Origin of the sequence: Pseudomonas sp. B7 (genome assembly GCF_016735645.1) — a bacterium.
GTDB lineage: Bacteria > Pseudomonadota > Gammaproteobacteria > Pseudomonadales > Pseudomonadaceae > Aquipseudomonas > Aquipseudomonas glycinae.
Genome location: NZ_JAERRE010000002.1, coordinates 111,358 through 223,963 on the forward strand (window position 1 = coordinate 111,358; position 112,606 = coordinate 223,963).

Annotated in this window: 112 protein-coding genes, 1 tRNA gene and 1 pseudogene (2 of these 114 running past the window's edge); 56 read left to right on the top strand and 58 right to left on the bottom strand. The window is 61.6% G+C overall.

The features are described from left to right. Positions 1-755, top strand: the 3' portion of a protein-coding gene (locus JKA62_RS05305; RefSeq protein ID WP_011336407.1) for an L-cystine transporter. It extends 637 nt beyond the left edge of the window; 755 of the gene's 1,392 nt are visible here — the last part of the coding sequence; the start codon falls outside the window, past its left edge; its stop codon occupies positions 753-755. 40 nt (positions 756-795) lie between these two features. On the opposite strand, the gene JKA62_RS05310 is transcribed toward JKA62_RS05305, so the two are convergent. Continuing rightward, positions 796-1,308, bottom strand: a complete 513-nt coding sequence (locus JKA62_RS05310) for a dihydrofolate reductase (RefSeq protein WP_201816656.1) — start codon at positions 1,306-1,308, stop codon at positions 796-798. Between the two features lie 85 nt (positions 1,309-1,393). Between JKA62_RS05310 and JKA62_RS05315 the strand changes: the two genes are divergently transcribed. Together JKA62_RS05315 and JKA62_RS05320 are read left to right on the top strand one after the other, a co-directional pair. Beyond that, positions 1,394-2,767 carry a DUF2868 domain-containing protein gene (locus JKA62_RS05315; RefSeq protein WP_201816659.1) on the top strand — a complete coding sequence of 458 codons (1,374 nt, stop codon included), beginning with the start codon at positions 1,394-1,396 and terminating at the stop codon, positions 2,765-2,767. After that, positions 2,760-4,145 (top strand): GTPase/DUF3482 domain-containing protein, encoded by a 1,386-nt coding sequence (locus JKA62_RS05320; protein WP_011336410.1) that lies wholly within the window; start codon positions 2,760-2,762, stop codon positions 4,143-4,145. Before JKA62_RS05315 ends, JKA62_RS05320 begins: the two co-directional genes overlap by 8 nt. Here the strand turns inward: JKA62_RS05320 and JKA62_RS05325 are convergent. The 3 genes from JKA62_RS05325 to JKA62_RS05335 form a co-directional block, all read right to left on the bottom strand. Further along, positions 4,142-4,567 (bottom strand): hypothetical protein, encoded by a 426-nt coding sequence (locus JKA62_RS05325; RefSeq protein WP_011336411.1) that lies wholly within the window; start codon positions 4,565-4,567, stop codon positions 4,142-4,144. The two genes, JKA62_RS05320 and JKA62_RS05325, sit on opposite strands and share 4 nt — an antisense overlap. 85 nt (positions 4,568-4,652) lie before the next feature. Beyond that, entirely contained in the window at positions 4,653-5,219 is a 567-nt protein-coding gene (locus tag JKA62_RS05330) for a phosphonate degradation HD-domain oxygenase (protein ID WP_011336412.1), read from the bottom strand. Beyond that, complete coding sequence (locus JKA62_RS05335) at positions 5,219-6,352, bottom strand: TIGR03364 family FAD-dependent oxidoreductase (RefSeq protein WP_041475451.1); 1,134 nt, start codon at positions 6,350-6,352, stop codon at positions 5,219-5,221. Before JKA62_RS05335 ends, JKA62_RS05330 begins: the two co-directional genes overlap by 1 nt. 91 nt (positions 6,353-6,443) lie before the next feature. Here JKA62_RS05335 and JKA62_RS05340 point away from each other — a divergent pair. From JKA62_RS05340 to JKA62_RS05395, 12 genes and pseudogenes are all read left to right on the top strand, one after another. After that, positions 6,444-7,781: pseudogene (locus JKA62_RS05340) on the top strand (carboxyltransferase domain-containing protein); the annotation flags it as partial. Between the two features lie 24 nt (positions 7,782-7,805). Beyond that, complete coding sequence (gene atzF / locus JKA62_RS05345) at positions 7,806-9,578, top strand: allophanate hydrolase (RefSeq protein ID WP_201816673.1); 1,773 nt, start codon at positions 7,806-7,808, stop codon at positions 9,576-9,578. Between the two features lie 168 nt (positions 9,579-9,746). After that, positions 9,747-11,234, top strand: a complete 1,488-nt coding sequence (locus JKA62_RS05350; RefSeq protein WP_085655528.1) for a sensor domain-containing diguanylate cyclase — start codon at positions 9,747-9,749, stop codon at positions 11,232-11,234. Further along, positions 11,227-11,457, top strand: a complete 231-nt coding sequence (locus tag JKA62_RS05355) for a cysteine-rich CWC family protein (protein ID WP_201816676.1) — start codon at positions 11,227-11,229, stop codon at positions 11,455-11,457. The genes JKA62_RS05350 and JKA62_RS05355 overlap by 8 nt, the downstream gene beginning before the upstream one ends. A 33-nt stretch (positions 11,458-11,490) precedes the next feature. Beyond that, on the top strand, positions 11,491-12,183 hold the full coding sequence (locus JKA62_RS05360) for a pseudouridine synthase (RefSeq protein ID WP_201816679.1): 693 nt from the start codon (positions 11,491-11,493) through the stop codon (positions 12,181-12,183). Between the two features lie 316 nt (positions 12,184-12,499). Then, the gene (locus JKA62_RS05365) at positions 12,500-13,384 is read left to right on the top strand and encodes an alpha/beta fold hydrolase (protein ID WP_011332879.1); all 885 of its coding nucleotides are present in this window, start codon (positions 12,500-12,502) and stop codon (positions 13,382-13,384) included. Between the two features lie 170 nt (positions 13,385-13,554). Then, positions 13,555-13,628: transfer RNA gene (locus tag JKA62_RS05370), tRNA-Gly, on the top strand. 349 nt (positions 13,629-13,977) lie between these two features. Next, positions 13,978-14,712, top strand: coding sequence for a zeta toxin family protein (locus JKA62_RS05375; RefSeq protein ID WP_041475165.1), 735 nt, complete (start codon positions 13,978-13,980; stop codon positions 14,710-14,712). Next, positions 14,700-14,867 (top strand): hypothetical protein, encoded by a 168-nt coding sequence (locus JKA62_RS05380; protein ID WP_167443763.1) that lies wholly within the window; start codon positions 14,700-14,702, stop codon positions 14,865-14,867. Before JKA62_RS05375 ends, JKA62_RS05380 begins: the two co-directional genes overlap by 13 nt. A gap of 317 nt (positions 14,868-15,184) precedes the next feature. After that, on the top strand, positions 15,185-15,589 hold the full coding sequence (locus tag JKA62_RS05385) for a type II toxin-antitoxin system HicB family antitoxin (RefSeq protein WP_041475514.1): 405 nt from the start codon (positions 15,185-15,187) through the stop codon (positions 15,587-15,589). A 44-nt stretch (positions 15,590-15,633) separates the two neighbouring features. Further along, complete coding sequence (locus JKA62_RS05390) at positions 15,634-15,828, top strand: hypothetical protein (protein WP_201816681.1); 195 nt, start codon at positions 15,634-15,636, stop codon at positions 15,826-15,828. 216 nt (positions 15,829-16,044) lie between these two features. Then, the gene (locus tag JKA62_RS05395; RefSeq protein ID WP_238383026.1) at positions 16,045-16,443 is read left to right on the top strand and encodes a hypothetical protein; all 399 of its coding nucleotides are present in this window, start codon (positions 16,045-16,047) and stop codon (positions 16,441-16,443) included. A gap of 78 nt (positions 16,444-16,521) precedes the next feature. Here JKA62_RS05395 and JKA62_RS05400 read toward each other — a convergent pair whose 3' ends face one another. Continuing rightward, positions 16,522-16,890 carry a DUF6124 family protein gene (locus JKA62_RS05400; protein WP_201816683.1) on the bottom strand — a complete coding sequence of 123 codons (369 nt, stop codon included), beginning with the start codon at positions 16,888-16,890 and terminating at the stop codon, positions 16,522-16,524. Between the two features lie 529 nt (positions 16,891-17,419). Between JKA62_RS05400 and JKA62_RS05405 the strand changes: the two genes are divergently transcribed. Continuing rightward, positions 17,420-18,148 (top strand): class I SAM-dependent methyltransferase, encoded by a 729-nt coding sequence (locus JKA62_RS05405; protein WP_201816685.1) that lies wholly within the window; start codon positions 17,420-17,422, stop codon positions 18,146-18,148. A gap of 40 nt (positions 18,149-18,188) precedes the next feature. On the opposite strand, the gene tam is transcribed toward JKA62_RS05405, so the two are convergent. Continuing rightward, complete coding sequence (tam, locus tag JKA62_RS05410) at positions 18,189-18,959, bottom strand: trans-aconitate 2-methyltransferase (protein WP_201816687.1); 771 nt, start codon at positions 18,957-18,959, stop codon at positions 18,189-18,191. A gap of 214 nt (positions 18,960-19,173) precedes the next feature. On the opposite strand from tam, the gene JKA62_RS05415 reads away from it, so the two are divergent. Then, a complete protein-coding gene (locus tag JKA62_RS05415; protein ID WP_201816689.1) occupies positions 19,174-19,584 on the top strand; it encodes a low affinity iron permease family protein in 411 nt (136 codons plus the stop codon). Between the two features lie 50 nt (positions 19,585-19,634). Here JKA62_RS05415 and JKA62_RS05420 read toward each other — a convergent pair whose 3' ends face one another. The 8 genes from JKA62_RS05420 to JKA62_RS05455 form a co-directional block, all read right to left on the bottom strand. Beyond that, positions 19,635-20,138 carry a DUF4142 domain-containing protein gene (locus JKA62_RS05420; RefSeq protein WP_011332869.1) on the bottom strand — a complete coding sequence of 168 codons (504 nt, stop codon included), beginning with the start codon at positions 20,136-20,138 and terminating at the stop codon, positions 19,635-19,637. A 75-nt stretch (positions 20,139-20,213) separates the two neighbouring features. After that, positions 20,214-20,369 (bottom strand): KGG domain-containing protein, encoded by a 156-nt coding sequence (locus tag JKA62_RS05425; RefSeq protein WP_077045875.1) that lies wholly within the window; start codon positions 20,367-20,369, stop codon positions 20,214-20,216. Positions 20,370-20,487: 118 nt separating this feature from the next. After that, positions 20,488-21,837, bottom strand: coding sequence for a sensor domain-containing protein (locus tag JKA62_RS05430; protein ID WP_085655534.1), 1,350 nt, complete (start codon positions 21,835-21,837; stop codon positions 20,488-20,490). 77 nt (positions 21,838-21,914) lie between these two features. Then, complete coding sequence (locus tag JKA62_RS05435; RefSeq protein WP_201816691.1) at positions 21,915-22,553, bottom strand: LysE family translocator; 639 nt, start codon at positions 22,551-22,553, stop codon at positions 21,915-21,917. Between the two features lie 60 nt (positions 22,554-22,613). Next, positions 22,614-23,030: a fosfomycin resistance glutathione transferase gene (gene fos, locus JKA62_RS05440; RefSeq protein ID WP_201816703.1), complete on the bottom strand. Its 417-nt coding sequence runs from the start codon at positions 23,028-23,030 to the stop codon at positions 22,614-22,616. Positions 23,031-23,034: 4 nt separating this feature from the next. After that, positions 23,035-23,754 (bottom strand): hypothetical protein, encoded by a 720-nt coding sequence (locus JKA62_RS05445; protein ID WP_201816706.1) that lies wholly within the window; start codon positions 23,752-23,754, stop codon positions 23,035-23,037. Positions 23,755-23,789: 35 nt separating this feature from the next. Further along, positions 23,790-24,527: a hypothetical protein gene (locus JKA62_RS05450; protein WP_201816709.1), complete on the bottom strand. Its 738-nt coding sequence runs from the start codon at positions 24,525-24,527 to the stop codon at positions 23,790-23,792. A gap of 20 nt (positions 24,528-24,547) precedes the next feature. Next, a complete protein-coding gene (locus JKA62_RS05455; protein ID WP_181457884.1) occupies positions 24,548-25,459 on the bottom strand; it encodes a LysR family transcriptional regulator in 912 nt (303 codons plus the stop codon). 79 nt (positions 25,460-25,538) lie between these two features. Between JKA62_RS05455 and JKA62_RS05460 the strand changes: the two genes are divergently transcribed. Next, the gene (locus tag JKA62_RS05460) at positions 25,539-26,027 is read left to right on the top strand and encodes a DMT family transporter (protein ID WP_201816712.1); all 489 of its coding nucleotides are present in this window, start codon (positions 25,539-25,541) and stop codon (positions 26,025-26,027) included. 34 nt (positions 26,028-26,061) lie between these two features. Here the strand turns inward: JKA62_RS05460 and JKA62_RS05465 are convergent, their stop codons facing one another. From JKA62_RS05465 to JKA62_RS05480, 4 genes are all read right to left on the bottom strand, one after another. Continuing rightward, a complete protein-coding gene (locus JKA62_RS05465) occupies positions 26,062-27,393 on the bottom strand; it encodes an MFS transporter (protein ID WP_011332861.1) in 1,332 nt (443 codons plus the stop codon). 82 nt (positions 27,394-27,475) lie between these two features. Beyond that, positions 27,476-28,402 carry a hydroxymethylglutaryl-CoA lyase gene (locus JKA62_RS05470; RefSeq protein ID WP_201816714.1) on the bottom strand — a complete coding sequence of 309 codons (927 nt, stop codon included), beginning with the start codon at positions 28,400-28,402 and terminating at the stop codon, positions 27,476-27,478. Then, the gene (locus tag JKA62_RS05475; protein ID WP_108559981.1) at positions 28,399-29,592 is read right to left on the bottom strand and encodes a CaiB/BaiF CoA transferase family protein; all 1,194 of its coding nucleotides are present in this window, start codon (positions 29,590-29,592) and stop codon (positions 28,399-28,401) included. The genes JKA62_RS05470 and JKA62_RS05475 overlap by 4 nt, the downstream gene beginning before the upstream one ends. A gap of 103 nt (positions 29,593-29,695) precedes the next feature. Next, positions 29,696-30,604 (bottom strand): LysR family transcriptional regulator, encoded by a 909-nt coding sequence (locus JKA62_RS05480; protein WP_201816716.1) that lies wholly within the window; start codon positions 30,602-30,604, stop codon positions 29,696-29,698. Between the two features lie 219 nt (positions 30,605-30,823). On the opposite strand from JKA62_RS05480, the gene JKA62_RS05485 reads away from it, so the two are divergent. Then, on the top strand, positions 30,824-31,990 hold the full coding sequence (locus tag JKA62_RS05485) for an MFS transporter (protein WP_011332857.1): 1,167 nt from the start codon (positions 30,824-30,826) through the stop codon (positions 31,988-31,990). Here JKA62_RS05485 and yiaY read toward each other — a convergent pair. After that, a complete protein-coding gene (gene yiaY, locus JKA62_RS05490) occupies positions 31,987-33,135 on the bottom strand; it encodes an L-threonine dehydrogenase (protein ID WP_201816717.1) in 1,149 nt (382 codons plus the stop codon). The genes JKA62_RS05485 and yiaY overlap by 4 nt on opposite strands. A 155-nt stretch (positions 33,136-33,290) precedes the next feature. Between yiaY and JKA62_RS05495 the strand changes: the two genes are divergently transcribed. Continuing rightward, positions 33,291-34,310, top strand: a complete 1,020-nt coding sequence (locus JKA62_RS05495) for a DUF4917 family protein (RefSeq protein ID WP_041475163.1) — start codon at positions 33,291-33,293, stop codon at positions 34,308-34,310. On the opposite strand, the gene JKA62_RS05500 is transcribed toward JKA62_RS05495, so the two are convergent. Next, the gene (locus JKA62_RS05500; protein WP_011332854.1) at positions 34,311-34,853 is read right to left on the bottom strand and encodes a helix-turn-helix domain-containing protein; all 543 of its coding nucleotides are present in this window, start codon (positions 34,851-34,853) and stop codon (positions 34,311-34,313) included. 108 nt (positions 34,854-34,961) lie between these two features. Here JKA62_RS05500 and JKA62_RS05505 point away from each other — a divergent pair, with 108 nt between their 5' ends. Both JKA62_RS05505 and JKA62_RS05510 read left to right on the top strand, forming a co-directional pair. Further along, positions 34,962-35,744, top strand: coding sequence for an aldolase (locus JKA62_RS05505; protein ID WP_064594034.1), 783 nt, complete (start codon positions 34,962-34,964; stop codon positions 35,742-35,744). A gap of 26 nt (positions 35,745-35,770) precedes the next feature. After that, positions 35,771-36,652, top strand: a complete 882-nt coding sequence (locus JKA62_RS05510; RefSeq protein WP_085666794.1) for a dihydrodipicolinate synthase family protein — start codon at positions 35,771-35,773, stop codon at positions 36,650-36,652. 53 nt (positions 36,653-36,705) lie between these two features. Here JKA62_RS05510 and JKA62_RS05515 read toward each other — a convergent pair whose 3' ends face one another. The 4 genes from JKA62_RS05515 to JKA62_RS05530 form a co-directional block, all read right to left on the bottom strand. After that, entirely contained in the window at positions 36,706-37,230 is a 525-nt protein-coding gene (locus tag JKA62_RS05515) for a hypothetical protein (protein WP_011332851.1), read from the bottom strand. Further along, on the bottom strand, positions 37,230-37,874 hold the full coding sequence (locus tag JKA62_RS05520) for a hypothetical protein (protein WP_201816719.1): 645 nt from the start codon (positions 37,872-37,874) through the stop codon (positions 37,230-37,232). The genes JKA62_RS05515 and JKA62_RS05520 overlap by 1 nt, the downstream gene beginning before the upstream one ends. 156 nt (positions 37,875-38,030) lie before the next feature. Beyond that, complete coding sequence (locus tag JKA62_RS05525) at positions 38,031-38,375, bottom strand: YegP family protein (protein WP_201816721.1); 345 nt, start codon at positions 38,373-38,375, stop codon at positions 38,031-38,033. Positions 38,376-38,397: 22 nt separating this feature from the next. Beyond that, complete coding sequence (locus tag JKA62_RS05530) at positions 38,398-38,979, bottom strand: DJ-1/PfpI family protein (protein ID WP_007957909.1); 582 nt, start codon at positions 38,977-38,979, stop codon at positions 38,398-38,400. Between the two features lie 169 nt (positions 38,980-39,148). On the opposite strand from JKA62_RS05530, the gene JKA62_RS05535 reads away from it, so the two are divergent. Further along, positions 39,149-40,063 (top strand): DMT family transporter, encoded by a 915-nt coding sequence (locus JKA62_RS05535; protein ID WP_201816725.1) that lies wholly within the window; start codon positions 39,149-39,151, stop codon positions 40,061-40,063. On the opposite strand, the gene JKA62_RS05540 is transcribed toward JKA62_RS05535, so the two are convergent. From JKA62_RS05540 to JKA62_RS05555, 4 genes are all read right to left on the bottom strand, one after another. After that, positions 40,053-41,285, bottom strand: coding sequence for a class I SAM-dependent methyltransferase (locus JKA62_RS05540; RefSeq protein ID WP_201816727.1), 1,233 nt, complete (start codon positions 41,283-41,285; stop codon positions 40,053-40,055). The two genes, JKA62_RS05535 and JKA62_RS05540, sit on opposite strands and share 11 nt — an antisense overlap. Before the next feature lie 90 nt (positions 41,286-41,375). Then, positions 41,376-41,993: a TPM domain-containing protein gene (locus tag JKA62_RS05545; RefSeq protein WP_007957902.1), complete on the bottom strand. Its 618-nt coding sequence runs from the start codon at positions 41,991-41,993 to the stop codon at positions 41,376-41,378. Between the two features lie 28 nt (positions 41,994-42,021). Next, on the bottom strand, positions 42,022-42,774 hold the full coding sequence (locus tag JKA62_RS05550; RefSeq protein ID WP_011332846.1) for a TPM domain-containing protein: 753 nt from the start codon (positions 42,772-42,774) through the stop codon (positions 42,022-42,024). A gap of 13 nt (positions 42,775-42,787) precedes the next feature. Continuing rightward, positions 42,788-43,396, bottom strand: coding sequence for a LemA family protein (locus JKA62_RS05555; protein WP_007957897.1), 609 nt, complete (start codon positions 43,394-43,396; stop codon positions 42,788-42,790). A gap of 260 nt (positions 43,397-43,656) precedes the next feature. On the opposite strand from JKA62_RS05555, the gene bglX reads away from it, so the two are divergent. Then, positions 43,657-45,948, top strand: a complete 2,292-nt coding sequence (gene bglX / locus JKA62_RS05560) for a beta-glucosidase BglX (RefSeq protein ID WP_201816734.1) — start codon at positions 43,657-43,659, stop codon at positions 45,946-45,948. Positions 45,949-46,099: 151 nt separating this feature from the next. Here bglX and JKA62_RS05565 read toward each other — a convergent pair whose 3' ends face one another. The 9 genes from JKA62_RS05565 to JKA62_RS05605 all read right to left on the bottom strand — a co-directional run bounded on the left by JKA62_RS05565 (position 46,100) and on the right by JKA62_RS05605 (position 55,239). Then, positions 46,100-47,257: a phospholipase D-like domain-containing protein gene (locus tag JKA62_RS05565; RefSeq protein WP_011332844.1), complete on the bottom strand. Its 1,158-nt coding sequence runs from the start codon at positions 47,255-47,257 to the stop codon at positions 46,100-46,102. Position 47,258: 1 nt separating this feature from the next. Further along, on the bottom strand, positions 47,259-47,849 hold the full coding sequence (locus JKA62_RS05570; protein WP_011332843.1) for a YceI family protein: 591 nt from the start codon (positions 47,847-47,849) through the stop codon (positions 47,259-47,261). An 81-nt stretch (positions 47,850-47,930) separates the two neighbouring features. Continuing rightward, on the bottom strand, positions 47,931-48,701 hold the full coding sequence (locus JKA62_RS05575; RefSeq protein ID WP_011332842.1) for an IclR family transcriptional regulator: 771 nt from the start codon (positions 48,699-48,701) through the stop codon (positions 47,931-47,933). Positions 48,702-48,760: 59 nt separating this feature from the next. Next, positions 48,761-50,218, bottom strand: coding sequence for an amidase (locus JKA62_RS05580; RefSeq protein ID WP_201816737.1), 1,458 nt, complete (start codon positions 50,216-50,218; stop codon positions 48,761-48,763). Then, positions 50,215-51,525 (bottom strand): citrate-proton symporter, encoded by a 1,311-nt coding sequence (locus JKA62_RS05585; RefSeq protein ID WP_201816740.1) that lies wholly within the window; start codon positions 51,523-51,525, stop codon positions 50,215-50,217. The genes JKA62_RS05580 and JKA62_RS05585 overlap by 4 nt, the downstream gene beginning before the upstream one ends. A gap of 79 nt (positions 51,526-51,604) precedes the next feature. Next, on the bottom strand, positions 51,605-52,780 hold the full coding sequence (locus JKA62_RS05590) for a M20 aminoacylase family protein (protein WP_011332839.1): 1,176 nt from the start codon (positions 52,778-52,780) through the stop codon (positions 51,605-51,607). Positions 52,781-52,923: 143 nt separating this feature from the next. Then, on the bottom strand, positions 52,924-53,226 hold the full coding sequence (locus JKA62_RS05595) for a hypothetical protein (RefSeq protein ID WP_011332838.1): 303 nt from the start codon (positions 53,224-53,226) through the stop codon (positions 52,924-52,926). Beyond that, entirely contained in the window at positions 53,223-54,302 is a 1,080-nt protein-coding gene (locus tag JKA62_RS05600; RefSeq protein WP_201816743.1) for a serine hydrolase domain-containing protein, read from the bottom strand. Before JKA62_RS05600 ends, JKA62_RS05595 begins: the two co-directional genes overlap by 4 nt. A gap of 31 nt (positions 54,303-54,333) precedes the next feature. Then, complete coding sequence (locus JKA62_RS05605; protein WP_201816746.1) at positions 54,334-55,239, bottom strand: acyl-CoA dehydrogenase family protein; 906 nt, start codon at positions 55,237-55,239, stop codon at positions 54,334-54,336. Positions 55,240-55,392: 153 nt separating this feature from the next. On the opposite strand from JKA62_RS05605, the gene olsB reads away from it, so the two are divergent. Both olsB and JKA62_RS05615 read left to right on the top strand, forming a co-directional pair. Next, positions 55,393-56,148: an L-ornithine N(alpha)-acyltransferase gene (gene olsB, locus JKA62_RS05610; protein WP_007957877.1), complete on the top strand. Its 756-nt coding sequence runs from the start codon at positions 55,393-55,395 to the stop codon at positions 56,146-56,148. Then, complete coding sequence (locus JKA62_RS05615; RefSeq protein WP_201816749.1) at positions 56,148-56,942, top strand: lysophospholipid acyltransferase family protein; 795 nt, start codon at positions 56,148-56,150, stop codon at positions 56,940-56,942. The genes olsB and JKA62_RS05615 overlap by 1 nt, the downstream gene beginning before the upstream one ends. 14 nt (positions 56,943-56,956) lie before the next feature. Here JKA62_RS05615 and JKA62_RS05620 read toward each other — a convergent pair whose 3' ends face one another. Continuing rightward, positions 56,957-57,529: an acyl carrier protein phosphodiesterase gene (locus JKA62_RS05620; RefSeq protein ID WP_011332834.1), complete on the bottom strand. Its 573-nt coding sequence runs from the start codon at positions 57,527-57,529 to the stop codon at positions 56,957-56,959. 171 nt (positions 57,530-57,700) lie between these two features. Between JKA62_RS05620 and JKA62_RS05625 the strand changes: the two genes are divergently transcribed. The 3 genes from JKA62_RS05625 to JKA62_RS05635 are packed head-to-tail and all read left to right on the top strand — an operon-like array spanning position 57,701 to position 60,282. Next, positions 57,701-58,003 carry an ArsR/SmtB family transcription factor gene (locus JKA62_RS05625; protein WP_007957866.1) on the top strand — a complete coding sequence of 101 codons (303 nt, stop codon included), beginning with the start codon at positions 57,701-57,703 and terminating at the stop codon, positions 58,001-58,003. Between the two features lie 33 nt (positions 58,004-58,036). Next, complete coding sequence (locus tag JKA62_RS05630) at positions 58,037-59,200, top strand: MFS transporter (protein WP_011332833.1); 1,164 nt, start codon at positions 58,037-58,039, stop codon at positions 59,198-59,200. Between the two features lie 32 nt (positions 59,201-59,232). Then, entirely contained in the window at positions 59,233-60,282 is a 1,050-nt protein-coding gene (locus JKA62_RS05635) for an alkene reductase (protein ID WP_011332832.1), read from the top strand. A gap of 249 nt (positions 60,283-60,531) precedes the next feature. Here the strand turns inward: JKA62_RS05635 and emhR are convergent, their stop codons facing one another. Continuing rightward, complete coding sequence (gene emhR / locus JKA62_RS05640; protein ID WP_007957850.1) at positions 60,532-61,164, bottom strand: efflux system transcriptional repressor EmhR; 633 nt, start codon at positions 61,162-61,164, stop codon at positions 60,532-60,534. Between the two features lie 266 nt (positions 61,165-61,430). On the opposite strand from emhR, the gene emhA reads away from it, so the two are divergent. The 5 genes from emhA to JKA62_RS05665 all read left to right on the top strand — a co-directional run bounded on the left by emhA (position 61,431) and on the right by JKA62_RS05665 (position 69,748). Then, positions 61,431-62,588, top strand: a complete 1,158-nt coding sequence (gene emhA / locus JKA62_RS05645) for an efflux RND transporter periplasmic adaptor subunit EmhA (RefSeq protein ID WP_011332830.1) — start codon at positions 61,431-61,433, stop codon at positions 62,586-62,588. 3 nt (positions 62,589-62,591) lie between these two features. Next, the gene (gene emhB, locus JKA62_RS05650; RefSeq protein WP_085748206.1) at positions 62,592-65,756 is read left to right on the top strand and encodes an efflux RND transporter permease subunit EmhB; all 3,165 of its coding nucleotides are present in this window, start codon (positions 62,592-62,594) and stop codon (positions 65,754-65,756) included. After that, a complete protein-coding gene (gene emhC / locus JKA62_RS05655) occupies positions 65,753-67,213 on the top strand; it encodes an efflux RND transporter outer membrane subunit EmhC (RefSeq protein ID WP_201816751.1) in 1,461 nt (486 codons plus the stop codon). Before emhB ends, emhC begins: the two co-directional genes overlap by 4 nt. A gap of 289 nt (positions 67,214-67,502) precedes the next feature. Beyond that, positions 67,503-68,762: an OprD family porin gene (locus JKA62_RS05660; RefSeq protein ID WP_201816753.1), complete on the top strand. Its 1,260-nt coding sequence runs from the start codon at positions 67,503-67,505 to the stop codon at positions 68,760-68,762. Between the two features lie 170 nt (positions 68,763-68,932). Continuing rightward, positions 68,933-69,748 carry a methyltransferase domain-containing protein gene (locus tag JKA62_RS05665; protein WP_201816755.1) on the top strand — a complete coding sequence of 272 codons (816 nt, stop codon included), beginning with the start codon at positions 68,933-68,935 and terminating at the stop codon, positions 69,746-69,748. Positions 69,749-69,799: 51 nt separating this feature from the next. Here the strand turns inward: JKA62_RS05665 and pcaC are convergent, their stop codons facing one another. The 11 genes from pcaC to pcaR all read right to left on the bottom strand — a co-directional run bounded on the left by pcaC (position 69,800) and on the right by pcaR (position 80,671). Beyond that, complete coding sequence (gene pcaC / locus JKA62_RS05670) at positions 69,800-70,192, bottom strand: 4-carboxymuconolactone decarboxylase (protein WP_011332825.1); 393 nt, start codon at positions 70,190-70,192, stop codon at positions 69,800-69,802. 10 nt (positions 70,193-70,202) lie between these two features. Further along, positions 70,203-70,994, bottom strand: a complete 792-nt coding sequence (pcaD, locus tag JKA62_RS05675; RefSeq protein WP_201816756.1) for a 3-oxoadipate enol-lactonase — start codon at positions 70,992-70,994, stop codon at positions 70,203-70,205. Between the two features lie 12 nt (positions 70,995-71,006). After that, positions 71,007-72,371 carry a 3-carboxy-cis,cis-muconate cycloisomerase gene (locus tag JKA62_RS05680; RefSeq protein ID WP_201816757.1) on the bottom strand — a complete coding sequence of 455 codons (1,365 nt, stop codon included), beginning with the start codon at positions 72,369-72,371 and terminating at the stop codon, positions 71,007-71,009. 45 nt (positions 72,372-72,416) lie between these two features. Then, entirely contained in the window at positions 72,417-73,712 is a 1,296-nt protein-coding gene (locus tag JKA62_RS05685) for an MFS family transporter (protein WP_041475161.1), read from the bottom strand. A gap of 131 nt (positions 73,713-73,843) precedes the next feature. Further along, positions 73,844-74,410 (bottom strand): protocatechuate 3,4-dioxygenase subunit alpha, encoded by a 567-nt coding sequence (pcaG, locus tag JKA62_RS05690; RefSeq protein WP_011332821.1) that lies wholly within the window; start codon positions 74,408-74,410, stop codon positions 73,844-73,846. A 1-nt stretch (position 74,411) separates the two neighbouring features. Next, the gene (gene pcaH, locus JKA62_RS05695) at positions 74,412-75,116 is read right to left on the bottom strand and encodes a protocatechuate 3,4-dioxygenase subunit beta (RefSeq protein ID WP_011332820.1); all 705 of its coding nucleotides are present in this window, start codon (positions 75,114-75,116) and stop codon (positions 74,412-74,414) included. Positions 75,117-75,152: 36 nt separating this feature from the next. After that, positions 75,153-76,358, bottom strand: a complete 1,206-nt coding sequence (pcaF, locus tag JKA62_RS05700; RefSeq protein ID WP_201816759.1) for a 3-oxoadipyl-CoA thiolase — start codon at positions 76,356-76,358, stop codon at positions 75,153-75,155. Further along, positions 76,355-77,134: a CoA-transferase subunit beta gene (locus JKA62_RS05705; protein WP_011332818.1), complete on the bottom strand. Its 780-nt coding sequence runs from the start codon at positions 77,132-77,134 to the stop codon at positions 76,355-76,357. Before JKA62_RS05705 ends, pcaF begins: the two co-directional genes overlap by 4 nt. Beyond that, positions 77,134-77,991 carry a CoA transferase subunit A gene (locus JKA62_RS05710; RefSeq protein WP_003222404.1) on the bottom strand — a complete coding sequence of 286 codons (858 nt, stop codon included), beginning with the start codon at positions 77,989-77,991 and terminating at the stop codon, positions 77,134-77,136. Before JKA62_RS05710 ends, JKA62_RS05705 begins: the two co-directional genes overlap by 1 nt. Positions 77,992-78,186: 195 nt before the next feature. Further along, a complete protein-coding gene (locus JKA62_RS05715; RefSeq protein WP_011332817.1) occupies positions 78,187-79,533 on the bottom strand; it encodes an MFS transporter in 1,347 nt (448 codons plus the stop codon). 295 nt (positions 79,534-79,828) lie between these two features. Then, positions 79,829-80,671: a pca regulon transcriptional regulator PcaR gene (gene pcaR, locus JKA62_RS05720; protein WP_011332816.1), complete on the bottom strand. Its 843-nt coding sequence runs from the start codon at positions 80,669-80,671 to the stop codon at positions 79,829-79,831. A 642-nt stretch (positions 80,672-81,313) separates the two neighbouring features. On the opposite strand from pcaR, the gene JKA62_RS05725 reads away from it, so the two are divergent. Continuing rightward, positions 81,314-81,514: a hypothetical protein gene (locus tag JKA62_RS05725; protein ID WP_007957826.1), complete on the top strand. Its 201-nt coding sequence runs from the start codon at positions 81,314-81,316 to the stop codon at positions 81,512-81,514. A gap of 375 nt (positions 81,515-81,889) precedes the next feature. Next, on the top strand, positions 81,890-83,365 hold the full coding sequence (locus JKA62_RS05730) for an inorganic phosphate transporter (RefSeq protein ID WP_011332813.1): 1,476 nt from the start codon (positions 81,890-81,892) through the stop codon (positions 83,363-83,365). Positions 83,366-83,931: 566 nt separating this feature from the next. Here the strand turns inward: JKA62_RS05730 and ccoM are convergent. Further along, positions 83,932-84,048, bottom strand: coding sequence for a cytochrome c oxidase subunit CcoM (gene ccoM / locus JKA62_RS29070; protein ID WP_007959205.1), 117 nt, complete (start codon positions 84,046-84,048; stop codon positions 83,932-83,934). Between the two features lie 145 nt (positions 84,049-84,193). Further along, positions 84,194-84,355, bottom strand: a complete 162-nt coding sequence (locus JKA62_RS05735; RefSeq protein ID WP_007959203.1) for a hypothetical protein — start codon at positions 84,353-84,355, stop codon at positions 84,194-84,196. Between the two features lie 185 nt (positions 84,356-84,540). Here JKA62_RS05735 and JKA62_RS05740 point away from each other — a divergent pair, with 185 nt between their 5' ends. The 3 genes from JKA62_RS05740 to JKA62_RS05750 all read left to right on the top strand — a co-directional run bounded on the left by JKA62_RS05740 (position 84,541) and on the right by JKA62_RS05750 (position 87,174). Further along, positions 84,541-85,407, top strand: a complete 867-nt coding sequence (locus JKA62_RS05740) for a LysR substrate-binding domain-containing protein (RefSeq protein ID WP_201816761.1) — start codon at positions 84,541-84,543, stop codon at positions 85,405-85,407. An 88-nt stretch (positions 85,408-85,495) separates the two neighbouring features. Further along, positions 85,496-85,966 (top strand): RidA family protein, encoded by a 471-nt coding sequence (locus tag JKA62_RS05745; protein WP_201816764.1) that lies wholly within the window; start codon positions 85,496-85,498, stop codon positions 85,964-85,966. Beyond that, entirely contained in the window at positions 85,963-87,174 is a 1,212-nt protein-coding gene (locus tag JKA62_RS05750; protein ID WP_201816766.1) for an aminotransferase class V-fold PLP-dependent enzyme, read from the top strand. The genes JKA62_RS05745 and JKA62_RS05750 overlap by 4 nt, the downstream gene beginning before the upstream one ends. Here JKA62_RS05750 and JKA62_RS05755 read toward each other — a convergent pair. Next, positions 87,144-87,485 (bottom strand): hypothetical protein, encoded by a 342-nt coding sequence (locus tag JKA62_RS05755; protein ID WP_007959194.1) that lies wholly within the window; start codon positions 87,483-87,485, stop codon positions 87,144-87,146. The genes JKA62_RS05750 and JKA62_RS05755 overlap by 31 nt on opposite strands. Positions 87,486-87,728: 243 nt before the next feature. Here JKA62_RS05755 and rapA point away from each other — a divergent pair, with 243 nt between their 5' ends. Then, complete coding sequence (rapA, locus tag JKA62_RS05760; protein ID WP_011332809.1) at positions 87,729-90,575, top strand: RNA polymerase-associated protein RapA; 2,847 nt, start codon at positions 87,729-87,731, stop codon at positions 90,573-90,575. 69 nt (positions 90,576-90,644) lie between these two features. On the opposite strand, the gene JKA62_RS05765 is transcribed toward rapA, so the two are convergent. Beyond that, positions 90,645-91,994, bottom strand: coding sequence for a spinster family MFS transporter (locus JKA62_RS05765; RefSeq protein ID WP_201816767.1), 1,350 nt, complete (start codon positions 91,992-91,994; stop codon positions 90,645-90,647). 301 nt (positions 91,995-92,295) lie between these two features. On the opposite strand from JKA62_RS05765, the gene JKA62_RS05770 reads away from it, so the two are divergent. Together JKA62_RS05770 and JKA62_RS05775 are read left to right on the top strand one after the other, a co-directional pair. Then, positions 92,296-92,649: a YkgJ family cysteine cluster protein gene (locus tag JKA62_RS05770; RefSeq protein WP_011332807.1), complete on the top strand. Its 354-nt coding sequence runs from the start codon at positions 92,296-92,298 to the stop codon at positions 92,647-92,649. A 163-nt stretch (positions 92,650-92,812) separates the two neighbouring features. Further along, the gene (locus tag JKA62_RS05775; RefSeq protein ID WP_011332806.1) at positions 92,813-95,095 is read left to right on the top strand and encodes a putative bifunctional diguanylate cyclase/phosphodiesterase; all 2,283 of its coding nucleotides are present in this window, start codon (positions 92,813-92,815) and stop codon (positions 95,093-95,095) included. Here the strand turns inward: JKA62_RS05775 and JKA62_RS05780 are convergent. Further along, entirely contained in the window at positions 94,986-95,882 is an 897-nt protein-coding gene (locus JKA62_RS05780) for an NAD(P)-dependent oxidoreductase (protein WP_011332805.1), read from the bottom strand. The two genes, JKA62_RS05775 and JKA62_RS05780, sit on opposite strands and share 110 nt — an antisense overlap. 196 nt (positions 95,883-96,078) lie before the next feature. On the opposite strand from JKA62_RS05780, the gene JKA62_RS05785 reads away from it, so the two are divergent. After that, the gene (locus JKA62_RS05785; protein ID WP_011332804.1) at positions 96,079-98,280 is read left to right on the top strand and encodes a hypothetical protein; all 2,202 of its coding nucleotides are present in this window, start codon (positions 96,079-96,081) and stop codon (positions 98,278-98,280) included. A 292-nt stretch (positions 98,281-98,572) separates the two neighbouring features. On the opposite strand, the gene JKA62_RS05790 is transcribed toward JKA62_RS05785, so the two are convergent. After that, positions 98,573-98,878, bottom strand: a complete 306-nt coding sequence (locus JKA62_RS05790; protein ID WP_201816769.1) for a DUF2288 domain-containing protein — start codon at positions 98,876-98,878, stop codon at positions 98,573-98,575. 352 nt (positions 98,879-99,230) lie between these two features. On the opposite strand from JKA62_RS05790, the gene JKA62_RS05795 reads away from it, so the two are divergent. The 9 genes from JKA62_RS05795 to JKA62_RS05835 all read left to right on the top strand — a co-directional run bounded on the left by JKA62_RS05795 (position 99,231) and on the right by JKA62_RS05835 (position 106,876). Next, positions 99,231-100,358, top strand: a complete 1,128-nt coding sequence (locus JKA62_RS05795; protein ID WP_201816771.1) for a branched-chain amino acid ABC transporter substrate-binding protein — start codon at positions 99,231-99,233, stop codon at positions 100,356-100,358. Positions 100,359-100,589: 231 nt separating this feature from the next. After that, on the top strand, positions 100,590-101,513 hold the full coding sequence (gene livH, locus JKA62_RS05800; protein ID WP_007959165.1) for a high-affinity branched-chain amino acid ABC transporter permease LivH: 924 nt from the start codon (positions 100,590-100,592) through the stop codon (positions 101,511-101,513). Continuing rightward, positions 101,510-102,766, top strand: a complete 1,257-nt coding sequence (locus tag JKA62_RS05805; RefSeq protein ID WP_011332801.1) for a high-affinity branched-chain amino acid ABC transporter permease LivM — start codon at positions 101,510-101,512, stop codon at positions 102,764-102,766. Before livH ends, JKA62_RS05805 begins: the two co-directional genes overlap by 4 nt. After that, positions 102,763-103,530 (top strand): high-affinity branched-chain amino acid ABC transporter ATP-binding protein LivG, encoded by a 768-nt coding sequence (gene livG / locus JKA62_RS05810; RefSeq protein ID WP_011332800.1) that lies wholly within the window; start codon positions 102,763-102,765, stop codon positions 103,528-103,530. Before JKA62_RS05805 ends, livG begins: the two co-directional genes overlap by 4 nt. Next, positions 103,531-104,232, top strand: coding sequence for an ABC transporter ATP-binding protein (locus tag JKA62_RS05815; protein WP_003222380.1), 702 nt, complete (start codon positions 103,531-103,533; stop codon positions 104,230-104,232). It begins immediately after the preceding gene. A 158-nt stretch (positions 104,233-104,390) separates the two neighbouring features. Next, complete coding sequence (locus tag JKA62_RS05820; protein ID WP_011332799.1) at positions 104,391-104,696, top strand: BufA1 family periplasmic bufferin-type metallophore; 306 nt, start codon at positions 104,391-104,393, stop codon at positions 104,694-104,696. Between the two features lie 25 nt (positions 104,697-104,721). Next, positions 104,722-105,609, top strand: coding sequence for an MNIO family bufferin maturase (bufB, locus tag JKA62_RS05825; protein WP_041475510.1), 888 nt, complete (start codon positions 104,722-104,724; stop codon positions 105,607-105,609). Further along, positions 105,606-106,364, top strand: a complete 759-nt coding sequence (locus JKA62_RS05830) for an HvfC/BufC N-terminal domain-containing protein (RefSeq protein WP_011332797.1) — start codon at positions 105,606-105,608, stop codon at positions 106,362-106,364. Before bufB ends, JKA62_RS05830 begins: the two co-directional genes overlap by 4 nt. Continuing rightward, the gene (locus tag JKA62_RS05835) at positions 106,361-106,876 is read left to right on the top strand and encodes a DoxX family protein (RefSeq protein ID WP_011332796.1); all 516 of its coding nucleotides are present in this window, start codon (positions 106,361-106,363) and stop codon (positions 106,874-106,876) included. The genes JKA62_RS05830 and JKA62_RS05835 overlap by 4 nt, the downstream gene beginning before the upstream one ends. Here the strand turns inward: JKA62_RS05835 and JKA62_RS05840 are convergent. Then, entirely contained in the window at positions 106,825-107,733 is a 909-nt protein-coding gene (locus tag JKA62_RS05840; RefSeq protein ID WP_041475158.1) for a LysR family transcriptional regulator, read from the bottom strand. The two genes, JKA62_RS05835 and JKA62_RS05840, sit on opposite strands and share 52 nt — an antisense overlap. Before the next feature lie 103 nt (positions 107,734-107,836). Here JKA62_RS05840 and JKA62_RS05845 point away from each other — a divergent pair, with 103 nt between their 5' ends. The 3 genes from JKA62_RS05845 to JKA62_RS05855 all read left to right on the top strand — a co-directional run bounded on the left by JKA62_RS05845 (position 107,837) and on the right by JKA62_RS05855 (position 110,858). Continuing rightward, on the top strand, positions 107,837-108,436 hold the full coding sequence (locus JKA62_RS05845) for a short chain dehydrogenase (protein ID WP_011332794.1): 600 nt from the start codon (positions 107,837-107,839) through the stop codon (positions 108,434-108,436). 59 nt (positions 108,437-108,495) lie between these two features. Continuing rightward, positions 108,496-109,149 (top strand): COG3650 family protein, encoded by a 654-nt coding sequence (locus tag JKA62_RS05850; RefSeq protein ID WP_011332793.1) that lies wholly within the window; start codon positions 108,496-108,498, stop codon positions 109,147-109,149. A gap of 95 nt (positions 109,150-109,244) precedes the next feature. Next, positions 109,245-110,858: an NAD(P)/FAD-dependent oxidoreductase gene (locus JKA62_RS05855; RefSeq protein WP_011332792.1), complete on the top strand. Its 1,614-nt coding sequence runs from the start codon at positions 109,245-109,247 to the stop codon at positions 110,856-110,858. Between the two features lie 66 nt (positions 110,859-110,924). Here JKA62_RS05855 and JKA62_RS05860 read toward each other — a convergent pair whose 3' ends face one another. Further along, the gene (locus JKA62_RS05860; protein ID WP_074691413.1) at positions 110,925-112,019 is read right to left on the bottom strand and encodes a PLP-dependent cysteine synthase family protein; all 1,095 of its coding nucleotides are present in this window, start codon (positions 112,017-112,019) and stop codon (positions 110,925-110,927) included. Positions 112,020-112,264: 245 nt separating this feature from the next. Between JKA62_RS05860 and nhaA the strand changes: the two genes are divergently transcribed. Continuing rightward, positions 112,265-112,606, top strand: partial view of a Na+/H+ antiporter NhaA gene (nhaA, locus tag JKA62_RS05865; protein WP_011332790.1) — the beginning only. Its footprint extends 846 nt past the window's final position; only the first 342 of its 1,188 coding nucleotides appear in the window; the start codon lies at positions 112,265-112,267; its stop codon lies beyond the right edge, outside the window.

Below are 112,606 nucleotides of genomic sequence, written 5' to 3' on the forward strand. Positions count from 1 at the left end.
AGAAAGTGATCAACGCCATCGACACCCTGCAAGCCTGGGTGATGCGTCTGGTGCGTCTTGTGATGAAGCTGACCCCGTACGGCGTGCTGGCGCTGATGACCAAAGTGGTGGCCGGTTCCAACCTGCAGGACATCATCAAGCTCGGCAGTTTCGTAGTGGTGTCGTACCTCGGCCTGGGCCTAATGTTTGTGGTGCACGGCTTGCTGGTGTCGGCGGCCGGGATCAACCCGCTGCGTTTCTTCCGCAAGATCTGGCCGGTGCTGACATTTGCGTTCACCAGCCGCTCCAGCGCCGCGAGCATCCCGCTGAGTATCGAAGCGCAGACCCGTCGTCTGGGCATTCCGCAATCGGTGGCAAGCTTCGCTGCTTCGTTCGGCGCGACCATCGGCCAGAACGGCTGCGCCGGTCTGTACCCGGCGATGTTGGCGGTGATGGTTGCGCCAACCGTCGGCATCAACCCGCTGGATCCGCTGTGGATCGCGACGCTGGTGGCGATCGTGACCCTGAGTTCGGCCGGTGTGGCGGGCGTGGGTGGCGGTGCGACCTTCGCCGCGCTGATCGTGCTGCCGGCCATGGGCTTGCCGGTTTCGCTGGTGGCGTTGCTGATTTCGGTAGAGCCGCTGATCGACATGGGTCGCACGGCGCTGAACGTGAGCGGTTCGATCACCGCTGGCGCGATTACCAGCCAGGTGATGCAGCAGACCGACAAGGCACTGCTGGATGCCGATGAGCATGCGGAGCTTGCTCAGGCTTGATTGACGTTGTGGCGAGGGAGCGTGCTCCCTCGCCCCAGGTTCAGGCTTTTTCCCAGACTTCGAAATTGTAAGCCGGTTTGTCGCCTTCAGCCGGATTCGGCACGTTCGACACCAGCTTCCACTGGTTCAGATCGAACTCCGGAAACCACGCATCGCCTTCCGGGCTCAGTGCCACACGGGTCAGATACAGACGATCCGCCTGCGCCAGCCCCTGCGCATACAACTGCGCCCCGCCAATCAGCATCAACTCATCGACGCCCTGCTCTTTCGCCCACGCTTCGGCGCGAACCACGGCCGCTTCCAGCGACGGATAGACTTCCGCGCCTTCCAGCACCAGATCGGTCTGGCGGCTGACCACGATGTTCAAGCGGCCCGGTAGCGGACGACCCAGCGAATCCCAGGTCTTGCGGCCCATGATGATCGGCTTGCCGAGCGTCGTGGCCTTGAAGTATTTGAAGTCCCCCGGCAGGTGCCAGGGCATGCTGTTGTCGATGCCGATCACACGGTTTTCACCGAGGGCTGCAATCAGGCTGAGGGGGAGTGATTTAGTCATGCCGGCGAGGATACCAGAGCCGCCCTTACCCCGATAAGCGCCACAGCGGTTATGCTCACGGCTCAATCAAGCAACGGGATGCCGCGTGACTGAACTGACTTCACTGCAAAACCTCTGGCTCACCGAAACCGTGCGCCTGCGCGAAGAACACGCAGGCCCGCTGGACGATCTGGAAGCCAATCGCCTGGCCCGCGCGGCCGGCGGCGACCTGCCGGGACGCATTCAACGCCGCGCCCTGTGGCTGGCCGAGCGCGATGGCCTGACCTCTGCGCTCAAGCACTGGCTGCAAGGCGCGCGCCTGGCGCTGGTGCTGCTGGCGATCTTCGCCGTATTGAGCGGCGCAGGGCTGGCCTTCGCCGCACTGGGCCAGACGCCGGTCAATGTGTTCTGGGCCCTGGGCAGTCTGCTGGGGTTGAATCTGATTCTGCTGCTGAGCTGGTCGCTGGGGCTGATCTTCACTGGCGAACACGGCGCCACCCTTGGCCGCTTGTGGCTGTGGCTCAGTGAAAAACTCGCCCGCGATGCCAAGGCTGCCCAACTGGCGCCGGCCCTGCTGTTGATGTTGCAACGCAAGAAGCTCAATCGCTGGGCGCTCGGCACGCTGGTCAACGGCCTGTGGCTACTGGCGATGGTCAGCGCGCTGGTTTTGCTGCTGACGCTGATGGCGACCCGGCGCTACGGCTTCGTCTGGGAAACCACGATTCTCAGCGCCGACACGTTCATCAACATGACCCAGGCCCTCGGCGCATTGCCGGCGCTGCTGGGCTTCAACGTGCCGACCGTGGACATGATCCGCGCCAGCGGCGACACCGCGCTGAACATCGAAAGCGCCCGTCAGGCCTGGGCGACCTGGCTGGTCGGCGTGCTGGTGGTGTACGGCGTACTGCCGCGCCTGCTGTTGGCGCTGTTTTGCTTCTGGCGCTGGAACAGCGGCAAAGCGGCGTTGCGGCTGGACCTGAACCTCCCCGGCTACGCCCAACTGCGCGAAAGCCTGATGCCGACCAGCGAACGCCTCGGCATCACCGACCCCGAGCCTGCGCAATTGCACCGCATCGAAAGCACCGTCGGCGAACACGCCAGCGACGGGGCGTTGCTGGTGGCGATCGAACTCGACGATCAACACTCATGGCCGCCGACGCTGCCGAAAAACGTCAGCAACGCTGGCATCCTCGACAGTCGCGAATCGCGCAACAAACTGCTCGAACAGCTCAGCCGTTTTCCGCCGGCGCGCCTCGCGATCGCCTGCGACCCACGGCGTTCGCCGGATCGCGGCAGCCTGGCGCTGATTGCCGAGCTGGCGCGCAATGCCACTGCGACCCGTGTCTGGTTGTTGCAGGCGCCGCAAGGACAAGCGCTGGACGCCGAACGCCTCGGTGACTGGCACGTGGCGTTGCAACAACTGGAACTGCCGTTCGCCGATTGCGCCCCGTTGAACTGGCTGGAGCACGGACATGACTGATGCCTGGAAAGCGCCGCTGAAACTGGCGGTGGTCGGCCACACCAACGTCGGCAAGACTTCGCTGCTGCGCACCCTGACCCGCGACGTCGGATTCGGCGAAGTCTCCCATCGCCCGAGCACCACGCGGCATGTCGAAGGTGCACGGTTGTCAGTGGATGGCGAACCGTTGCTCGACCTCTACGACACGCCCGGTCTGGAGGACGCCATCGCCCTGCTGGATTTTCTCGAGCGTCTGGAACGTCCCGGCGAACGCCTCGACGGCCCGGCACGGCTGGCGCGGTTTCTCGACGGCAGCGAAGCGCGCCAGCGCTTCGAACAGGAAGCCAAAGTCCTGCGGCAACTGCTCGATTCCGATGCCGGCCTGTACGTGATTGACGCCCGCGAACCGGTGCTGGCCAAGTACCGCGACGAACTGGAAGTGCTGGCCAGTTGCGGCAAGCCGCTGCTGCCGGTGCTGAATTTCGTCAGCAGCGCCAACCATCGCGAACCGGACTGGCGTGAAGCCCTGGCGCGCCTCGGCCTGCACGCGCTGGTGCGTTTCGACAGCGTCGCCCCGCCGGAGGATGGTGAGCGTCGGTTGTATGAAAGCCTCGCTCTGTTGCTGGAGAACGCCCGCCCACAACTTGAACGCCTGATCGCCGATCAACAGGCCCAACGCCTCGCCCGCGAGCAAAGCGCCGCACGCCTGATCGCCGAACTGCTGATCGATTGCGCCGCGTGCCGACGCAGCGTGGCGAGCAACGCCGAGCAGGAACAACAGGCCATCAGCGAATTGCGCAAAGCCGTGCGTCAGCGCGAACAACGCTGCGTCGAGGCGCTGCTCAAGCTCTACGCCTTCCGCCCGCAGGACGCCGCCGCCAGCGACCTGCCGCTGCTCGACGGACGCTGGGGCGACGACCTGTTCAACCCGGAAACCCTCAAGCAACTCGGCGTGCGGGTCGGCGGCGGGATTGCCGCCGGAGCCGCAGCCGGTGCGGGTGTGGATTTGCTGGTCGGTGGTATCACCCTAGGTGCCGCCGCCCTGGCCGGTGCCATTGCCGGCGGCGCCCTGCAAACTGCCCGCAGCTACGGCAACCGCCTGCTCGGCAAGATCAAAGGGCAGCGAGAGCTGACGGTCGACGACAACGTGTTGCGCCTGCTGGCCCTGCGTCAGCGGCAACTGTTGCAAGCGCTGAACGCCCGAGGCCATGCGGCGCTGGACAGCATTCAGGTGGCGACGCCGCAGGACAAGACCTGGCGCGAAGGCAAGCTGCCGGAGGCGCTGAACATTGCCCGGGCCCACCCGCAATGGTCGTCGCTCAACCCGCATCCGAAACTGAATCAGGCCCAGCGTCAGGAACAGATCGATGAACTGGTCGGCAAGGTCCTCGAACTCTAGAACCAGCCAAGTTTGAGGAACGGTTTGACCAGCGCCGTCACCCGGCTGCGATCGGTGCGATTGGCGCGCCCGTCGTTGTCGACGTCCGAACACAGGACAACTTCGAAGCGGCCATCGTTATCCAGGTCGTGGACGGCGGCTTTGTAAGCGATGGTTTCGCCCTGGTGAAAGTGCAGCCTCACTGATTCCGGCGTTCCATCGCTGCCGGGGTTCAGAGCGAAGATCCGCAGATGTCGCGTGTCCTCGTCGGCCGCGTTGAACCAGGCGCATTTCAGATAGGTTCGGGTGAAGCTGCGCAGTTGCGCGACTTCACGGGCAGAGGCTTCGCGCCAATCCTGTTCGGTGTGATGAAAGCGCAACTGGACAGTGTCCCCTGCGCCGCTGCCGGACCGATCCCGGGCAATCACTTTCATAAAACGCATCCGTGCGCTCCTTCGGCAAAAAACCAGTCTGGGCCGAAGGGGCAACACGCGCCATGCACCGTTTCCCGGTTTGGCGTAAGAAGGTTCAGCGCGCCTCGCGGGACAGCACGGTAAAAGCCTTGCCCTTCAACAACGCAAGATCCATCACCGGCACAGCCATCTCCTTCGCCAGCTCATCCCACTGGCGCATCCGCAGGCTGACGGCGCACAACGGATCGCGCTCGAACGCATCGGCTTCAGCCTCGGTCATCACTCCGCCCTGATATTCCAGGGTGCGGCGGCTGGCTTCGCTCAAGCGGTGGTAATAGCTCGGATCCCTGAGCGTCAGATAGCGCTTGGCCTGGACGTGATATTCCACCAGCCGCGCCATGCGTTCGCTGAAGCCGGCCTCACGCAAGTAATCCGCGCCGAGGCGTTCGTGGCTGACCACGCCGTAACCGCCCATGTTCTCCGCGCCTTCGGCACACAAATGGCCGATGTCGTGGAAGAACGCAGCGAGCACCACTTCGTCGTCAAAGCCTTCGGCGATGGCCAGTTGCGCTGCCTGGGACATGTGCTCGATCTGCGACACCGGTTCGCCGATGTAGTCGCTGGCGCCGAAGCGCTCATAGAGGCCGAACACCCGATCGATGACTTGCTCGTGAATCGACATCAGCGCTCTCCAAAAAGCTGTGCAACATTGCGCTCGGCCATGGCCGGGCCAACGCTCATGCCGACGCCGCTGTGCATCAGCGCCACACTCAGCCCCGGCGCCGGACGCAGGAATGAAAAAGGCCCCGGACCACGGGAACCATAGACACCCTGCCAGCGCTCGACCACTTGCACCTTGCAGCCGAGGGTCTGCTCGGCCAGTTCGAGCATCCAGTTGTCGACCTGCTCGGCGTTGAACGGTGATGGATCGCTGCCGTAATGGTGCGAATCGCCGATGATCAGCTCGCCATAAGGTGTCGGGCTGATCAGCAGGTGAATGCCGTTTGCCTGCAGGTGCGGTTGTTCGCGCAGGATTTGCGCCTGCACTTCCGCGGCTTCCGGCAAGTCAGCGAAGGCGCCGTAATGCACGCAGCTGAGGCCTGTGAGCAAGGCGTGTTGCAAGTTCAGGTCGATCTGCGGCCGGACGCGGAGCATTTGCAGGCGGCAGATTTGCGGGTCGAGGGCGGCAATCGGCTCGGCCAGCAAGGTCTGATAATCGTGGCCGGAGCAGACGATGATCTGTTCGGCGAAGAAGATCCCGGCAGTGCTGTGCAGGCGCCCCGGTTCGACGTCGCACACCAGCGTGGAGAAGTGAAACTCGACCTTGAGTTCGCGACGCAGGTATTCGATCAGCGCCGGAATCGCTTCCCGGGAATACAGCTGCTGATCGTCCATGCCATGCAGCGCGGCGCGGTGATGGCTGAACTGACCGCCGTACAAATCGCGCAACGCGGCACCGCGCAGCAGCTCGACGCGGTAGTCGTGCTCGACGGCGCGCCCGGCGCAGAACGCTTCGAGCAAGTGCTCTTCGGCCTCGGTGCGGGCGAACAGGTACGAGCCGTTGCGCTTGAGTTGCAGGCCGGCGAGCTGCGCCCACTGACCCCAGATCTCGCGGCTGGCCTTGGCCAGTTCGAGCATCGGACCCGGTGGCTGACCGGTGACCAGCGCCTGGCCGAAGTTGCGCACCGAAGCGCCGAGTGGCGTGGCGGTGCGCTCGAAAACCGTGACCTTGAGACCGCGCCGGGCGGCGGCATAGGCGTGGGACAGGCCCAGGATGCCGGCGCCGACGATCAGCAAGTCGTTGTGTTGTGTCATTGAGAGGTGCTCTGAATGCGAGACCGCCATCGCTGGCAAGCCAGCTCCCACATTGCCCGGTGCGGAATACACATTGTGCGAACGCCGCCAAACCTGTGGGAGCTGGCTTGCCAGCGATGGGGCCCGAGCAGACACCGCGTCAACTTCATCGCTGGCAAGCCAGCTCCCACAGGCCCTGGTTTCGCCTGTGATTCTGGAGTTGGGTCAGGGCGACAAGCGGCTGGTCGGGCGTGTATCCGGCGATACCCATCTGCTGCTGGAAATCGGCGCGCCGGAACTGGATCTGGTCCTGCGCTTTCGCGCCCATGCCCTGATGCAGGCGCTGGAAGGCAAAAACCTGCACGGCGTGATCGACCTGACACCGGGCATTCGTTCGCTGCAGATCCACTACCAGCCCGAACAACTGCCGCTGGCCGATCTGCTCGGCATCGTCGCCGGTGAATGGGATGCGGTGTGCGCCGCCCAGGACTTGCAAGTGCCGTCGCGGATCGTCCACTTGCCCCTGTCGTGGGACGACCCGGCCTGCCAGTTGGCGATCGAGAAATACATGACCACCGTGCGCAAGGACGCGCCGTGGTGCCCGAGCAATCTGGAGTTCATCCGCCGCATCAACGACCTGCCGAATCTCGACGAGGTGCAGCGCACGGTGTTCGATGCCAGCTATCTGGTGATGGGCCTGGGTGACGTCTACCTCGGTGCGCCGGTCGCCACCCCGCTCGACCCGCGCCATCGGCTGGTGACCACGAAATACAACCCGGCGCGCACCTGGACCGCCGAGAACTCGGTGGGCATCGGCGGCGCCTACATGTGCGTGTACGGCATGGAAGGCCCCGGCGGTTATCAGTTTGTCGGGCGCACCTTGCAGATGTGGAACCGCTATCGCGAAGTCGCCGCGTTCGACGGCAAACCGTGGCTGCTGCGGTTTTTCGATCAGATCCGTTTCTACCCGGTCAGCGCCGAAGAACTGCTGCGCATCCGCCGGGATTTTCCTCTCGGCCGCTTCGACCTGAACATCGAACAGAGCCAGCTCAACCTCGCCGACTACCAGGCCTTTCTGCAACGCGAAGCCGAGACCATCGACGCCTTCCGAACGCAGCAACAGGGTGCCTTTCAGGCGGAGCGCGAACGCTGGATCGCCAGCGGCCAGGCGCACTTCGACAGCGAAGAAGCCGTGCCGGACAGCAGCGAAGACACACCGCTGACCAGCGGCCAGCAGAGTATCGACAGCCACATTGCCGGCAACCTCTGGCAGGTGCAGGTCGAGGTCGGCAGCCGCGTGGCGGCCGGTGATGTGCTGGTGATTCTGGAGTCGATGAAGATGGAAATCCCCGTGCTCGCGCCCATGGCCGGGGTGGTGCAGGACATTCGCGTGCAGCCGGGATCGGCGGTGCGTGCCGGACAACGGGTCGTGGTGCTGGAACTCGACTGAAACCATTTGCCAAAGGATCAACCCATGAATCTGCAACTCGATGCCCTGCGCCGGGCCTACCGCAATGGCGACACCACACCCCGGCAATTGCTGTTGGCGTTGCGGGAAAAAGCCGCCGCGCTGAACCCGGACTATCACCTGTTCATCCATCTGCTCAGCGCCGAAGAACTGGAACCGTATCTGGCCGCCCTCGACGGTCGCGACCTCGACAGCCTGCCGTTGTATGGCGTGCCGTTCGCGATCAAGGACAACATTGATCTGGCCGGTGTCCCGACCACCGCTGCATGTCCGGCGTTCGCCTACGTACCGGAACGTTCGGCGACCATCGTCGAGCAACTGCTGGCGCTGGGCGCGATCCCGCTGGGCAAGACCAATCTCGACCAGTTCGCCACCGGTCTCAACGGCAGCCGCTCGCCGTACGGCGCCTGCCCGAATAGCGTGTTGGCGGAATATCCGTCCGGCGGCTCAAGCGCCGGCTCATCGCTGGCCGTGGCGCTCGGCCTGGCCAGTTTCGCGTTGGGCACCGACACTGCCGGCTCCGGCCGGGTGCCGGCGGCGTTGAACAATCTGGTGGGCCTGAAGGCCAGCAAAGGGCTGATCTCCACCGCCGGCGTGCTGCCGGCCTGTCGCACGCTGGACTGCGTCACCACGTTCACCGCAACGGCCCGGGAAGCCAGTCAGCTGCTGGCGCTGACCGCGCGCCTCGATCCGAGGGACGAATACAGCCGCAGCAATCCGTCATGGAACGACGGCACCGCGTTCGGCGCGCCACGGCCGTTTCGCTTCGGTGTACCGCGTGCGCAAGACCTGGCGTTTTTCGGCTGTGAGGAAGGCCCGCTGCTGTTCAGCGATGCCATCGACCGTCTGAAAGCTCTGGGCGGTGAAGCGGTCGAGCTGGACTTGTCGCCGTTCCTCGAAGCGGCGCGGTTGCTCTATGAAGGGCCGTGGGTGGCCGAGCGCTACAGCGTGGCCGGCGAGTTGATGGAAGAAAATCCCGAAGCAGTGCTGCCGGTGATCCGCGCGGTGCTGGCCAAAGCACCGGCCGTCAGCGGCGTGCAGACGTTCCGTGCGCAATACCGCCTGCAAGCGCTGAAAGCCGTTTGCGATAAAGCACTGGAAGGACTCGACTGCGTGCTCACGCCCACCATCGGTCGTCCGGTGACGCTGGCGGAACTCGACGCCGAACCGGTGCTGCGCAATTCCGAACTGGGCTACTACACCAACTTCATGAACCTGCTCGATTACGCTGCCGTCGCCGTGCCCAGCGGTTTCATGGCCAACGGGCTGCCGTGGGGTGTAACGCTGTTTGGCCGAGCGTTCACCGATCAGTATCTGCTGGGCATGGCCGATGCCTTGCAGCGCCAGCATGATCTCGCGCTGCCGACGCCGAACAACCCGGCGCGACATGACCGTGCACGACTGGTGGTCTGCGGTGCGCACCTGGACGGACTGGCCCTGAACTGGCAGTTGCGGCAACGCGGCGCACGCCTGATCGAGGCCACTTACAGCTCGAAGAACTACAAACTCTATGCCTTGGCCGGCGGCCCACCGTTGCGTCCAGGAATGCTGCGCGTGGCCGAAGGTGGCGTGGCCATTGCAGTGGAAGTCTGGGAGTTGCCGAGCAGTGAACTGGGCTCGTTCCTGACCGGCATCCCGGCACCGCTGGGACTGGGCAAGGTGCAACTGGCGGATGGCCGTTGGGAAAGCGGATTCATCTGCGAACCCTACGGCCTGGAAGGTGCGATCGACATCAGCCACCTGGGCGGGTGGCGAGCGTATCTGCAAACCGGAAACTGATCCGAACAGCGGCCCCCTTTCGTTCCGGGAGGGGGCTGGATGAGTGAGCCATTCTCCAGACACCCCTGCCCGGCTGATCCCCCCGCATTTCAGGCACAAATCCCGCAGTCTTTTCCCCGCCGTGCCACTAGAATGCTGCCCATCGGGTCACTGTCAACGGAATTGCCAATGCCGCTCAGATCTGCGTTTCACTCCCAACGTTCGCTGGTACTGACCCTCGTCGCCCTGCTCGGCGCAGGTTTCCTTGCTACTTCGCTGCTCAGCTACTACGCCTCGCGGGCGTCGATCCGCGACAACATCGTCAACACCGAACTGCCGCTGACCTCCGACACGGTCTATTCGGAAATCCAGAAAGACCTGGTCAGGCCGATCCTTATTTCTTCGATGATGTCCCGCGACACCTTCATGCGCGACTGGGTGGTGAACGGCGAGAAAGACAGCGACCAGATGACCCGCTACCTCGACGAGGTCATGACCCACTACGGCGCCTACACAGCGTTTTTCGTCTCCAACAGCACCCACACTTACTACCACGCCAAAGGTGTGCTCAAGCAGGTAAAGATCGACGAGCCGCGCGACGCCTGGTACTTCCGCGTGCGCGACATGAAGGATCCGTACGAGATCAATGTCGACCCGGATCTGGCCAACAAAGACAACATGACCTTCTTCATCAACTACAAGGTCTACGACTACAACAATCGCTTCATCGGCGCCGCCGGCGTAGGGCTGACGGTGGACGCGGTAATCAAGCTGATCGACAAATATCAACAGCGCTATCAACGCAGTGTTTACTTCGTCGACACCTTCGGTCGGCTGGTACTGACCGGCGCCGAGGGCGGGCCGGAAGGTGCGCGGGTCGGGAAAAGCCTGACCGACCTCGACAGCATGAAAAGCCTGGTCAGCCAGCTGCCCAAACCCCACAGCGGCAGCTACGAATATTCCACCCACGGCCAGGGGCATTTCCTCAACGTGCGGTTTATTCCGGAGCTGAACTGGTACTTGTTCGTCGACAAACGCGAAGACGGCGCGCTGAGTGAAATCCGCCAGTCGCTCTATCTCAACCTGCTGATCTGCCTGCTGGTGACGCTGATCGTGCTGGCGCTGGTCAATCGCTTGATCAAGCGCTATCAGGACAAGATCCACGCTCAGGCCACCCTCGACAGCCTCACCGAACTGCCCAACCGCCGCGGCTTCGACCTGCTCGCGGTGCAAGCGCTGCACGAAGCGCACCGTGAGCCGAAACCGCTGACCGCGCTGCTGCTGGATCTGGATCACTTCAAGGTTTTGAACGACACCTACGGGCACATGGCCGGCGATCAGGTGCTGATCGGATTCGCCCGGGACCTGCAAAGTTGTCTGCGGCATTCCGATATTGTCTGCCGTTGGGGCGGTGAGGAATTTATCGTGCTGCTGAAGGACACCGACGGCGAGACCGGTCAGAAGATTGCCGAGAAGATCCGCCAGCACGTCGAACAGCATGAATATGCCTACAACGGTCACACCCTGAATCTGACCGTCAGCATCGGCGCCACCACCCTGCAACCGGATGACACCTTGCACAGTCTGCTGTCCCGGGCCGATCATGCGATGTACCGGGCCAAACAGACCGGCCGTAACCGCACCTGCGTGGAAATGCCTCACTCGACCTATGCCTGACACCAAGAACACACCTGACCTCTGCCCGGCCTGCGGCGCCCGCAACGACTGCACCCTGGCCGACCCGCGCACCGCCGACCGTGCCTGCTGGTGCTACGGAGTATCCATCGACCCGGCAGTGCTCGAAGCCCTGCCGCCGGAACTGCGCGACAAGTCCTGCCTGTGCCCGCGTTGCGCTCAGGTTGAGGCGCAACTGCAAGCGGCCAGGCCGTCGATCCCGTAAGATGCGCGGCCCGCTTCCTGCCGATTCCTGATCATGCGCGTCGACCGTTTCCTCAGTAACCTGCCCCGCTACAACCGCAAGCAGGTTCGCCTGTTGCTGGTGGAAAAGCGCGTGCGCATTGACGGAAAAGTCGTCAGCGATCCCCACAGCGAAGTCCTGGAGTTCAGCCGCGTGGAGGTCGACGACGAAGTGCTGCAACCCGGCAAACCGGCGCGCTACTTCATGCTGTACAAACCGCAAGGCTGCGTCAGCGCCACCCGCGATCCCGAGCATCCGACCGTGCTCGACCTGATCCACGAGCCGGACAAGGACGACCTGCACATCGCCGGACGCCTCGACTTCAACACCACCGGGCTGATGCTGATCACCAACGATGGCACCTGGTCGCGGCGCCTGACCCAGCCGCAGACCAAACTGCCGAAGGTCTATTACGTCAAGACCGAACAGGACATCGGCCCGGAATATGCGATCAAGTTCGCCGATGGGATCTACTTCGCCTTCGAAGACCTGACCACCCAACCGGCGCAGCTGCAAGTGCTCGGCCCGCGAACGGCGCGGTTGAGCATCGTCGAAGGTCGTTACCATCAGGTGAAGCGCATGTTCGGCCACTTCAACAACAAAGTGCTGCGCCTGCACCGCGAATCCATGGGCCCGCTGGCGCTGGATCACGCGCTAAAACCGGGCGAGTACCGCGCTTTGCGCACCGAAGAGATTCATTTGTTCTAAGCAGCCGACCGCTCAGCAGAAGTTGTCGAACAATTTACCAACGGCACTTGCGCGATCCGGATCCCCCTGCTTGAATCAGGTCGTCGGCCAAATTGTGACCGATGAGTCACACATAACATCCAAGAAACTTTTTGTCGGTAGACAGCCCATCAGGGCTGCGCCTCAGCCGGCAGACTGCCCGCCAATAACAACACCCGTCGACCTGCCGTATCGGATCGACATGGGCCACAAAATTCCAGGCATATGCCTACCTGTCACAAAGCTCGTGCAATCTCATTTGCGCGCATACCCGCTTGCTTGCCAGGAGTCTTATGACATGAGGCCAGAAATCGCTGTGCTGGATATACAGGGTCAGTATCGGGTTTACACGGAGTTCTATCGCGCAGACGCCGCAGAAAAGACCATCATCCTGGTCAACGGCTCGATGGCCACGACTGCGTCGTTTGCACAAACCGTGAAAAATCTGCACCCGCAATTCAACGTGGTCTGCTACGACCAGCCCTATGCGGGTAAGTCGAAAGTCCACAACCGCCACGAGAAACATCTGACGAAAGAAGTCGAAGGTCTGATCCTGCTGGAGCTGATCGATCACTTCGCCGCTGAACACGTGCTGTCGTTCTCCTGGGGTGGCGCTGCGACCATGGTCGCCCTCGCGCATCAGCCTCGGCGCATTGAAAAAGCCGTGATCAGCTCGTTCTCCCCGGTGATCAATGCACACATGCTTGATTACCTCGAACGCGGCGTCGAATGCCTCGGCAAACGCGACGGCGATCGGGTCGGCCACCTCGTCAACGACACCATCGGCAAACACCTGCCGTCGCTGTTCAAGCGCTTCAACTATCGCCACGTCAGCAGCCTGGCCGAGCACGAATACGGGCAGATGCATTTCCACATCAACGACGTGTTGCACAGCGATCGTCAGTGCTATTTGAACGCGGCGAAGAAAATCAACGTACCGGTGCTGTTCCTGAACGGCGAATGGGACGAATACACCGCCGCCGAAGATGCGCGCCTGTTCGGCAACCACGTCGCGCAGAGCACCTTCACCACCCTGCAGGCCACCGGGCACTTCCTCGACATGGAACACAAATCCGCCTGCCGGGACAGCCAGAACGCCCTGCTCGGTTTCCTGAAACCGGCGCAACAGGCCAGCCGAACGCGTTACCAGTTTGTCCAGGATCACCATGCATTGGCCATTTGAAACAGTGTCGTCGCGAGCAAGCCTGCAGGCCTGAGATTCAGCCGTCCTCCAGCCCGCAGCGCTTGCCCGCGATTGACCGATTTCGGCTCTGTTTCAAGACTTTCCGTAGTTCGCGTGCAAAGAAAACTTCAAATCCGTGGCCGAGTCTGGTACAAAGTCAGCCGCTCTGAGCGGGTGTCGTATAATGGCATTACTCCAGCTTCCCAAGCTGATAACGAGGGTTCGATTCCCTTCACCCGCTCCAATCGAATTTATGTCCTGCGTCGTGGTTTGACGGGGGATGCGGAAACAGAAAAAACCGGCCTTGATGGCCGGTTTTTTTGTGTCTGCGTTTTGAGGTCAACTGCTTGTTCGGCAAAGAACAATTCAGAAACACACCGTTGATTGCAGTTACGGTACGCCTCTCTACTCTTCATTCTCTCCAACCACAAGAAACACAATTTGCTCAAAGGAATGATCCATGAGTACGGTTTCCCATCAAGATTCTGACCGATTGGAAACCACTACACTGCGGTAAATACAGAGCGCAAACCGTAAATGGCCTTTTAATCGAAGAGGGTTCACATCCAGTGCAGGAAGACAAAAGGCTTGGAATGACGGATGAAGAACAGGCCATCTGGGACGATGCGATCAGGTTCGCACGATCAAACAAGAAGGTTATTGGCAAGCGACTCACGGATCAGACCCGGTATCCGCCCGAAAAAGAGCCTGTTTCAGTTTTCATGGCTGGATCGCCGGGCGCTGGCAAGACAGAGGCATCATTAGCCCTGCTGAACCTTTTCTCTGATACGCCGATCCTGCGAATCGATCCAGACGACCTCAGAAACGAATTTGAAGCCTATCAAGGTGGCAATGCCTGGCTTTTCCAAGGCGCCGTTTCAATTCTGGTAGGAAAGCTGATTGATCTTGCCCTGGATCGAAAACAATCTTTCCTGCTCGACGGGACGCTTTCGAATATAGAAATCGCAAGGAACAATGTGCGGCGTTGCCTGGACAAGGGGAGATTTGTACAAATTCTCTATGTCTATCAAGACCCCAGGCTTGCCTGGTCCTTTGTCAGGGCTCGTGAGGAAGCCGAAGGACGCAGAATTCGACCGGAGCATTTCGTCGACCAATATTTTGCAGCACGTGACGTGGTAAACACGCTTAAGCTAGAGTTTGGCAAGGATCTTCATGTCGATCTGCTTGTGAAGCACATTGATAATTCTGGCCGCCTCTACAAGGCTGGCGTTGACAAGATCGACTACCATATCCCAGAGAAGCATACGAGACACGACCTGATGGCCATGCTTGGGATAAATGACGGAGCAACCCCATGTTTTCCATGAAACTCGGATCCCCAAAGGAGTCCACGAGTCCATTCGCAGACTTCATTCGTAATGCGAAATCGGAAGAAAAAAAGCGCGTTTACAGTGAAGTGCTAACCGAAGCCACCAAAAAACAGAATGAAGTGATGCTGGCTGCACGTGAAAAGCAAGCCTGATTACGTTAGTGGATTCCAAAATTGCCCGGCCAAGTGCCGGGCTTTTTCATTCTGACGTTGGCGTGGTTCTCAAGCTTTTGCACGAAAAGAATATGAGAGTCTCGCGCGGATCATTACAGGGGAGAAATTCAGTAGACCGGCGTAGATGGCCGTTTTTTGAGGCCTGATGTCTAATGACACGCAAGCTAGTTTTGAACCATTCAGAAACAACACGTTGATTGAATTCCCCCCGTGTGCGCTTACGCTCCTGACAATCAGCCACTCATGTCGTGAGCGCTCCTATGTCGAAGCGTTCGGCCCCAAGGGAAATGATCCGCATGCTTTATCCAATCGCAATATCCCCCAGCGAAGGCGACTCAACATGGGGTGTTGAAGTACCAGACCTCCCCGGTTGTTTCTCCGCCGGAAACGATCAGGACCATGCGTTGGAAATGGCCAAAGAAGCGATAGAAATCCACATCGAGATTCTCGCTGAGAGCGGTGCAGTGATACCTGCCGCCAGCAAGATCAGTAACCATGTTTCCGATCCGAGGTTTGCAAACTGCGTATGGGCGTTGGTGGATGTGGACATCAGTCAGTGCCTGGGGAATACGCAAAAGGTCAACATCACACTCCCAGGCTATTTGTTGAGCCGCATCGACCTTCACGTCAGCCAGCATCCGGAGGAAAAGAGTCGTTCCGCGTTTTTGGCTTCGGCTGCGTTGCGTATGTTGAGTTCGTGAATAATCTCGACCCCGATGGATCTGATCTGCACGGAGAATCTGCAATGAGCAGCGAAACCATCCGTAACCGAAAAGACCTGAACATTGCATTTGCTCGGATGGAAAAGCTCTGGGGGGCTGAACCCGGATCATCCGATGGAAATGAACTGGAAAACCTCGCAGTGCTTATCGAGCAATATGAGAAGGAGCACTACCCGATGCCCACTGAAAAGAACGACATCCGAACGAACGACCAGTAATCCTGTAGGAATCGCCGCACACAAACATGGCGTGATGCTCGCCATGTTTTCAGACGTTTCCCAGCGACCAGTCCTTGAGACTCCGCTAGCATTCGCACACCCAAGAGGACGCTTGGGGTTAACGGATGTACTCAACAAGGACGATTCATGCTTTCTTCCGCATGCTTGGGCGATAAACACGTTTTTTCATTACCAGGACATGGGGAGATGTAGTCCGTGTCCACGAATGCAAGTAAGCGACGCCCGCTCTATATCGTCATGCGGGTACTTATTTTGGCGGTGTTGACGTATCTGGTTTGGTACGTCGCAGTGCCACGCGTCGAGATTGATTTCTCGAAAGAAGGCACAGGTGATTTGAGGTTTGTGCTGAATACGCAAAATGAGATCTTTCGCGGAAACCTTGCCCCCGGAGAGTCTACGGGCGGACCAGGGGATCTGTTTCCCGATGATGATTTTTTTATGGAATTTGATTGGCGTAATTCCGGGCAAAACCATTGCATCAAGATCACCCCGAAATGGCCCACGACTAAAATTCATATCGGGAGCAATGGCGAGGTTGACCGTAGCGCTGGCAGTGGCACTGATGTCGATCAGCTGGAGCCCTGCGCACCTTGAAGGAGAAAACCTTCGTAAAGTAAAACCGGCTCAATGAGCCGGTTTTTTTATGCCTTCTGAAACATTGCATCAACGCAGTTAACTCTTCACCTCAACATGATCCAGCGCCTGATTCACCGCCAATTCACCCAGCATCACCAGTTGCGCAATGCCTATCGCGGTTCTGCGGTGGGCGGGGTCTAGGGTGGCGGCGAAGTTGTTGAGCATCTCGGATGCCGAGCCCAGTGATTCGCTGGCGTTGGCCAGCAGGGATTCGGTGTCGTAGGCCGGGTTGGCGAAGTACATCGGATCGGGCTGGTTGGTCGTGCCCATGACATGGGCGCCGGGGCAGAGGTAGTGATCGAGGGCGCGGTTGGCGGCGTCGTGGAGTTTTCTGCAGTCGATCGAGACGTACGGGGATGTTGGGTCGGTTTCGACTTCGGGGGGATTCGGGGTTGGCTTCTTCATAATGGCTTCTTTCTAGTCGATAGGTGGAGCTGACCTACTCGGTTCCAATCGAAGAGGTGGCAGCTGTACACGAGTTGGAACCCGGGCGAAAAAAGCCAAAAGCCCGACAGACTCGAAGTCTCTCGCGCACAGCCGCCATAACAGTGTGCACACCATGAAGGCAGGCAAGCATACGTCATGAAAGCTGCTTTTGCTTTTTTGGGAAGTCGCCGGGGTTCCAATCCCGATCGCCGATTCATCAGCGACCCTCACAGGCTAGAGCCCGCACTTCCGACGGACAACCTGAAAACCTTGTGGGAAGGTTCAGTAAACAGGGCTAACGCTTTAAACATCCTGAATCGAAAAACCACATTTACAGATCCCCAACACTCCCCCGGTTCTCACACTCGCCACGACCCGCTAGCATTTCCCCATCGCCCACCACCCTCCCCCTGCGCGGCCATCGACGAATACGCGCCATCACGTTTCGAGGGATTCAAAACCGTGGCCTGCGAGCCACCCAAATCAAATTCAAAAGAGCATCAAATCCATGACCCAGAACATCTACGACGACCCCGAATTTTTCCAGGGCTACAGCCAGATGAACCGCTCCATCGGCGGCCTCGATGCCGCGCCGGAATGGCCTGCGCTGAAAGCCTTGTTGCCCTCCCTGCACGGTTTGCAGGTGGTGGATCTGGGCTGCGGCCACGGCTGGTTCTGCCGCTGGGCCAGCGAACACGGCGCTGCCCAAGTGCTGGGGCTGGATGTCTCGGAGAAAATGCTCGAGCGGGCGAAGGAAACCACCTCGGCCGCAAACATCCGCTACGAACGTGCCGACCTGGAACACCTCGACTTGCCTGCATGCACTTACGATCTGGCCTACAGCTCACTGGCCCTGCACTACATTAAGGATCTCTCGGGGCTGTTTACCAAGCTGCATGCGGCGCTTAAACCCGGTGCGCACTTTGTGTTTTCCATCGAGCACCCGATCTTCATGGCGCCGCGCCATCCGGGCTGGTTGATCGACAGCGAGGGCCACAAGCGCTGGCCGCTGGACAGTTATCAGATGGAAGGCGAGCGAGTTACGAACTGGCTGGCCGACGGTGTGATCAAGCAGCATCGTACGGTCGGCACGCTGCTTAACGCGCTGATCGACGCCGGATTCACGATTCAACACGTCAATGAATGGGGCCCGAGTGACGCGGAAGTGGCCGCACAACCGGCCCTCGCGGAAGAGCGTGAGCGACCGATGATGATGCTGGTCGCCGTAGAGCGCTGACCGCAAAAGAAAGGGCCGATCAAATCGGCCCTTTTTCGTATCAACGTGTGGCGACAATGAACAACCGTGGAAACGGCAACAGCACCGAACCATCCGCCAGCGCCGGATAGGCCTTGGCGACCTCCGCCAGATAGTGCGCCAGATACTCCGCCCGCTCCGCTTCCGTCAGCGGACTGAGAAACGGAATCAGACCGCTGCCCTTGAACCACTCGACAACGCCTGAAGCCCCGCCCGCCAACTGATGGTGATAGGTGGTGCGCCACACATCGACCCGCGCGCAATGCGGCCGCAGCATCGAGAAATAGGCACCGGCATCCGCCATCTCGGTCCGCTGCCCCGCCGCGCCCGCCAGTTTGCTGGCCCACGGCCCGTTGGCCGCCACTTCACGCATCAACCGATGGGACGGCTCGTTGAGGTTGTCCGGCATCTGAATCGCCAGGCTGCCGCCCTGCGCCAACTTGCCCGCCAGCGCCGGCAGCAACGTCGCGTGATCCGGCACCCACTGCAAAACGGCGTTGGCAAAGATCACATCGAATGGCCCCGCATCCGCCCATTTATCGATGTCCGCCACCGCGAACTGCAACTGCGGCAGACGCTTGCGCGCGGCATCGATCATGTCCGGCGAACTGTCGAGCCCCTGCACTTTCGCCCCCGGAAAACGCTCCACCAGAAGCTCGGTCGAGTTGCCGGGGCCACAACCGATATCGACCACTGAACGCGCCTCCCGCGTGGGAATCGCCGCCAGCAGGTCACGGGCCGGGCGGGTGCGTTCATCTTCAAAAGTGACGTATTGCTTGGCGGACCAGGTCATTGCGTTCTCCTGTCGTGGACGTTCTGGCGAAACGTGGAAAAGTGGCTGACGTCACGATACAGCGATCGTGTTTATCTGCCTTCCCCTACGTACGTCCGATATCGCCGGGAGCGCTGTCTTCACCATGCCCACAGGGACTCAGAAAACTGTAAGTAGAATTTTCCGCCCCCCTCCGATGTCTGAATTTCAAGCTCCCCCCACAAGGAACACAGCCATGAAATTCGCAAAGATCTCCCAGACGCTGGCGCTCTGGGCCGGCAGTCCCAAGACGTTTATGGGGGCGTTGATTCTGATCGGGCTCTGGGGGTTGAGCGGGCCGATTTTCGATTACAACGACACCTGGCAACTGATCATCAACACCTCGACCACGATTATCACGTTCCTGATGGTGTTCCTGATCCAGAACACCCAGAACCGCGACACCGACATCATTCATTTGAAACTTGATGAGTTGCTGCGGGTGAACAAGGAGGCGCAGAACGCGATGCTCGGGCTGGAGTCGCTGGATCTCAAGCAGCTGGAAGCGTTGCGTCGGCATTACCGGGCGATGGGCGAGAACGAGGTGTTTGACCTGGAAGGTCTGGGGGACAAGAGCAAGCCGAAGCAGGACCTGAATGAATGCTGACAGGCAAAAAAAAACGGCGCTAAAAAAGCGCCGTTTTCATTGCTGCCGATTCAGCGACTGGCCTGAAGGGCTCGGGCCATTTCCAGATGACTCTGCAGTTTTGGCAGGGTCTCGTCGGCAAACGCCTTGATCTCCGGCACGTCGGTGGTCTGAGCCTCCTGCTGGATCTGTTCGATGGCTTCTTCGGTGGCTTTGACTTGGCTGGCAGCGTAGGCCTGATCGAAGCTGGCGCCCTCTTTGACCTCCGGCATCAATGTCTTGGCCTTGTCGGCGACTTCTTCGCGAGGCGCCACCGGCAGGTCCAGTTTCTTGGCGATTTTCGCCAGATGCTGATTGGCGGTGGTGCGGTCGTTGATGACCTGGATGGTGTAGTCCTTGACCTCTTTGGACTCGGCCTTGCTGTGTGCCAGACGACTGGCCTCGATGTCGGCCATGCCTTTGGCCGAGGCTTCGTTGATGAAGTCGGCGGGCGACTGGGCAAACGCGCTGCTGGCGAACAACCCCAACAGGCTGACAAAACTGATGTGGCGTACTCGGGTGGCCATCCGGCTCATGGTCGCGCCCTCCTTCTGTGCAGATTCAAGCGGGAGCTTGCGCCCCCGCCTCTCAATCAAAACAACCTTCGCCGACTACTTCGATTTCTGAGCAGGCTTGCGGCCCATGTCGGTTTTAGGCTCTTTGTCGACAGTCGTGGTGGTGGTTTTCCCACCTTTGCGACCGGCTTCAGACGCCTTCGTTCGATCGTTGGCGAAGTTTCCCGAGTTCGAGTTTCTTGAGTTAGGCATGATTCTCTACCTCTTGGCATTGATCGTAAGCGAGCAGGTGCCCGCCTAGATTGAGAATTTCCTGACTGCCAAAGGTTTAGAAAAGTTGCCGTCGCCGCGACGAACGGTGACCCGCCGATCAGCTGTCCAGCCTTTTATGATTCTGCCGTTTGGCGGCGTACATCACCTGGTCGGCGTGACGAAACAGTTGCTGTTCCTCATCACCATGCTCGGGATAACGGGCCACGCCGATACTCGGTTCGATGTGCAGGTTGTGCCCGTCCAGGCGCATGGGTTGCACCAGTACCTGTCGGATTTTTTCCGCGACACTGTCGGCATCGTCGGCGGCGTGGACGCTGTGCAACAGCACCACGAACTCGTCGCCGCCGATCCGCGCCACGGTGTCGGTCTCGCGCACGCAGCCCTTGAGCCGGTTGGCCACCGCCTGCAACAGCATGTCGCCGACCCCATGGCCAAAGGTGTCGTTGACCTGTTTGAAACGATCCAGATCGACGTACAGTAGCGCCATGTGCCCGGACTGTTCCCGCGCATGGTTCAGCGCAGCCTTTAGCCGATCACGCAGCAGTTCGCGGTTGGGCAACTGGGTCAGTTGATCGTATTGCGCCATGCGTCGAAGACGGGCGTGCAGTTGCTGGCGTTCGATGGCCGTGGCGACCTGGGCGCAGACGTATTGCAGCAGTTCCTTGTCGCGTTCGGTGTAGCGCTCGCCACCGGCCAGGCTTTTGACGATCAGCGCGCCGATGGTGCGGTCTTTCGAACTCAGCGGCACGCCCAGCCAGCACGGCGATTGCTGGCCGGCCACCAGCGCGGCGAACTCCGGCGGCGCGTGAGGGCAATCCGGGGTCAGAAGGATTGGCTGGCGGCTGCGGATCACTTCCGCACACAGGCGCCCGGTGACGGTGCCGGGTTGTTCCGGTTGCAACTCGTCATCGTCGACGTGATAGGGAAAATTCAGCTGCGCGCAATGTTCGTCGTACAGCGCCACGGAGAAGTTCAGCGCCGGCAGCCACTCGCCGATGATCAGGTGAATGCGCTTGAACAGCGCCAGCAGATCCTCCGCCGCGTGCGCCGCTTCGGAGATCGCGTACAACGCCGCCTGACGGGATTCGGCGAGTTTGCGTTCGGTGATGTCCCGGGCCACGGCGATGCGCAGTTGATCGACTTCCGACCAGCGCGCCGACCACAGGATGTGCACGACGCTGCCGTCTTTGCGCACGTAGCGGTTTTCGAAATTGTGCTTCGGTTCGCCGCCCATGATGTCGCTCGCGGCGGCCAGGGTGCGCTCACGGTCGGCCGGGTAGACGTAATCGATCATCGACTGACCGATCAGTTCGTCAGGCGTGTAGCCGAGAATCCGCTCGCAGGCCGCACTGACAAAAACGAAGCGACCTTGCTTGTCGACCGCGCAAACGGCATCCAGCAGCAGATCGATGTAACTCGCCAACGGCGCGGAATTTCGGCTTTCCATGGTTCAGCGTGGGTGTCCGGGCAATGCAGCACTGTTCAACCATCCATGACCTCGACCTCGCATCCCTGCGACTGTTTTCAAGCCTTGTTCGGTATCAGCCCTGGCAGCGCATGCACCAGCGCGTTGATGGCAAAACCGATGAACATGATCCCGCACAACCGGGTGATCGCCAGTTCATGACGCTGGTACAACGTACGCACCTGGCGCGCCCCGACGATGCCAATGAGGATAGCGTAGGCGAGCAATCCGCCGAGGAAACTCAAGGCGATCAGCATCGGCAGCATCGACCAGTTGAGCAGTTCGGCGCGGCTCGACAGCAACGCAGTGAAGGTCGCCACCGCCACCGGGTAGGCCTTGGGGTTGGTCAGGCCGAACAGAATGCCGTGCCAGAACGGCTGACGCGCCGCGCCCTGGGGCTGCTCGCCGTTACTGCGTTTGGCCCGCACTGCACGCCAGCCGAGCCAGAACAGGTACAGGCCGCTGAGCACACCGAGCACATCGAAAGCGGTGCTGCCGATTTCCCGGGCGCCGACAATCGCGATCAATGCCGTGCTGCACCAGATCACGTCGCCCAGCAAATGCCCACACAGGAATTCCGCCCCGGCCCGCCGCCCACGTGCGGCGCCGATGCCGAACACCGCCAGCACACCCGGCCCCGGCGTGATGCCGTAGATGAAACCCGAGGCCAGCACGGCCATTAGCAACGATGGAGTCATGGAAAACCTGCAAGTCCCGGAAAACGTGGCCGCCAGTCTATCCCAGCGTTTGGCGAATGTTCACGGCTCGTTGAAAAAACCCATGCCCGCGTAGGGCTTTTGCCGACACGCGGCCAGTCGCGAGGCCAGATCGCCGACGTGGGCTTCGAGCTTGTGACCGTCCGGGTCGAGAAAGTAGAACGACGCGCCTTCGCTGCGGTTGTCGCGCCATTCCTGCACGTTGGCGGCGCGAAGCAGTTGCACGAACAGCGGGAAATCCGCCGCGCCAATGCTGAAGGCGTAGTGGGTGTAGTCGGCGGCGGGCTCGGGATGGCGCTTCGGATCGAGGGACAGGCACAACCACAGGCCCGGGAGCGACAGGTAGGCACCGGCGTCCCAGGTGGCCTCGACTCGCAGCTTCAGCACGTCGCGGTAGAACGCGAGGCTGCGGTCCAGGTCGGTGACGGCGAGGGTCAGGTGGTTGAGGCCGGTGAGCATCGAGTCAGTAACCTCTAAGGTCTTCGGGGATGAGGTATTGCTTGCCGTCGTAGGTCAGGGTGATTTGGGTTTTCTTCAGGTCGGTGGTTTTGGAAACGCACTCTTTGCCTGACTGGGTCGAGGTGTACACCACACCACTTGAGGAGACGATCAGATCAGCGAACCCGTTATGGCTGGACGAGCCGATTTCCACGGTCCTGAGGATTTTCGTGTCCTTGGTTTCGCACTCCCCGCTACCCTCGCCAAATTCTTTCCGAATGACCAGACCTTCCAGCACCGGTCGCAACTTGCTGCCTTCGCGCACATACAGCGCCAGATCGGTTTTCGCGTAGGGGTTGGCTCTTGAGAGACGGTCGGCGAAATCCGAACGCAGGCCAAAGGCACGAACGTCCGACGCCAGACGGTATCGCGCGGTATCGATCTTCAAGTCATCGAAGCGGATCGCGTCGGAGTTATAGGCTCCAGGCTTGACGTAATTCGCCAAAGGCTTGGCATTCGCGGCGTTGAGGAGCGACAACTCAAGATCGAAAACGCCGTCGTGATCACCTTCGGAGTCGGACACGAAGGTAGATTTTGCCGAGATCGCCTTGTCCGGGAAGGCCGGCCACACTTTGCAGCGTGACAGGGAGTGACCGTCGAATTTCTTGATCTCACAGGCGGCGTGGGCCTGAGTGGTTACGGCCAGGAAGCCTAGGACGATGAGAAGTCGGGTTGGGGTAAACATTGTTCTTCCTTGAAATAAGTCGCGTTGGCTCTGTATCACTCGATGGCTTTGAAACCTTTAGGCAAGACGTAGGATTTTCCGTCGTAGTGAAGGGTTGTCAGCACAGGTTTACCGGTTGTGGTTTTCTCATCACAAGCGTCTGGATCGCCTTTGCCAACAGTACCCGTAGTCACCGATTTGACGATCAAGTCGGCGTAACCATGAGAACTGGTCTTTCCAATCTCGATCGTGCGCAGGGTGCTCGCACGTTCTCCCGAACAATTTCCATCCCACTCTCCGTTGTAGCCATACACCACAAGCCGATCCAGTACGGGGCGTAACGTGTTGCCCTCTTTCACGTAAAGGGACAGCGAAGTCTCATCCATGGGATTGACGCGGGAGGAGCCTTTGAAGACAACCCGAACACCAAAGGCCCGAATTTCAGGGGTCAATTTGTAGCGCGCGGTATCGAATTCCACACTGGCCAGCGCGAAGGCATCGGACTGGAATGCAGAAGGCTTGTGATAGGTGGCCAGAGGCTCCGGACCCTCGACCGAGCCAACAGAGAGAGCAAGATCGTAACTGCCGACATCACCGGTTTTGCCATAAACCGGATCCGGCGCAAATTTAGCGACAGCCTTGAGCGTCAAGCCAGGATAAGCGGGCCACGCCTTGCACACTGAAAAGTCCCGCGCGCCCGTCACCGGCGCAGGCACACAATCAGCCAACACCTGCCCCGCCATCAACGCCCCACACAGCGCCACCCAACCAACGACCCCAGACTTCACTGTCACGCCCCGCTCCTTGATGTTTGTCAGCCGCGCACTATCCCCTGCTCAATCCGCCGATTCAACCAGTTCAACGCCTGATCCCCGCCCCGCCGCTTGTGCCACGCCGAGACAAACGTGAACGGTGCAATTTCAAACGGCGGCGGCAAGACGATCAGCGATTGGTCATCCACCTCGTTCAACGCCCGCGAAGCCACGGTCAGGATCAGATCCGTGCCGCTGATGAACCGCGGCGCAACGCTCCAGTGCGGCAGGCTGATGGCGACGCGGCGGCGTTCACGCAGCGCGGTCAGGGTGCGTTCGATTTCCGGGGTGCCGCTGCCGCGCATTTCCAGCAAGACATGGGGACGGGAGAGATAGGTTGGCAAGTCGAGAACACCTCCGGCGGGAAGGCTCTGACGATCCAGGAGGCAGACGTAGCGCTCTTCGAACAACGGCGTGCTGCGCAGTTCGCCGGGCAGTTCGGGGAGTACGCCAGCGGCGAGGTCGATGTCGCCGTTGAGCAGGCCTTCGACCATGCCTTCGCGGCTGGCGTGGCTGATTTGCAGGTCGATGCCCGGTGCTTCTGCGCGCAAGGTGCGAATCAGCCCGGGCAGGATGAGCGCCGCGCCGTAGTCCGACATCGCGAGGCGAAAGGTCCGACGGGCGCTGGTCGGATCAAAGGTGTTCGGCGCCAGCAGCGATTGCACCTGGGCCAGGGTTTCCGTCAGCGGCGCCGCCAGCTCCAACGCCCGCGCGGTGGGGACCAACCCCGAACCGGCCCGCACCAGCAGCGGATCGTCGAGCAAGTCACGCAGACGCGCCAACGCATGGCTGACCGCCGGTTGACTCAGGTGCAGACGCTCGGCAGCGCGGGTCACGTGTTGCTCGGTGAGCAAGGCGTCGAGGATCACCAGCAGATTGAGGTCGATGCGGCGCAAATCATTCATTCGATGCATGTTCCGGATACCAAAACAGAATTTAAATCTGCTCGACGAATACCCTAGAGTCCAGCAAAACCTTTGCCGGAGAACGATCATGGGAACGATGCAGTGGGTCGGATGGCTGCTGTTGGCGGTATTCGCCGGGGCGGTGGTGCCGTTTCAGAGTGCGATCAACATCAATCTGGCGCGGGGGTTGGGGCATCCGCTGTGGGCGACGTTCACCTCGCTGGTGGTGAGCGTGCTGGTGTTATTGCCGGTGATTGTCGCCCTGCGCCTGCCGTTGCCGTCACTGGCCCTCGCCAGCAAGCTGCCGCTGTGGATGTGGACCGGCGGCGCGTTCGGGGTGTGCTTCGTCGCATTGGCGGTGGTGTTGCTGCCGAAGCTGGGGGCTTCGGGATTTCTGGCGCTGGCCCTGGCCGGGCAAATGATCACGTCAATCGTGCTGGATCACTTCGGCCTGTTCGGGCTGGTAGAGAAACATCTGACGTTGCCGCGCCTGTTCGGCGCGCTGTTGTTGATGGCGGGAGTGGTGCTGATCCAGTTTGGTGACTCGGCCGCCAGGTCCTTGGCACCGGCGGGCTGATCGTTCGCGTGATCGGAACGACCAGCCCGAATACTCAGTACTTGTCGAGTGTGCGCAATTTCTGCGGCAGCCCCCACAGCAGCAACGCCGCCGCGATCAGTGCCGCCACACCGATGACATACAGTGCCGGTGTGGTACTGCCGGTCAGGTCCTTGATTCGGCCGACCATCACTGGACTGACGATGCCGCCGAACTGCCCCAGTGTATTGATCACCGCAATCCCGCCCGCCGCACCGGCCCCGGCACCCGCCAGCAGTTTCGGTGGCAAGGTCCAGAAGCTCGGAATCGACGCGATGATCCCGGCGCCCAACAAGCCAAGAGCGACGATCAAAAACGTGGTGTGGCTGGCAAAAATCCCCGCGCTGAAAAAGCCGATGGCGCCGACGATCACCAGCCCCGCAACAAACTTGCGCCGCTCACCGGTAGCATCGGACAGACGACCGATCACCACCATGCTGATCGCACCACAAATGTAAGGGATCGAGGTCAGCAGGCCGATCATCACCGGGCTTTCGGTGCCGGCACTGCGGATCAGTTGCGGAGCCCAGAAGTTCAGGCCGTAGGACGCGACCTGGATCAGGAAGTAGATCAGCCCCAAAGTCAGGAAACCCGGAATCTTCAGCGCCGCCAGCAACGAGCCGCCGCTCTTGTGCGGTTCGTGATGGGCGATGCGGCTGGCCAGCAGTTTTTTCTCTTCCGGCGTCAGCCAGTGAGCGTCCTCGATGCGGTCCTTGAGCAAGGTCAGTACCAAAAACCCGAGGCCGACACAGGGCACGCCACCGAGCAGAAACAACCAGTGCCAGCCGCGCATCTGCAACACGCCATCAAGGTGTTCCAGCACCAGTCCGGAGAACGGCGCACCGACCAGCCCGGCAAACGCCGAGGCCAGAAACAGCATTGAGGTGATGCGGCCACGGAAGTGCTGCGGGAACCACAGCGTCAGGTAATACAGCACGCCGGGGGCGAAACCGGCCTCCATCGCGCCGATCAGAAAGCGCAGCACGTAGAACTGCCATTCGCTGTTGACGAACACCATCAGCGCCGTCGCCACGCCCCAGGACATCATGATCCGGGCGATCCAGCGCCGCGCGCCAACCTTGTACAGCATCATGTTGCTCGGTACTTCGAACAGCACGTAACCGACCACGAACAGCCCGGCACCGAGACCGTAAGCGGTGTCGCTCAGGCTCAGGTCGGCCTGCAACTGGAACTTGGCGAAACTGATGTTGATGCGGTCGAAGAACGCGAACAGGTAGCAGACCATGATCAACGGCATCAGGCGCCAGGCGACCTTGCTGACCAGGGCTTTTTCGGCATCGTGATCGACGGACGAGCTTGCGCCCGCCTCCATTACATTGAGGCTCATAGTTTTTTCTCCAGGCGGACTGCCGGTGGGCGTCCGATTGTTTTTGTTGTCTGGTTGGGGGTAAGTCAGTGAGCGTGTGACATCAGGTGGGCATCGGGTGCAGATCGCAATTGCGTCCGGCCTTGGCCAGTTGCCCCGGCACGTCGTGGCCCAGCAGCGCTGGCAAGCCACGGGATAGTTTCAGCAGCAACGGCAGATCGATGCCGGTGTGAATGCCGACTTCATCGCAGAGGTTGACCAGGTCTTCGGTGCAGATGTTGCCCGATGCGCCGGGCGCGAACGGACAGCCGCCGAGCCCGCCCAGCGCCGCGTCGAAACGCCGGGCGCCCGCTTCGTAAGCTGCCAGCACGTTGCACAATCCCAGGCCTCGGGTGTTGTGAAAGTGCAGAGTCAGATCCGCCGCCGAAACCCGCTGCAACACCCGCCGCACCAGTCGGTCGACCTGTCGCGGATTGGCCATGCCGGTGGTGTCGGCCAGGGAGATGCCCTGAATGCCGAGCTGTTGATAGGCCTCGACGATTTGCAGCACGCGGTCTTCGTCGATCCCGCCCTCGAACGGGCAACCAAACGTCGTCGCGATGCTGCCGTTGAGCCGCACGCCCGAGCCGCTGGCGAAAGTCACGATCTCGCCAAACGTCGCCAGCGAGGCTTCGCAACGCATGCGCATGTTCGCCAGGTTGTGGGTCTGGCTGGCGGACATCACCAGGTTCAGTTCATCGGCGCCAGCCTCCAGTGCCCGTTGCGCACCCTTGAGGTTGGGAATCAGTGCGACATAAATCACCCCCGGCTGACGCTGGATGCCCTTGAACACCTGCTCGCCATCGCGCAGGGCCGGGATCGCTTTCGGCGAGACAAACGAGCCGGCTTCGATGCGGCTGAATCCTGCCCGGGACAGTTGATCGATCAGGGCGATCTTGTCTTCGGTCTCGACCCAGGTCGGTTCGATTTGCAAGCCGTCCCGGGGCGAGACTTCCTGGACGATCAGGGTCTGCGAGTAATCGCTGATCATTGCACCACCCCCTGGTTTTTCAGGCGTTCGATGTCAGAAGCGGTCAGGCCGAGACCGGCGAGGATGCCATCGGTGTGCTGACCGAGGCCGGGGCCCGACCAGTTCACACCACCGGGGGTTTCCGAGAGTTTGGGCACGATGCCCGGCATCTTCACGGTCGCCCCGCCGGGCAACGCGGCGTCAAGCAACATGTCCCGGGCCTGATAGTGCGGATCGGCAACGATGTCGGCCACCGAATAGATGCGGCCGGCCGGCACTTCGGCGGCTTCCAGCGCCGCCAGTACGTCATTGATCGGCAGGCTGCTCGTCCAGTGGGTGATGGCAGCGTCGAGCAGACCGCTCTTTGCGGCACGACCGTCGTTGTGGGCGAATTCTTCGGCTTCGGCCAGATCATCCCGACCGATCACCTGCATCAGGCGCTTGTAGATCGGGTCGCTGTTGCCGGCGATCACCACGTAGGCGCCGTCAGCCGTGAGGTAAGTATTGGAAGGTGCGATGCCCGGCAACGCGCCGCCGCTGCGTTCGCGGACATGGCCGAGCATGTCGTATTCCGGCACCAGGCTTTCCATGACGTTGAACACGCTTTCGGCCAGCGACACATCGACAACCTGCCCGCCGCCCTGCCCGGTCTTGACCCGCAGCAGCGACATCAGCGCGCCGATCACCGCGTGCAGCGAAGCCAGTGAGTCGCCGAGGCTGACTCCGACCCGCGCCGGCGGTGAACCGGGAGTGCCGGTGGTGTAGCGAATGCCCCCCATGGCCTCGCCGATCGCACCGAAACCGGGGCGGTCACGGTAGGGGCCGGTCTGGCCGTAGCCGGAAATGCGCACCAGGGTCAAGTTGGGGTTCAGGGCGTGCAGCACGTCCCAGCCCAGGCCGAGTTTTTCCAGGGCGCCGGGGCGCAGGTTTTCGATGATCACGTCGGCATCGCGCGCCAGTTGCTTGACCAGCTCGATGCCTTCGGCGGATTTCAGATTGAGCGCCAAGGATTTCTTGTTGCGCGATTGCAGGTACCACCACAGCGACGTTCCTTCGTGCAGCTTGCGCCATTTGCGCAGCGGGTCGCCCTGACCCATGGCTTCGATCTTGATCACTTCGGCGCCGAATTCGGCAAGCATCCGCGCGGCAAACGGCGCAGCGATCAGGGTGCCGATTTCGATCACTTTGATCGCACTCAAAGGGGCAGTCATCGCGGGGTACCTCTTGTTCTTGGAATTGCGGCCAAGGCTAGAGGAACGTCATGGCTGCGATCCAGCCGTCACTCGGCAACGGCCGTTCGCCAAACGCGAACGCTCAGCTGGCTGCGCGCAAATGCTCGAACAGGATCCGGCTCACCGGCGACAGCCCGGCCTCGTCACGTACCACCACGAGCAAGTCACGATCCGACCAGCCATCGGTCAGCGGCACCGCCTGCAGCCCCAGCGCCCGACCGAACAACTCATAAGCCCGCTGCGGCAGGATGCCGATGCCCATGTTGGCCTGCACCATCCGGCACACAGCATCGAAGCCCGGCACATGAATGCGGATGCGCAACACCTTGCCGGCCTGACGCGCGGCAGCGTGGGTGCGCATATTGATCGAACTGGCGGCGTGCAGACCGACGTAATCGCTGTCGAGGGTTTCACCGAACGCCACGGATTCGCGCACCGCCAACGGATGCTCGGGCAGCATCACCACCACCAGTTTGTCCCGGCGATAGCGCACGCTGTGCAGGCCTTTGATGTCGCTGTCGCTGGAACAGATGCCCAGATCCGCCACGCCATCGAGCACGCCCTGAACCACGCCGGCGCTGGGCCGCTCTTCCAGATCGGTCTTGACCTGCGGCTGTTGCGCTGTGAAATCGCGCAGGTCCTCGGGGAGAAACTGAATGATCGCCGACAGGTTCGCCAGCATCCGTACATAGCCACGCACACCGTGGCTGTGCTCGCCCAGTTCAAGGCCCATTTTCTCGACGTTGAACAACATCTGCCGGGCGTGGTGCAACAGGGTTTCGCCGGCCGGGGTCAGGGTCATGCCCTTGGCCTGACGCACGAACAGGCTGATGCCCAGCGCTTCCTCCAGCTCCATCAAGCGCTTGCTCGCCGCCGACACGGCAATCGCCTCGCGGGACGCGGCACGGGTCAGCGTGCCTTCCTCGTGGACGGCGACGAACAGTTGCAGGGTGATCAGGTCGAGGCGGCGGATCAGGCTTTTTTGCAGCATGGCAAGCTCGATAACGTGGGTTCGTTGATCCCGGCAGGATAGCCGGGTTGCGCCCCGTGCAGACACTCAATTGCCTTGTATTCAACACTGGCATTGCCTTACAGGAAAAATTCCAGAAACACACAGCACTACCGGACGTAGCCGATGCTGGCCTGACGTATCATTCGCCTGGTTTTTTGCTGACCGACAGTGAACATCTCTGCCCCCCACGGACGACTCATGAACCCCAGCCTCATTCTGCTCATCACCTGTTCCACCGTGTTCCTCGCCCAGTTGGGCATGAGCATTTACCTGCCGGCGCTGCCACAGATCGCCAAGCATTTACAGGTCGATGCAACACAGGTGGCCTGGGGCTTGTCGCTGTACCTGATCGGCATGGCGCTGCCGATGCTGCTGTGGGGCAGTCTGGCGCAGCGCATCGGCCGCAAACCGGTGCTGCTCGCGGCGCTGGGGATTTATGGGCTGGCGAACCTGGCGTTGCCGCTGGGTGCGACGCTGGAATCGTTCCTGTTGCTGCGACTGCTTCAGGGGATCGGCGCCAGCGGCATTTCGGTGATGGCGCGGGTGCTGATTCGAGACAGCTTTCGGGGGGATCTGCTGGCGAAGGCGTTGTCGTGGATTTCGATTTCGTTCGTTGTCGCGCTCGGGATCGGGCAATACGCCGGTTCGCTCATTCAGGTGACGCTGGGCTGGCAGGCGATCTTTTATCTGCTGGGCGCGGTCAGCCTGTTGATGGCCGCGATAGTCTCGCGCCTGAGTTTCCCGAAACTCGTCGAAGCGCCCACAACCGCTTCGCCCTGGGAGGTCTATCGAACGATCCTGATCCATCGGGCGTTTCTGCTGCCGGCGCTTGCGGGCGGTCTGGGTTATGGCGTGATCATCGCGTTCAACAGCGCTGCGCCGTTGATTCTGCAAGGCCCGTTCAACTGGTCGGCGACCGCATATGGGTTGCTGGGCTGGCCGATCAGCGCCGCATATTTCCTGGGGGCGCTGGCGGTCAATCGCTTTGTGCTGCGTACCGGTCAGCACCGGCTGATGACACTGGGGGTCAGCCTGGTGATGGCCGGCACTGGCGTGATGCTGGCCGGCAGTCTGTTGGCCAGCTCGATGGCCTGGCTGCTCTGGCTGCCTTACTGCGTCGCCGTGTTCGGCCAGTCGCTGAACTATCCGATCAGCCTGTCACGGGCCAACGATGGTGCGCCGATTGCCGGCGCTTACGCGATGGCCCTGAGCGGTTTCATCCACCAATTGATGGCTGCACTGATCGGCGCGGTGGCCAGCCTGCTCGCCAGTCCGCAGGCATGGCCGCTATCGATGCTGTGCTGCGTTCTGGCATTTGGCGCGGTGCTCTGCACGAGGTTAACGCCCGATCATCAGCCCGCTTAAAACGCGCTGCGGAAAATCTCCTCGATCTGCCGCTGATCCGCCACTCGCGGATTGGTGAAGCCGCAGGCGTCTTTCAGGGCGTTGGCGGCGAGCACCGGGATGTCGGTGCACTTGGCGCCGAGATCACGCAGGCCACCGGGAATCTCCACGTCCCTGGCCAGGCAACGGATCGCGGCAATCGCGGCCTGCGCGCCCTCCTCCGGGCTGAAGCCACGAATGTCGGCGCCCATGGCGTGGGCCACATCGGTCAGGCGACCGGCACAGACCTGTGCGTTGAACGTCTGCACATGGGGCAGCAGCACCGCGTTGCAAACACCGTGGGGCAAGTCATAGAAACCGCCCAACTGGTGCGCCATCGCATGCACGTAACCGAGGGAGGCATTGTTGAACGCCATGCCGGCGAGGAACTGCGCATACGCCATGTTTTCCCGCGCCGCCAGGTCGCTGCCGTCGCGCACGACCAGGCGCAGGTTGTTGCTGATCAGGGTCATGGCCTTGAGCGCGCAGGCGTCGGTGATCGGGTTGGCGGCGGTGGAAACGTAGGCTTCGATTGCATGGGTCAGTGCGTCCATGCCGGTGGCGGCGGTCAGGCCTTTCGGCATGGCGACCATCAGCGCCGGGTCGTTGACCGACAGCAGCGGCGTGACGTTGCGGTCGACGATGGCCATTTTCACGTGGCGGGTTTCGTCGGTGATGATGCAGAAGCGGGTCATTTCGCTGGCGGTGCCGGCGGTGGTGTTGATGGCGATCAGCGGCAGTTGCGGCTTGGTCGATTGATCGACACCTTCGTAGTCACGGATCTGCCCGCCGTTGGTCGCGCACAGGGCGATGCCCTTGGCGCAGTCGTGGGGCGAACCGCCGCCGAGGGACACCACGAAATCGCAGCGACTCTCCTTGAGCAGCGCCAGTCCTGACTCAACGTTGGCGATGCTCGGATTGGGTTTGGCGCCGTCGAAGACCACCGAATCGATGTCCTGCATCGCCAGTTTCTCGGCAATCATCGTCGCCACGCCGGCCTTGGCCAGCCCGGCATCGGTGACGATCAGCGCCTTGCGAAAACCGTAGTTGCGGATCGCATTCATGGCTTCATCGAGGCAGCCGCTGCCCATGATGTTTACCGCGGGAATGAAAAAGGTGCTGCTCATGGCGCGTCTCCTGGCTGGGGCCGAATCGATGCTTGCAATTCGGCGGGTGCGCAAAGGATCGACCGATCGGTCACGGCGGATGTTGATCTGGCTCAATGCCCGCTCGTGATAAAGTCGCCGTCCATCTGCCCCTTTGTTTTGAGACGTGCCCTGCAATGACCGATTTTCTGGATGTCGACGCCACCCTCGAAGACTGGACCGCGTTGCGCGCCACCACCGACTTCAGTGGCCTGCTGCTGGGCAACGGCGCCAGTCGTGCGGTGTGGGACGATTTCGGCTACGACTCGCTGTTCGAAAACGCCCGTACGGTGGAAGAAAAACCGTTAAGCCCGTCGGAGCTGAGCGTGTTCGATGCGCTGCAGACGCGCAGTTTCGAGCAGGTGCTCGGCGCGCTGAAAACCACCAGTCGGGTCAACAAGGCGCTGGCCGTCAGCTCGGCCGCGCCGCGCAACCGCTACTACGCGATCAAGGAAGCGCTGATCAACACCGTGCACGCGGTACACATCCCGTGGCGGCTGATCGAAGCCTCAACCCTGACGACCCTGAACAGCGAACTGGCGCGTTATCGCACGGTGTTCACCACCAATTACGACCTGCTCAATTACTGGGCCCTGCAACATCAGGGCGAGGTCATCGACGACCTGTTCAACGGCCCCGATGCCAGTTTCGATCTGTGCGAAAGCCACACTGGAAAACCGCGTCTGCTGTACCTGCATGGTGGTCTGCATCTGGTGCGCAATCAGGACGGCACCGCGCGCAAACTGACAGCGACCGAGGGCACGCTGCTCGGCAGTTTCGCGATCAACAACACGATCAAGACGCTCGATGATGTGCCGCTGTTCGTCAACGAAGGGCCGAGCGCCGACAAGCTCAAGACCATCCGCAGTTCCGATTATCTGTCGTTCTGCTACGACCAGTTACTCGAACACGGCGACAACCTGTGCATCTTCGGCCACGCCCTCGGCGAACAGGACAGCCACCTCGTGCGCGCCCTGCGTCTGGCGAAACCGAAGACCGTGGCGATCTCGATCTACCCGCGCAGCGCGGCGTTCATCCAGCACCAGAAGCGCCACTACGCGAAGCTGTTCGAGGGCACGGGCGTCGAGTTGCGGTTCTTTGATTCCAAGAGCCATGCGCTGGGCCATCCGAAGCTGTCGGTACCGGTCGAGATCTGATCACTCCTCGCTGCTGTGCACCACCACCAGCAACTGCGCCTGCACTTCGCCCACTGAGCGGATGCGATGCGGCTTCTGCGCATTGAAGTGCAGCGCATCGCCCCGCTCCAGCAGCACCCGTTCGTTCACGAAGTCGACTTCGACCCGGCCCTCGTGGACGAACAGAAACTCCTCGCCCAAATGTTCCTTGAAGGTTTTGTCGGTGAATTCGCTCGGCGGATAAATGATGAACGGCAGCAGGCTGCGTTCGCTGACCTGATGGGCCAGCACCGCGTAGCCAGGGCTGTGGTCGTTGGCCGCCAGCGACTGGCGTTCGTGGCTGCGCACCAGGCTGTAGCCGTCGAGGCTGACGTTGTCTTCGGAGAACAGCTCCTCGACTTTCACGTTCAGCGCCTTGGCCAGTTTCAGCGCGGCGGCAATCGACGGTGTGTTCAACCCGCGCTCGACCTTCGACAGATAACTCTTGGTCATGCCGGATTTCTCGGCCAGTGCCTCAAGGGTTACGCCAAGTTTTTTTCTCAATAATTTCAAACGGATAGACATGCGAAGCGATTAATCCAGCAAAGGAAAGACGATTTGTCCTTGCCAATGACACAAAGTGTCATATAGCCTCATAAGTGTCATCCATGGCAACCACCACAGGACACGGATATGGCGAAGACATTAGCACTACCCAAAGACGAACTGGTCAAGCAAGCGCTGACCCAGATGCAAAAAACCCTGGCGGATAATACGTGGACGGACCGGCAAAAGCTGGCGCTGACCTGCCGGATCCTGTTCGAGAACGGCCACGATTCGGGCCTCGCCGGGCAGATCACCGCCCGTGGCCCGCAGCCAGGCACTTACTACACTCAGCAACTGGGGCTGGGTTTCGATGAAATCACCGCGAGCAATCTGCTGCTGGTCAACGAAGACCTGGAAGTGCTCGAAGGCCACGGCATGGCCAACCCGGCCAACCGTTTCCACAGCTGGGTGTACCGCGCCCGGCCGGACGTGAACTGCATCATTCACACTCACCCAACGCACATTGCCGCGCTGTCGATGCTGGAAGTGCCGCTGCAGATTTCCCACATGGACCTGTGCCCGCTGTACGACGATTGTGCGTTCCTCGAAGGCTGGCCGGGTGTGCCGGTGGGTAACGAAGAAGGCGAACTGATTGCCGGGGCGTTGGGCGACAAGCGGGCGATCCTGCTTTCCCACCACGGACAGCTGTCCACCGGGACGACCATCGAGGAAGCCTGTGTCATCGCGCAATTGATCGAGCGCGCCGCCAAGCTGCAATTGCTGGCGATGGCCGCCGGGACGATCAAGCCGATCATTCCCGAGCTGGGTCGCGAGGCGCATGACTGGGTGTCGAAACCGAAACGCCACGCCGCGGCCTTCAACTACTACGCCCGGCAGAACCTGCGTCAGCACGCCGATTGCCTGAACTGAACACCTCATCCTTGCGGAGCACTCTCATGTCCAACATTCACGGCATCATCGGCTACACCATCACCCCGTTCGGCGCCAACGGCGAAGGCGTTGACCTGCCGGCCCTCGGCCGCTCCATCGACCGTCTGATCGCCGGCGGCGTCCACGCCATTGCGCCACTGGGCAGCACCGGCGAAGGCGCCTACCTGAGCGATGCGGAGTGGGATCAGGTCGCCGAGTTCAGCATCAAGCACGTGGCCAAACGCGTGCCGACCGTGGTCAGCGTGTCCGACCTGACCACCGCCAAAGCGGTACGCCGCGCACGCTTTGCCGAAGCCCATGGCGCCGACGTGGTGATGGTGTTGCCGACGTCCTACTGGAAGCTCACCGAAGCGGAAATCCTCGCCCACTACCGCGCCATCGGCGACAGCATCGGCGTGCCGATCATGCTCTACAACAACCCGGCCACCAGCGGCACCGACATGTCGGTGGAGCTGATCCTGCGCATCGTCAACGGCGTGGAGAACGTGACCATGGTCAAGGAGAGCACCGGCGACATCCAGCGCATGCACAAGTTGCAACTGCTCGGCGAAGGCCGGGTGCCGTTCTACAACGGTTGCAACCCGCTGGCGCTGGAGGCGTTCGCCGCCGGGGCCAAGGGTTGGTGCACGGCAGCGCCGAACCTGATCCCGCAGCTCAACCTGGATTTGTACGAAGCCACACTGGCGGGGGATCTCGGCAAGGCGCGGGAGCTGTTCTACCGCCAGTTGCCGCTGCTGGACTTCATCCTCAAGGGCGGCTTGCCGGCGACGATCAAGGCCGGTCTGCGACTGACCGGTCTGGAAGTCGGCGATCCGCGTTTGCCGGTGTTCCCGCTGGCTGAGGCCGGGCGTACGCAATTGCAGGCCTTGCTGAACACCTTGCGCTGAACGAAAAAAATCCCGCCCGGTTCACCCCGGGCGGGATTTTTTGTGGCCGTCGATCAGAGGCTGGCGGCGCGTTTCATGGCTTCGCGGTGGAACGGCTGATCCTTGAGAATCTGCGCGATGAACGTGTCACTGATCAAGCGCATGTGTTCGAACTGACCGCCCGAGGCGTTGAATGCGCCGCGCCAGGATTCGGTGTGGTTCTTCACGGTGTAGACGCCCAGTATCTGCTTGCCATGGCTGAGGCTGAACACCACCGTGCTGTCGAAACTCACCGGCACCGGCACCAGAAACAGAGTGAAGGCGCTCAGAAGCATCTGCGGCTGAATCCCGCCGACATCGCTGTTAGCGACCACCAGTACGTTGTAGCCGTCTTCGCTGCGACCGGCCTTCACTTCTTCAAAGGTGCCACGCCGACGCAATTCGTCACGCAGCATCCAGCTTGGCATGCCGATCACACTGACGTTGATGGCCGGCAATTGCTGGCTGCTGTAATCGACATCCGGCGCTTTCAGCGAATGAGTGGCCTGGCAACCGCCGAGCAGCAGAAGCAAACCCAGAAGCAGACGTTTGATGAGCATCAGAATTTCCCCGAGAGCATGGCTTTGTAGACGGAGGCGCTGGTGCCGTTCTCTTCGCGAATGAACGGAGTGGCGGTGTACAGGTTCGGCATGTCCAGACGTTGCAGACCGGGCACTTGCGGATACCCGGCGCGGACCAGCGCGGCGTCGCGTTCGAGGTGATCGCTGTGCAGGAACAGGCAGGTGCTGTCGCTGGGGGACACGCAGCCGGCGCGGAAGTCACCGATGTAATAAGCCTTGCCCGCCTCGAGCTGCATGCCGATGGTGAAGTCTTCACGGCTCCAGGACACCGATCTGCCGCGATCGAATCGCACGTTGTAGATCTCGTAGCGTCCGGGTTTGAGCGGCATCACGAACAGCGTGCCGATACCACGGCCGGTCTCGCGCACGTCCCGTGCCGTGCGGGCATAGAACTCGTTGTGCAGGCGCGCACTGGCGAACTCGTCGCTGCCATGCTTGCGGATCAGCAGCATCTGTTCCTGGGCCGCATAGGCCGCTTTCGGCCAGATGCCAACCACACCCACCAGATACGCCGTGCCGGAATCGGCACTCGGTGCGAGTTCATCATCGATTTTTGTAGGAGACAGGCTATAGCAGCCGCTCAAGCCGAGCAGCAGGGTCAGGACAGCGAAAAAGCGGATCATTGGCAGGAAAACTCTGGCAGCGGTTGTTCAAAAAATCCGCGAAAGAGTCATCTCGGCGCCCCTTCCATGGATTGGCGGCGGAGGATAAGCGAAATGATGGCACATAGCCAGAATTCAGTCGCCAAAGATTTGGCGACCGAATGTCACGTGGGGAGGTCAAAGCACCGGCAGGGTTTTGTCCTTGATCACCTTGGACGGCCCGTTGGCCTTGACGCTGGCGATGCCTTTGGCACACGCCGCATCCGATGAATAGGACTCGCTGCTGCCGATGATCTGATGATTGGCCGCCTTGAGGTTGAAGTACGGATGGCCGTCCTTCGTCGACTTTTTCTCGTAGCGTTCGTCCAGCGGGCTGTTGGTCTGCACCGAGGCGATGCCGTTTTCGGCGGCCGTGCGGGTGGTGTACAGCTCGCTGGTCAGAATGGTTTCGGCATTCGCCGCTTTCAGCACGAACTTGTACTGGCCGTTGCTGCTTTTGCTCAACTCATACCATCCGGACATGGTGTTTCTCCTTATCGATGTGTCACAGGGTGATTTTGGTTCCAAGCAAACCGAGGAAACCGGCCAGCCATTTCGGGTGCGCCGGCCAGGCGGGCGCGGTGGCCAGGTTGCCCTGGACATGGCCGTCCGTGACCGGGATGTCGATGTAGGTGCCGCCGGCCAAGCGCACTTCCGGGGCACAGGCCGGATAAGCACTGCACTCGCGACCTTCGAGAATCCCCGCCGCCGCCAGCAGTTGCGCGCCATGACAGACGGCCGCAATCGGCTTGCCGGCCTTGTCGAAGGCGCGCACCAGTTCCAGGACTTTTTCGTTCAGCCGCAGGTATTCCGGCGCACGCCCACCGGGCACCAGCAAGGCGTCGTAATCCTTGGCATCGACCTTGGCGAAATCGAAGTTCAGGGCGAACTGGTGACCGGGTTTCTCGCTGTAGGTCTGATCGCCTTCAAAGTCATGGATCGCGGTGCGCACGGTCTTGCCGGCGGCCTTGTCCGGGCACACGGCATGCACGGTGTGACCGACCATTTGCAGGGCCTGGAACGGCACCATCACTTCGTAGTCTTCGACGTAATCGCCGACCAGCATCAGAATCTTTTTCGCGGCCATGGGCAGGGCTCCTCGGGTGAATACGCAGGAATATTCACAGTAGCCCAAGGACCGCGATGGCGTTCGCAAACTGTATGGATAACTCTGCGCTCAGCTGTAACAGCCCGACTGCCGTGGTTTGTGGCTAGATGAAGGCACCTCCCTGCCACCTTTGAATCGGTTTGCCCTCATGTCTTCGCGCGAAAACACCGGCATGGCCCTCGGCCTGCTCGGCGTGGTGATTTTCAGCCTTACCCTGCCCTTCACCCGCATCGTGGTGCAGGAACTGCATCCGCTGCTCAACGGCCTCGGCCGCGCCTTGTTTGCGGCGATTCCGGCAGCAGCGCTGTTGATGTGGCGACGGGAAAAGTGGCCGACCTGGCAGCAGGTCAAAGGTCTGAGTCTGGTGATTGCCGGGGTGATTCTCGGTTTCCCGGTGTTGTCGGCGTGGGCCATGCAGACCTTGCCGGCGTCCCACGGTGCGCTGGTCAACGGTTTGCAGCCGCTGTGCGTGGCGCTGTACGCCGCATGGTTGTCCCATGAGCGTCCGTCGAAAGCCTTCTGGGCCTGCGCCGCGCTGGGCAGTGCGCTGGTACTGGGTTATGCGTTGTACACCGGCGCCGGCAGCATTCAGGCCGGTGATTTGCTGATGCTGGGTGCGATTGCGGTGGGCGGTCTGGGTTACGCCGAAGGCGGGCGTCTGGCCCGGGAGATGGGCGGCTGGCAGGTGATCTGCTGGGCGCTGGTGCTGTCGACGCCGTTGCTGATCGGCCCGGTGCTGTATCTGGCTTTCCAGCATCAGGGCGCGGTGTCGGCGAAAACCTGGTGGGCCTTCGGCTACGTCGCGCTGTTTTCGCAGTTCCTGGGTTTCTTCGCCTGGTACGCCGGGCTGGCCATGGGTGGCATTGCCCGGGTCAGTCAGATCCAGCTGTTGCAGATCTTCTTCACCATCGCGTTCTCCGCATTGTTCTTCGGCGAACACGTAGAGCCGATCACCTGGCTGTTCGCCTGCGGGGTGATCGCGACGGTGATGCTCGGGCGCAAGACCGCGGTGCGCCCGGCTCAACCGGGCACGTTACCGGCCGGGGTTCAGCTCAAGCCTTGAGCTTCAGCAGGCCGTCAGCGAGCAGCAGGGTTTCGAGGCAGTGCTCGCTGATCTGGTAGAACGCCTTGAGCTCTTGAATCTTCACCAGCAGCTGAGTCGGGTCCACCGGCTCGGCGCGCTTCACGGCGAGGATCATCTTGTTCTTGTTGGTGTGGTCCAGCGAGATGAACTCGAACACCTTGGTCTCGTAACCGCAGGCTTCGAGGAATAGCGCACGCAGGCTGTCGGTAACCATTTCCGCCTGCTGGCCCAGGTGCAGGCCATATTGCAACATCGGCTTGAGCAGCGCCGGGCTCTGGATCTGCAAGCGGATCTGTTTGTGGCAGCACGGCGAACACATGATGATTGAGGCGCCGGAACGAATACCGGTGTGGATCGCATAGTCGGTGGCGATGTCGCAGGCATGCAGAGCGATCATCACGTCCAGCTCACTCGGCGCCACGCTGCGCACATCGCCGCATTTGAACACCAGCCCCGGGTGTTCCAGTTTCGCGGCAGCGGTGTTGCACAGGTTGACCATCTCTTCACGCAGCTCGACGCCGGTGACTTCGCCCTCGGCCTTCAGGGTGTTGCGCAAATAGTCATGAATGGCGAACGTCAGGTAACCCTTGCCTGAACCGAAATCCGCCACCCGCACCGGTTTGTCCAGGGCCAGCGGCGACGAGGTCAGCGCGTGGCTGAAGACTTCGATGAATTTGTTGATCTGCTTCCACTTGCGCGACATCGCCGGGATCAGCTCGTGCTGGGCATTGGTCACGCCCAGATCCTTGAGGAACGGCCGGTTCAGATCGAGATAGCGGTTCTTCTCGCGGTTGTGCTCGGCGGAAGGCACTTCACGCAATTGCTGAGGTTTGCTCATGAACAGCGAGCTCTTGCCCTTTTTGCTGTATTCGAGCTGGGCTTCGTCCGTCAGCGCCAGCAAATGCGCATTCTTGAACGCCGCCGGCAACAGCCCGGCAATCGTCGTGACTGCTTCGTCCAATGGCAGGTTCTTGGTGATGTCGCGGGTCTTGTAGCGATAAACGAACGACAGGCACGGCTGCGCCTTGACCGTCACCGGCTTGATGATGATCCGCTGCAGGTCCGCTTCTTCGCCGACGTATTTGGCCAGCACCAGTTTGATAAAGCCGTTCTGTTCGAGGCTGGTTTGCAGCAGCTCGATGAACCGGGCGTGGTGATCGGGCGCCGGTTTGGCAGATGCGGAAGGAGCGGTAACGGACATGGGAAAAAGCGGCCTCGGACGGGCAAATCGGGAATGGACGCTAGTTTAGGGGGGATGGCGTTCGAGGGCACGGCTAATTTCCCGAACGGCTTATCCCAACACCACCAAGCGATTGGGCAACTCATTCCTCACCTGCGTCACCGGCACATGCACCTTGAGTAACTCGCCGCACGCCTCGATACACGTGACAAACCCCTGCAACGTCTGCCCCTGCCGTACCTGCTCGGTAAACGCCGCGACAATCGAGTCCCAGCTCTTGTTATCCAGCTTTCTGGAAATCCCTTCGTCCACCAGAATCTCCACATACCGCTCCGCCTCGCAGACAAAAATCAGCATGCCGGTGCTGCCCACCGTGTGGTGCAGGTTCTGTTCGAGAAACTGCCGGCGGGCCAGGTTCGAGGCGCGCCAGTGGCGGACGTGGCGCGGGATCAGATGAGTGGTGACCTTTGGCAGACGAAACACCAGGCACAGCACGACAAAACTGACCCACTGCACCAGCAACAGGCTGTGCATCGTCAGCCAGCCGGTCAGGTAATGCACGATCCCCGGCACCACCAGCGCCAGCAGGCTGGCCCACAGCAGCGGGATGTACGCGTAGTCGTCGGCACGGGCCGCGAGCACCGTCACCAGTTCGGCGTCGGTGTCGCGCTCGACCCGGGCGATGGCCTCGGCGACCTTGCGTTGTTCGTGTTCAGTCAGTAATGCCATGTCGTGAAGTGCCTGCTCATTATTGTTATCACCAGCCGCCGGAGGACCCGCCCCCACCGAAACTGCCACCGCCGCCGCTGAAGCCCCCGCCTCCACCGCCGCCGCCAAAACCACCGCCACCAAAGCCGCCCCCTCCTCCGGAGCCGCCACGGCCGGCGGGAAGGATACCGAGCATCTGGCAGACAAAAACAGTCAGGATGAACAACATCACCAGAAATACGAACAACGCCGGGTGGCGCGAGACGAAATCATCGGCGGGATCGCCAGCCGATTCATACACCGTGGACGGTTCGTCCAGCGGATTGCCGCCCAGCACCACCAGCATCGCCGCCACACCGTCGCTGATGCCCTTGCTGAAATTTCCGGCCTTGAACGACGGTGTGATCACCTGATGGATGATCACCGAACTCTGGGCATCGGTCAGGCGATCCTCCAGCCCGTAGCCGACTTCGATGCGCAATTTGCGCTCGTCCCGGGCGACGATCAACAGCGCGCCGTTGTTTTTGTCCTTCTGGCCGATGCCCCAGTGCCGGCCGAGTTCGACGCCGTAGTCCTCGATGGGGGCGCCTTGCAGATTCGGCAACGTCACCACCACCAACTGTTCGCCGGTCGCCTGCTCGTGGGCCTGCAATTGCTGGCTCAGTTGCGCGCGCACTGACGGCTCGATCATCTGCGCCTCGTCCACCACCCGCCCGGTCAGCGCCGGAAAAGTCAACTCGGCCCGGGCGCTGACGGTGAACAGCCACAGCATCAGCACCAGGCCCATCTTCAACACACGCATGGGCATCCCCGGCTCAGAACTTCACTTCCGGGGCCTTGTCCGCGCCGGGGCTGGTGGCTTCGAAGGTCTCGCGGATCGGCAGATCGCTATACATCACGCTGTGCCACAGGCGACCGGGAAAGGTGCGGATCTCGGTGTTGTATTTCTGCACCGCCAGAATGAAATCACGACGGGCCACGGCGATGCGGTTTTCCGTGCCCTCGAGTTGCGATTGCAGGGCGAGAAAGTTCTGGTTGGCCTTCAGGTCCGGATAGCGTTCGGACACCACCATCAACCGGCTCAACGCACCGGTCAGTTGATCCTGGGCCTGCTGGAACTGCTTGAGTTTTTCCGGGTTGTCGAGGGTGCTGGCATCGACCTGGATCGACGTTGCCTTGGCCCGGGCCTCGATCACGGCGGTCAGGGTTTCTTCCTCATGCTTGGCGTAACCCTTCACGGTTTCCACCAGATTGGGGATCAGGTCGGCGCGCCGCTGGTACTGGTTCTGCACCTGGCCCCAGGCGGCCTTGGCCTGTTCGTCGAGGGTCGGGATGTTGTTGATGCCGCAGGCGGTCAACAACGTGGCCAGCACCAGCAGGGTGGCGACCTGCAAACGCGAGCGGTAGACAGGACTGACATTCATCGGACGGGTGCTCCCTTGCACATTTCATGAATAATGAATCGCGAAACATTCTCAGCCGACGGTTGGGGCATAATCGCCCCCGCCACTGGATTGCGGCGGGCCGATGGGCTAAAAAGAGGCCCTGCGCGATCACGTCGCCGAAACGTTCGACGTACATTCGGCTGTCGTTTTCTGAATCAGCACCCGAACAACAATAGTCGCTCCCTACATTTTGGCTGGCCGGTGTTGTAACGCCGTTTAGGCCCTTGAGAAAACTATTCATGAAGAAGCTGTGTTTGCTGGGCCTGTTCGTCAGCCTGGCCAGTCATCAAGTACTGGCCGCCACGACCCCGGTACCCCTGGAAAACAAGGACGCGTTCATCAGTAACCTGATGAAGCAAATGACCCTCGACGAGAAGATCGGCCAGTTGCGCCTGATCAGCATCGGCCCGGAAATGCCCCGCGAGCTGATCCGCAAAGAGATTGCTGCCGGCAACATCGGCGGCACCTTCAACTCGATCACCCGCCCGGAAAACCGCCCGATGCAGGACGCTGCCATGCGCAGCCGCCTGAAGATTCCGATGTTTTTCGCGTACGACGTGATCCACGGTCACCGTACGATTTTCCCGATTCCGCTGGCCCTGGCATCGAGCTGGGACATGGACGCCATTGGCCGGTCCGGGCGCATTGCCGCCAAAGAGGCCGCCGCCGACAGCCTCGACATCACCTTCGCTCCGATGGTCGACATCTCCCGCGACCCGCGCTGGGGCCGCAGCTCCGAAGGTTTCGGTGAAGACACTTATCTGACCTCGCGCATCGCCAAAGTCATGGTCAAGGCTTATCAGGGCGAGACCCCGAGCGCCGCCGACAGCATCATGGCCAGCGTCAAGCACTTCGCCCTGTACGGCGCGGTCGAGGGTGGTCGCGACTACAACACCGTCGACATGAGCCCGGTGAAGATGTACCAGGACTACCTGCCACCGTACCGCGCCGCGATTGATGCCGGCGCCGGTGGCGTGATGGTCGCGCTGAACTCGATCAACGGTATCCCGGCCACCGCCAACACCTGGCTGATGAACGACCTGCTGCGCAAGGACTGGGGCTTCAAGGGCCTGGCGGTCAGCGACCACGGCGCGATCTTCGAACTGATCAAGCACGGCGTGGCCCGCGACGGTCGTGAAGCGGCGAAGCTGGCGATCAAGGCCGGCATCGACATGAGCATGAACGACACCCTGTACGGCAAAGAGCTGCCTGGGCTGCTCAAGTCCGGCGAGATCGAACAGAAGGACATCGACAACGCGGTGCGTGAAGTGCTCGCTGCCAAGTACGACATGGGCCTGTTCAAGGACCCGTACCTGCGCATCGGCAAGGCTGAAGACGATCCGGCCGACACCTACGCCGACAGCCGTCTGCATCGCGCCGACGCCCGTGAAGTGGCGCGTCGCAGCCTGGTGCTGCTGAAGAACCGGAACGAAACCCTGCCGCTGAAGAAAACCGCGAAAGTCGCGCTGGTCGGCCCGCTGGCCAAGGCCCCGATCGACATGATGGGCAGTTGGGCAGCCGCCGGTCGTCCGGCGCAATCGGTGACCCTGTTCGACGGCATGAGCAATGTGATCGGCGACAAGGCGAACCTGATCTACGCCCGTGGCGCCAACATCACCAGCGACAAGAAGGTTCTCGACTACCTGAACTTCCTCAACTTCGACGCCCCGGAAGTGGTCGATGACCCGCGTCCGGCCAACGTGCTGATCGACGAAGCGGTGAAAGCCGCCAAGGACGCCGACATTGTGGTTGCAGCGGTGGGCGAGTCCCGTGGCATGTCTCACGAATCGTCGAGCCGTACCGACCTGAACATCCCGGAAAACCAGCGTGAGCTGATCCGTGCCCTGAAAGCCACCGGCAAGCCGTTGGTGCTGGTGCTGATGAACGGCCGTCCGCTGACCATCCTCGAAGAGAAAGAACAGGCTGACGCGATTCTGGAAACCTGGTTCAGCGGCACCGAAGGCGGCAATGCCATCGCCGACGTGCTGTTCGGCGACTACAACCCGTCGGGCAAACTGCCGGTGACCTTCCCGCGTTCCGTGGGCCAGATCCCGACCTACTACAACCACTTGAGCATTGGCCGGCCGTTCACGCCGGGCAAACCGGGCAACTACACCTCGCAGTACTTCGATGACACCACCGGTCCCCTGTTCCCGTTCGGTTTCGGTCTGAGCTACACCGATTTCAGCCTGAGCGACATGGCGCTGTCCTCGACCACCCTGAACGCCACCGGCAAGCTCGACGCCAGTGTCACGGTCAAGAACACCGGCAAGCGTGACGGCGAAACCGTGGTGCAGCTGTACATCCAGGACGTCACCGGTTCGATGATCCGTCCGGTCAAGGAGCTGAAGAACTTCCAGAAAATCATGCTCAAGGCCGGCGAGCAGAAGGTTGTGCACTTCACCATCACCGAAGATGACCTGAAGTTCTACAACGCCCAGCTCAAGTACGCGGCCGAGCCTGGCAAGTTCAACGTGCAGATCGGCCTGGATTCCCAGGACGTGACGCAGCAGAGCTTTGAACTGCTGTAACTGTTAAAGCTAACCGATCGTTCCCACGCTCCGCGTGGGAATGCCTCAATGGACGCTCTGCGTCCGCTTTGGAACGCGGCGCGTCCCGGGCTGCATTCCCACGCGGACGGTTCGACGCCTCGACGTGGGAACGATCAATCGGGGACAGCGACTAGCCGCGTCTGTCGAGCAAGTTGACCACCACCCGATCCACCCAGCCCCAGATCCGCTGCTTCACCCGCCGCCACAGTGGCCGTTTTCGCCATTCCTCCAGACTCACCTGCTGACTCAGGCCGAAGTCCTTCTCGAAACTCGCCGCCACCGCTGCCGTCAATGACGGATCCAGCGCTTCCAGATTCGCTTCAAGATTGAAGCGCAGATTCCAGTGATCGAAATTGCACGAGCCGATGCTCACCCAGTCGTCCACCAGCACCATTTTCAGGTGCAGGAAACACGGCTGGTATTCGTAGATTTTCACCCCGGCCTTGAGCAGGCGCGGGTAGTAGCGATGCCCGGCATAACGCACCGACGGGTGATCGGTGCGCGGCCCGGTCAGCAGCAGACGCACGTCGAGGCCACGGGCGGCAGCCTTGCGCAGGGAGCGGCGGATTTTCCAGGTCGGCAGGAAGTACGGCGTGGCCAGCCAGATACGCTTTTGGCCACTGTTCAAGGCGCGGAACAGCGATTGCAGAATGTCCCGATGCTGGCGGGCGTCGGCGTAGGCCACACGGCCCATGCCCTCGCCCGTGTCCGGCACACGGGGCAACCGTGGCAGCCCAAAATGCGCGTTGGGCCGCCAGGCCCGGCGATGGCGGTTGGCGATCCATTGGCGGTCGAACAGCAACTGCCAGTCGAGCACCAGCGGGCCGGTGATTTCCACCATGACCTCGTGCCATTCGCTGGTGTCGTGGCCCGGCGTCCAGAACTCATCGGTGACCCCGGTGCCGCCGACCACCGCCAGACGCTGGTCGACCAGCAACAGCTTGCGATGATCGCGATAGAAATTGCCGACCCAGCGCCGCCAGTTCAGCCGGTTGTAAAAACGCAGCTCGACCCCGGCACCAGTCAGCCGCCGGCGCAGCGTGAGGGTGAACGCGAGGCTGCCGTAATCATCGAACAGGCAACGCACCCGCACGCCCCGCTCCGCCGCCAGCACCAGTGCCTGCACGATGGTTTCGGCACAGGCACCGGCTTCCACCAGATACAACTCCAGTTCGATCTGCTCACGGGCGCGGGCAATCTCGTCGAGCATGCGCGGGAAGAATTGCGGGCCGTCGATCAACAGCTCGAAGCGGTTGCCATCACGCCACGGAAACACCGCGCCGCGCATGTCAGCGCGCCGTGAAGATCAGCACCGCACCCACCGGCACCGACAGACTGATGGCCGACAGGCCGGCCAGGTTGCGCAGGCTTTCCAGGCCCGGCAGCAGATCGAAATCCTCGGCGCTGATCACCAGCGGCTCCAGGGTCACCACCTGAAAGCGTCGGTCATCGAGGCGCGTGGCAAGCAGTTCGGCGGGGTATTCGTGTTGCTTGCCGTGCAGGTTGACGGTCAACGGCAGGCGCAATTCCAGCTGCGCGCCGGGGGCCAGATCGTTGATCGGGCGCAGGTCGATCTGGGTGGTGATGGTCGCTTCGGGGAATTGCTCGATCTGGAACAACTCCTTGCGCATGCGCTCGTCGCGCAGCGGGATGCCGCTGTTGATCGAGTCCAGCTCGACTTCGACTTCGGCGCGGCCATCGGGATCGACCTTGCCGTGCAGCACCAGAAAGCGCTGCACTTCGGACACGTTGGCGTTTTTCGTGCTGACGAACGACAGCCGCGACGACTCGCCGTCCAGATACCAGTTGGCCTGGGCCGGCAGCGCAGCGGCGCCCAGCAGCAGGCCGGCGAAGGCGTTGCACAGAGAACGGTTGAACATTGAAGACTCGTGGGGCCGATAAACGTGCACGAACCTTAACTGGCCGTGGCGTTATTGCAAACTGTCAGTCTGTGCAAACACTCAGGACAGTGCCTGTTGCACCTCGCCGATGGTCGACGCGAGGCTGTTGAGGTGCAGGCTCAGCACCCGTTCCACCGGCGCCTGATCCATTGGCCAGTGCAGCGCCATGCTGCCGACCAGCCGCCCTTGGGCACGGATCGGCAAGGCCACCGCGCGAATCAGGAACGGCAGGCGCACCGGGTATTCCCAATAACCTTCTGTGCGCTGGCCGAAGCCCTGATGCAAGGCTTGTTCGGTGGCCTGCAATACACCGTCATCCGCCAACTGTTCGCGTTCGGCCAGACGTTTCACGTCCCGGCTATCAAGTTCGCCAAGGCACGCGCGGCCCATCGCCGAATGAAACAGGCTGGCGTGATGGCCGACGATCTGACAGTTGTTCGGATAGCGCTTGCGCAGCACTTGCGGAATCGCGCTTTCCATCACTTCGACCCGCTCGCCGTCGAAGCACGACAGATCCGCCACCAGCCCGGTGCGCTCGCTCAGCTCCAGCAGCATCGGCGCGGCGCTTTCCACAAGGTGGCGTTTGAAACGTTGCTGACGGTCACCGAACAGTCGCTTGGCGCACAACCGGTAGCGGCGATCGCTGAGGCCGCGATAGACCCAGCCCTGCTCCTGCAAGGTCGCGAGCATCCGCGACACCGTGGCCTTGGGCAGAGCCGTCAGATAGTGCAACTCTTCCAGCCCCAACGCCTGATGCTCGCCGAGCAACTCGACGATGGCCAGCGCCCGTTCGACCGAGCGCACGCTGCCGGTGTCTGCCTTGCTGCCCATGTGTTCGACCTCCATGGATGCGGATGAAAGATCACTTCGTGCAGCAAGATGCGGGCCGCTCAGGCCGATTGCAGGCATGCCGGCGGTCGCCGTTCGACCCAGCGGGTCAACTGTTCATGGGCGTAGGCCAGTTGCAGCACCGCCCGATCCGCCTGGGCCGGACCGATGATTTGCAGGCCCATCGGCAGCCCGGCCGGGTTGAAACCGACCGGCACGCTGATGCTCGGCAGCCCCGCCAGCGTCGGGCCGATCACCACCTCCATCCAGCGGTGATAGGTGTCCATGGTCTGCCCGCCGACGACTCGCGGCCACGCTTGCTGTGCATCAAAAGGGAACACTTGGGCGGTGGGCAACAGCAGGAAATCGTAACGCTCGAATAACTCGCTCAACGCGCGATACCACTCACTGCGCGCGACTGACGCCTGATAGACCTCGGCAGCGGTCAGACGCAGACCGCCCTCGATTTCCCATTGCGCTTCGGGTTTGAGCAGCGCCCGTTTTTGCGGATAGGCATAGGCCGCGCCGAGGCTGCCCTGCACCAGAAAATGCCGGTGGGTGAGCCAGGTCTGCCACAGGCGTTCCATGGAAAAGTCCGGCTGACAGGCCTCGACGTGGCAACCCAGCGCACTGAAATCCGCCAGCGCCGATTCGCACAGGCTCAACACGCCGTCTTCCATCGGCAGATAGCCGTTGTAATCGCCGAGCCAGCCGAGGCGCAGGCCGCTGCAGTCCTGTTGCAGATCCTGCCCGAAATCCCGTGGTTCATCAGCCAGCGACAACGGCACACGCGGATCGTAGCCGGCCTGGGTCGAGAGCAATCGCGCGACGTCGGTGACCGTGCGCCCCATAGGCCCTTCGGTGGCCAGTTGCTGGACGAACACTTCCGGCATCGGGCCGTGAGGCACGCGGCCCTGGGACGGGCGGAAGCCGAACACGTTGTTGAACGCCGCCGGGTTGCGCAGCGAGCCCATCATGTCACTGCCGTCGGCCACCGGCAGCAGGCGCAGGGCCAGCGCCACCGCCGCCCCGCCGCTGCTGCCGCCGGCGATCAGGCTCGGATCGTAGGCGTTGGTGGTGGTGCCGAACACGCTGTTGTAGGTCTGCGAACCGAGGCCGAATTCCGGGACGTTGCTTTTGCCGATGATGATCGCGCCGCAGTCGCGAACCCGCGCCACGCTGATCGCGTCGTGCTGCGGCACTTGCTCGGCGAACAGTGGCGAGCCGAGGGTCGTGCGCAGTCCGGCAGTGGCCGCCAGGTCCTTGATCGCCTGGGGCATGCCGTGCATCCAGCCTCGGGACTCGCTGCGATCCAGTTGCCGATCGCATTCATCGGCCTCGCGCAGCAGCACGTCTTGCGGGCGCAGCGAAACCAGCGCATTGACCGCCGGATTGAAGCGATCAATGTGCGTCAGGTAGGCCTGCATCACCTCGCGGCACGACACCTTGCGGGCATGGATCGCCCGGGACAGCGCATCGGCGTCGAGGGCGACAATCGGATCAATGGCTAACGGACTCACGGTTTCACTCCCAGGTTGAGCGCAACGGATTTCTTCGCGCGTGGTGCCTCCTGCAAACAGTAAGTACCGAGCAGGGTCAGCAGGCAAGCGAACAAGACATAGAACGACGGCGCCACCGGGGTGTTCAGAACTTTGCTCAGCCAGGTGACGATCAGCGGCGCGAAACCACCGAACACCATCACCGCTACGTTGTAGGCCACCGACACACCGGTGGAGCGCACCTCAATCGGAAACTGCTCGGCCAATGCCGTCGGGGCCGGGCCGAAGACCCCCCCAATCGCCGTGCACAGCAGCAGTTGCATCACCAGCAAACGCTCGATCGACGGCGCCGTCGCGACCCACACGTAAAGCGGATAGACCATGACGAAAAACGCCAGGGTGAAAGCCATCAGCACCGGCCGCCGACCGAGGCGATCCGACAGTGCGCCGGAGAACGGAATCACCACGGTCATCAACCCCACCGCGAGCATCTGCACCAGCAACACCTGATCCAGCGGCAGGCCGAGGTTCTTGTGAGCGAAGGTCGGCATGTTCACCAGCACCACGTAAAACGACACCGTCGCCCCGCACGCCAGGCCCATCGACACCAACAGGCTGCGGCGATGTTCGCGCAGTACCTGCCACAGGCCCGGCGCGGCGCCTTTGGCTTTCTTGCGCGCTTCGAGAAACTCTTCCGGTTCCTCCATGTGCTTGCGAATCCACAAGCCCACCGGGCCGATCAACAGGCCGAGCACAAACGGAATCCGCCAGCCCCAACTATCCAGCGCCTCGGGGGAAAACAGGTGCGTGACCAGCGCCACCATCGCCGCGCCGCTGAACACCGCCAGGCATTGCCCGACCAGTTGCCACGAACCGTACAAGCCCTTGCGATGGGCCGGCGCGCTCTCCACCAGAAACGCCGTGGCGCTGGCGTATTCACCGCCCGTGGCAAAACCCTGAAGCATCCGCGCCACCACGATCAGCAGCGGCGCGCCCATGCCGATGGCGGCGTAGTTCGGCGCGAACGCGATCAGGGCGATGGACACGGTCATCAGGCGGATGATCATTTGCATCGCGGCTTTGCGACCTTTGCGGTCGGAGTAGATGCCGAGCAGGATGCCGCCCACCGGCCGCATGAAAAAGCCGACGCCGAAAGTCGCCAGCGCCATCAGCAGCGAAGCGTAGTCGTCGTCGGACGGGAAAAATTGCCGGGCGATGATGCTCGCCAGAAAGCCGTAAACGATGAAGTCGTACCATTCCAGGGCGTTGCCGATGACGGCGGCGACCACTTGCCGGGTGCGCGAAACGCCAGAGTTTGAAGGCTGCATGGGGATTCTCCAGAAGCTGTGGGTTGACCACGCAGGCGCGTGCGCACCTGCGTTCCAGCGGCAGCAAAAAGTGAAGAAATCAGGCCGGCTTGAGCCAGCTCTCGGTGAGCGCGCCCCAATACGCCGCGCCGGTCAGCAGGATGTCATCGTTGAAGTCGTAGGCCGGGTTATGCACCATCGGCCGCGCCACGCCGTTGCCGATGAACAGATAGGCGCCGGGGCAGCGCTGGAGCATCCAGGCGAAGTCTTCGCTGCCCATCAGTTTCGGAGTGTTGCCATCGACGGCGTCGGTACCGACCAGTTCGACGCCGACCTGACGGGCGAACTCGGTTTCGGCGGCGTGGTTGACCAGCACCGGGTAGGCCGGGCGGTGTTCGATGGTCGAGGTGCAGCCGAAGCTCTCGGCCTGCGCTTCGATGATCGAGCGTACGCGGTCCAGTGTCTGAACACGGACTTCGGCATTCAACGCACGCAAGCTCAGGCGCAGGATCGCCTGTTGCGGAATCACGTTCGCCGCTTCGCCGGCCTGCAATGCGCCGACCGTTACCACCGCCGCCTGCTGCGCATCGATGTTGCGCGCGACCACGGTTTGCAAAGCCATCACCACACTGGCCGCAGCGACCAGCGGATCCACCGCCAGATGCGGCATCGAGCCGTGGCCGCCGACGCCTTCAATCGTCACTGTGAGCAAGTCCTGCGAAGCCATCATCGGCCCTTCGCGAAAGCCCAGATGACCCGCTGGCAGGCCCGGCATGTTGTGCATGCCGAACAGCGCATCGCACGGAAAACGTTCGAGCAGGCCATCGGCGAGCATCGCTTCCGCCCCGCCCTGGCCCTCTTCGGCGGGCTGAAAAATCAGCGTCAGGGTGCCGTCGAACTGACGGGTCGCGGCCAGATAACGCGCCGCACCGAGCAACATCGCGGTGTGCCCGTCGTGGCCGCAGGCGTGCATGCAGCCTTGATGCCGGCTGCTGTAGGCGACACCGGTATTTTCGATGATCGGCAGCGCATCCATGTCGGCCCGCAGCCCGAGTTTGCGTGTGCTGCTGCCGTTGCGCAGCACGCCGACCACGCCGGTCTTGCCGACGCCGGTGTGGACTTCATAGCCCCACTCTTCGAGCGACCTGGCGACCAGCGCCGAGGTGCGGCTTTCTTCGAAACCGAGTTCAGGGTGGGCGTGAATGTCCTGGCGGGTGGCGTGCAGGTCGCTGGCCACATCGTTGAGCCAGGCCAGAATGTGCTGATGTCGGGGCATGACGGATCTCCTCGCGCGGGTGTTCCCGGTCTTGTTGTTCGGTGTTGTTTCACGACACGTGAACGGCAGGTCGTGCTCACCGCCAGATAACCGCGAGACACGCGAGAGGACAATCGAATGTGGTTCCACAGGGTGGAACCGGATCAGGGTTGCAGGCGACAGCCCTGGCGTTCACCTTGCCATTGGGCGCTGTTGCTGCGTCCCAGGCCGCTGGCAGTGACGATTTTTTGCGTGCGGTCATCGGTCAGTTCGCTGGGCAGCCACTGCTTCACGTAGCCCCGGCAATATTCGGCGTCGTTGTTCATGACGTAGCGGCACGAACAATATTCCTTGGCGGTGTAGGCGCTGATGATGTCGGGGAAGGCCCACAGGTTTTCGCGCTCGTGCCAACCCCAGCCCAGCAACACGACCAACATCACCAGCAGGATGCGTCTGAACCGTTTCATGGCCGCACCGCCCCGAGCACGCGCTTGAGCAATTCGTTGTGGCGATAGCTGCCGTCGCGGTCATCGGCGTAGCGCACGATCACCAGTTTTTCGCTCGGGATCACGTACAGCGCCTGGCCCCAGTGGCCGAGGGCGGCGAAGGTGTCGGGCGGTGCGTCGGGCCATGGGGAGGCGGCGCCATCCGCCGGGCGATTGAGCCACCAGTGGCCGCCGGGCACGGCTTCGTCCTGATTCGCCTTGTAGCCGGCGAAGGGTTGGCGGTTGAAGGCGACCCAGTCTTTGGGCAACAACTGCCGGTCGTTCCAGCGTCCGTCACGTTCCATCAGCAGGCCGATTCGCGCCAGATCCCGGGCCGTCATATAGGCATAGGAAGAGGCGACGAAAGTGCCGGTGGCGTCGGTTTCCCACGTGGCATGGCGGATGCCCAAGGGTTCGAAAAGCGCAGTCCACGGATAGTCCGGATAACGTTGCGGACCGACGACGGTTTTCAGCGCGGCGGCCAACAGATTGCTGTCGCCGCTGGAATAGCGGAACGCCTGACCCGCCGGCGCGTAGCTGTCGTGATCGGCGGTGAAGGCGGCCATGTCGCGGTGGCCACGGGTGTAGAGCATCGCCACCACCGAGGATTTCAATGGGGCGTATTCGTAGTCTTCCTGCCAGTCGATGCCCGAGGCCCAGTGCAGCAGATCCTTGAGGGTGATGGCCGGGTGTTTTTCCAGCACCGGGTAATATTTCGCGGCCGGGTCATCGAGCTTGAACAGGCCTTCGCCGTACGCCACGCCGAGCACCGTGGCCATCAGGCTTTTGCTGATCGACCAGGTCAGGTGCGGGGTGTCGGCGGTGGTCGCGGCGGCGTAGCGTTCGTAGATGAGCTGGCCGTCACGGATCACCAGCAAGGCGTCGGTGCGAATGCCTTTTCGGGTGCTGTCATCGCGGGTCGGGAAGGCGTAGGCCTCCAATGCATCGACGGCCGGGCTGGTGAGTTTCGGGCCGGTCGGCCATTGCTCGCCCGGCCATTGTTCGGCCTGAACCGTGAAGCTGATCAGCAGCAGAAACAGGGACAGGCCTTTGAACATGACGAGGGCTCTGGGAATGAACCTGAGAAGACTAGCCGGCGTTCATGACAGATGTGTTTTGGTTTGCCCCCAAAGCCTTGGCCAGGCGTTTGGCCCGCGCACCCGCCGCCAGTTGCATGACCGATTGATCGCGCTGCCACATCGTCGCCCACTCAGGATTACCGTCACGCAGGGCCTGATCGACCTCCGCGTTAAGCCCGTCGAACTGCGCAAACAATCCGCCGAGCAACACATGCCCAGCAGGGTTGTTCGGCGGCTGGCGACTGACTTCCGCGCAACCGGCCAACAGCGCCAGCAAGCGCAATTGCAACGGCTGCGGCCAGCCGCTGTCCTGACCGACGCCGTACAGCCACGCGGTCATTGCGCTCAACACGTATACGTCTTCAAGGGTGCGGAACGGTTTGACGTAAGCATCCCAACCGTCCCCGGCGAGCAACTCGCACAACGCATCGTCGAGATGCAGCCGACCATGGCTGATGTCCGGCATCAACGGCAGCGCCGGGAGTTTTTCCACCCGCACGCCGGGTTCGCCGGGATACACCACCGCCAGACTCAGGCGCGGTGATTCGTCGGGTTGCTCACTGCGCGCGGCGATAAGCAGCCAGTCCGCCGCGTCGCCGGCAGTGACGAAATCCTTTCGCCCGGTGAGGCGCAGATCCGTGAGCCGGGTCTGCATGTCCGCCGGGCGCAGGCTGCGCTGCTCGGTCGCACACAACGCGCCCAGGCTCGGCGGCGCGCTCGGCCAGAGCATGCGCAGCGCCGCCTGATAACCCACCAGAAACGCCAGCCCCGGCGTCGCCATTCGCCGCCCTCCCGCCACCGCCAGTTCGAACGGCGTGACGCTGCCCAGTTGCTGCAGCAACGTGGCGAAGCCCTCCGCCAGGTCGACAACGGCGGGCAGGCGTTCGCGGCATTCAAGCAGGGTCGACCAGGTCATCAGAGGCTCCTCGTGGGCTGTCATATAAGCATCACCAAACATTCATGGCGATGACACCGGGGCTACATAGCCTGACTTTGCACAACACGGCTGCATAAAGAAAGTCGATCGGCTGCAACCCATGACGGGTTCAAGGCCCGTACGGAGATTCACATGACTCAGATCGCCCGCATCAGCGACACCGGCAATGAACGCCGCCTGCAAGCCGAACGCCTGATCGGCGCCGAGGCCTTGCAGCAAGCCCAGGCCTTGCGCTTCAACGTGTTCAGCGGCGAGTTCAACGCCAAGCTGAATGGCGCGGAGCTGGGTCTGGACATGGATGACTATGATGTTCACTGCAGCCACATCGGCGTGCGTGACCTGAACACCGGCCGCCTGGTGGCGACCACCCGTTTGCTCGATCACACCGCCGCCAGCAGCCTGGGCAAGTTCTACAGCGAAGAAGAATTCAGCCTGCACGGCCTCGCCGGTCTGCAAGGCCCGATCCTGGAAATCGGCCGCACCTGCGTCGACCCGGCCTACCGCAACGGCGGCACCATCGCCGTGCTCTGGGGGGAACTGGCCGAAGTCCTGAATCAGGGCGGCTACAGCTACCTGATGGGTTGCGCGAGCATCCCGATGCAGGACGGCGGCGTACAGGCCCACGCGATCATGCAGCGTCTGCGCGAACGTTATCTGTGCACCGAACACCTGCGCGCCGAGCCGAAGAACCCGCTGCCGAGCCTCGACATTCCGTCGAACGTGATCGCCGAAATGCCGCCGCTGCTCAAGGCCTACATGCGCCTGGGCGCGAAGATCTGCGGCGAGCCGTGCTGGGACGAAGACTTCCAGGTCGCCGACGTGTTCATCCTGCTCAAGCGCGACGAACTCTGCCCGCGCTACGCCAAGCACTTCAAGGCGGCCGTGTGATGAGCCGGCTGCGGGTGTACGCGCGGATCGCGCGAGTGCTGCTGGTGGTGACGCTGGGCTTGAGCATGGCCAGTGTTTTCGGGGTTTTCGAGCGTCTGGGGCTCGCTCATTCGATGCAACGCCGGCAGCGCTGGTCGCGGTTTTTCATGGCGCGCCTGAGCAATGCCCTGCCCTTTCGCGTGACCGTGCATGGCGAGCTTCCGAAACAGCCGATGCTGTGGGTCAGCAACCATGTGTCGTGGACCGACATTCCGCTGCTCGGGATGCTCACGCCGCTGTCGTTTCTGTCCAAGGCCGAAGTGCGCACCTGGCCGGTGGCCGGTTGGCTCGCGGCGAAGGCCGGCAGTCTGTTCATCCGTCGCGGTTCGGGCGACAGCCAGTTGATCCGCAAGCAAATGACCCGTCACCTGCAAACCGATCATCCGCTGCTGATGTTCCCCGAAGGCACCACCACCGATGGCCGTTCGCTGCGTACCTTTCACGGTCGCCTGCTGTCGGCGGCGATTGATTCCGAGGTGAAACTGCAGCCGGTGGCGATCCGTTATCTGCGTGAGGGCAAGATAGATTCGCTGGCGCCGTTCATTGGTGACGATGATCTGCTGTCGCACCTGATGCGCCTGTTCAGCAACGATTGCGGCGATGTCGAGATTCATCTGCTCAAACCGATTGCCTGCCAGGGCCGGGAACGCGCGGCGCTGGCGTTCGAGGCACAACAGGCGGTGCAGAAAGCCTTGTTCGGCGATGTGCTCAAACCGGTCGAAGCGCAACACGCCCGCGATCTGATCGCCGCCTGATCGGCGACGTCTGCCTACAGCTGCCGGCCGGCAAAGTCCTGCAGCTGTGGGTAGAACAAGCGGAAGTCTTCGCTCAACGGTTCATACAACCGCCGCAACTCCTCCATCGCCCCCGCCAGTTCTTCGGGCCGGGTCAGGCGTCGGGAGATGCCGCGTAACACCTGCTCCAGCACTTCGAACTCCTGATACGAGCCCAACCAGTCATTGGCCACCATGTGCGGGGCGATCCTCGCCAGGCGCTCGGGCAATTGCCGCTCGCTGGACAGCACGCGGTAAACGTCGGTGGTGAATTGGCCCAACGGACGGTCGGCGTACAGCGTCCAGTCCCGCGCCAGGCAATGGTCGAAAAACACATCGAGGACGATGCCCGCGTAACGGCGGCGGGTCGTGGAAAACCGCGCCAGTGAGGCATCCACCAGCGGGTGGCGATCGGTGAACACGTCGATCTGTCGATGCAGGGCAATCGCCGCCTCGATCTCCGGGTCGAACTGCCCTTGCAGCCGCCCTTTGACGAAATCGCCATACAGACTGCCGAGCAGTTGACCGGGGCGCTGGCCACCGAGGTGTAAATGTGCGAGATAGTTCATGGGCGCAGCTTAGCACCGCGCCCGCGTTTGTTTACACCTCACATATCGTTATAACCCGATATACCGATTTATGCGGTCATCAGATCAAATTCATATTGGTGTATCGCGAAGTACCGATATAAAGTTCGCCTCATCGCGATATAGCGCTACACACATCACGAGCACCCAGCCATGAACATTGACCTCGACGAAATAATAAAAGCCCTGGCACACCCAGTACGGCGAGACATCCTCAACTGGCTGAAAGACCCGAAAGCCCAGTTTCCGGAACAGATCCACAACCACGAGTACGGCATCTGCGCCGGGCAGATCGATCAACGCTGCGGCCTGTCGCAATCGACCGTCTCCGCCCACCTGGCCACCCTGCAACGGGCCGGGCTGATCAGCAGTCAGAAAGCCGGCCAGTGGCACTTTTTCAAACGCAACGAGGACGTGATCCAGGCGTTCCTCAGCACCCTCAGCAAAGAGCTCTGACCCTTAACGTCAGCCAGCCAAAAGGATCCAACGATGCCCCTCTCGCTTCTCATACTCGCCTTGAGCGCCTTCGCCATCGGCACCACCGAGTTCGTCATCATGGGCCTGCTGCCCAATGTGGCGGCTGACCTCGGTGTGTCGATCCCCGGTGCCGGCTGGCTGGTGACCGGCTACGCCCTGGGCGTGGCGATTGGTGCGCCGTTCATGGCAATGGCCACTGCAAAACTGCCGCGCAAGGCTGCACTGGTTACGCTGATGGGCATCTTCATTATCGGCAACCTGCTCTGCGCCATCGCCACTGATTACAACGTGCTGATGTTCGCTCGAGTGGTCACCGCCCTCTGCCACGGTGCGTTCTTCGGCATCGGTTCGGTGGTCGCGGCCAACCTGGTGGCACCGAACAAACGCGCCTCGGCCGTGGCCCTGATGTTCACCGGCCTGACCCTGGCCAACGTGCTGGGTGTACCGCTGGGCACCGCCCTCGGTCAGGAAGCCGGCTGGCGCTCGACCTTCTGGGCAGTGACCGTGATCGGTGTGATCGCGCTGATCGGCCTGATCCGCTTCCTGCCGGCCAAGCGTGACGAAGAAAAACTCGACATGCGCGCCGAACTGGCCGCGCTCAAGGGCGCCGGGATCTGGCTGTCGCTGAGCATGACCGCGCTGTTCGCCGCCTCGGTGTTCACGTTGTTCACCTACGTCGCACCGCTGCTGGGCGATGTCACCGGTGTTTCGCCCCGTGGCGTGACCTGGACCCTGATGCTCATCGGCCTGGGCCTGACTGTCGGCAACATCATCGGCGGCAAACTGGCTGACAAGGGCCTGGCCGCGACGCTGATCGGCGTGTTCATCGCCATGGCCGTGACCTCCACCGTCCTGACCTGGACCAGCATCGCGCTGATCCCGACCGAGATCACCCTGTTCCTCTGGGCCACCGCGTGTTTCGCCGCGGTGCCGGCCCTGCAAGTGAACGTCGTGACCTACGGCCAGGCCGCACCGAACCTGGTGTCGACCCTGAACATCGGCGCCTTCAACGTCGGCAATGCCCTCGGCGCCTGGGTCGGCGGCAGCGTCATCGCCCACGGCTACGGCCTGACCAGCGTGCCTCTCGCCGCTGCAGCGCTGGCGGTTCTCGCGCTGCTGGTGACCCTGATCACATTCCGCCAGAACGGCAATCCCGAGCTGGCCACCGCTAACTGATTCACTCACTTACCTCACGAGGGTTGTATCTCATGGCAACAATTTTCGATCCGATCAAACTGGGCGACCTCGAGCTGTCCAACCGCATCATCATGGCGCCGCTGACCCGTTGCCGCGCCGACGAAGGCCGCGTACCGAACGCGCTGATGGCCGAGTACTACGTACAACGCGCCTCGGCCGGCCTGATCCTCAGCGAAGCCACCTCGGTCACCCCGATGGGCGTCGGCTACCCGGACACCCCGGGCATCTGGTCCAACGACCAGGTGCGCGGCTGGACCAACGTGACCAAGGCCGTTCACGCCGCCGGCGGCAAGATCGTCCTGCAACTGTGGCACGTCGGCCGGATCTCCCACCCGTCGTACCTGAACGGCGAAACGCCGGTTGCACCGAGCGCCATCCAGCCAAAAGGCCATGTCAGCCTGGTTCGCCCGCTGGCCGACTATCCAACCCCGCGTGCGCTGGAAACCGCTGAAATCGCCGACATCGTCGACGCCTACCGCGTGGGTGCGGAAAACGCCAAGGCGGCCGGTTTCGACGGCGTGGAAATCCACGGCGCCAACGGTTACCTGCTCGACCAGTTCCTGCAAAGCAGCACCAACCAGCGCACCGACAACTACGGCGGCTCCCTGGAAAACCGTGCACGCCTGCTGCTGGAAGTGACCGACGCGGCCATCGAAGTCTGGGGCGCCGGCCGTGTCGGCGTACACCTGGCACCACGCGCCGACTCCCATGACATGGGCGACGACAACCTGGCCGAAACCTTCACCTACGTCGCCCGCGAGCTGGGCAAGCGTGGCATCGCCTTCATCTGCTCCCGCGAGAAAGAAGGCGCCGACAGCCTCGGTCCACAACTGAAAGAAGCCTTCGGCGGCGCGTACATCGCCAACGAGCGTTTCACCAAGGACAGCGCCAACGCGTGGCTGGCCGAGGGCAAGGCTGACGCCGTGGCATTCGGCATCCCGTTCATTGCCAACCCGGACCTGCCGGCCCGTCTGAAGGCCGATGCGCCGCTGAACGAGCCGCACCCGGAAACCTTCTACGGCAAAGGTGCGGTCGGTTACCTCGACTACCCGACCCTGTAAGCCACACCGCAGAAACACAAAAGCCCCCGACTCGTGAGAATCGGGGGCTTTTTATTGGTCGCCGGACGGGTGACTCGCTCACATTCCTTCACAGGCTCGACACAAAATCCCTACAAAATACGTAGCTCGCTACATATCAACCCGCGCCGCAGAGGTATATAAAAGCATCCCATTGCAGCGGGGCGAGTGAACAGGGATCTTCACCCTCCTCCGTCATTGACACAAACTGATCCAACAACGAATTTTGTTTCATTTGCGCAGGCTGGGGCTCAGGCGCAGCATGTCCAGCCCGGTATCGACCCAGCGTTCGGCCTCGGCGTACAGCTCGAAGCTGTCCGGCGCCAATAGCCATCCATAAAGGAGGCCGTCGATATAGGCGTGAATGCTGATGGCTGCCCGGGCAGTGTCGAGGTCTGCCGGCAACTGCCCACGATTGACCGCATTACTCAGTGTCAGCGCGATCCGCACATTGCAATCGAGGCTGGCGGTCCGGCGCTGCTGGCGCAGGTCGCACATTTCATCGGTGAACTCGCACTTATGAAACAGAATTTCGTTGATACGCCGGGTCTTCGGATCCAGCGCAACTTGATGAAACAAATGAATCAGCAATTTGCGCATGCAACCCAGCGGATCGGGTTCGTCCTCGCTTTCGCTGGCCTTGGCCAGTTCGTCCAGCGGCTCATGCAGGGTATCGAGCATGGCCTGCAGCAGATCGGCCTTGTTGCTGAAGTGCCAGTAGATCGCACCGCGCGTCACCCCGGCCAAGGTAGCGATGTCCGACAGGGTCGTGCGGGCCACGCCCCGCTCATAGAAGGCTTTCTCGGCCGCTTCGAGAATCTGGCTGCGCGTTTCCTGAGCTTCCTCTTTGGTACGACGAACCATGGCAGTAAAACCTCAAACAGGATGTTTCAGGGATGGCTGAATATCCGCTGAATAAAAAAGGGTTGATCTCTCGCGGATCGGATCCCCGGCCTACAATTTCAGACCTTGCGACGACTTTTGTAACAGGGTGGATACGACGCCAAGGTGTTTACAAACAACCATGAACGTAAGTATATTCCTTAGCAAGCTACTTATCCACCCGGTAACCCTTTTTTACCCTTCCACACTTCTTGTGCGCTTTTCGCGCGCCTGACCCGAGGATCTTCATGCAATTCAAGCCAGCTGTTACCGCTCTGGTCACTGCCGTCGCCCTGGCATCGCTGCTCAGCGGATGTAAAAAGGAAGAGGCGGCTCCCGCCGCACCACCTCCTCAGGTCGGCGTCGTCACCCTGCAACCACAAGCCTTTACCCTGACTTCCGAATTGCCGGGCCGCACCAGCGCGTTCCGCATCGCCGAAGTTCGTCCGCAGGTCAACGGCATCATTCTCAAGCGTCTGTTCAAGGAAGGCGGCGATGTCAAAGCCGGCCAGCAGCTGTATCAGATCGATCCGTCGGTCTATGAAGCGACCCTGAAAAGCGCCGAAGCCAACCTGCGTTCGACCAAGTCGATCTCCGACCGCTACAAGCAACTGGTCGACGAGCAGGCCGTCAGCCGTCAGGAATACGACACCGCCGTGGCCAACCGCCTGCAATCGGAAGCGTCGTTGCAGACCGCACAGATCAACGTGCGCTACACCAAGGTCTACGCACCGATCTCCGGTCGTATTGGCCGCTCTTCGGTGACCGAAGGCGCGCTGGTCAGCAACGGACAGGCCGATGCGATGGCCGTGATCCAGCAACTGGACCCGATCTACGTCGACGTCACCCAGTCCTCGGTCGAGTTACTGGAGCTGCGCCGCGAACTGGAAAGCGGTCGTTTGCAGAAGGCCGGCGACAACGCCGCTGCGGTCAAGCTGACCCTCGAAGACGGCAGCCAGTACAAGCTCGACGGTAAGCTGGAATTCTCCGAAGTGTCGGTCGATCAGACCACCGGTTCCGTGACCCTGCGCGCCGTGTTCCCGAACCCGGATCACACTCTGCTGCCGGGCATGTTCGTCCACGCGCAGTTGCAGGCCGGTGTGAACAGCGCCGCGATCCTCGCGCCGCAGCAAGGCGTGACCCGCGACCTCAAAGGCACCCCGACCGCACTGGTCGTCGGCCCGGACAACAAGGTCGAACTGCGTCAGCTCAAGGCCAGCCGTACTGTCGGCAGCCAGTGGCTGATCGAGGACGGCCTGAAGGCCGGCGATCGCCTGATCACCGAAGGGCTGCAATTCGTCAAACCGGGTGTTGAGGTCAAACCGACCGAAGCGACCAACGTCGGCAACAAGAACCCGGCCCCCGCTCAGGCAGCTGACAAAGCCGCCGGCGGCAAAGGGGAGTAATCCATGTCAAAATTTTTCATCGACCGTCCGATTTTCGCTTGGGTAATTGCCCTGGTGATCATGCTGGTCGGGGCACTTTCGATCCTGAAACTGCCGATCAACCAGTACCCGAGCATTGCGCCACCGGCCATTGCAATCTCCGTGACCTACCCGGGTGCTTCGGCACAGACGGTTCAGGACACCGTGGTCCAAGTGATCGAGCAGCAGCTCAACGGTATCGACAACCTGCGTTATGTGTCCTCGGAAAGTAACTCCGACGGCAGCATGACCATCACCGCGACCTTCGAGCAAGGCACCAACTCCGACACCGCGCAGGTTCAGGTCCAGAACAAGCTGAACCTGGCCACCCCGCTGTTGCCGCAGGAAGTGCAGCAACAGGGTATCCGCGTGACCAAGGCAGTGAAGAACTTCCTGCTGGTGATCGGCGTGGTGTCGCGTGACGGCAGCATGACCAAGGACGACCTGTCCAACTACATCGTGTCGAACATGCAGGACCCGATCTCGCGGACCGCCGGTGTAGGTGACTTCCAGGTCTTCGGTGCCCAGTACGCGATGCGCATCTGGCTCGACCCGGCCAAGTTGAACAACTTCAACCTGACCCCGGTCGACGTGAAAACCGCGATTGCGGCGCAGAACGTCCAGGTGTCGTCCGGTCAGCTCGGCGGCTTGCCTGCCGTGCAGGGCCAGCAGCTGAACGCCACGATCATCGGCAAGACCCGTCTGCAGACCGCCGAGCAGTTCAAAGAGATTCTGCTCAAGGTCAACAAGGATGGCTCTCAGGTCCGTCTGAAAGACGTCGCCGACGTCGGCCTGGGTGGCGAGAACTATGCGATCAGCGCCCAGTTCAACGGCAGCCCGGCTTCCGGTCTGGCGGTAAAACTGGCCAACGGCGCCAACGCCCTCGACACCGCCAAGGCACTGCGCAAGACGATTGACGACCTCAAGCCGTTCTTCCCGCAAGGCATGGAAGTGGTGTTCCCGTACGACACCACCCCGGTGGTGACCGAGTCGATCAAAGGCGTGGTTCACACCCTGGTCGAAGCGATTGCGCTGGTGTTCCTGGTGATGTTCCTGTTCCTGCAGAACTTCCGCGCCACGGTTATCACCACGATGACCGTGCCGGTGGTATTGCTCGGTACGTTCGGCATCCTCGCGGCGGCCGGTTTCAGCATCAACACCCTGACCATGTTCGGTATGGTGCTGGCCATCGGCTTGCTGGTGGACGACGCCATCGTCGTGGTGGAAAACGTCGAGCGGGTGATGAGCGAAGAAGGCTTGTCACCGAAGGAAGCGACCAAGAAATCCATGGGACAGATCCAGGGCGCCCTGGTCGGTATTGCCTTGGTACTGTCGGCGGTATTGCTGCCGATGGCGTTCTTCAGCGGCTCCACCGGTGTGATCTACAAGCAGTTCTCGATCACCATCGTGTCGGCCATGGCGTTGTCGGTACTGGTCGCGCTGATCTTCACCCCGGCGCTGTGCGCCACCATGCTCAAGGCGATTCCGCACGGTGAGCACGGCACGCCGAAAAAAGGTTTCTTCGGCTGGTTCAACCGCAATTTCGACCGTGGCGTCAACAGCTACGAGCGCGGTGTCGGCAACATGCTGTCGCGCAAGGCACCGTATCTGCTGGCGTACCTGCTGATCGTGGTCGGCATGATCTGGCTGTTCACCCGCATTCCGACCGCTTTCCTGCCGGAAGAAGACCAGGGCGTTCTGTTCGCCCAGGTGCAGACGCCAGCCGGTTCCAGTGCCCAGCGCACTCAGGTGGTGGTGGATGAAATGCGTGAATTCCTGCTGCGTCCGACCAAGGATGGCGGTGAAGGCGACGCGGTAGCCTCGGTGTTCACCGTGACCGGCTTCAACTTCGCCGGCCGTGGCCAGAGCTCGGGTATGGCGTTCATCATGCTCAAGCCGTGGGACGAACGTAACGCCGACAACAGCGTGTTCAAACTCGCCGCCCGCGCCCAGCAGCACTTCTTCAGCTTCCGCGATGCGATGGTGTTCGCCTTCGCCCCGCCAGCAGTACTGGAGCTGGGTAACGCCACCGGTTTCGACGTGTTCCTGCAGGACCGCGCCGGTATCGGTCACGAGAAGTTGATGGCTGCACGCAACCAGTTCCTCGGCATGGCCGCGCAGAGCAAGGTGCTCACCCAGGTCCGTCCGAACGGTCTGAACGACGAGCCGCAATTCCAGCTGGAAATCGACGACGAGAAGGCCAGTGCCCTGGGCATTACGATCTCCGACATCAACAACACCCTGTCGATTGCATTGGGCAGTAGCTACGTCAACGACTTCATCGACCGTGGTCGGGTGAAGAAGGTGTACGTGCAGGGCCGGCCAGACTCGCGCATGAGCCCGGAAGACCTGAAGAAGTGGTACGTGCGCAACGCCTCCGGCACCATGGTTCCGTTCTCCGCGTTCGCCAAGGGCGAGTGGATCTACGGTTCGCCGAAGCTGGCGCGTTACAACGGCGTTGAAGCGGTCGAGATCCTTGGTGCCCCGGCGCCGGGTTACTCCACCGGTGAAGCGATGGCCGAAGTCGAGGCGATTGCCAAGAAACTGCCGGCCGGCGTGGGTATCTCGTGGACCGGTCTGTCGTACGAAGAACGCCTGTCCGGCTCGCAGGCTCCGGCGCTGTACGCCCTGTCCCTGCTGATGGTGTTCCTGTGTCTGGCGGCGCTGTATGAAAGCTGGTCGATTCCGATCGCGGTCATGCTCGTGGTACCGCTGGGGATCATCGGTGCGTTGATGGCCACCAGCCTGCGCGGTCTGTCGAACGACGTGTACTTCCAGGTGGGTCTGTTGACGACCATTGGTCTGGCGGCTAAAAACGCCATTCTGATCGTCGAGTTCGCCAAGGAATTGCACGAGCAGGGACGCAGTCTGCGCGATGCGGCCATTGAAGCCTGCCGCATGCGTCTGCGACCGATCATCATGACGTCGCTGGCCTTCGTCCTCGGTGTTGTACCGTTGGCTATCTCCACCGGCGCAGGCTCGGGCAGTCAACACGCGATCGGTACCGGCGTGATTGGCGGTATGCTCACCGCAACGATCCTGGCGATTTTCTGGGTTCCACTGTTCTTCGTCACTGTGTCGTCCATGGGGCAGCGCAAAAACGCCGGCAAGGATGACGCCATAGAAACTCCTAAAGAGGCTGGCCAATGAGCAAGTCGCTACTCTCCATCGCAGTCGCCGCCTTCGTGCTGAGCGGTTGCTCGCTGATACCGGATTATCAGCAGCCGGAAGCACCGGTGGCCGCGCAGTTCCCGCAGGGCCCGGCGTACTCGCCGGCCCAGGCACCGGCGCAGGCCGCTGCCGAGCAGGGCTGGAAACAGTTTTTCCATGACCCGGCCCTGCAACAGCTGATCCAGGTCGCCCTGGAAAACAATCGCGACCTGCGTGTCGCGGCGCTGAACATCGACGCCTATGCGGCTCAATACCGCATCCAGCGCGCCGACCTGTTCCCGGCCGTGTCGGCCAATGCCAGCGGCAGCCGTCAGCGGGTTCCGGCCCGTGCGTCGCAGACCGGTGAAGCGGCCATCAGCAGTTCCTACTCCGCTACCGTCGGCATCAGCGCCTACGAACTCGACCTGTTCGGTCGGGTTCGCAGCCTGAGCGAACAAGCGCTGCAACAATACTTCGCCACCGAAGAAGCGCGCCGCAGCACCCAGATCAGCCTGGTGGCCAGCGTGGCCAACGCCTACCTGACCTGGCAGGCCGACAAGGAACTGCTCAAGCTGACGCAAGACACCCTCGGTGCCTTCGAGGAAAGCTACAAGCTGACCAGTCGCAGCAACGAAGTCGGTGTGGCCTCGGCGCTGGACCTGGCGCAGTCGCGTACCTCGGTGGAAAACGCCCGGGCACAACTGGCGCGTTATACCCGCCAGGTGGCCCAAGACGAAAACAGCCTGACCCTGCTGCTGGGCACCGGCATCCCGGCCAACCTGCAAGCGGCCAAGCCGCTGTCGGATGACCTGCTGGCCGACGTACCGGCCGGTCTGCCGTCGGATCTGCTGCAACGTCGTCCGGACATCCTGCAGGCCGAGTACAACCTGAAGGCCGCCAACGCCAACATCGGCGCGGCCCGTGCAGCGTTCTTCCCGAGCATCAGCCTGACCGCCAACGCGGGCAGCCTGAGCCCGGACCTGTCCGGCCTGTTCAAGGGCGGTTCGGGTACGTGGCTGTTCCAGCCGCAGATCAACCTGCCGATCTTCAACGCCGGCAGCCTGCGTGCAAGCCTCGACTACGCCAAGATCCAGAAGGACATTGGCGTGGCGAGCTACGAGAAGTCCATTCAAACGGCCTTCCAGGAAGTCGCCGACGGCCTGGCCGCACGCCAGACCTACACCGAGCAGTTGCAGGCCCAGCGTGATTTCGTTCAGGCCAACCAGGATTACTACCGCCTGGCCGAGCGTCGCTATCGCATTGGCGTCGATAGCAACCTGACCTTCCTCGATGCCCAGCGTCAGCTGTTCAGCGCACAACAATCGCTGATCACCGACCGCCTCGCGCAGCTGACCAGTGCGGTCAACCTGTACAAGGCCCTGGGCGGTGGCTGGAATGCGCAGACCGCGCAGAACGAGCCGCTCAAAGAAGAAGCGCCGAAGATGAAGCTGTTCTGATCATCTGCTGAATACAAGAAGCCCACCGTTTGGTGGGCTTTTTGTTGCCTGCGAATCTTGCGTTCGATAATCGCCCGAATTCCACTTTCGCCGATTGAATCGCCTCGCCCGCGCCCCGCACCATTCGAGCCACAAAACCAATAACAACAGGTTCGACACCATGCTCCCGCGCCCTGCTCCACCCGGCTGATCGCCGCCGCTCGCCCCCTGATTCCATTGAATTCCTGCGCCTCAGAAAACGGCCGCAGCGCTCCCGTTCGCCCCAAAAAAACAAGAGAGACCCGAGCCCATGACAACCTCCCCTGCGCCCTACGCACTTCCCGGTCTGATCGCCCTCGCCCTGGCCGGCATCGCGCTGCCCGCTGCGGCTGAAGAAGCCGGTTTTATCGACGGGGCCAAGGTCAACCTGAACCTGCGCAACTTCTACATCAATCGCAACTTCACCAACCCGACCAAGGCTCAGGGCAAGGCTGAAGAGTGGACGCAGAACTTCATCCTCGACGCCAAATCCGGTTTCACCCAAGGCACCGTCGGGTTCGGCATGGATGTGCTGGGGTTGTACTCGGTGAAGCTCGATGGCGGCAAAGGCACCGGTGGCACGCAGTTGTTGCCGCTGGATCATGACGGACGCCCGGCGGACAACTTCGGCCGCACCAACGTCGCGTTCAAGGCAAAACTGTCGCAAACCGAAGTGAAGGTCGGCGAGTGGATGCCGGTGTTGCCGATCCTGCGCTCGGACGACGGCCGCTCCCTGCCGCAGACCTTTCGCGGCGGCCAGATCACCTCGAAGGAAATCGATGGCCTGACCCTTTACGGCGGCCAGTTCCGCGCCAACAGCCCGCGCGACGACAGCAGCATGAGCGACATGTCGATGACCGGCAAAGCCGCGTTCACCTCGGATCGCTTTAACTTTCAGGGCGGCGAATACGTGTTCAACGACAAGCGCACCCAGATCGGCCTGTGGAACGCCGAACTCAAGGACATCTACAGCCAGCAATACGTCAACCTGATCCACAGCCAGCCGCTCGGCGACTGGACCCTGGGCGCCAACCTCGGCTTCTTCTATGGCAAGGACGACGGCAGTGCCCGCGCCGGCGACCTCGATAACAAGACCTGGTCGGGGATGTTCTCGGCAAAATACGGTGGCCACACCTTCTACGTCGGCCTGCAGAAACTCACCGGCGACAGCGCCTGGATGCGCGTCAACGGTACCAGCGGCGGCACGTTGGCCAACGACAGCTACAACGCCAGTTACGACAACGCGCAGGAACGCTCCTGGCAGGTCCGCCACGACTACAACTTCGTTGCCCTGGGCATCCCCGGCCTGACCCTGATGAACCGTTACATCAGCGGCGACAACGTGCACACAGGCACCATTACCGACGGCAAGGAATGGGGCCGCGAGTCCGAACTGGGCTACACCGTGCAAAGCGGCGCGCTCAAGGACCTGAACGTCAGATGGCGCAACTCGACCATGCGTCGTGATTTCAGCAACAACGAGTTTGACGAGAACCGCCTGATCGTCAGCTATCCGATCAGCCTGCTTTAAGCCGCCTGTCCGAATGGCTGGCGTTGCGCCAGCCATCATTTAAAGTGAAAAAACCTGAAGGACTCAGGCGCTCCACCCCCACCCGCTTCCGTTATCTGTTGATGTTGGTCCCCCAAGACTCGAGCCAGGTTGTCATCGGAAGACCCTGCTGATCACCGGAGGACCGCCTCATGATCACCCGACTCAACCCCGCTCCCGTCGACAAAGACTGGGACGCCAAGGCGTACCAGCAGTTTTCCCGTCTCAGGCAACAACCGGTCGATGAATTGCTCGGCCGTGTCGACCTGGAAAATCCCCAACGCATTTATGACCTGGGCTGCGGCACCGGGATTGCCACAAAGATTCTGGCGGATCGCTGGCCCGAGGCAGAGATCAAGGGCATCGACAGTTCGAAAGACATGCTTCAGGTCGCCCGCTGCCTGCCGATCAAGGCGCGCTGGCAACACGCCGAACTGCAACACTGGAAACCCCGCAAGCCGGCCGACCTGTTGTTCGCCGCGGCCGTGCTGCATTTCATCGATGACCATCAAACGCTGTTGCCGGGACTGCTTCGCCACCTCAACCCCGGCGGGTGCCTCGCCGCGCACATGCCGGACTGGCGTGATGCGCTGTGGTATCGGCTGATGCTCGGCACCCTCAACGATGCCGGCCCCTGCGGCCGCCCCATCGGCACTCCGCAATTGCGCCAGCGCATGGCCGCGCGGACGTTGTTGTCGCTGGAGGATTACTACCGGCTGCTGGCTCCGCGGACCCAGTCGCTGGATATCTGGGAAACCGAGCAGTTGCAGGTCGTGCGCGGAAGCTCACCGATTTATGACTGGGTGAAGGTGTCGGCGCTGCGGCCGGTGATGCAGGGACTGACGTCAGAGGAACAGGCACGCTTCATTTATCACTACCTGAGGCGGGTGCATGCGCACTATCCGCAGGAGGAAAACGGCCATACGTTGTTTGCGTTCAAGCGGATTTTCATTGTTGCCAAGGTATGAAGTTCAAAGGATCGCAGCCTTCAACAGGCTGCGACCCCTCGAATTCGACGATTACTCGCGGGATTCGGTACCCAGCTCATCCCACACCGACTCGGCCAGATGAAAGGTCGCATTCGCCGCCGGAATCCCGCAGTAGATCGCACTCTGCATGATCACTTCCTTGATCTCGCCTCGGCTCACGCCATTGTTCGCCGCTGCGCGAAGGTGCAACTTCAGTTCACCTTCGCGGTTCATGCCGATCAGCATGGCGATGGTGATCAGGCTGCGGGTATGGCGTGGCAGGCCCGGGCGGGTCCAGATGTCGCCCCAGGCGTGACGGGTGATCATCTCCTGGAACTCCGAGTTGAACTCGGTCAGCGTGGTCAGGCTGCGATCGACGTGAGCGTCGCCGAGCACCGCGCGGCGCACTTGCATGCCGTCGTCGTAACGTTGTTTCTCGTCCACGGAAATCCCCTCAATCAGCCAGCAAAAAGGTCAGCACGCGGTCGCTGAACGCGTCGCCGGCCTGAACGTTGGAAAGGTGCGCCGCATAAAACTCGGCGTACTCGGCGCCACGCACATGTTCCTGAATGAAATGCCCGCCGGACGGTGGCGTCACCGCATCTTCGGTACCGGCAATCACCAGCAGCGGCGCCTTGATCGACGACAACTGCTCACGGAAATCCGCATCGCGCACCGCCGCGCAGTTGGCGGCGTAACCTTCAGGATTGGTCGCTGCCAGCATGTCGGTGATCTGCTTCGCTGCGGCCGGATTGGCGGCAGAAAAGTCCGGGGTAAACCAGCGGGCAATCGATGCATCGCGCAACGCGACCATTGCCGCCGGGCCGTCGCGCAGCACGGTTTCGATGCGCGGATTCCACACCGACGGATCGCCGATTTTCGCCGCCGTGTTGCAGACGATCAGTTTGTTCAAACGCTGGCCGGCGTTGATCCCCAGCCACTGGCCGATCAACCCGCCCATCGACAGACCACAGAAATGCGCGCGTTCGATGTGCAGCGCATCCAGCAGCGCCAGCACGTCGCGGCCCAGTTGCTCGATGCTGTAAGGGCCCGGCGTCACCAGCGACTGGCCATGCCCGCGCGTGTCGAAACGCAGCACCCGAAAATGTTCGGTGAAGGCCGGCATCTGCACGTCCCACATGTGCAGGTCGGTGCCCAGCGAGTTGGACAGCACCAGCACCGGCGCATCGACCGGGCCTTCCAATGAGTAATGCAGTTCGCCATCGGCGAGTTGAACGAAAGCCACAGCCCTCTCCTTTCAGTCAGACAATGCGTTGTGTTCGGCTACTGCCCGCTCGACCCAGACCTGCGCCTGACCGAGGTAGTGGGCGGGATCCAGCAGATGATCCAGTTCGCTTGCGCTCAGTTCGGCGGTCACCTGCGGCTCGTCACCGAGAACCGCACGCAGGTGACGCTGTTCGGCCACCGCTCGTTTGCAGCATTGCTCGAGCAGATGATGCGCGGTATCACGACCGACCCGTTGCGCGAGCACGATGCTCACCGCTTCGGCCAGCACCAGGCCTTGAGTCAACTCCAGGTTGCGGGCCATGCGCGCGGCATCGACTTCCAGACCATCGGCCAGCAGCCGCGCCTGTTGCAGTGCGCCCGACACCAGGCAGCAGATTTCCGGCAGGGTTTCCCATTCGGCGTGCCACAGACCAAGGCTGCGCTCGTGTTCCTGGGGCATGGCGCTGAACAGCGTCGACACCAGCCCCGGCACCCGGGTGGCGGCGCCGATCAGCACCGCCGCGCCCACCGGATTGCGCTTGTGCGGCATGGTCGAGGAACCGCCCTTGCCCGGCGCCGACGGCTCGAACACTTCCGCCGCTTCGGTCTGCATCAACAGGCTGATGTCGCGGCCGAACTTGCCGAGGCTGCCGGCGATCAGACCGAGCACCGCGCCGAACTCGACGATGCGATCGCGCTGGGTGTGCCACGGTTGTTCCGGCAGGTTCAGGTGCAGTTCTTCGGCCAGCGCCTGGGCGATCGGCAACGCCTGTTCGCCGAGCGCCGCGAGGGTGCCGGACGCGCCGCCGAATTGCAGCACCAGCAGCCGTGGCTTGAGCTCGCGCAGACGCTGACGGCTGCGCGTGATCGCACCGAGCCAACCGGCGATCTTCATGCCGAGCGTCACCGGCGTCGCATGTTGCAGCCAGGTGCGCCCGGCCAGTGGCGTCGCGGCGTGGCGCTGCGCCTGAATGGCGAGGGCGTCGGCCAGTTGCGCCAGCTCCCTTTCAATCAATTCCAGCGCCTGACGCAATTGCAGCACCAGCCCGGAATCCATCACGTCCTGACTGGTGGCGCCCAGATGTACATAGCGCTCGGCTTCGGCATCGGTCGCGGCAATCTGTTTGCCCAACGCCTTGATCAGCGGAATCGCCGAATTACCCGCCGTGGCGATGGCTTCGCCCAATGCTGCGAAATCAAACAGCTCGGCGCGACAGGCGTTTTCGATGGATGCCACAGCACTCGCCGGAATCACCCCGACCCGCGCTTCGGCCCGGGCCAGCGCCGCTTCGAAGTCGAGCATCGCCTGCACCCGGCCCTGATCGCAGAACACGTCGCGCATATCGCGGGCAGTAAAGTAGGCATCGAACAATTGATTGCCCGGTCGCTGAGTCATAAACAGTCCTTGACGGCGCGGGCACTTGTGGCCCGCGCGCATGGTTTAAAGGTCGTGGTGCAGATACTTCGCTTCTTTCGGCAGGCGCAGGCTGAACAGGAACGCCACGGCCATCATGATGGTGACATACCAGTAGAACGCGTTTTCCATGCCGCCAGCCTTGAGGCTCAGGGCCACGTATTCGGCCGACCCGCCGAAGATCGCGTTAGCCACCGCGTAGGCCAGGCCGACGCCGAGGGCGCGGACTTCCGGCGGGAACATCTCGGCTTTCACCAGACCGCTGATCGAGGTGTAGAAACTGACGATCGCCAGCGCCAGGGTGATCAGCACAAAGGCCAGGAACGGACTGCCGACACTTTTCAGGCTGAGCAGGATCGGCACTGTGAACAACGTGCCGAGGCCGCCGAACCAGAGCATCGAGTTACGCCGGCCGATCTTGTCGGCGAGCATGCCGAACAGCGGCTGCATGCACATGTACAGGAACAGCGCGCCGGTCATGATGTAGCTGGCGGTCTTGGCGTGCATGCCGGCGGTGTTCACCAGGTACTTCTGCATGTACGTGGTGAAGGTGTAGAAAATCAGCGAGCCGCCGGCGGTGTAGCCCAGCACGGTGATGAACGCAGCCTTGTGGTCGCGGAACAGTGCGCGGATGCTGCCGGCGTCCTTGTTCTCGCGCATTTCCTTGCTCGTGGTTTCTTTCAGCGAGCGACGCAGGAACAGCGAAATCAGCGCGGCGGCCGCACCGACCACGAACGGAATCCGCCAGCCGTAGGCACGCAATTCTTCTTCGGTGAGGAACTGTTGCAGGATCACCACCAGCAGCACCGCCAGCAGTTGCCCGCCGATCAGGGTCACGTACTGGAACGAGGCGAAGAACCCGCGCTGGCCCTTGAGCGCGACTTCGCTCATGTAGGTCGCGGTGGTGCCGTACTCACCGCCCACCGACAGGCCTTGCAGCAGACGCGCGAACAACAGCAACAGCGGCGCCCAGACGCCGATGTCCTTGTAGGTCGGCAGACAGGCGATCAGCAACGAGCCGAAGCACATCATCAGGATCGAGATCAGCATCGAGTTCTTGCGCCCGTGCTTGTCTGCGACCCGGCCGAAAATCCAGCCGCCGATCGGTCGCATCAGAAACCCGGCGGCGAAAACGCCAGCGGTGTTGACCAGCTGCACCGTGGGGTTGTCCGAGGGAAAAAACGCCGGGGCGAAGTAGATCGCGCAGAAAGCGTAGACGTAGAAGTCGAACCATTCGACGAGGTTGCCGGACGAGGCACCGACAATGGCAAAGATGCGCTTGCTGCGCTCTTCGCCGGTGTAATGGGAGGTGGTGGTTGTCATTATTTTTTCACTCGATAGGGACAGTGACAGTCTAGACATACTTCGCAACAGTCCCGTTCCACATCCTGTATTGATCGTTCCCACGCTCCGCGTGGGAACGATCAGCGCGGAGCGTGGCGATCGGTGTTCTTTCAATAATCGAAGAACACAGTTTCCGCATCAGTGCCCTGCAGGATCACATTCCACTGATAGACACCCGCCGCATCCGGCTTCGCCAGCAACGTATCGCGGCGCTCGGCCGGTACGCATTCGAGCAGTGGATCGTTGACGTTCGCCGGATCGCCCTCGAAATAAATCCGCGTCAGCAAGTGCTTCACCAACCCGCGCGCAAACACCAGCACCACCAGATGCGGCGCCTGGGTCGTGCCTTTCAGGCCTTCGACCGTGCCCGGTTTGATCGTGGTGAAACGGAAGCGCCCATCGGCATCTACCGGCACCCGGCCGAAGCCTTCGAAATTCGGATCGAGCGGCTTGGCCTGCTCGTCTTCAGGGTGATCGTATTTGCCGGCAGCGTTGGCCTGCCAGACTTCGAGCATGGCGTCGTTGACGACATCGCCGTTTCCATCCACCACTTGCCCGGTGATCGCCACACGCTGGCCGAGGGTCAGTTCGTTGGCGAGGTTTTCACGGTTCAGCCAGGTCAGGCCGATGTGGTAATACGGCCCGACGGTGTGGGACGTGGTCGCAGTCAGGGTCATCTCATTTCTCCATCGGCGTGGCTTCGCGGCCGCGCAGCACGATGTCCCAGCGATAAGCGAGGGCGTAGGACGGAATGGTTTTTTCCAGATCGAAAGCGGCGATCAGGCGTTCCTTGGCCGAGGTGTCCGGCACGCAGTTGTAGATTGGGTCGTAGGCCAGCAGCGGATCGCCCGGGAAATACATCTGCGTAACCAGACGGGTCAGGATGCTCGGCCCGAACAGCGAGAAATGCACATGCGCCGGGCGCCAGGCGTTGTGGTGGTTGCCCCACGGATAGGCGCCGGGCTTGATGGTCTGGAACTGATACCAGCCATCGGCGTCGGTCACGGTGCGACCGGTGCCGGTGAAATTCGGGTCCAGCGGTGCGTCGTGCAGGTCACGGGCGTGGTTGTAGCGACCGGCGGCGTTGGCCTGCCAGATCTCCACCAGAATCCCCGGCACCGGCAGACCGTCTTCGTCGAGCACACGCCCGTGAATGATGATCCGCTCGCCGAGCGGTTCACCCTGATGCTGGGCAGTCAGATCGTTGTCGGTATCGGCCACACGCTCGGCGCCGATGGTCGGGCCGGTGATTTCCGACAGCGAATGCGGCAGGAACACCAACGGCTTGGACGGCGAGCGCAGATTGGTGGATTGATAGGTCGGGTGCAGGTACGGCGGCTGGGTGCCTTCCTGCGGGCGGCGGTAACCAGGCTTGTCAGTCATTTCGCTTTCCTCTGTTCTTTTTCGTCACGGCTTGCGTCAGACGCGTTCGATGGCCAGGGCCAGACCCTGGCCGACACCGACGCACATGGTCGCCAGACCTTTCTTGCCACCGGATTTTTCCAGCTGATGCAGCGCGGTCAGCACCAGTCGCGCACCGCTCATGCCCAACGGGTGGCCCAAGGCAATCGCGCCACCGTTCGGGTTGACCTGGGCCGCGTCGTCCGCCAGCCCCAACTCGCGTAATACCGCCAGACCCTGGCTGGCAAACGCTTCGTTGAGTTCGATCACATCGAAATCGCTGACCGCAACGCCGAGGCGTTCGGTGAGTTTGCGCACCGCCGGCACCGGGCCGATGCCCATCACCCGTGGCGCGACCCCGGCGCTGGCCATGCCCAGCACTTTGGCGCGGGCAGTCAAACCGTGTTTTTTCACCGCTTCCGCCGAGGCCAGAATCAGCGCGGCGGCACCGTCGTTGACGCCCGACGCGTTGCCGGCGGTGACGGTCTTGTCCGGGCCGTTGACCGGTTTCAGTTTGGTCAGGGCTTCAATAGTGGTGTCGGCACGAGGGTGTTCGTCCTGGCTGACCACGGTTTCGCCCTTCTTGTGGGCGATCCGCACTTCGACGATTTCCTCGGCGAAGTAGCCGGCAGCCTGGGCAGCGGCAGTACGTTGCTGACTGCGCAGGGCGAAAGCGTCCTGATCCTCGCGGGAAATTTCGTAATCGTCGGCAACATTGTCGGCGGTCTGCGGCATCGCGTCGACGCCGTACTGGGCCTTCATCAACGGGTTGATGAAACGCCAGCCGATGGTGGTGTCTTCCAGTTTCATGTTGCGCGAAAACGCCGCGTCGGCCTTGCCCATCACGAACGGTGCGCGGGACATCGACTCGACACCGCCGGCAATCGCCAGCTCCATTTCACCGCTGGCGATGGCGCGGAACGCGGTGCCGATGGCATCCATGCCCGACGCGCAGAGGCGATTGAGAGTGACGCCCGGCACGCTCTCCGGCAGACCGGCCAGCAGCAACGCCATGCGCGCCACGTTACGGTTGTCTTCGCCAGCCTGGTTGGCGCAGCCGAGGAATACCTCGTCGATGGCGCTCCAGTCCACCGACGGATTGCGTTCCATCAGGGCCTTGATCGGCACGGCGGCCAGGTCGTCGGCGCGAACCGCCGCCAGACCGCCACCAAAACGACCGATGGGGGTACGAATCGCATCGCAGATATAAACGTCGCGCATCATGCTTCTCCCGGTGCCTGGCCGTGGGCCGCTGCGGTGCGGGCTTCGAGATCACGCAGGGCGGTCAGCTCGACTTCGGTCGGTTCGGCGGTGGTGTCAACGTTGTCGGCAAAACGGATGGCCCAACCGGTGGCAGCGATCACTTGTTCACGGGTCACGCCCGGGTGCAGTGCGGTGACCACGAATTCGTGGGTGCCCTCTTCCGGCTCCATGATGCACAGGTCGGTGATGATCCCGACCGGGCCGGCACCCGGCAGGCCCAGACGTTTGCGCGAATCGCCGCCCTCGCCATGGCCGACCGAGGTGATGAAATCGAGTTTGTCGACAAACGAACGCGCCGACTGTTTAAGGATGATCAGCACGCTTTTGGCGGAACCGGCAATCTCCGGCGCGCCACCGGCACCCGGCAGGCGTACTTTCGGCTGATGATAGTCGCCGACCACGGTGGTGTTTATGTTGCCGAAACGGTCGACCTGGGCTGCGCCGAGGAAACCGACGTCGATGCGCCCGCCCTGCAGCCAGTAGCGAAAAATCTCACCGGTCGGCACGACGGTGTCAGCGGTTTCCGCCAGTTCGCCGTCACCGATCGACAGAGGCAATACGCTGGGTTTGGCGCCGATCGGGCCAGATTCGTAGATCAGCACCACGTCCGGCGACGAGGTCAGGCGCGCCAGGTTGGCGGCTTTCGACGGCAGGCCGATGCCGACGAAGCACACCGAGCCGTTCTTCAGGCGACGGGCCGCCGCAACGGTCATCATTTCATTGGTGGTGTAAGTCATTACTTGGCCTCCGAAGCAGCGGCCAACTTGGCCTGGAACTCGCTGAAGTCAGCGCAGCCATGGATGTATTCGTTGATCCACGCGGTAAACGTCTCACGGTCGCGGGCGATCGGATCCCACGCCTGATAGAAGCGGTTGTCACGCTCGGTGTAACCATGGGCGTAGGACGGATGCGCGCCACCGGGTACATGGCAGACCGCACTCAAGGCCCAGGTCGGTAGCACGCAGGCGTTCATCGGCGCGTTGAGGTTGTCGACGATTTCTTCGACGGTGACGATGCAACGCTTGGCGGCCAGTGCAGCTTCTTTCTGCACACCGAGGATGCCCCACAGCAGCACGTTGCCCTGACGGTCGGCTTTCTGGGCGTGGATCACGGTCACGTCCGGACGCACCGACGGCACCGCCGCCAGCACTTCGCCGGTGAACGGGCAAGTCACGGATTTGATCAGCGGGTTGACCTTCGGCAGGTCGGAACCGGCGTAGGCCCGCAACACCGCGAACGGCAGGCCGGAGGCGCCGGCGACGTAGGCATTGGCCAGGTCGGCGTGGCTGTGTTCTTCGATTTCCAGCGCGTGCGGCCATTGCTTCTCGACCGCGTCGCGCAGACGGTGCAGCGAACCCACGCCAGGGTTACCACCCCAGGAGAAGATCAGCTTGCGTGCACAGCCGGCGCCGATCAGTTGGTCGTAGATCAGGTCAGGCGTCATCCGCACCAGGGTCAGATCTTTCTTGCCCTGACGAATGATTTCATGACCTGCCGCCGTAGGGATCAGGTGAGTGAAGCCTTCGAGCGCGACGGTGTCGCCGTCGTTGACGAATTGCTTCACCGCGTCGTGCAGCGAAAGGATCTCAGCCATGGAGCGGGCTCCTGTTTTTGTAATGAATCGCCAGTGAATAAAAAGGCGCGAGGTTCTGCGCCGGAGTCACTGAAGATTAAGCCGCTGATTTTCGCCAAACAATCCGATAATCGACTGAGTGTTCGTTTATCGAACAGATTGTTATCTGCCTAATGATCACTCCCGCACCGCGTGCGGGAGTGATGGACGTGGATATCAGGTTGCGTCCGCGTGACTGACCAGGCCCTTGATCACCACCGCTGCCGTGGCCAGCCCGGCCGGGATCACCAACGCTGTCAGCACCTGTTCGAAATTCCAGCCCAGGCCCAACAGGGTTGCGCCCATCCACGCCCCGAGAATCGCGCCGAAGCGGCCGATCCCGAGCATCCACGAGACACCGGTCGCCCGGCCCTGCGTCGGATAAAACCGCGCTGCCAGCGACGGCATCGCCGATTGCGCACCGTTGACACACATGCCCGCCACCAGCACCAACGTCGCCAGCAGCGTGATGTTGCCCAGACTCTGCCCCACCGCGTAGGCAAAAACCCCGGCCAGCAGGTAGAAAATGCCGATGACCTTGTGCGGATTGAAGCGGTCCATCGCCCAGCCCACGCCGACCGCACTCAACACCCCGCCGAACTGGAACAGCGCGCCGATAAACGCCGCCTGCTCCATGCTCGCGCCGCTGTCGCGCATCAGGGTCGGCAGCCAGCTGGTCAGCAGGTAAACAATCACCAGGCCCATGAAGTAGGTCAGCCACAGCAGCAACGTGCCGACGCTGTAGGTACCGGAGAAAATCACCGCGAACACGTTGCGCGCTTTGACGGTTTTCTGTTCCGGCACGCTGAAACTCGCGGCCTGAGCGACGATGGCAGGATCAATGGGTGCGAGAGTCTTGCGCACCTTGTCAGTGCCGCGATTGCGCACCACCAGATAGCGCGCCGATTCCGGCAGCCAGAGCAGCAATACCACGGTGAGGATCAGCGGCAGGATCCCGCCGATCAGCAACAGGCTGTGCCAGCCGAATGCCGGGATCAGCTTGGCCGAGATGAATCCACCGCCGGCCATGCCCAGGTTGAAGCCGCAGAACATGCTGGTCACCAGCAATGACTTCTTGCGCTCCGGGGTGTATTCCGACAACAGCGTGGTGGCGTTCGGCATGCCGGCGCCCAGTCCCAGACCAGTGAGGAAACGCAGCACCAGCAACTGATCGACATTGGTGGCGTAGGCCGACGCCAGGCTGAAAGCACCGAACAGGAAAACCGCGCCGACCAGTACGACTTTTCGCCCGAAGCGGTCAGCCAGCGGCCCGGAGCCCAGCGCACCGAAGACCATGCCGATCAGCGCGGCACTCATCACCGGGCCGAGGCTGGCGCGGTCGATGCCCCAGTCCTGGGACAGGGCTGGCGCGATAAAACCCATGGCCGCAGTGTCGAGGCCATCGAGGAACACAATCAGAAAACACAGGATCACCACGCGCCACTGATAGCGCGAGATCGGTTGAGCGTTGATGAAGGACTGCACGTCGAGGCAGTGACCTACAGCGGACTGAGGCTGGTTCATTATTTTTATTCCACGCAAGAAAACGCAGTCGAACGGCGGCCGGCCAGAGAGCGGCACGGTCACAACTATATAAGGAAGAAATCAGGCGTTGCGCTAATACCGGCAACAGGAACGGGAGCGGCGACAGTCGGGGAACGTGCGCATGGGAAGTTGCCTCTTGTCATTATTATGGGAGTCGACGATCCGGCGGGCTCATTCACATTCGCGCCGGATGGCGCTGCCGCGACATTAATGATCCGGGGGTTTTAGCGTCAATTCGATAAACGCAACTCTGTGCGTTTATCGAACAGCTTCATCAGGCAAACAATTGCGCACTGAGGTCGCGGCTGGCGCTCAACAGACCGGGCAAAAAGCGCTGCTCCAGCTCGGTGCGGCTGACGCGACCGGCGTGGGTGCTGACGTTGAGCGCCGCCACCACCTGGCCGGAAGCGTCGTACACCGGCACAGCAATCGAGCGCAGACCCTGTTCCAGTTCCTGATCGACGATGCACCAGCCCTGCTGCCGGACTTCCTGCAGACATTCGAGCAAGGCGTCTGCGGTGTGAATGGTGCGGCTGGTCTTGGCCACCAGTTCGGCGTGGTCGAGGTATTCGCGCAGCGAGGTGTCGTCCAGCGCCGCCAGCAGAATCCGCCCCATGGACGTGCAGTACGCCGGCAAACGCCCGCCCACCGAGAGGTCCACCGAAATCAGACGCTGAGTGGTCGCCGAACGGGCGATGTAGAGAATGTCGTCGCCTTCCAGCGTGGCCATGTTGCAGGCCTCGTGCAGTTGCTCGCTCATGCGGTCGAGGTACGGCTGGGCCGAGACCGCCAGCGGCGTCGACGACAGATAGGCGTGACCGAGGGTCAGCACTTTGGGCAGAAGCGAATAAGTGCGCCCGTCGGTGGTGGCGTAGCCGAGTTTGATCAGTGTGTGCAGGCAACGGCGCACGGCGGCGCGGGGAATTTCCGTGCGGTGGCTGATCTGGGCGATGGTCAGGTGGCGCTTGCGCTCCTGAAACGCCTGCACCACCGCCAGGCCACGGGCCAGGGAGGTCATGAAATCCGGATCACCAGTCAGGGCCTGGATACGCTTGGCCGGCGAAGCGACGATCGGCGGCGCTACCGAGGTGAAGGAATTGCGCATTTGATCGTTCATGTCAGGTCCTTTTTTTCTTGTTCGGATCAACGGCTATACAAGCGGCTCGCTGGCGGATACACAAGTGACAGACCGCCAACACCGGGCGATTATCGAACCGTCGACCGATAATCGCAATCACCCTGGCCTCCTCGGCCAGGCTGTGCAGAGCGGATTTGAACTTGGAACGTCTGGACGATTTAAGCGCCTTAGTTGTTCGACTAAATGGCGCCAGAAACCAAACACTGGGCAACAACGATGCAACTATTGCCGGAAGTTGCACGTCACAAAACAATCACACATCCGGAACCGTTTTTAACTTGGCAAAGATAGTCAATCCCGATTCGGCCGCTATAATGCACCTCAGTGACACCGCGCTTTTATTTGCCGACGGTGCCACCCGCCGGCGCGATGTCCATCGCCGCCGGCCCCGGCCAGCGCCTGATGCGCATTACTCATGCACCGCCAGCGCGCTCGCTGAAACAGGAAACTGATGCTGCGTCAGTTTTAATCTGGTGCCGTAGCCGCCTGCAACATGGAAGTCCTGACCGTCTTCCCGACAACACCGCTGCCTGTCCGGGCGAGCGTTTGTCGATGAATCGGTTAAATGATTCGTTGCAGTGCGTTCACCAGACATTTATCTCAACTCATACAGGTAGCACTGTGACGAAAGACGAACTGCGCGCGGAACTTGAGCGCCAGGAACAACGTTACAAGGAAGTTTACGGCGGGGAAGTCACCACCTACGCCGCTCAGCCCGAACCAGAACGCAAAGCCTGGCGAAAACGCCCTACCGTTCAGGATCAGGTCTTCCAGCAAGAACTGAAAAAAATGGAAGAGGAACTCAAAGCCGAAGAGCCTTGAAACCTTCCTTTGAGACTTTCGAGGGTAAGCGTACTCACCGGGCTACAAGCACGGTGGACTGACGATGCCTTGCGCGCCCGCTACCCGCGGGCAGCGGCAAACTCCCCTGTATTGCACAGGTCTGGAGCATGTCAGACGCGTTTCTCAGATATTTCATACAAGTTTCAGCCCCCTCCCGACAACCGGCCAATCCGCCGGCGTATCGCATTTTTATCAATAGAATCAATACCTTGCAAAACCCTGCAAAAAGCTTGGGTAATGCACCTTGATACAAATTAATTTGGCGAAGAAGCTTACCGATGAGCAGGTAGGGGATCGATTTCCAGTCTTTTCTGGCATAATCGCGCCCCCTTATGACCGGGTCAGAAAACCTTCATGATCGATTTATTCAGCGGACTGGATGCCTGGGTGCTTGTGAGCCTCCTGCTCGCCCTGACATTTGTCCTCGCCTTCGAGTTCATCAATGGATTTCATGACACCGCTAACGCGGTAGCCACTGTTATCTACACCAAAGCGATGCCGCCTCACCTGGCGGTGTTCTTCTCGGGCGTGTTCAACTTCCTCGGCGTACTGCTGGGCGGCGTTGGCGTGGCGTATGCCATCGTGCACCTGCTGCCGGTAGAACTGTTGATCAACGTAAACACCGGCCATGGTCTGGCGATGGTGTTCTCGCTGCTCGCCGCCGCGATTGCCTGGAACCTGGGCACCTGGTACTTCGGTATCCCGGCCTCCAGTTCGCACACGTTGATCGGTTCGATCCTCGGTGTCGGCCTGGCCAACGCCCTGATCAACGAAATTCCACTGGCTGACGGCGTCAACTGGCAGAAAGCGATCGACATCGGCGCCTCGCTGGTGTTCTCGCCGATGGCCGGCTTCCTGATCGCCGCGCTGGTGCTGATCGGCCTGAAATGGTGGCGCCCGCTGTCGAAGATGCACAAGACGCCGGAACAGCGCCGCAAGATCGACGACAAGAAGCACCCACCGTTCTGGAACCGCCTGGTCCTGGTGATCTCGGCAATGGCCGTGAGCTTCGTGCACGGCTCCAACGACGGCCAGAAAGGTATCGGCCTGATCATGCTGGTACTGATCGGTATCGTGCCTGCGCAGTTCGTACTCGACCTGAACAGCACTACCTACCAGATCGAACGCACTCGCGACGCGACCCTGCACCTGAGCCAGTTCTACAAGCGCAACGCCGATACCCTGGGCGAATTCCTGGCCCTGGGCAAAAGCGTGGAAGGCGACCTGCCGGAGAAATTCCGTTGCAACCCGCAACAGACCGAACCGACCATCGCCGCCCTGCTCGACACGCTCAAAGGTGTAGCTGACTACCACTCGCTGTCCGCTGAAAGCCGCATCGAAGTGCGTCGCTACCTGCTCTGCCTGGACGACACCGCGAAGAAAGTCAGCAAACTGCCAGGCCTCGCCGCTCGTGAAAAAGCCGACCTGGACAAACTGCGCAAAGACCTGACCACCACCACCGAATACGCCCCGTTCTGGGTAATTCTGGCGGTAGCGCTGGCCCTGGGCCTGGGCACCATGGTCGGCTGGAAACGCGTGGTACTGACCATCGGTGAGAAGATCGGCAAACAAGGCATGACCTATTCCCAAGGCATGTCGGCCCAGATCACCACCGCCAGCCTGATCGGCATGGCCAACATTTTCAGCCTGCCAGTGTCCACCACCCACGTCCTCTCCTCGGGCGTGGCCGGCACCATGGTCGCCAACAAAAGCGGCCTGCAAGGCGGCACGGTGAAAACCATCCTGCTGGCCTGGGTCCTGACCCTGCCAGCCACCGTGGCGCTGTCGGCCGGCCTGTTCTGGCTGGCGTCGAAGGCGCTGGGTAGCTGATAGACCGCTGAAATGAAAAAGGCGTGATTCGAAAGGATCACGCCTTTTTTGTTGCTTCCAGAGATGCGACGCGGAGCGTCCCGGGCTGCATTCCCACGCGGAGCGTGGGAACGATCAAAGCAAAGCAGTCCGCCTTCCGCTCCTCACCACTCAACACGATGAGCGTTAGCTCGAGTAATGCTTTTGACGTGCCGGCCCCATCGGAAGGCTGAGTGGAGGGATTTATCCGGAGGTGGGAGCGCAGCGACCGTGCGGCGAAGCCGCATGCATCGAGAGGAGGTGCAGCGAAGCAAACCGTAGGCGATGCCCCCGGATAAATCCCGGAACGAAGGAACGCCGAGCCAAAGCGAGGTGCCGAACGCCGGGGCCCAGACCTTTGGTTCCTTTGGGGCGTTTGCCAAAGGGACTCGCCGTAAGGGCGAAACCGTCAGCGGCAACACCCGCAGAAACGGATATTCACCCCAAACAACCCAAAGCATGGTCGGCCCAAAGGCCGCCAAGAAGACAAAAAAAAGGGCAACCGAAGTTGCCCAAAATGCCTTGCGTGCTCATCAAACCCGGAAGAATCAAGGCTTCTTGCGCTTGTTCGCATCCTTCCAGATAAAAAATCCAAACCCTGCAAAAAACAGAACCATCAGGCCCACAGTCAGGACCCCGGCAAACACCACGTTATCGAAAAACATGACTGGCCTCCTGGCCCCTGCTCTGCTGCGATGGAACTAAGTTAACCAATCAGGCAGGCGCAGGAATTGACCGGGATCAATGCCGCTCACCATGGGGAGGAAAGGAGGGGAAATAACTGACCTGCATCAACGGATGCAGGGGAGATCAACGCTTTTTCGGTTTGTTTTTCGGCTTTTTCTTTGGTTTACCCAAAGGCATGGCCTGCTCGAAAGCCTGGCGTACTTCGTTCAGGCGCTTCTCGTTGAGGTCATGCACCCGCTTGGCGCGTTCGGTGTTGAGGTCAATCAGCTTGTCGTCTTGGCTCATGGCGTTCGGTGCATCGCTTGGACTGAATCACAACTGCCGGATCTCCGACAGGACTGCGCCAATAATGCGGCCTGACGCAGGCGCTGACCAGCCACTGACCTGAACGCTCTACAACAATTCATGTACCGCCCACCGGATTTGCCCGCACAATCGGCACCTCGCCATGAACCCGAAGGATCTGCGCCGTGCCCCTGCATCAGGATCTGCCACCGCTGATGGCCTTGCGCGCCTTTGAGGCCGTGGCCCGCCATTTGAGCTTCATCAAGGCTGCCGCTGAGCTGTCGGTGACCCAAAGCGCGATCAGCCATCAGGTGCACAAACTCGAAGAGTTCCTCGATCAGCGACTGTTCGTGCGCCGCACCCGGGCGATCGATCTGACACCCGCCGGCGAACACTACTACCGGCAGATCGAACCCGCCCTCGCCGCGATTGCCGCCGCCACCCACGACCTGCGCGGCGAACGCCCCGCCACCCTGCGCATCGGCCTGCTCGCCTCTTTCGCCACTTTATGGCTGGCACCGCGCCTGGCGGATTTCAACGCGAACTACCCGAACATCCACGTCGAACTGCTGCCCGCCGTGCAACTGGCCGATGTCGACGCCGGCGAGGTGGATCTGGCGATCCGCTACGGCAAGGGCGGCTGGCCGAAAGTCCAGGCCCGCCGGTTCATGGGCGAAACCCTGATGCCGGTATGCAGCCCGGCCTTCAAGGCCAAAGGCGTGAGCAACGGACCGTTGCTGATGGCCAAATCGCACCAGCCGTTCGAATGGATCGACTGGCAGCAACACAGCAGCATCGATCTGGCTCATGTGCCCAGCGTCATGCTCCACGACTACAACATCGTCGTCGAAGCTGCCGTCGCCAGTCAGGGCATTGCCATGGGCCGTCAACGAATGATCGAACGGCGGATCAAGGACGGCGCGTTGGTGCCAGCCTTCGACACGCCGCCGATGCTCGGCGAGATCGGTTATTGGCTGGTCACCCCGCAACGCCCGCTCACGTCGCCAGCGCAATGTTTCTGCCAATGGTTGGAGGACACCGCGAACGCATGAGTTTTTTGGATGCGTCGGATTAAATCTATCCGTTTGTCGCCCTACGCTCGCGCCAACATGCTGAAGCCCTCACTCAGGAGGACTTCCCATGACCAATTCCCTCAGCCAACGTGTGCAACAACTCGGTCTGCGCCTGCCCGAACCGAGCCAGCCGATCGCCAATTACGTCAACCATGTGCTCAGCCAGAATCAGTTGTTCATCTCCGGGCAGATTCCATTGCTCGACGGCAAACCTGCGTTCATCGGGCGACTGGGCGAAGCGATTTCCGACGAGGAAGGAGTTAAAGCCGCTGAACTGGCTGCCTTGGGCCTGCTCGCCCAGTTGAGCCACGCACTGGGCGATGACCTGTCGAAACTGGTGCGTATCCTGCGCCTCGGGGTGTTCGTGGCCGCCACACCGGACTTCAAGGCTCAGGGCGCCGTCGCCAACGGCGCTTCGAACCTGCTGGTCAACGCCCTCGGCGACAAGGGCCGACACGTGCGCACCGCGGTCGGCGTGGCGAGCCTGCCAGCCGGCGTCGCGGTGGAAATCGACGCGATCTTCGAGCTCAAGCCGTGAACATCGATGACCTCTCGCGCCTGCGCGCAGCCACACCCGGCTGCGCTCAGGTGGTCCACTTCAACCACGCCGGCGCCTCGCTGCCTAGCCAGGCCACCCTCGATGCAGTGATCGAACAGTTGCAACGCGAAGCCCTCGGCGGGCCGATGGAAGCGGCAGACAACCGGGTACAGGAACGCGCGCGCAACGCGGCCGCCGCCCTGCTCAACGCCCAGCCCGAAGACATCGCCTTCGCCAGCAGCGGCTCGGCAGCCTGGAGCCAGGCGTTCAACGCGCTGGGGCCGTGGCAGCCCGGCGAACGGATTCTGGTGGGGCGTCATGAATGGGCCGGCAATCTGGCGTGCATGGCCGAAGCGGTGAAGGCCGGCGCGCGGCTCGAAGTGATTCCTTGTGACGCCCACGGGGCAGTCGACCCGCAAGCCCTGGCGCAGATGATCGACGGCCAGGTCCGCCTGATCGCCCTGACCTGGCTGCCGGCCAACGGTGGTCTGATCAACCCCGCCGCGCAGATCGGCAGCGTGGCGCGGCGTCACGGCATCCCTTATTTCATCGATGCCGGTCAGGCGCTGGGGCAGTTGCCTTGCGATGTTCAAGACTTGCAGTGCGACGTGCTCAAGGGTGCCGGACGCAAGTTCCTGCGCGGGCCGCGCGGCACGGCGTTGATGTACATCCGGGCGCAATTTCTGCAACGGCTGCTCCCCGTGCAGCGCGATGTTTTGTCGGCGCCGTGGGACGGCAAGCGATTCACTCTGCGTGATGACGCGCGCCGCTTTGAAACCAGTGAAGTGTCGCTGGCGCTGCTGGCCGGGCTGGCCAATGCGCTGGAGGAGCACAATCGCCTCGGCGCGTTCGCGATCCGCCAACGCATCGCACACCTGAGCAATGGACTGCGGCAACGCCTGAAGGCGATTCCCGGCCTGACGCTGCGGAATCTTGGCGCGGCCAATCAACAATCCGGGCTGATCGCCTTCACGCTCGAAGGCTGGGACAGCGTGGCGCTGAAGCAGACGCTGGCCGAACGGCGAATCAACATCGGCGCCAATGGCGTGGCCTACACGCCGCTGGACATGCAGGCGCGCGGGCTGACGAATATTGCGCGGGTGGCGTTGAGCTACTTGAACACAGAAGAAGAGATCGACGTGCTGCTGGAAAACCTGACGGAACTGGCCGCCCGGCCTCAGATCTCGATATCGACCCAAAGCCCCTGACGCGGCTGATCTTCCATCAACGGCGCCACCGGTACGGTGTTGTCGGCATTCAGTTCGGTGCCGGGCACGGCGAGGTGCGCTTCGGGGTCGTCGTCGGCTTCGCGGCGCCGGCGATCGCGTTCCTGCTGACGGCGCTGCTCTTCGCGCAGCAGATAGCCGTCCTCTTCCGGATCGCGCTTTTGCAGGTCGATGGTGCTTTCGTTGGAGCTTTCCTGCACCGGCACCACAGGGGGAATATCCGGTCGCTGGCGGATCGGATCCTGTTGGGAGGTGATCGGCACGGCGCTCAGGGGGAGCATCGGTGGCAGCATATGAAGGGTCTCCTGTCAGCAGGTTATCGGCGGCGCCAGGGGTGCCTTGAGCCATCGGTCGCAAACTTGTGACCGGTTTGGCACTCAAGGGTGCCGCAACATCCCGCAAAACCGATGCATGACCTAATCTTCCCTGCAATTGGCCGATTGCGGTTAAAAGCCGGGCCGAGGCTCCTTATCCTTTGGCCTCGGGCCCTCATTCCGTTAAGATAGCCCGCTTTTTCAAGGTGGGAGTCAGGCAGCATGGCGCAGCAGTATCAACCGGGGCAACGCTGGATCAGTGACAGCGAAGCAGAGCTTGGTTTAGGCACCGTTCTGGCACAGGACGGCCGCTTGTTGACCGTGCTTTACCCGGCCACTGGCGAGACTCGCCAGTACGCGCTACGGAATGCGCCCCTCACCCGCGTGCGGTTTTCGCCCGGCGATTCGATCACGCACTTCGAAGGCTGGAAGATGACCGTCCAGCAAGTCGACGACGTCGACGGCCTGATGGTCTACCACGGCCTCAACGCGCAGAACGAAGCGGTCACCCTGCCGGAAACCCAACTGTCGAACTTCATTCAGTTCCGTCTGGCCAGCGACCGTCTGTTCGCCGGCCAGATCGACCCGCTGGCGTGGTTCTCCCTGCGTTATCACACCCTGGAACACACCAGCCGCCAGTTGCAGTCCGCGCTCTGGGGCCTGGGTGGCGTACGCGCCCAACCGATCGCCCACCAGTTGCACATTGCCCGTGAAGTCGCCGACCGCATCGCGCCGCGCGTATTGCTGGCGGACGAAGTGGGTCTGGGCAAGACCATCGAAGCCGGTCTGGTGATCCATCGTCAGTTGCTGTCGGGCCGCGCCAACCGCGTACTGATCCTGGTGCCGGAAAACCTCCAGCACCAATGGCTGGTGGAAATGCGCCGCCGCTTCAACCTGCAGGTCGCGCTGTTCGACGAAGAACGTTTCATCGAAAGCGATGCCACCAACCCGTTCGAAGACACCCAGCTGGCCCTGGTGGCGCTGGAGTGGCTGGTCGACGACGAAAAGGCGCAAGACGCGTTGTTCGCTGCCGGTTGGGACCTGATGGTGGTCGACGAAGCCCACCACCTGGTGTGGCACGAAGACAAAGTCAGCCCGGAATACTCGCTGGTCGAACAGCTGGCCGAGGTCATTCCCGGCGTGCTGCTGCTCACCGCCACCCCGGAACAACTCGGTCAGGACAGCCACTTCGCCCGTCTGCGCCTGCTCGACCCGAACCGTTTCCATGACCTGGCCGCCTTCCGTGCCGAGAGCGAAAACTATCGCCCGGTGGCCGAAGCCGTTCAGGAGCTGCTGGACAAGGGTCGCCTGTCGCCGGCCGCGCACAAGACCATCCACGGTTTCCTCGGCAACGAAGGTGAAGCCCTGCTCACCGCCGTCAACGATGGCGACACCGAAGCCAGCGCCCGCCTCGTGCGTGAACTGCTCGACCGCCACGGCACCGGCCGCGTGCTGTTCCGTAACACCCGCGCCGCCGTGCAGGGTTTCCCGGAGCGCAAACTGCACCCGTACCCGCTGCCGTGCCCGGACGAATACCTCGAACTGCCGCTGGGCGAGCACGCCGAGCTGTACCCGGAAGTCAGCTTCCAGGCCCAGCCGGACGCCAGCGAAGAAGAACGCTGGTGGAAATTCGACCCGCGCGTCGAGTGGCTGATCGACCAGTTGAAAATGCTCAAGCGTACCAAAGTGCTGGTGATCTGCGCCCACGCCGAAACCGCGATGGACCTGGAAGACGCCCTGCGCGTGCGCTCCGGGATCCCGGCCACGGTGTTCCACGAAGGCATGAACATCCTCGAGCGTGACCGCGCCGCCGCCTACTTCGCCGACGAAGAGTTCGGCGCGCAGGTGTTGATCTGCTCGGAAATCGGCAGTGAAGGTCGCAACTTCCAGTTCGCCCACCACTTGGTGCTGTTCGACCTGCCGTCGCACCCGGACCTGCTGGAGCAGCGGATCGGTCGTCTCGACCGGATCGGCCAGAAGCACATCATCGAACTGCACGTGCCGTACCTGGAAACCAGCCCGCAAGAGCGCCTGTTCCAGTGGTACCACGAAGCCCTGAACGCGTTCCTCAACACCTGCCCGACCGGCAACGCCTTGCAGCATCAGTTCGGCCCGCGCCTGCTGCCGTTGCTCGAAGAGGCCGACGACGGCGAATGGCAAGCGCTGATCGACGAGGCGCGCACCGAGCGCGAGCGTCTGGAAGCCGAGCTGCACACCGGTCGCGACCGCCTGCTGGAACTCAACTCCGGCGGCGCCGGCGAAGGTGAGGCGCTGGTCGAGGCCATCCTCGAGCAGGACGACCAGTTCGCCCTGCCGATCTACATGGAAACCCTGTTCGACGCCTTCGGCATCGACAGCGAAGACCATTCGGAAAACGCCCTGATCCTCAAGCCGAGCGAGAAGATGCTCGACGCCAGCTTCCCGCTGGGCGACGACGAAGGCGTGACCATCACCTACGACCGTAACCAGGCGCTGTCGCGCGAAGACATGCAGTTCATCACCTGGGAACACCCGATGGTGCAGGGCGGCATGGATCTGGTGCTGTCCGGTTCGATGGGCAACACCGCCGTCGCGCTGATCAAGAACAAGGCGCTCAAGCCGGGCACCGTGCTGCTGGAACTGCTCTACGTCAGCGAAGTGGTTGCCCCGCGTTCGCTGCAACTGGGCCGTTACCTGCCGCCGGCCGCCCTGCGCTGCCTGCTCGATGCCAACGGCAACGACCTGTCGTCGCGCGTGGCGTTCGAAACCCTCAACGATCAACTGGAAAGCGTGCCGCGCGCCAGCGCCAACAAGTTCATCCAGGCCCAGCGCGATCAGCTGACGCCACGGATCAACGCCGGTGAAGACAAGGTCACCCCGCGCCACGCCGAGCGCGTGGCCGAGGCCCGCCGCCGTCTGGCAGCCGACACCGACGAAGAACTGGCACGCCTGACCGCGTTGCAGGCGGTCAACCCGACCGTGCGCGACAGCGAACTGGACGCTCTGCGCAAGCAGCGTGAACAAGGTCTGGCAATGCTCGACAAGGCAGCGCTGCGACTGGAAGCGATCCGGGTGCTGGTGGCGGGTTAAACCGCCCTGCTCCATCGCCAAAAACGAAAAGGCCCGCAGCGATGCGGGCCTTTTTGTTTGCCTCTCCGATCAAGCGGTAACGGCCTGATTCTGCGGCTCAACCACTGCCACCAGCCCCTCCTTCATCCGCTTCGCATCCCGCACAAAGCAGCGCGAGGCGAGGAACAGGAACACCATGGTCAGGAACAACGCCACCGGAATCAGGTACATCGCATCATGCAGGCCGACGGCCTTGAAGGCTTCGGTCATCTGCTCGGCGCCCGCCGCGACCATCGCCGACTTGGCGAAGTGATCCGACAAGCCGCCGACCACCACCGGACCCAGCCCGCCGCCGAGCAAATACAAGCCGGCAAAGAACAGCGCCATCGCCGTAGCCCGCAGGCGCGGCTCGACCACGTCCTGAATCGCCGTGTACACGCAGGTGTAGAAGTTGTAGGCGAACAGCCAGCCCACACTGAACACCGCGACAAACACCCCGATCTCGATACGCCCGGCATGCAGCGCCCACGCCGTGCACAGGGTCGAGATGATCAGGCTGAACGCGGCAAACAGCAGTCGCCCGTTGGCCACCCGCTGGTGAATCTTGTCGGCGATCCAGCCGCCGAGGGTCAGGCCGATCAACCCGGTCACACCGACGATTACCCCGGTCGCCACCGCCGCTTCCTGCAACGGCATCAGGAAATAACGCTGGAGCATCGGCACCAGGAACGAGTTGCAGGCGTAGGTCGCGAAGTTGAAGCACAGCCCGGCCATCACCAGCCACAGGAAGGTCGGAATGGCGAGGACCCGACGAATCGGCCTGTCGACTTTCTCCTGGGACACCTGTACGGTTTCCGCCGCGCCACGCTTGGGTTCCTTGATGAAAAACATGAACACCGCCAGCACCAGCCCCGGCACGGCGGCGATGAAGAACGGCGCGCGCCAGCTGTCGAACGCCTTGACCATCCAGCCGATGGTGAAGAAGGCCAGCAGCAATCCGAGCGGCAGGCCGAGCATGAAAATGCCCATTGCCCGGGCCCGGCGATGGGCCGGGAACAGATCGCCGATCAGCGAGTTGGCGGCGGGCGCGTAACTGGCTTCACCAATGCCGATGCCCATGCGCACCAGCAGGAAACTCCAGAAACTGCCGACCAGACCGTTGACCGCCGTCAGCGCGCTCCAGGTCGCCAGGCCCCAGCCCATCAGTTTGCTGCGCGAACCGGTGTCGGCCAGGCGGCCCAGTGGTAATCCGGCAATCGCGTAAACCAGAGTGAACGCGGTGCCGACGATCCCCAGCTGAAAATCGCTGAGGTGCCACTCCATGCGGATCGGCTCGATGATGATCGCAGGGATGGTGCGATCGAAGAAGTTGAACAGGTTGGCAAGGAACAGCAGGAACAGAATGCGCCAGGCATTCGCCGCTTGGGTCGAGTTCTGCATGGGTCCGTCTCTTTATTGTTATTAGGGCTTCACTGCCAACGCATCGAGCCCGGAACCTGCAATCTAGTCACGCTCGTCGGGGCTGTCTGTGATCATTCGCAAGCCTGATGACGGGCCATGGCCGTGTAACGAAACGTAAGCCCTTGAAATGCTTCGAATCCCCCGAAAACCGGGGGTTTTGCGGAAAAATCCGGCAATGAAAAAATACTTTCACGCCCCCCTTCCCAACGCCGTGGCGAAGCCTAGAATGGCCGCCGGATCCGTCCGGTTCCTGCCGATCAACCCCTTTGATATCCCGCCCATGTCCGAAGCCAGTCCGTGTCTGAATTGCGGTGCCTGCTGTTCCCATTTTCGTGTGTCATTTTTCTGGGGTGAATGCGCATCCTCCGGCGGGACTGTGCCCGATGAACTGGTCACCCAGATCACGCCCAGCCGGGTCGCGATGATCGGCACCGACCGCAAGGCGCCGCGCTGCACCGCGCTGGAGGGCGAAGTCGGAAAAGCGGTGGCCTGCACGATCTACGACAAGCGTTCCAGCCCCTGCCGCGAGTTCGAAGCGTCTTGGGAAAACGGCGAACAGAACACCGACTGCGACAAGGCCCGCGCCCGCTTCGGCCTGCCACCGCTGCAACCGCACTGGAACGAAGTCGCCTGAGTTCAGGCCTGTGCACGCTTAGCGCCATTCGCTATGAGGCTAATGCCGAAATCATTAGCACCAATGTGCCACTACCGCTTGCACGGCAAAAACCGCCTCTATACTGCAAACATTCGCCTGCGTTGATGACGCAGTAAGGACGTATTCAGAGACGGGGCATGCTATGGAGTGGCTTGGTTTGCAGTTCGTTGCCGAGCAGCCGGAGAGCGGGCAGGTCATCCTCAATTGCACACACAATCCCCTGCTGGTGCTGGTGGCTTACCTGGTCGCCTGCGCCGCGAGCTTCGCCACCCTCGACATGGCCGAACGGGTCGCCCACGCTGAAGAGCCCGGCTCGCAGCGGATATGGCGCTGGATCGGTGCAACCTGTCTGGCCGGCGGCATCTGGGCCATGCACTTCATCAGCATGCTGGCGTTCCAGGCGCCGATCGGCATTCAGTACGACCTGCCCGTGACCCTGTTTTCCCTGGTGATCGCGCTACTGGCGTCCTGGCTGGCGATGCACACCCTGAGCACGCCCCAGCCGAGCCTGCTGCAGTACCTCAAGACCGCCATCGTCATTGGTCTGGGCATCGCCGGCATGCACTACGTCGGCATGGCCGCCATCGAATCCGCCGCCTCGGCTTACTACGACCCCACTCTGTTTCTGGCCTCGATCGTGATCGCGATCGGCGCCAGCTTCGCCGCACTGTGGGTGGCCGGTTATCTGCGCGAAGGCAGCGGCCTGCACATCCAGATGCTCAAATACGTGGCGGCGCTGATTCTCGGTGCGGGCATCCTCAGCATGCATTTCACCGGCATGGCGGCGCTGCAACTGGTGCTGCCCGAAGGGCAACTGCCGACCCTGGCGTCGCAAACCAGCCATTTGCAGTTGGGCCTGACCGTCGCGCTGATCACCTTGCTGATTCTTGGCAGCGCCATCAGCGCCGCATTGGCCGACAAGAAGCTGCAGAACAAGGAGCACGATCTGCGCCGGGTCAACGCCCTGCTCAGCCAGCTGGATCAGGCACGCATGTCGCTGCAGCACGTGGCCAACTACGACGCGCTGACCAACCTGATCAACCGGCGTGGCTTCAATCAGATCTTCGCTGAAAAACTCAGCCAGAAAACCAGCGAAGGCGGGATGCTGGCAGTGATGTTTCTCGACATCGACCACTTCAAACGCATCAATGACAGCCTCGGCCATGACGCCGGCGACGAACTGCTGAAGGTCATTGCCCAGCACATCAAGGGCTCGGTGCGCAGCCATGAAGATGTGGTGGCGCGGTTCGGCGGCGACGAGTTCTGCATCCTGATCGGTCTGCGCGACCGCGAAGAGGCGCGCAACCTGGCCCAGCGCATCATGCTCAAGATGAAAGAGCCGATCGAACTGGCCGGACGGCGCATGGTGATGACCACCAGCATCGGCATCAGCCTGTTTCCCGAGGACGGGTCCACCTGCGATGAACTGCTCAAGCACGCGGATCTGGCGCTGTACCAGTCCAAGGGCGCCGGGCGCAACGGCGTGCACTTTTTCGATTCCAATCTGAAAAACCGCGCCAGCCTTGAACTGCAACTGGAGGAAGAGCTGCGCCACGCGCTGCGTCAGGAGAACGGTCTGCTGCTGTATTACCAGCCGATCTTCGAACTCAAGACCGGCAAGGTTACCAAGCTTGAAGCGCTGATCCGCTGGCAGCACCCGGTGCACGGCCTGCTCACCCCGGACCGATTCATTGCCATCGCCGAAAACAACGGCCTGATTGCCGAACTCGACAACTGGGTCCTGCGCAAGGCCTGTGAGGACCTTGGCGAGCTGTCGCGCCATGGCTGTGAAGAACTGAAGATTGCCTGGAACTGCTCACCGCTGAATCTGGCCCGGGAAGAACTGGCCAATGAAATCGAGCATGCCTTGCGCAGCGCCGGGGTCGCCCCGGAACGGCTGGAACTGGAAGTCACCGAAAACGCCTTGATGGGCAACATCGCCAACACCCTGGTGCTGCTGCGGCAGATCCGCGCCCTCGGCGTGTCACTGTCGATCGACGACTTCGGTACCGGCTATTCGTCGCTGGCCTATCTCAAACGCCTGCCGCTCAACACCCTGAAGGTCGACCGCTCGTTCATCCTCGACATTCCCAAGGCCACCGCCGACATGGAGATCGTCCAGGCGATCATCGTCATGGCGCACACCCTGCACTTGCAGGTGGTCACCGAAGGCGTCGAAAGCCTGGAGCAATACGAATTCCTGGAGCGCTCGGGCTGCGACTTCATTCAGGGTTACCTGCTCAGCCGCCCGGTGCCACTGGCCGAACTGCGTCCGGTGCTGGAGGAAATCAATCAGCGCAAACACGCGCACGCGGTCAATCCGTTGAGTCTGGCGCGCGGTACATTTGCACCAGTGTCGCTGGATCCTTCTGCAAAAAGCCTTGTGCCCCATGCAGGCGCATCAGTTGTGCGGCCAATCCGCTGATCGGCGTGGCCGAGCCGGTTTCCCGGGAAAACTTGACCGCGGTATCCAGATCTTTCAGCAGCGTGCGCACGTGCCACTTCACCGGCTCGAAACGGCTTTCGGCCATTTGCGGGGCGAGGATCTGCAACGGTCTGGAATCGGCAAAACCACCGGCCAGCGCTTCGGCAATCAGGCTGGCATCGACCCCGGCCTGTTCGGCCAGCGCCACCACTTCGGCAATCACCAAGGCGTTGCAGGCGACGATCATCTGATTGCAGGCCTTGGTCACCTGACCGGCGCCCACGCCGCCCATGTGTGTGACCCGCTGCCCGAGTTCGAGCAGCACCGGGCGTACTCGCTGCAGATCCGCCTCGGCACCGCCGACCATGATCGCCAGGCTGCCGGCCTCGGCCCCGACTACCCCGCCGGACACCGGCGAATCGAGCCAGGCCATGCCCGTCTTGTCGGCCAGCTCGGCTGCCATCTCACGGGTCGCCGTCGGTTCGAGGCTGGAAAAATCCACCAGCAACTGACCGGGTTTCGCCCCTTCGGCCACGCCCGCCGGGCCGAACACCACTTCGCGAACCACCGCGGTGTCCGCCAGGCACAGCATCACCACGTCGGCCTGTTCACAGAGTTCAGCGGGAGTCGCCACCTGCCGGGCGCCAGCCTCGACCAGCGGCGCGCACTTGGCCGGGTTGCGGTTCCACACGGCCAGCGGATAGCCGGCGGCCAGCAGACGGCGGCACATCGGCAGGCCCATCAGACCGATTCCGGCAAACCCCAACGAAGGTCGCGTTGACATCATTTAGCCTCCTTTTGATTAAAGATCGCCGAATAATGGCCGATCCATCATCAATCAGGAAAGGATTCCCCCGCGCGACACTCAGGCCATAACCCTGACGCACGGGCCAAATACGCGCAGAAAAAAGACGCGAGATTCCCATTCCGTGAGGCTCGACGACAGCGGTCGCCGACCAACCAGTCCAGGTATATGGCGCACAATGACTTCTAAAAACAATCCGGCCACTGCGGTATCCGATCTGACTCTGAGCCCAGCGGCGAACAGCCCTGCCCCGATGAAGCCATTGCCACCCTCGCGTCCGCTGGGCACCCAGCAATACCTGTACTTCACCGAAACCAATACCGACCGCATCCTCGACAACCTTGATGGCCTGCGTGACCTGGTATTCCCGCGCCCGCCGCACCTGGAAGGCGACAACGAACAGCACAACGATCAGGAATTCCCGTCGGTGTGCCTGATCGGCCTCGGTCGCTGCGGCTCCAACATCGCCCTCGACGTGGCGGAGCTGGTGTACAACGCGCGCAAGTTCTACCTCAACGAATTCAACAACGAGGATCGCGCGGCTGACCGTCGCCTGGCCTCCGACAAAGGCTACAGCCCGGCCCAGTGGATCAAGCAGAATCTGCGGATCGGCCCGAACAAGTCGACCAAACCGGTGTTCCTGGTAGAACCGCTGGTGATGCTCGGCGATCTCGACAAGGACATTGCCGGGCGTATCCGCTTCTCGCGCAAGGGCGAAAAGAGCGGTTTCCTGCGCGACTACAGCAAGATGAAGATCATGGACTTGTCGGAAGTCCACGCCGGTGGTGCCGGTAACGCACCTATTCTCGGCCAGTATCTGGCGAAGATCATCCTGAACAAGGACACCCAGCGCTTCTCCAGCCCTGACTGGAAAATGATCCACTCGTACCTGATCGACAGCTGCGGCATCAAGGCCAACCAGTCGCGCCTGTATTTCTCGATCTTCAGTGCCGGCGGCGGTACCGGTTCGGGCATGGCCTCGGAATTCGGCCTGGCCCAGCAGCACTCGTACATGAACAAGACGTTCGACACCAAGCCGATGGACGAGCACGACGGCAAGAGCGGTCATTCGTTCGTGTTCGAACCGATCTTCACCAGCGGCATCTGTGTGCTGCCGAACATTTCCGACCACCGCAGCGAAATGTCCGAGGCGCTGCACATCAACGCCGGTCGCCTGCTGTGCAAATACCTCTCGGAAGAATGGGATTTCTCGTACAACTTCGCCAACGAAGACAGCAGCGAAGCCAGCGTCATGGGCCGTATCCGCCCATGGAACGCGATGATGCTGATCTCCAACGACATCATGCGTTATGCCGAAGAGAGCGATGACGGCAACATCCAGAACATTGATGTCAATGCGATGGAGAAGCACGCCAACCAGTACATCTCGCAGCAGATCTTCAACATTCTGACGGCCCAGGCGGTCACGACCGACTACGACCAGAACTATTTCCGCCGCGCCGGCATCGACATCGGCGAGACCATTCGCCTGGACGCCAACGACCTGTTCATGAGTCTGGCCGGCCCGGTGGCGATTGCCTACGCCGAGTCGGTAGTGCCGGAAACCCCGCCGCCGAGCAGCGACAAGTTCAAGGTGTTCGACAAAGAGCCGCAGCGCCTGAACATCGACGACCTGTTCTTCCGCTCGATCGATCTGCCGCACTTCAACAAGGTGACCCAGGCCATCGAAGGCATCAGCCTGCTGCCGATCGAGTCCAAGCGCTATCGCGCGTCGCTGGAGCAGTACAAGAATTCCGGCTACGATGCCGCCGCGCTGCATGACCTGCACTTCTTCAAGAATTGCTCGTCGGTGGTCTCGATCGTTTCGCTGCCGAAAGACTACAAGCTGTCGTACATGGACCTGAACCGGTTGAAGACCCACCTCAACAGCCTGTTCCCCAACACCACGCTCAAGCGCTACGCGCTGGTGATCGGCGCCTCGGCCAACCTGTCGCTGACCACCCTGATCGCCAAGAGCCCGTGCCTGTCGGACGACTTCCTGACGCTGATCGTGGCGTTCATCAAGCGTTGCTTCGCCAAGACCCCGTACCGTTTCGACGAGACCCTGGACAACTCGATCCTCGATTTCATCATTCAGGAAGAGTTCGACGAGGACCGCATCGACGACCTGCTCAACGAATTCGAGAACCCGGCGAAGATCCTCGATACCAACTGGTACGCGATCAAGCCGATGTACGAGAAGAAGTACCGCGAACTGATCAACGACAAAGAGAAGTTTGTCTCGATCAACGACATTCGCCTGTCGCGCGATTGCGTGAAGAAGTCGATCAAATACTTGCGCGAGATCTACCGTCACCGGATCGGCAAGACCAAGGTTATTTCCCTCAATAACCACACTGGCAAGTCTTACTCGGTCTGACACCAGACCGAGGCGCCCCTATCGCGAACAGTTTCGCTCCCACAATGGAATGCATTTCCTGTGGTAGCGAGCCTGCTCGCGATAAGGCGCTCAAATTCCCGGTTTATTCGGCCTTCCCAACATCCCGAAACAATTAAGCAGCCGTTAGGCTGCTTACTAAACTGTGCCCGTTACGTTTACGTCACCGTTATGCCACCTACGCTTGTGGCATTTCTCTACGGCAACGTGCCATCACGCTACTCCGCTACACACTTTTTGCCGACATGCACTCGCACCAACAAGGTGCAACCCGTCAGGCCACTGCCCTTTCCTGGACCAGGATCCATGGCCGGACCACCACCGCCCACATCTCTGGATCACGCTCGAAAATATCCAGCGCCCGCGTTTCAGACAGCTTGGCGACCTTGTCTTCGGCCAGCCAGGCAGCGACTTTCTCGCCCTGATCCGCCGCCACGGCCTCGGCGACCGCGATCAAATCCAGGCTGGCGTCGACCCACAATAGGGCACCCTGGGCGTAGAAGCGCTCCAGCTCTTTCCAGGTAATAGATGCGGTTTCACCAAGCAGCTTGGCATAGAGGGTGCTAGGTTCTTGATTCATGGGACTGTCCGGAAAAGAAATCGGCGCGAATGATAACGTCGGTGGTCCGGCAGAAAAACCCGGTTGCAAAAGGCCGTACCGAACGAAAAGAGCAGGAACGCCAAGGAATGCTGATGATTGGGGTATAAGCCCTCTGAACGTCCCGCCGCAATTCTGTCTTTTTCTTTCATTTAAGCGACACCCTCAGGTTTTGCCCCCTGGCGCCAGCTTCCCAGGCCAACAACCGGCGCTCTACACTGTACCGGTACAGTTGCCGGGGGCCTTTCCGGAGGGTATCGCCTAGATATCTGTCCCGGTTCTGCTGCTACGGCGTCAGGACTCTAAAAAAATACAACAGTAAGAGTGGAGCACTATGACTAAGGCTACTAAGCAGATTTCCAAACTGTTTGCCGCTATGGTTCTGGCCGGGGTTGCCAGCCATTCGTTCGCAGCTGACACCATCAAGATCGGTATCGCCGGCCCTAAAACCGGTCCAGTAGCCCAGTACGGCGACATGCAGTTCAGTGGCGCGAAAATGGCCATCGAACAGATCAACGCCAAAGGCGGCGTCGACGGCAAGAAGCTCGAAGCCGTTGAATACGATGACGCCTGCGATCCAAAACAAGCGGTAGCAGTCGCGAACAAGGTCGTCAACGACGGCGTCAAGTTCGTGGTCGGCCACCTGTGCTCCAGCTCCACCCAGCCCGCTTCGGACATCTACGAAGACGAAGGCGTGATAATGATCACCCCGGCTGCCACCAGCCCGGACATCACCAACCGTGGTTACAAAATGGTCTTCCGCACCATCGGTCTGGACAGCGCCCAAGGCCCTGCAGCCGGTAACTACATCGCCGATCACGTGAAGCCGAAAATCGTCGGCGTGCTGCACGACAAGCAGCAGTACGGTGAAGGCATCGCCACCGCCGTCAAATCCACCCTCGAGAAGAAAGGCACCAAGGTTGCCGTGTTCGAAGGCGTCAACGCCGGCGACAAGGACTTCTCCGCGATCATCGCCAAGCTCAAGCAAGCCAACGTCGACTTCGTCTACTACGGCGGCTACCACCCGGAGCTGGGCCTGATCCTGCGTCAAGCCCAGGAAAAAGGCCTGAAAGCCAAGTTCATGGGTCCGGAAGGCGTGGGTAACGACTCGATCACCCAGATCGCCAAGGACGCTGCCGAAGGCCTGCTGGTGACCCTGCCGAAATCCTTCGACCAGGATCCGGCCAACGTGGCCCTGGCCGATGCATTCAAGGCCAAGAAAGAAGACCCGAGCGGCCCGTTCGTGTTCCCGTCCTACTCGGCGGTTGAAGTGATTGCCGAAGGTATCAAGGCTGCCAAGTCCGAAGATGCTGCCAAAGTAGCTGAAGCCATCCACAAAGGCACCTTCAAGACTCCGACCGGCGACCTGAGCTTCGACGACAAGGGCGACCTGAAGGACTTCAAGTTCGTGGTTTACACATGGCACGCTAACGGCCCAAAAACTGAAGCGTCGCCTCAGTAAGGCGCTGCCTGACTGACTGCCAATAAAGCCCACGGCGTGCCGTGGGCTTTGTTTTACGAACGTATTGGGCCGCGCTGGCGTGATCCGCCAGTCTCCCCACCTGAAAATCTCAAAACCGTCATCAGCGGTTCGCTGGCAAAACCCGGATTCGAAGTGGATATAGATCCACGGGGCCGGGCGGGAAAATGACTCCACCAGTGAAATGCGTATCAGGTTTTTAGGAGCGCTGTAATGCCTGACATCTATCACTTCTTCCAACAGCTGGTTAACGGCTTGAACGTTGGCAGCATGTATGCCCTGATCGCCATCGGCTACACGATGGTCTACGGCATCATTGGAATGATCAACTTCGCCCACGGCGAGGTGTACATGATCGGTTCCTACGTGGCGTTCATCGCCATCGCCGGGCTGACCATGATGGGACTCGAAAGCGTCCCGCTGTTGATGACCGTGGCGTTCATCGCCAGCATCGTCGTCACCAGCTCCTACGGATACAGCATCGAACGCATTGCCTACCGCCCGTTGCGCGGCAGCAACCGTCTGATCCCGCTGATTTCCGCGATCGGTATGTCGATCTTCCTGCAGAACACGGTTCTGCTGGCGCAAGACTCCAAGGACAAAGCAATCCCCAACCTGATTCCGGGCAACTTCGCCTTCGGCCCAGGTGGCGCACATGAAGTGCTGATTTCCTACATGCAAATCGTGGTGTTCGTGGTGACCCTGATCGCCATGCTCGGCCTCACGCTGTTCATCTCCCGCTCTCGCCTGGGCCGCGCCTGCCGCGCCTGCGCCGAAGACATCAAGATGGCCAACCTGCTGGGCATCAACACCAACAACATCATCGCCCTGACCTTCGTCATCGGTGCTGCGCTGGCGGCCGTCGCGGCCGTGCTGCTGAGCATGCAATACGGCGTGATCAACCCGAACGCCGGTTTCCTCGTCGGCCTCAAGGCCTTCACCGCCGCAGTGCTGGGCGGGATCGGCAGCATCCCCGGCGCCATGCTCGGCGGGCTGGTGCTCGGGGTGGCGGAAGCCTTTGGCGCCGATATCTTCGGCGACCAATACAAGGACGTCGTGGCTTTCGGCTTGTTGGTTCTGGTGCTGTTGTTCCGTCCGACCGGCATTCTGGGCCGTCCGGAGGTTGAGAAAGTATGACTAGGAATCTTAAACAGGCGTTGTTCAGCGCCTTGCTGGTCTGGGCCGTGGCCTATCCGGTACTGGGCCTGAAACTGACTATCGTCGGCACCAATCTGGAAGTACACAACACCAGCCCGGCCATTCTGGCGACCATCGCCATCTGCTCGGTGCTGATGTTTCTGCGGGTGCTGTTCAACCAGCAGATCAGCAAGGCGTGGCGTTCGTCGCCGGGCATGCCGCTGATCCCGGCCAAGGCCAGCAACTTCCTGACCCTGCCGACCACCCAGCGCTACTTCATCATCGCGCTGATCATCGGTGCGCTGGTGTGGCCGTTCTTCGGCTCCCGCGGCGCAGTGGATATCGCGACGCTGATCCTGATCTACGTGATGCTCGGCCTGGGCCTGAACATCGTGGTCGGCCTCGCCGGTCTGCTCGATCTGGGTTACGTCGGCTTCTACGCCGTCGGCGCCTACAGCTACGCGCTGCTGTCGCACTACTACGGCCTGAGCTTCTGGATCTGCCTGCCGATTGCCGGCCTGATGGCGGCGACGTTCGGCTTCCTGCTCGGCTTCCCGGTGTTGCGTCTGCGCGGCGACTACCTGGCGATCGTGACCCTCGGTTTCGGGGAAATCATCCGCCTGTTCCTGCGTAACCTGACCGACATCACCGGTGGTCCGAACGGGATCAGCAACATCGAGAAACCGACGTTCTTCGGCCTGACCTTCGAACGCAAGGCCGCGGAAGGCCTGCAAACCTTCCATGAGTATTTCGGCCTGGAATACAACTCGATCAACAAGGTGATTTTCCTCTACCTGGTTGCCCTGCTGCTGGCGCTGGCCGCACTGTTCATCATCAACCGCCTGCTGCGCATGCCGATCGGCCGTGCGTGGGAAGCGCTGCGTGAAGATGAAATCGCCTGCCGTGCGCTGGGTCTCAACCCGACCGTGATCAAGCTCTCGGCGTTCACCCTGGGTGCGAGCTTCGCCGGTTTCGCCGGCAGCTTCTTCGCCGCCCGTCAGGGTCTGGTGACGCCGGAGTCGTTCACCTTCATCGAGTCGGCGATCATCCTCGCCATCGTGGTGCTGGGAGGCATGGGCTCGCAGCTGGGCGTGATTCTCGCGGCCGTGGTGATGATCCTGCTGCCGGAAATGATGCGTGAGTTCAGTGAGTACCGCATGTTGATGTTCGGCGCCCTGATGGTGTTGATGATGATCTGGCGTCCACAAGGTCTGCTGCCGATGCAACGCCCACACATGGAGTTGCGCAAATGAGCCGCGAGATCCTTAAAGTCGAAAACTTGAGCATGCGCTTCGGCGGCTTGCTGGCGGTCAACGGCGTGGCCCTGACTGTCAAGGAAAAACAGGTGGTGGCGCTGATCGGGCCGAACGGCGCGGGCAAGACCACCGTGTTCAACTGCCTGACCGGCTTCTACCAGCCATCGGGGGGCAGCATCCTGCTGGACGGCGAGCCGATCCACGGCCTGCCGGGCCACAAGATTGCCCTCAAAGGCGTGGTGCGGACCTTCCAGAACGTGCGCCTGTTCAAGGACATGACGGCGGTCGAGAACCTGTTGATCGCCCAGCACCGTCACCTGAACACCAACTTCCTGTCCGGCCTGTTCAAGACCCCGGCGTTTCGCAAGAGCGAGCGCGAGGCCATGGAGTTCGCCGAGTACTGGCTGGAAAAGGTCAACCTGAAAGAGTTCGCCAACCGCCCCGCCGGCACCCTGGCCTACGGTCAGCAGCGTCGTCTGGAAATCGCCCGCTGCATGATGACCCGTCCGCGGATCCTCATGCTCGACGAACCGGCGGCCGGCCTGAACCCGAAGGAAACCGAAGACCTCAAGGCGCTGATCAGCGTGCTGCGTGAAGAGCACAATGTGACTGTGCTGCTGATCGAACACGACATGAAACTGGTCATGAGCATTTCCGACCACATCGTCGTGATCAACCAGGGCACGCCCCTGGCCAACGGCACGCCGGAAGAGATCCGCGACAATCCTGAAGTGATCAAAGCCTACCTGGGGGAAGCGTAAATGCTGCAGTTCGAAAACGTTTCCACCTTCTACGGCAAGATCCAGGCCCTGCACAGTGTCAACGTCGAAGTCCGCCAGGGCGAGATCGTGACCCTGATCGGCGCCAACGGTGCCGGCAAGTCCACGCTGCTGATGACGCTGTGCGGTTCGCCGCAGGCCCACAGCGGCAGCATCCGCTACATGGGTGAGGAACTGGTCGGCCAGGACTCGTCGCAGATCATGCGCAAGAGCATCGCCGTGGTGCCGGAAGGCCGTCGGGTGTTTGCCCGTCTGACCGTCGAAGAAAATCTGTCCATGGGCGGATTCTTCACCGACAAGGGCGACTATCAGGAACAGATGGACAAGGTTCTCGGACTTTTCCCACGCCTGAAAGAACGCTTCAACCAGCGCGGCGGCACCATGTCCGGCGGCGAACAGCAAATGCTCGCCATCGGCCGTGCGCTGATGAGCAAGCCGAAATTGCTGCTGCTCGACGAGCCGTCGCTGGGCCTGGCACCGATCATCATCCAGCAGATCTTCGACATCATCGAACAACTGCGCAAGGACGGTGTGACGGTGTTTCTGGTCGAGCAGAACGCCAACCAGGCGCTGAAAATCGCTGACCGTGCGTACGTTCTGGAGAACGGCCGGGTGGTGATGCAAGGCACCGGCGAAGCGCTGCTGACCGACCCGAAAGTGCGCGAGGCGTACCTCGGCGGTTGATGGATCGCTTCAAACAGAAAACGGCCTTCGGGCCGTTTTTTTTGTGCCCGGCAAAAAAACTTTTACCGATCGCTGTAACGCATCGCCAAGTCGTTTCTCTAGTGGGGCAAGCAAGCGCAATCGCTTGTTCAAACCCAAGTTCAAACCGGAGAAACATCATGACTGCTACCACCCGCACCCTGTCCGCCACTGCCCTGGTTCTGGCCCTCGGTTCTGCTCTGAGCATCGCTGCCGTCTCTACCGCCCACGCTGCTGACGACAACATGGAAAAATGCTTCGGCGTGGCCATGAAAGGCAAGAACGATTGCGCCGCAGGCGCAGGCACCACCTGTGCCGGCACCGCGAAAATGGATCATCAGGCCAACGCCTGGAAGCTGGTTCCGAAAGGCACCTGCACCACCACCGAAAGCAAAACCTCGCCGACCGGTTTCGGTCAGCTCGAAGCGTTCAAAGCCAAGTCCTGATCCGGGAGCCGCCCGAGTGTCGATCATGATCACATCCTGCGACCATGCCTTGCGCCGCACTCGGGCAGCCCTCACCGGGCTCCCGTCCCGTGCCGGGCTGGGGCTCAAGAGCGAGCACTTCAGCGAAGTGCTCGATTCACGTCCGGACATCGGTTTTTTCGAAGTCCACGCCGAAAACTACATGGTGGCCGGCGGCCCGTTTCATCATTTTCTGGGCTTGATTCGCGACGCGTATCCGCTGTCGTTGCATGGCGTCGGGCTGTCCATCGGTGCCGAAGGCGCGCTGGATGTCCAGCACCTCAAACGCCTGTCAGCGCTGATCGAGCGCTATCAACCCCACTCTTTTTCCGAACACCTGGCCTGGTCGAGCCATGGCCCGGTGTTTCTCAATGATTTACTGCCCCTGGCGTACGACACGCCGACGCTGAATCGCGTCTGCGATCACATCGACCAGGTGCAGAACACCCTCAAACGCCCGATGCTGCTGGAGAACCCGGCAACCTATCTGGCCTTCCAGCGCTCGACGATCGACGAAGCGGAATTCATCCGTGAGGTCATCCGGCGCACTGGCTGTGGTCTGTTGCTGGACGTGAACAACGTCTACGTCTCGTGCATCAACCATCAGCGCGCCCCCCTGGCTTATCTCGACGCACTGCCGCTGCACGCGGTGGGCGAGATTCATCTGGCGGGGTTTGCTGAAGACTCCGACAGCCTCGGTGATCGCTTGCTGATCGATGATCACGGCGCACCGATCGATCAAGCCGTCTGGTCGTTGTATCGAAAAGCGCTGGAACGTGTCGGCCCGGTGGCGACGCTGATCGAACGGGACAATCAGGTGCCGGCCTTCAACATGCTGTTGGCGGAAGCGCAGCAGGCCGATGAGCTACTGCTGTGCGCGGGAGGTCGGCCATGAGCACTCAAGCCGCATTCAGCGCAGCGTTGCTCGATATCGACCTGCCCTGCCCCGACGGTTTGTGCAGCGCCAACGGCGCCGATCCGGCCAGCCGTTTCGCGGTGTATCGCAACAATGTTCAGAGCTCGTTGATCAACGCACTGGCCGACAGTTATCCCGTGGTGGTGCAGTTGGTGGGGGACGAATTCTTTCGGGCCATGGCCGGAGTTTTTGTGCAAAGCCATCCGCCACACAGTCCGTTAATGAGCGATTACGGCAGTGAGCTGGCGGACTTCATCAGCAAGTTCGGACCTGCCGCGAGCGTTCCCTATCTGGCCGATGTCGCGCGGCTCGAACGCTTGCGCACGCAGGCCTACCACGTTGCCGATGTGTTACCCCTCAGTCAGGACCTGATCGCTGCTGTATTTGCAGATGTCGATGCACTCAACGAACTGCGTATCGGCCTGCACCCTTCGCTGCATCTGCTCGATTCAAGCTTCGCCGTGGTGGACGTCTGGGCCGCGCATCAGCACGACGCGACGCTGGCCGGGATCGATCTGCACCACGCCCAACACGCTTTGATCCTGCGCAACGGACTGGAGGTCGAGGTGTTCGCCATGGATAGCGGCGCCAGCCAGTTCATTCGCCAGCTCAAGGCCGGCCACTCACTCACGCAGGCGCTGGAATCCGCCGAGGCCTTCGACCTCAGCCAGACCCTCGCCCTGCTGATCAGTCGCCAAGTCATCACTCATTTCCATCCAAAGGTGTCGTCATGAACAGCCTCATTGTCCGCGCCATCGCGCTGCTGGAAAAAATTCCCCACAGTCTGATCGCTTTCATCGCGCGTTTTTCCATCGCAGCGGTGTTCTGGAAATCCGGGCAGACCAAGATCGAAGGCCTGGCCGTCGACCTGATCGATGGCACCTTCGAGTTCGGCTGGCCGCGTCTGGCGGACTCGACGATTCCACTGTTCAAGAGCGAATACCACGTGCCCCTGCTGGCGCCGGAAATCGCCGCACATCTGGCCGCGTTTGCCGAGCATTTCTTCCCTGTCCTGATCCTGATTGGCTTCGCCACGCGTTTTTCGGCACTGGCATTGCTGGGCATGACCCTGACCATTCAGCTGTTCGTGTATCCGGATGCGTACCCGACCCACGGCACCTGGATGGCGGTGTTGCTGTACCTGATGGCGACCGGGCCAGGCAAACTGTCGATCGATCACCTGATCGCCAGGCACTACAACCGGTCCAGCGCCTCGCCGCTGAGCTTGAACCAGCCGATCAGGTAATCTGCCAGCACCTGGGTGCGTTTCGGTAGACCGCCCTGATACGGGTGCACCAGATACATCGGCATGCGTCGGGTCTGAAAATCGCGAAGGAGCCAGCGCAATCGGCCGTCAGCCAATTCCGCCTGCAACAGGTAGGACGGCAGGCGAGCGATCCCGGCGCCGGCCAATGCGGCTTTCTTCAACAGGTTATAGTGATTGCTGGCGAACGGCCCCGACACCCGCACCCGCAGCAGTTCGTGCTGCTGGTGATAGAGCCATTCCTCGCGACCGCTGTAATGACTGTTGAGCAGGCAACGGTGCTCGGCCAGCGCCTGCGGCGTCAGCGGTTCGCCAAAGCGCTCCAGATATTCAGGACTGGCGCAGGTCATTTCCTGCCAGGCCAGCAGCGGCTTGGCCACCAGTCGCTCGTCATTGGCCACCTCGGTGCGGATCGCCAGATCGAAACTGTCGCGAGACAGGTCGCGGTAGCTGTTATTCAGCTCCAGTTCGATCTGTACCTCGGGGTATTTCTGCGAGAAATCCAGCAGCAGACCGTCGAAGAAGGTTTCCCCCAGCGACACCGGAACCGTCATACGCACCGGGCCGGCCATGTCGTCCTTCAATCGCGCCAATGCCTGACGCGCTCGCTCCACCTGGACGACAAGCGCCTGAGCCTGTGGCAACAACGCCGCACCGGCCGCCGTCAGGCTCAGCCGACGCGTGGTGCGTTGCAGCAACACCACGGAAAACCGCGCCTCCAACTGACTGATGCGCTTGGACAACTGCCCCTTGCTGCACCCCAATTGCTGCGCCGCCAAGGTAAAACTGCCGGCTTCGATCAACACCGCGAACGCCGCCAGATCATCCATCTCGCTCATGGATTGTTTCCATTTGAAAACCAAAGGTTGCCCATTAGTGCGCTTATCCGCAGAAAAAACCACTCTAGACTGAAACCTCGTTCAATCACTTGAGGCAATCACGATGAAAATTCTGTTGATCGGCGCGGGCGGCACCATCGGTTCGGCCGTGGACAAAGAGCTGTCGCAGCGTCATGAAGTCATTCGTATCGGCCGCAGCAGCGGCGATTTCCAGGTGGATATCAGCGACAGCGCATCGATCCGCAAGCTGTTCGAACAGACCGGCAAGTTCGACGCGCTGGTCTGCGCCGCCGGCAACGTGACCTTCGCCCCGCTGGGTGAAATGACCGAAGACAGCTTCGCCCTCGGCCTCAAAGACAAGTTGATGGGCCAGGTCAATCTGCTGCTGATCGGCCGCGAATTCGCCAACGACGGCGCATCGTTCACCTTCACCACCGGCGTGCTCAGCCACGATCCGATCCGCAGCGGCGTCTCGGCTGCACTGGTCAACGGCGCGCTGGACAGCTTCGTCCGCGCAGCGGCCATCGAACTGCCACGCGGCCTGCGCGTGAATTCGATCAGCCCGACCGTGCTGGTGGAAGCCATGGGCAGCTATGCCCCGTACTTCCGTGGCTACAAGCCGGTTCCTGCGGCGGATGTGGCATTGGCCTACGCCAAAAGTGTCGAAGGCTTGCAGACAGGTCAGACATTTCACGTGGGCTAAACCCTTGTGATGAACGGTCAGCCTGCGTAACGTGGCGGCACTTGTCTGGAGAGCCAAAGATGCGTGTTGCCCGTTCCCTGATCGTTGTTGCCCTGCTCCCGTTGTTTGCCGCGTGCCAGTTGTTCGATGGTGCGCGGGAAAGCGCCTCCCACGTCGGCCAGACGCGGATGCAGGGGCAACTGACCGCTACCGACGGCAAACTGGTGTTCCAGGCCTGCGGCGAGCAGCGCCAGTACGTGGTCAATGACGTCGGCGGCACCAGCGTCCTGCAAGAGGCCGCCACCCTGGCCGATCAACAGGGCAAGCTGTTCGCCGACGTGCGCGGGAAGATCGCCGGCGATCGCCTCGACCTGACCCAGCTCTATCGCGTCGAACGCTCCGGCACCGCCTGCGACGACCCCAACTTCAAACAGCTGATCCTGCGCGCCGCCGGTCATGGCCCGGAATGGAACGTCAAGGTCAGCGGCAAGGGCCTGGTCATCGACCGCGAAGGCCAGCCACCGCTCGCCGTGCCTTACGTCGAAGAGCAACTGGGCGACGGTCGTTTCAACCTCAGCAGCGAAGCCAACAACCAGCGCATCGAGTTGTGGGTCGCGCCGCAGCGTTGCGTCGACAGCAGCACCGGCAGCGTGCAGCACATGAGCGCCGAGTTGCGTATCGACGGCCAGGTACAGCGCGGTTGCGGGTATTTCGGCGGTTCGCGTAACGACTGATCGTTTTACCCTCACGGGATCCGGCCGTTGCGGCTTATAATCGCCGCCTTCAAACGCCCTGGCGCAGTTGTGCGCCCCGCGAACCGGATCCTGTCATGTTACGAATCACCGAACTCAAGCTGCCGATCGACCATCCCGACGAAGACCTGCGCGCTGCCATCGTGCAACGCCTGGGCATTGCCAGCGATGACCTGCTCGATTTCACCTTGTTCAAGCGCAGCTACGATGCGCGCAAAAAGTCCTCCGAACTGTGCTTCATCTACACCATCGACCTCGAAGTGCGCGACGAGGCCAAAGTGCTGGGCAAGTTCGCCGACGACCGTAACGTCAACGTGGCGCCGGATGTCAGCTACAAATTCGTCGGTCAGGCACCAAGCGACCTGAACCAGCGCCCGATCGTGGTCGGTTTCGGCCCGTGCGGGATCTTCGCCGGCCTGCTGCTGGCACAGATGGGCTTCAAGCCGATCATCCTCGAACGCGGCACCGAAGTGCGCCAGCGCACCAAGGACACCTGGGGCCTGTGGCGCAAAAGCGTGCTCAACCCCGAGTCCAACGTGCAGTTCGGCGAAGGCGGCGCGGGCACGTTCTCCGACGGCAAGCTGTACAGCCAGATCAAGGACCCGAAATTCCTCGGCCGTAAAGTCCTGCACGAGTTCGTCAAGGCCGGCGCGCCGGAAGAAATCCTCTACGTCAGCAAACCGCACATCGGTACGTTCCGTCTGACCGGCATGGTCGAGACCATGCGCGAAGAAATCCGCGCCCTCGGCGGTGAAGTACGCTTTCAGGAACGCGTCACCGACGTGCTGATCGAGGACGGCCAACTGGTCGGCGTCGAACTGGCCAGCGGCGAAATCCTGCACTCCAGACACGTGATCCTGGCGCTGGGTCACAGTGCCCGCGACACCTTCCGCATGCTCCACAGCCGTGGCGTGTTCATGGAAGCCAAGCCGTTCTCGGTGGGTTTCCGCATCGAGCACCCGCAATCGCTGATCGACCGTGCGCGACTGGGCAAATACGCCGGCCACCCCAAGTTGGGCGCCGCCGACTACAAACTGGTGCACCACGCCAAGAACGGCCGCTCGGTCTACAGCTTCTGCATGTGCCCGGGCGGCACCGTGGTCGCGGCGACTTCCGAGCCGAACCGCGTGGTCACCAACGGCATGAGCCAGTACTCGCGTAACGAGCGCAACGCCAACTCCGGCATCGTCGTCGGCATCACCCCGGAAGTCGATTATCCGGGCGGCCCGCTGGCCGGGATCGAGTTGCAGGAACGTCTGGAGTCCCACGCCTTCATCCTCGGCGGCAGCGATTACAAGGCGCCGGCGCAACTGGTCGGCGACTTCATCGCCGGCACACCATCCACCGCGCTGGGCGAAGTCGAGCCGTCGTACAAGCCGGGTGTGGCATTGGGCGATCTGGCCCTGGCCTTGCCGGACTTCGCCATTGAAGCCATTCGGGAAGCCTTGCCGGCGTTCGAAAAGCAGATTCGCGGTTATTCGCTGCACGATGCGGTGCTGACCGGGATCGAGACGCGTACCTCGTCGCCGCTGCGCATCACCCGAAACGAGACGCTGCAGAGCATGAACGTCAAAGGTCTGTTCCCGGCCGGTGAAGGCGCGGGTTATGCGGGCGGGATTCTGTCGGCGGGTGTTGACGGGATTCGGATTGCTGAAGCGGTGGCGCGTGACATCCTCGGTCTGAAAGACTGATCCGCACCACCTGAAACACTGTAAAAACCTGTGGGAGCAAATTCGCTCCCACAGTCGTTTTCAGCGTCAGATATTGGCACGCAGAACCGAGGCCGGCAGCGCCTCACCCTGCTCGGCACTCGCTGCCACGGCCGCCATCAATCCATCCAGTTCATAGCCTTGCGCCTTGAGCCACGCCTGATCGTAATAGGTGTCCGCGTAACGCTCGCCACCATCGCACAGGATCGCCACGATCGAGCCCGACTCCCCCGCCGCTTTCATCTGCTGCGCCGCCATCAATGCGCCGATCAGGTTAGTGCCGCTCGACCCGCCAACATGCCGGCCCAGACGCTGCGCCAGGTAATGCATGGCCGCCAGCGACAAGGCGTCCGGCACCTTGACCATCGCATCGATTACCTTCGGCAGGAACGACGCTTCTACCCGCGGCCGGCCGATCCCTTCGATCCGCGAACCGTGGTCCAGACGCAGGCTGGCATCGCCGCTCTGGTAAAAGTCGAAGAACACCGAACGCTCGGCATCGGCGCACAGCACGCGAGTGCAGTGCTGGCGATAACGTACGTAACGCCCCAGGGTCGCCGTGGTACCACCGGTGCCGGGGCTGGAAATCAGCCAGGCCGGGCATGGATGCTGCTCATAGCGCATCTGCTGGAAGATCGACTCGGCGATGTTGTTGTTCGCCCGCCAGTCGGTGGCGCGCTCGGCGTAGGTGAACTGGTCGATGAAGTGACCGTCGTGCTCGCGGGCCAGGCGTTCGGATTCGGCGTAGATCTGGGTCGGATCATCTACCAGATGACTCTGGCCACCGTAGAAGGCGATCTGCGCAATCTTCTCCTTGGAGGTGGTCGCCGGCATCACCGCAATGAACGGCAGGCCGAGCATCCGTGCGAAGTACGCTTCGGAAATCGCCGTCGAACCGCTGGACGCCTCGATCACCGGCGCGCCGGGTTTGAGCCAGCCATTACACAAGGCGTAGAGAAACAGCGAACGGGCGAGCCGATGCTTGAGGCTGCCGGTCGGGTGGCTGGACTCGTCCTTGAAGTACAACTCGATGCCCGGAAAGCCCGGCAGCGGCAAGGGGATCAGGTGGGTGTCGGCGCTGCGCTGGAAGTCCGCTTCGATGATCCGGATGGCTTCGCGGGCCCACTGTCGGTTGTCGCTCATGGCTGTCGTTCTCGTTGAATCGGGCAGAGATGCCTTCACAGGCTCAGTCCCCAAGCTTAGGAAAAAACCTACAGCACCGACAGATACAGCTGAGCTTCAATCCCTTGGGCAACTGCTAGGCTCTCCTGCACGTTGGCCGGCGCCCTGTAACCATATATAACAAAAAAGAATATAACTTTTGTTTTAACAACTAACGGTACGGGTTAGGGTGTCCCACCTTTTGACTTTATCGATGGAGAGCGACCTTGCCTCTGCGTAGCACTTTCACGCGTTTCTTTCAGTTGGAAGCTGCCAGCGGTCTGTTACTGATCGCCGCGGCCATCCTGGCTCTAATCATCAACAACTCGCCGCTGTCGTGGTTGTACAACGGCCTGCTCGACACCCCGGTGGTGGCGCAGATCGGCGCGTTGAAAATCGCCAAGCCCCTGCTGCTGTGGATCAACGACGGCCTGATGGCACTGTTCTTTCTGCTGATCGGCCTGGAAGTGAAGCGCGAAGTGCTCGACGGCCAGTTGTCGAAACCGTCGCAGATTGTCCTGCCCGGCGCGGCGGCCATCGGCGGCATGCTGGTGCCGGCGCTGATCTAC

Excerpts from the sequence above, each read along its gene's own strand:
- JKA62_RS05310 (WP_201816656.1), bottom strand. The coding sequence starts at position 1,308 with ATGACTAAATCACTCCCCCTCAGCCTGATTGCAGCCCTCGGTGAAAAC.
- JKA62_RS05715 (WP_011332817.1), bottom strand. The coding sequence starts at position 79,533 with ATGAACCAGCCTCAGTCCGCTGTAGGTCACTGCCTCGACGTGCAGTCC.
- livG (WP_011332800.1), top strand. The coding sequence starts at position 102,763 with ATGAGCCGCGAGATCCTTAAAGTCGAAAACTTGAGCATGCGCTTCGGC.
- JKA62_RS05855 (WP_011332792.1), top strand. The coding sequence starts at position 109,245 with ATGTTACGAATCACCGAACTCAAGCTGCCGATCGACCATCCCGACGAA.
- JKA62_RS05565 (WP_011332844.1), bottom strand. The coding sequence starts at position 47,257 with ATGCGCGGCGCGGTGTTTCCGTGGCGTGATGGCAACCGCTTCGAGCTG.
- JKA62_RS05840 (WP_041475158.1), bottom strand. The coding sequence starts at position 107,733 with ATGAGCGAGATGGATGATCTGGCGGCGTTCGCGGTGTTGATCGAAGCC.
- JKA62_RS05320 (WP_011336410.1), top strand. The coding sequence starts at position 2,760 with ATGACTGATGCCTGGAAAGCGCCGCTGAAACTGGCGGTGGTCGGCCAC.
- JKA62_RS05510 (WP_085666794.1), top strand. The coding sequence starts at position 35,771 with ATGTCCAACATTCACGGCATCATCGGCTACACCATCACCCCGTTCGGC.
- JKA62_RS05660 (WP_201816753.1), top strand. The coding sequence starts at position 67,503 with ATGACAACCTCCCCTGCGCCCTACGCACTTCCCGGTCTGATCGCCCTC.
- JKA62_RS05505 (WP_064594034.1), top strand. The coding sequence starts at position 34,962 with ATGGCGAAGACATTAGCACTACCCAAAGACGAACTGGTCAAGCAAGCG.
- JKA62_RS05415 (WP_201816689.1), top strand. The coding sequence starts at position 19,174 with ATGAAATTCGCAAAGATCTCCCAGACGCTGGCGCTCTGGGCCGGCAGT.
- emhR (WP_007957850.1), bottom strand. The coding sequence starts at position 61,164 with ATGGTTCGTCGTACCAAAGAGGAAGCTCAGGAAACGCGCAGCCAGATT.
- JKA62_RS05360 (WP_201816679.1), top strand. The coding sequence starts at position 11,491 with ATGCGCGTCGACCGTTTCCTCAGTAACCTGCCCCGCTACAACCGCAAG.
- JKA62_RS05605 (WP_201816746.1), bottom strand. The coding sequence starts at position 55,239 with ATGACCTGGTCGACCCTGCTTGAATGCCGCGAACGCCTGCCCGCCGTT.
- JKA62_RS05375 (WP_041475165.1), top strand. The coding sequence starts at position 13,978 with ATGACGGATGAAGAACAGGCCATCTGGGACGATGCGATCAGGTTCGCA.
- JKA62_RS05620 (WP_011332834.1), bottom strand. The coding sequence starts at position 57,529 with ATGAACTATCTCGCACATTTACACCTCGGTGGCCAGCGCCCCGGTCAA.
- JKA62_RS05460 (WP_201816712.1), top strand. The coding sequence starts at position 25,539 with ATGGGAACGATGCAGTGGGTCGGATGGCTGCTGTTGGCGGTATTCGCC.
- JKA62_RS05545 (WP_007957902.1), bottom strand. The coding sequence starts at position 41,993 with ATGGCATTACTGACTGAACACGAACAACGCAAGGTCGCCGAGGCCATC.
- ccoM (WP_007959205.1), bottom strand. The coding sequence starts at position 84,048 with ATGTTTTTCGATAACGTGGTGTTTGCCGGGGTCCTGACTGTGGGCCTG.
- JKA62_RS05325 (WP_011336411.1), bottom strand. The coding sequence starts at position 4,567 with ATGCGTTTTATGAAAGTGATTGCCCGGGATCGGTCCGGCAGCGGCGCA.
- JKA62_RS05815 (WP_003222380.1), top strand. The coding sequence starts at position 103,531 with ATGCTGCAGTTCGAAAACGTTTCCACCTTCTACGGCAAGATCCAGGCC.
- bglX (WP_201816734.1), top strand. The coding sequence starts at position 43,657 with ATGAAGAAGCTGTGTTTGCTGGGCCTGTTCGTCAGCCTGGCCAGTCAT.
- JKA62_RS05820 (WP_011332799.1), top strand. The coding sequence starts at position 104,391 with ATGACTGCTACCACCCGCACCCTGTCCGCCACTGCCCTGGTTCTGGCC.
- JKA62_RS05495 (WP_041475163.1), top strand. The coding sequence starts at position 33,291 with ATGACCGATTTTCTGGATGTCGACGCCACCCTCGAAGACTGGACCGCG.
- emhC (WP_201816751.1), top strand. The coding sequence starts at position 65,753 with ATGAGCAAGTCGCTACTCTCCATCGCAGTCGCCGCCTTCGTGCTGAGC.
- JKA62_RS05635 (WP_011332832.1), top strand. The coding sequence starts at position 59,233 with ATGGCAACAATTTTCGATCCGATCAAACTGGGCGACCTCGAGCTGTCC.
- JKA62_RS05350 (WP_085655528.1), top strand. The coding sequence starts at position 9,747 with ATGCCGCTCAGATCTGCGTTTCACTCCCAACGTTCGCTGGTACTGACC.
- pcaH (WP_011332820.1), bottom strand. The coding sequence starts at position 75,116 with ATGACTGACAAGCCTGGTTACCGCCGCCCGCAGGAAGGCACCCAGCCG.
- JKA62_RS05570 (WP_011332843.1), bottom strand. The coding sequence starts at position 47,849 with ATGTTCAACCGTTCTCTGTGCAACGCCTTCGCCGGCCTGCTGCTGGGC.
- livH (WP_007959165.1), top strand. The coding sequence starts at position 100,590 with ATGCCTGACATCTATCACTTCTTCCAACAGCTGGTTAACGGCTTGAAC.
- JKA62_RS05455 (WP_181457884.1), bottom strand. The coding sequence starts at position 25,459 with ATGCATCGAATGAATGATTTGCGCCGCATCGACCTCAATCTGCTGGTG.
- JKA62_RS05480 (WP_201816716.1), bottom strand. The coding sequence starts at position 30,604 with ATGCTGCAAAAAAGCCTGATCCGCCGCCTCGACCTGATCACCCTGCAA.
- JKA62_RS05525 (WP_201816721.1), bottom strand. The coding sequence starts at position 38,375 with ATGTCCGGATGGTATGAGTTGAGCAAAAGCAGCAACGGCCAGTACAAG.
- JKA62_RS05330 (WP_011336412.1), bottom strand. The coding sequence starts at position 5,219 with ATGTCGATTCACGAGCAAGTCATCGATCGGGTGTTCGGCCTCTATGAG.
- JKA62_RS05555 (WP_007957897.1), bottom strand. The coding sequence starts at position 43,396 with ATGAATGTCAGTCCTGTCTACCGCTCGCGTTTGCAGGTCGCCACCCTG.
- JKA62_RS05335 (WP_041475451.1), bottom strand. The coding sequence starts at position 6,352 with ATGACACAACACAACGACTTGCTGATCGTCGGCGCCGGCATCCTGGGC.
- pcaF (WP_201816759.1), bottom strand. The coding sequence starts at position 76,358 with ATGATGCGCGACGTTTATATCTGCGATGCGATTCGTACCCCCATCGGT.
- olsB (WP_007957877.1), top strand. The coding sequence starts at position 55,393 with ATGACTCAGATCGCCCGCATCAGCGACACCGGCAATGAACGCCGCCTG.
- fos (WP_201816703.1), bottom strand. The coding sequence starts at position 23,030 with ATGCTCACCGGCCTCAACCACCTGACCCTCGCCGTCACCGACCTGGAC.
- bufB (WP_041475510.1), top strand. The coding sequence starts at position 104,722 with ATGATCACATCCTGCGACCATGCCTTGCGCCGCACTCGGGCAGCCCTC.
- JKA62_RS05435 (WP_201816691.1), bottom strand. The coding sequence starts at position 22,553 with ATGACTCCATCGTTGCTAATGGCCGTGCTGGCCTCGGGTTTCATCTAC.
- JKA62_RS05380 (WP_167443763.1), top strand. The coding sequence starts at position 14,700 with ATGTTTTCCATGAAACTCGGATCCCCAAAGGAGTCCACGAGTCCATTC.
- JKA62_RS05680 (WP_201816757.1), bottom strand. The coding sequence starts at position 72,371 with ATGACTCAGCGACCGGGCAATCAATTGTTCGATGCCTACTTTACTGCC.
- JKA62_RS05500 (WP_011332854.1), bottom strand. The coding sequence starts at position 34,853 with ATGTCTATCCGTTTGAAATTATTGAGAAAAAAACTTGGCGTAACCCTT.
- JKA62_RS05805 (WP_011332801.1), top strand. The coding sequence starts at position 101,510 with ATGACTAGGAATCTTAAACAGGCGTTGTTCAGCGCCTTGCTGGTCTGG.
- JKA62_RS05665 (WP_201816755.1), top strand. The coding sequence starts at position 68,933 with ATGATCACCCGACTCAACCCCGCTCCCGTCGACAAAGACTGGGACGCC.
- JKA62_RS05515 (WP_011332851.1), bottom strand. The coding sequence starts at position 37,230 with ATGCTCATCAAACGTCTGCTTCTGGGTTTGCTTCTGCTGCTCGGCGGT.
- JKA62_RS05485 (WP_011332857.1), top strand. The coding sequence starts at position 30,824 with ATGAACCCCAGCCTCATTCTGCTCATCACCTGTTCCACCGTGTTCCTC.
- JKA62_RS05795 (WP_201816771.1), top strand. The coding sequence starts at position 99,231 with ATGACTAAGGCTACTAAGCAGATTTCCAAACTGTTTGCCGCTATGGTT.
- JKA62_RS05550 (WP_011332846.1), bottom strand. The coding sequence starts at position 42,774 with ATGCGTGTGTTGAAGATGGGCCTGGTGCTGATGCTGTGGCTGTTCACC.
- JKA62_RS05575 (WP_011332842.1), bottom strand. The coding sequence starts at position 48,701 with ATGGGCAGCAAGGCAGACACCGGCAGCGTGCGCTCGGTCGAACGGGCG.
- JKA62_RS05535 (WP_201816725.1), top strand. The coding sequence starts at position 39,149 with ATGTCTTCGCGCGAAAACACCGGCATGGCCCTCGGCCTGCTCGGCGTG.
- JKA62_RS05425 (WP_077045875.1), bottom strand. The coding sequence starts at position 20,369 with ATGCCTAACTCAAGAAACTCGAACTCGGGAAACTTCGCCAACGATCGA.
- atzF (WP_201816673.1), top strand. The coding sequence starts at position 7,806 with ATGAATCTGCAACTCGATGCCCTGCGCCGGGCCTACCGCAATGGCGAC.
- JKA62_RS05385 (WP_041475514.1), top strand. The coding sequence starts at position 15,185 with ATGCTTTATCCAATCGCAATATCCCCCAGCGAAGGCGACTCAACATGG.
- JKA62_RS05685 (WP_041475161.1), bottom strand. The coding sequence starts at position 73,712 with ATGACAACCACCACCTCCCATTACACCGGCGAAGAGCGCAGCAAGCGC.
- rapA (WP_011332809.1), top strand. The coding sequence starts at position 87,729 with ATGGCGCAGCAGTATCAACCGGGGCAACGCTGGATCAGTGACAGCGAA.
- JKA62_RS05465 (WP_011332861.1), bottom strand. The coding sequence starts at position 27,393 with ATGAGCCTCAATGTAATGGAGGCGGGCGCAAGCTCGTCCGTCGATCAC.
- JKA62_RS05540 (WP_201816727.1), bottom strand. The coding sequence starts at position 41,285 with ATGTCCGTTACCGCTCCTTCCGCATCTGCCAAACCGGCGCCCGATCAC.
- JKA62_RS05355 (WP_201816676.1), top strand. The coding sequence starts at position 11,227 with ATGCCTGACACCAAGAACACACCTGACCTCTGCCCGGCCTGCGGCGCC.
- JKA62_RS05790 (WP_201816769.1), bottom strand. The coding sequence starts at position 98,878 with ATGAATCAAGAACCTAGCACCCTCTATGCCAAGCTGCTTGGTGAAACC.
- JKA62_RS05405 (WP_201816685.1), top strand. The coding sequence starts at position 17,420 with ATGACCCAGAACATCTACGACGACCCCGAATTTTTCCAGGGCTACAGC.
- JKA62_RS05530 (WP_007957909.1), bottom strand. The coding sequence starts at position 38,979 with ATGGCCGCGAAAAAGATTCTGATGCTGGTCGGCGATTACGTCGAAGAC.
- pcaG (WP_011332821.1), bottom strand. The coding sequence starts at position 74,410 with ATGACCCTGACTGCGACCACGTCCCACACCGTCGGGCCGTATTACCAC.
- JKA62_RS05845 (WP_011332794.1), top strand. The coding sequence starts at position 107,837 with ATGAAAATTCTGTTGATCGGCGCGGGCGGCACCATCGGTTCGGCCGTG.
- emhA (WP_011332830.1), top strand. The coding sequence starts at position 61,431 with ATGCAATTCAAGCCAGCTGTTACCGCTCTGGTCACTGCCGTCGCCCTG.
- JKA62_RS05520 (WP_201816719.1), bottom strand. The coding sequence starts at position 37,874 with ATGATCCGCTTTTTCGCTGTCCTGACCCTGCTGCTCGGCTTGAGCGGC.
- JKA62_RS05780 (WP_011332805.1), bottom strand. The coding sequence starts at position 95,882 with ATGATGTCAACGCGACCTTCGTTGGGGTTTGCCGGAATCGGTCTGATG.
- JKA62_RS05770 (WP_011332807.1), top strand. The coding sequence starts at position 92,296 with ATGTCCGAAGCCAGTCCGTGTCTGAATTGCGGTGCCTGCTGTTCCCAT.
- JKA62_RS05430 (WP_085655534.1), bottom strand. The coding sequence starts at position 21,837 with ATGGAAAGCCGAAATTCCGCGCCGTTGGCGAGTTACATCGATCTGCTG.
- JKA62_RS05630 (WP_011332833.1), top strand. The coding sequence starts at position 58,037 with ATGCCCCTCTCGCTTCTCATACTCGCCTTGAGCGCCTTCGCCATCGGC.
- JKA62_RS05585 (WP_201816740.1), bottom strand. The coding sequence starts at position 51,525 with ATGCAGCCTTCAAACTCTGGCGTTTCGCGCACCCGGCAAGTGGTCGCC.
- JKA62_RS05755 (WP_007959194.1), bottom strand. The coding sequence starts at position 87,485 with ATGCTGCCACCGATGCTCCCCCTGAGCGCCGTGCCGATCACCTCCCAA.
- JKA62_RS05445 (WP_201816706.1), bottom strand. The coding sequence starts at position 23,754 with ATGTTTACCCCAACCCGACTTCTCATCGTCCTAGGCTTCCTGGCCGTA.
- JKA62_RS05775 (WP_011332806.1), top strand. The coding sequence starts at position 92,813 with ATGGAGTGGCTTGGTTTGCAGTTCGTTGCCGAGCAGCCGGAGAGCGGG.
- JKA62_RS05420 (WP_011332869.1), bottom strand. The coding sequence starts at position 20,138 with ATGAGCCGGATGGCCACCCGAGTACGCCACATCAGTTTTGTCAGCCTG.
- JKA62_RS05390 (WP_201816681.1), top strand. The coding sequence starts at position 15,634 with ATGAGCAGCGAAACCATCCGTAACCGAAAAGACCTGAACATTGCATTT.
- JKA62_RS05475 (WP_108559981.1), bottom strand. The coding sequence starts at position 29,592 with ATGACTGCCCCTTTGAGTGCGATCAAAGTGATCGAAATCGGCACCCTG.
- JKA62_RS05590 (WP_011332839.1), bottom strand. The coding sequence starts at position 52,780 with ATGCCCCGACATCAGCACATTCTGGCCTGGCTCAACGATGTGGCCAGC.
- JKA62_RS05765 (WP_201816767.1), bottom strand. The coding sequence starts at position 91,994 with ATGCAGAACTCGACCCAAGCGGCGAATGCCTGGCGCATTCTGTTCCTG.
- emhB (WP_085748206.1), top strand. The coding sequence starts at position 62,592 with ATGTCAAAATTTTTCATCGACCGTCCGATTTTCGCTTGGGTAATTGCC.
- JKA62_RS05625 (WP_007957866.1), top strand. The coding sequence starts at position 57,701 with ATGAACATTGACCTCGACGAAATAATAAAAGCCCTGGCACACCCAGTA.
- JKA62_RS05600 (WP_201816743.1), bottom strand. The coding sequence starts at position 54,302 with ATGTTCAAAGGCCTGTCCCTGTTTCTGCTGCTGATCAGCTTCACGGTT.
- JKA62_RS05705 (WP_011332818.1), bottom strand. The coding sequence starts at position 77,134 with ATGACTTACACCACCAATGAAATGATGACCGTTGCGGCGGCCCGTCGC.
- JKA62_RS05850 (WP_011332793.1), top strand. The coding sequence starts at position 108,496 with ATGCGTGTTGCCCGTTCCCTGATCGTTGTTGCCCTGCTCCCGTTGTTT.
- JKA62_RS05860 (WP_074691413.1), bottom strand. The coding sequence starts at position 112,019 with ATGAGCGACAACCGACAGTGGGCCCGCGAAGCCATCCGGATCATCGAA.
- JKA62_RS05835 (WP_011332796.1), top strand. The coding sequence starts at position 106,361 with ATGAACAGCCTCATTGTCCGCGCCATCGCGCTGCTGGAAAAAATTCCC.
- yiaY (WP_201816717.1), bottom strand. The coding sequence starts at position 33,135 with ATGAGCAGCACCTTTTTCATTCCCGCGGTAAACATCATGGGCAGCGGC.
- JKA62_RS05785 (WP_011332804.1), top strand. The coding sequence starts at position 96,079 with ATGACTTCTAAAAACAATCCGGCCACTGCGGTATCCGATCTGACTCTG.
- JKA62_RS05745 (WP_201816764.1), top strand. The coding sequence starts at position 85,496 with ATGACCAATTCCCTCAGCCAACGTGTGCAACAACTCGGTCTGCGCCTG.
- JKA62_RS05365 (WP_011332879.1), top strand. The coding sequence starts at position 12,500 with ATGAGGCCAGAAATCGCTGTGCTGGATATACAGGGTCAGTATCGGGTT.
- JKA62_RS05830 (WP_011332797.1), top strand. The coding sequence starts at position 105,606 with ATGAGCACTCAAGCCGCATTCAGCGCAGCGTTGCTCGATATCGACCTG.
- JKA62_RS05595 (WP_011332838.1), bottom strand. The coding sequence starts at position 53,226 with ATGAAACGGTTCAGACGCATCCTGCTGGTGATGTTGGTCGTGTTGCTG.
- pcaR (WP_011332816.1), bottom strand. The coding sequence starts at position 80,671 with ATGAACGATCAAATGCGCAATTCCTTCACCTCGGTAGCGCCGCCGATC.
- JKA62_RS05710 (WP_003222404.1), bottom strand. The coding sequence starts at position 77,991 with ATGGCTGAGATCCTTTCGCTGCACGACGCGGTGAAGCAATTCGTCAAC.
- JKA62_RS05730 (WP_011332813.1), top strand. The coding sequence starts at position 81,890 with ATGATCGATTTATTCAGCGGACTGGATGCCTGGGTGCTTGTGAGCCTC.
- JKA62_RS05470 (WP_201816714.1), bottom strand. The coding sequence starts at position 28,402 with ATGATCAGCGATTACTCGCAGACCCTGATCGTCCAGGAAGTCTCGCCC.
- JKA62_RS05400 (WP_201816683.1), bottom strand. The coding sequence starts at position 16,890 with ATGAAGAAGCCAACCCCGAATCCCCCCGAAGTCGAAACCGACCCAACA.
- JKA62_RS05735 (WP_007959203.1), bottom strand. The coding sequence starts at position 84,355 with ATGAGCCAAGACGACAAGCTGATTGACCTCAACACCGAACGCGCCAAG.
- JKA62_RS05615 (WP_201816749.1), top strand. The coding sequence starts at position 56,148 with ATGAGCCGGCTGCGGGTGTACGCGCGGATCGCGCGAGTGCTGCTGGTG.
- tam (WP_201816687.1), bottom strand. The coding sequence starts at position 18,959 with ATGACCTGGTCCGCCAAGCAATACGTCACTTTTGAAGATGAACGCACC.